Consider the following 115,343-nt stretch of genomic DNA (forward strand, 5'->3'; position numbering starts at 1 on the left):
TGCGCCCTGATCATCCCGCACGGCAGAGCGCTCGCCGGGGCGGGCGCGGTCAACGCGGCGGCGGCCGCGAGAACAAGGGACAGAACGATCCTGACAGACATTTTTCCTCGTTTCACGCCGGAAGGGCGTAGACGCGCGTCCAGTCGACCTCATAGACAGCCGACTGCATGTTCGTGCCGTGGAAGTTGTCCAGCTGAATGGTCTGGTGCATCGACGGGGCGCACTGAATGCACTTGCGGACGCTGTTGGCGCCCCCGGAGAAACGGAACCACTCGACGCCGTCCACGAAACCCTTCACGTGGTCCTTCGTCCATTCGACGGCGATGTTGTGCCACTTGCTCAGGTCGACGCCGCACTTCTTGGCGTGCTCCTGCTGCACGGAGGCGTCCTTCTTGTGCGGGTAGTGGATGAACGCCTCGGCGCACGCCTCACCGGGAGCGCTGTTCTCCAGGTAGTCGTACTCGCCGTCCTCCGGCCACCTGTTGGAGTCCGGCCACAGGATCAGCAGCGGGTGGTACTGCCTGCCGTTGTCCGAGCTCGTGGCCTGCGAGCGCACCCGCGCCTCCCACCGGCCGTAGCGCTGGCCGAACTTCGAGGCGAGCCATCCCGAGTCGCCGCCGCTCTCCCCGGTCTGCCGGAGCACGCCGCCCACGACGCGCGTGTTCTCCTCGCACCGCTTGCCGTTGCCCGCGTGGCCGGGCCAGCACTTGCCGACCCCGCCACCGGCGAGGCTCCACTTCGCCGCGTCCGGCACCGCGGGGCTCTGGGCCGAGCCGTAGTTGAACTCGTCGGACCCCTGCGGAAGGGGGTTCCCCCAGCCGTAGCGGCCTGCGGCGGTGTCCACGGCGGGCGCGGCGGCGGCGGCCACCGTGGTGGTCACCAGCAGCACCGCCGCCCCCCAGCTCGCGAGCCATTGAAGTCGCATGTAGCCTCCCCAACATTCCGTGCATCGATTTACCAGTACATCGATGCAGTACGGTAGGGTCACCTCGGCGCGCAGTCAATGACGAATCCCGGACCCGAATGCGGGTCATTCGACCCGCAGGCACTTCGAGATGTCGAATGGCGACACCACCATCGCGGCGGGTCACCCCGGGGCGATTCCTGCTGCTCCGCGCCGATTTCGCCGGAAGCGGGCGCCGAATAGGCCCATGGTGAAACTTGTTCAGCTGCCGCCGGCGTTCTTGCCCGCGCCGATCCGCCACTGCCATGCTGATTCAGCAGTATCCGAAAAGTGATTACGCGAGGTGAGTTCCGGATGCCTATTCAGCTGTGCACTCCTTCGAATGACGGGCTGACCGCGGCGGGAAATGTGGAAGCTGAACTGTCCGTACTGGACGTCATGGACGGCGGGGCGCCGGTGGATGCCGCTTTCACCTTTCCCAGCATTCGTTCCATGATGCCCATCGGCTGCTGCTCGCTCGCCGATTTCTGACAGATGTTCGACGTTCGAGAGCGCGGTGGCGCGCCGTCGTGGGACGAGCCGTCCGTGATCGACTCCGAGGATCGCTACCGCGCTCTCGGTCAGCGCCTGACCGACCGGCGGGCCACACCGTTCGCCACCCTCGCCGAGCCGCTCGTGGCCTGGGCGCACGAACGGCTCGCCGTGCCGTGGCGCACCGCCGGGCCGCACGCGCACCGGCTGCCCGCCCCTCGGCAGTGGGCCCGGCTGCTCCTGCCCGACCTGGCCCGGCGGCTCAACGGCATGGCGCAGCGCACCTGCCTGGTCGAGCTGGCGCACGCCCGCGATCACGACCTGCTCGCCGGGGACAGCGGCGAGGTCCGCTTCGAATCCTTCCTCGACTGGCTGTCCGAACCGGACAACCGCCGAGCGGTGCTGGCCCGCCACCCCGTGCTGGCCAAGCAGTTCGCGGTGGTCGCCAGGCTCTGGCTGGACCAGGCCGCCGAGTTCTCCGAGCGGCTGGCCGACGACCTCCCCGCGCTGGTCGAGCACTTCGCCGGGGGAACCGATCCGGGCGCCGTCTCCACCGTCCACATGGGACTCGGCGATCCGCACGGCGGGGGTCGCACCGTCTGCTCGGTGCGCTTCGAGAGCGGTCTCGGCTGCGTGTACAAACCCAGGTCGCTGGCCACCGACGTGCATTTCCGGGCGCTGGTGGACTGGCTCGACGAACGCCTCGACGGTCCGGCGCTGCCGACGATCCGCTGCCTGGACCGGGGCTCGCACGGCTGGGCGGAGTTCGTCGAGGCCGCCGACTGCGCGCCCGGCGAACCCGCGAAGCGCCTTTTCCGGCGGTACGGCGGCCTGATGGCCGTCCTCCACCTCGTGCACGCCGGGGACTGCCACGTCGAGAACATGATCGTCGCCGGGGAACACCCGTACCTGATCGACCTCGAAACGGTCTTCCAGCCGCACATCACCTCGCTGCGCTCCGGCTCCAGCTCGGCGGCGGAGATGGCCGCGGCCGCGATGTGCGAGGGCTCCGTCCTGTTCAGCGGGCTGCTGCCGACCGGCGCCCGCCCGGCCGACGCGATGGATCCGGCCGGGCTCGGATCGTCTGCGGTGGCGCCGAAGCCGGGCTCTGGGCTACCCCAGGCGGCCATCGTGGACGCGGGCACCGACCGGATGCGCATCGAGATCTCCACGCGGAACAAGAAGATCGTGCAGCGCCCGGAAGCCCGGTGGCGCCCCATCGATCACCTGCACGACATCGAGGCAGGTTTCACCGATGCCTACAGGGTTTTCGTCGATCACCGTGCCGAACTGGCCGCCGCGGACGGCCCGCTCGCCGCGTTCTCGGCCGACCGCGTTCGCTGCATCGTGCGGGACACGACGGTCTACGGGTTGTTGCTGTCCACCTCCTTCCACCCGGGCCTGTTGTGCGGCACGGAGGACCGGGAGCGGCACTTCGATCGGCTCCACCGCGACATCGCCCGGCGACCGGGCTTGGCCGCGTTCGTCGAAGCCGAACGGAAAGACTTGTGGCGCAATGACATTCCGCTGTTCACCGTGGGCGTCAGCGGCGGTCCGGTCCGCGCCGCGGACGGCGATCCGCTGCGCGGGGTGACCGTGCGGCCCGGCATGGACATCGCGCACGAGGTGCTCGACCGGCTGGGGCCCGACGATCTGGAGTTGCAGACCTGGCTGATCCGCACGGCGGTCACGTCCGAGACGATCCGCTCGGAACTGACTGTCGCACACCAACGACACGAATCAGCCCCCGCCGCGCATCCCGTCGACCGAACCCGGCTCGCCGACGCGGCGGACGCGATCGCGGAGCGGGTCGCCGCGCTGGCGATCAGCGCCGATGACGAGGCGGTGTGGCTGGGCTGTTCGACCGGCCGCAGCGGCAACTACTCGGTCGGCCTCCTCGGCAACGGGTTCTACGACGGCCTGACCGGGATCGCCACGTTCCTCGCGCAGCACGGCACAGTGCGCGGTTCAGCGGAGTCCCTGCGCTTGGCCGCCGCAGCTGCTCGCGCCGCCGTTCGCCAGGTTTCCCGCTCGGCGAACAGCACAGGGGTGGGGTTGCAGGGCGCCGGAGGCATCGTCTACGGGCTCGCCCAGCTGCATTCCCTTCTACCGAGCCAAGATCTGCTCGATCACGCCGTTGAGCTGACGGAGTGGCTTCGCACGAACGTCGCCTCCGACGAGCAGTTCGATGTCCTGAGCGGAGCCGCAGGCGCGATCTTCGGGCTCGCCGCATTGCACCGTGTGCGGCCGGAAGGCGTTGTGCGGGACGCGATCGCCGCAGCGGCTGACCGGCTCGTTTCAGCGCAACGCCCGAGTGCGGTTGGAGCCGCCTGGACGTCCGCCCTGATCGGCGAGCTGGGCGTGGCCACGCAACCACTCGGCGGGTTCGCCCACGGAACCTCCGGCATCGCAGCCGCCTTGGCTGTCGCTGCCGATGTGCTCGGCGATGCGCGTTATGAGGCCGCGATGCGCGCTGGCTTGGCCTATGAGGCGCACCTGTTCGACGCGGAGGCCGGTGACTGGAGGGATGTGCGCCGCGATGTCGGCACCGATCTCGTTGTCACACTGGAGTCCGGGCGCTCCGTCACGTGGTGCCACGGCGCGCCCGGAATCGGCATCGCCCGGCACATCGTCCTCGACGTCGTCGACGAACCGGCGTGGCGTGACGACCTGAACACCGCCACGGCGGTCACGCTGCGCTCCGGGTTCGGCAGTGATCATTCGCTGTGCCACGGTGATCTCGGCAATCTCGACTTCCTCCTGCTCTCCGCGCGCGGAGACACCGAGGTCATTCATCGGCACGCCGCGGGTGTGCTGGACGGAGTCGACGAGCACGGATGGCGCTGTGGCCTGCACCCGAACCTGGTCGGCACGGGCCTGTTCACCGGCCTCGCCGGAATCGGCTACGGCTTGCTGCGCCTGCTCGAACCCGAGACGGTGCCCTCGGTCCTCGCGCTCGAACCACCGAACCTCTCGACCAAGTGCTCCCGACCTGCCGGTGGTTCGTAGGGCTCGGGCCAATAATCGGTGATACGGCTGATCAACCCGTCCTCATCCAGCTCGAACCACACACAGGCGTCCATGCGTTCCTCGCCGACGCGCGCGTCGATCCACGCCGCGGCGGTCCGGCCATCGGCCACGATTCGCCGGGTGAGCAGGTGCCAGTCGCCGGGGTACTCCACGTTGAAGCGCAGCAACCCCGCCCTTCCCCGGATTCGCTCGCGCGTCTGCGGCATCTCGTACAGCACGTCCTCGTGCAGCAGGCCGCCGAGGGCATCCCAGTCCCGCGCCTCGGCGCTGGTGACATACCGCTGGACGACCTGCCGCGTCCGGTCCGTCTCATCCATGCCCGGCAAGCTACAACCGCCCACCGACAATCAGTTCTCAGCGTTCGCCACAGGGGGTCAGCGGATCGAAACCAGCCTGCCAGCACGCCAACGCGACCTGGTCCGCGGTACTCGATCCCAGGCTGAGCAGCCCGTCGGCCACGGCCTGCGCGCGGTGCTCGCCGAAGCTCAACCGCCTGCCCTCCGCAGGCCGCGGTTGTTCCCACGCCGCGGCCACACCCGGCGCCAACTGTTGGGTGAACGGCGAGGTCGACTCGCCCAGCCCGGGATGCGCACGGAGCCGCTCGGCGAGGGATTCCGCGCTCCCCCAAGCATTTCCGGGCAGGTACACCACAAGTGCGTCATGGCGCGGGTAGAGCGCGGGAACGCTCAAGACCTTGGCGTAGTAATGGAGGTTGCGGGTTTCCAAGTGCCCCAACGCAACCCGCCACACGTCCACTGCGGACAGCGGGTCCTTCAGGTGCCCGTAAACCCGCAGGACCTGCGGTTCCGGTCCCGTTCCGCGTGATCCGTACGCCAGGAAGAATCCCGGCGAGAGCGCGGGCCTGCCCGGCGGCAGTCCGAGCGCGACCCGCTTCCCGGTGCCGCGCAACACCGAACGCGGAACCCTGACCGCGATGCCGGTGAGCTCCACGAGCGCGGATTCCTCGCTCAGCTTGAGCACAACCGCCTCATCCAGCGTCTCCTGGTACGGGATCGCCTCGGCGAAATCCCGCTCCAGCGCCGAATCCCGCAACGACACCGGCGTGTCGTCGTCCTCCGGCGGCCTTCCCTGGTGGAACACCTCGTAGATCGCGTGGCGCAGCCGCGAGCGCAACTCCGCGCGGCTGTCGGCGGTCACCGAACGGCCCGCCACCGACGCGGTCAGCGCATCATGGTCCACCGAGATCTTGTCGAGCACCGCAGCCAATTCAGGCGCCAGCTCACCGGTCATGCCGTCCCCAGACCGATGACCTCAACGAAGCGATCCGGGTCCAGCAGGAGTTTGCGGCCGATACCCGCCCCCGCGGGCTGCCCCGCCGCGGTCACGCGGTCGAACACGTGCCACCCCGCGAACGCGGTCGCGCGCTCGGCGAGCCCGTCCTCGACCTCGCCCCTCGCGGCGCGGTAGCCCGCCCAGAACGCGTTGACGACCGGGCGGACCTCACGCGTCCGCTGGATGATGTCGTTGTGCGACAAGGAAGTCTCGGCCACCTGCCGGTCCGGCCCGGTGATCCCGAGCACCGCGCGCAACAGCCACTGGCCGACGAAGGCGCCTACGTCCACCGCCGGGTCGGCGAGCCCGAACTCCTCCCAGTCGGTGAGGTACACGGTGTCCCCGGCGACCTGGAGCTGGTCCAGGCGCAGGTCTCCGTGCACCGGCCGGAGCACGACCACCGAATCCTGTCCTGCCAACGCGTCCAACGCGGCGCGCAGCGGCCGGTCGTGCCGGACCAGCCGCCACACCTCCAGCTCCGCCCCCGTCGCCTCCAAGTACACCGGCAGGGGAAGTCCGTCGAAGAGCCGCACGATACTGCCGAGGATCGGAACCTCCTCGTGCGCAACGACTTCCGGCGTCGGCGCCCACCCGTGCAGTTCACCGATCGCCAGCCCCGTCGCTTCCGCGGCGGCGCTGCCGAAGCGCCCGTCGTCGGCCAGTTCGTCGCCGGGGACGCAGTCCCGCAGCAGCCGCGTGACGTGCAGGCCCGCGCCCTCGTCCCAGCCCAGGCAGCTCGGCGTGCGCAGGTGCTTCGGCGCGTGCCCCGACGCGAACAGCTCGAAGGCCACCGCCCGGTGCATCCCGCCCTCCGAGGTCCGCTTGACGAAGACCTCCGCGCCGCTGGTCGTCGGCCCGGCCCAGTTGTCGTTGCGGCCCGGGAACGACACCGCGCCGTCGTCCACCGCCTCACCCAGCCCGAGCCGGTCGAACAGCTCGCGGGTGACCGGCTCGGCGATCACCGGGTTCGGCGTCCGCATTTTTACGGACGAGTTCATGATTCCCCCCAGAATCGTGACCGAAAGCCCGGCTGGACCCGAGTTTAGACACACGGAAAGAGCGCGATGCAGGCGCAAAAATGATGAATTCCGATCATCAAGTTTGCGCCGAATCGCCGACGATCTCAATCACGGCGGAAGCCCGCACCACCGTTGAGCAGCACCCCAACCCGAGCAGGCGTCTGTGGCGAGACGAAGAAGGCGACCGTCCGTGTCGGTACGGACGGCGCTGACCTGGCTCATGATCATGTTCGCCGTGTTCTGCTACTGGCGCATCGATGCCGGTGACACCTCGGGGGCGATGCGCTTCGGGACGGTCGGGGCCATGTGCGGATTCCTGCTGTACGGCTTCGCGCTGCGGGTGCAGTGCCGCGTCACCACGACCAACAGCGGCCGACCCTGCAAGTCCTTCGGGCGAGGGGTGTTCCTGGGCTGCCACCACCACCGCTGGGAGAAGTTCCAGGCCCGTTTCGGGAGGCATCCGGTGGTCCGGCGAGCCCCAGGCGGTCCCCGGCCCACCGAGCGAGTCACCGCGGTGGACGAGGGCAGACGGGAACGCATCAACTTCTGGGTGCCGATCGTGGCGCTCCTCGTCGCCACGATCTCGATGATCACCGACGTGCACGGCCTGTTCGACTAGCCGCATCCTGTGCTGAGGTAGCCGAAGATCTCCCGTTTCGTACTCTTGCCGGGATTTGGGAGCGCTCTCTTCCCCGTTATGAGTACGAAACGGGGTTCTCTAGGTTGCGTCCACCGCAGGTTGGGTGCGGGGGCGGTGGGGATGCATGGGCACAGCTTACGTGGTGTGCACGGGCAGCGGGGGCTTGCAGGGCAAGGACTACGCGCTGTCCTGGAGGTGGTCAGCCCGTTTCGTACTCATAACGGGGTTCGAGCCCGCTATGAGTACGAAACGGGGGAAACCGTTATGTCGCCAGCAGTTCCACCTGCTCGCGCAGCGCGGTGCTCAGCGCGTCGGCGAACGCGTGCATCTGGTCGGCCACCGGCTTCGGCGTGCTCAGGTACACGTTGAGCCGGTCGGGCAGCAGCACGTACGCGACGCCGATGCACTTGCTGCTGGTCGAGCCGAAGCCGAAGTACTGGATGTTCCGCGAGGGCGCCGAACTCGTGCTCAGGTAGTCCTCGCGCATGATCAGCCAGCCCGGCGACTCGTACAGCGCGATCGGCTCGGTGCCGCCCTTGCGCTTGTGGATCAGCTGCAACTCCCACAGGTGCTGCTCGGGCGCCTGCCCCGCTTGGCATTCCTTGGCGCGGGCCACGTGCTTGCCCGCCGCTTCCCGCAACGCCGCCCGCTTCGTCTCGGCGTCGCCGTCCTCCATCGCCGCCACGTAGCGCAGCATCTCCGGCGTGACCACGCGCATCGCCTCGGTGCGGCCGTTCTGGTACTGCCGCGTGGCGATCGATTCGTACGTCGTGCCGGTCATTCCCTTGCTGCGCCGATGCGCGAGCTGATACCCCGCCTGCACGAAGCCGTCCGGCGAAACGCCCAGCTGCTTGATCCTGCTCGTGCCGATGTCCTCGAACGACACCAAGGTGGTGGCGGTCGCGGCCCCGTAGTCCGCGAATGCCTTGCCCGCGGCCACAACGTCGTCCCGCAGCGCGTCATCGAGGGCGAACCGCACCGGCTCAACGGCAGGAATTCCTTGCGCCACAGCGCTTTCGGTGCCCGTCGTGGTTAGCAGCGCGTCGACGAACGCGAGGATCGTCGTGCCGTCGAGCAGGCAGTGCTCCACGTTGATCCCGGCCCGCCCGTCCGCGAAGACGATCAGCGACACCGCCTTGTCGAACCACCGGTTCGCACTGTCGCCGTGCAACAGGGCGTCGCACGCCGCGAGCGTGTCATCCGGGGTGTCGGATTCCAGGGACACGCAGAACAACGCCGACTCGACGGCCTCCAGTGCCTCGGCGTTGCCCAGGTCGAGCAACCGCGCCCGGCTGGCCGCCCACTCCGCCCTGGCCTTCGTGGTGAGGTGGCCGACCGCGACGTCCTCGGCCGCGTCCGCCTCCAGCACCGCGCGCAACCCGCCCGCGAGCTCGTCGAGGGTGTGCGGCTTGCCTTCCGCCCCAAGCACATCCATCCGGAAGATCTGCCCGTGGTGGAACACCACGATGTGCTTCGCCTGCACGGGCCCGCTCACCGTGTCCTGCTCGGCACCCGGAATCCTGGTGGTGGAGAACAGATAGCGGTGCTGCTCCATCGACTGCGGCTGCCCGCGGAGCACGACCGGCGGGATCGTCTCGGCGTCCAGCGCCGCCTTGTACTCCAACGCCGAGGCGACCAGCGCGGCCGCCCGGTCGACCTGGCCCAGCTCCGAGTCCTTGAACAGGAAGAAGAAGTTGGCGTTGAGCGCGATCCGGTCCCGCCGCCCCAGGTACCGCGACGGCCAGAACGTGTCCAGCCAGCTGCGCACCCCCGGGCTTTCGTTGTAGCGCACCAGGTCCGCCTGGAGCGCGTGCACGGTGTCCGAGGCCAGGAACGCCGCGACGGCCTTCTCCGTCTCGGCCAGCTCGTCCGCCGTGAGCAGCGGCGAGCACCACTCCAGGAACAGCTCGCAGCTTTCTTCCAGCGTGGGCAGGGGAACCCGCGGCAGCTTGTCCTCGTACTCGAAGGTCGTCACTGTCATCCTTGTCCGATGGCCGAGGTCAGATCGACGATGGTCCGGGCCGACGCGGTCGGCCGGCACAGGTGCAGCTGAGCGTAGAGCCAGCCGGTGTCCTCCAACCCGCGTGGATCAACCCCGGCCGCACGCAGCGTATCCAGCACCTGATCTTGCTCTTCGGCCGAGACGAACCTCCGCTGCCGGAAGTACCTGTCCACCTTCACCGTGTCGTACCCGAGCTCGCGCAGGCTGTCCTCCACCGGCTCGAACGGCACCATCCGCAGCACGAAGTGCGCCATCAACGGCTGGCTGATCTCAGCCACCTTGGAGATCGTGCTCGCGCCCACGTACCCGATGCAGCCCGTCGAGATCACCAGGTCCGTCCCGGCCAGCTGCTCCCGCTGCTCCTCGGTGAGGTCCTTGTTCTCCAGGTCCGCGCACACGGCGTCATCCAGAAACCCCGCCTGTACTGCGTAATCCAGCGCTGGCCGCGAACTGTCCAGCCCCACGATCCAGGCATTTCCCTGCTTCACACGCCGCTGACGATCACGTGCGGCCAAAGCACTCGTCGACCAGGCCGCCACGTCCGGATCGGCGTACCGCTCGTACAGGTCCTCCATCGTCGCGCCGTGGTTCAGCAGCGCCGCGTTGATCCCGTACGAGCACCCGATGTCCACCACCCGCGCCTGCTTTTCGATCAGCTCGGCGAAGTACGGCTTCGCCAGCTGCGGGATGTTGTACTCAAGCCCGCGCAACGTCGTGAAGTACGCACGCGGATCCGGCTGCGTGTAGATGTGGTCGAGGGTGACTTTCCCCGTGGCGTCGAATGCCATGTGTCCTCCCTCAGTCCAGCAGCTGGTCGCTTCGCACTGCCGCGGTCCGGTGCTCGGGCAGCACCCGGCCGAACAACTGCCTCGTCCGTTCCACGCTCCCGATCACCCCCGGCCGCTCGCTGTAGGCAAAAATCGCCGAGTGCCGCGCTCTTGCGCCACCGACCTGCGTCACCCGGTGCAACGCGTAACGCCCCTTGAACAACTGCAGATCTCCCGGCCTGAGGGTGAGACGCCGCACCAGGTCCGGCCGCTCTTCGTTCAACACCCCTGCCACATCGGCGAAGTTCTCCGCCTCCGGCGTCCGGATGTTCGGGCAGTACTCGAAAACCCCGCCCTCGTCCGGCTCCTGCGTCAACATGCTGACCGTGTACTCGTTTGTGTCGAAGTGCCACGGGTGCGCCAGGCCCGGCTCAATCACGTTGAGGCACAACCCCGACAGCGGATCTGCCAGCTCGTGCACCACCGGCAACTCGAAGCAGGCCGCCACGAACTCTCGGAACGCCTCGCTCGTGTACAGCTTCTCGATCACGAAGTCCGCCGGGATGTGGTCGCGCGCGACAAACGCGTTGCCCTTCTTCATCGCGATGCGCCCCGGATGCCCTTCCGGCAACGGCGCGTCCACCGCGATGTTGTAGGCATTCACCACCTCGACCCGGTTGTACGCGCGGTCCGCGATTCCCGCGCACTCCGCTTGTAGCGCCTCCGGATCCCGTACGAAGCCTTCGAGCACGCAACACCCGTCTTGCTTCAGCTCCCGCTGCGCGTGCTCCACCACCTCGCGCCACGCCGCACTCCCCGGCTCCGCCAACGGGTAGCGCCCCACGTCCACCACGGTCCCGTGCTCACCCACGCGCAATCCCCTTCACCTCTGGAAAGTGATCACCAAGTGAACTAGCACAGCCGCCACCACCACCCACATGCCTGTGACCGGCACCACCGCGTTCCCGAACCGATCCAGTCCCTCTGACTAGGCCACCCGGTCACACTTCCTAGCGCTCCGCTCCTCGGAGCCGCTATCGGCGGGGTTTACGGCTCCGGCCGCCCTTCGCAGTTCCGCGCGCCTTGCGCTGAGGCTGGGTCTTCTGCTTCGCAGGAGGCTGTGGCGGGCGCCCCCGCGTGCTGTTGACGGTCCGCCCGCGAACGATCCCGATCAGCTCTTCGATCAGCTCAGGACCCCCGTCCTGCAACCACGACAACCCCACGCCGGAGCCCGGAGCCTCGGTGAGCGGCCGATAAGTGAGGTCACGGCGATGGTGCAGGCGCGCGAGGGACTGCGGAACCACCAGCAACCCCAGTCCCGCTGCCGCCAGGCGAATGGCGTGCTCGGTCGTCTCAGGACGCTCCGGCGCGACGAGTCCGGGCGGACGCTCCCAGTCCAGCGTGTCGTCGAGGGGGTGCAACACGACGCTCTCGGCCAGCTCCGCAGCCGAGACCTCCTCGGCCTCGGTCAGCGGGTGTTCCTTGGGCATCACGACCACGGTCGTCTCCGTGTAGAGCGGGATCGTGTGCATGCCCGTTCGGTCGGTGCACAACCGCAGCAGGACCGCGTCCGCCTCCCGTCGCCGTACCAGGTCCACGGCGTCCGCAGCGGAGACGTTCACCAGGGTCAGCGGGACCTCGGGCAGCCGCTCCTGCCAGATCCGCAGCCACTTCGTGGGGACCACCCCGGGCACATAGCCGAGCAGGAACTCCGAGCCAGTCACCGGGTCAGGCTACCCGCTGTGATCAGGGCTTCCTCGGCCGCTGGATATCCTGGGGCCATGAAGGCGCACAAGACTCCCCAGACGATGAAGCCGGCCACGGCCGCCAGGAAGCTGGAGGTGTACCTGGAGGCCACCCCCGCCGAGTTCCAGGAGGGTGTCGTCTCGCGCGACGAGCTCAACGCCCTCCAGGCCGACCCGCCGCAGTGGCTGCGCGACCTGCGCCGCAACGGCCCGCACCCCCGGCAGATCCTCGCGCTGAAGCTCGGCGTCTCGATCAGCGGTCTCGCCAGGGGCGGCATCACCGAGGCCCTCACCAGCGAGCAGGTCGAGGAGATCAAGGCCAGCAACCCCGACTGGCTGCAGCGCGAACGCGCCATCCAGGTCGAGTCCCTCAAGGAAGCCGCGCGCCTCAAGCAGCGCAAGAACGACCGGGCCCGCTAGCCGAAGCGATCACCCCTCCTCGCGTCCCGGTACCGATCGCGATTCGACATAGGCAGCTGCCAAAACCTGGTAGTCGGCGCCTTCGGGACCAGCAAACGTTGTTGCAGACTTGCTCCCGCCCGTGCCCAGCGCGGGGGAATGGAACCTCCGTCGTTTCCCAGGGAGCCAGAGGTGGCACGCAAGCGAGGGTTCTTCGCCGAGATGGCGTATCAGCGCGAACAAGCCGAGCGTCGCGAACGCCAGGAACGCGAACGAGCGGCCCGAGAGGCCGAACGCGCCGAAAGAGCACGGCAGCGCGCGGCGGCGCAGGCAAATCGCGAAATGCAGGCAGCCTATGTACGAGCACAGCAAGAAGACGCCGCGGCGCGGACCGAGGCGACCCGTGCCCGGGTGGCGGAATTGGAAGGAGTCCTCACTTCGGGGGCGTCCTCCGCCCGTGCCGTGACCTTCGACCAGTTGCGCAAGCCGTTCGAAGCACGGCTGTTCAGCCCCGGGCGACTCATACAGCCAGCACAACCTCCGTACTGGCAGAACTACCAGCCTGCACCGCCATCCGCACTGAGCCGCCTGTTCTCCAAGACAAAGATCCACCAAGCGCAAGTCGAAGCACGGGCGCGCTTCGAGGCGGCGACAGAACGCTTCCAGCACGGCGAACGGCAGCGACTCGCGGCATTGGCTCAAGCTGAGGCGAAACACGCGAGCACCGAGCGCCAGCGACGCGGAGAAATCGACGAGCACAACAGGCGGGTCGACGAACTCGAACGCGGCGTGAGGGCGAAATCCGCGACGGCGGTCGAGGACTACTGCGAATTGCTGATCGAGTTGTCCCGCCTCCCGGAAGAACTCCCGATCGATGTCGAGGTCGCTTATCAACCGGATGCGCGAAAGCTGCTGGTGATCAGGGAGCTTCCCGACGTCGTGGTCATTCCCGGAGTGCGCGAGTTCAGCTACGTGCGCAGCCGAGATGAGACCGTCGAGAAACCCAGGCCGCAGAAGGAGATCCGGCAGCGCTACGCCGACCTGGTGGCGCAGCTGGTGCTGCGAACCATGCGCGACGCCTTCCAGATCCGCCCGGCCGCGATCATCGACGAGGTGGCCGTCAACGGGCATGTCTCCACTCGCAACAAGGCCACGGGCCGACCGGAGCGCCCCTGTCTCGTCAGCGTTTCCGCCACCCGCGCGCAGTTCGAGGACCTCGTGCTGACCGAGCTCGACCCCGCGGAGTGCCTGCGCCACCTCAGCGCACTGGTCTCCCCTCATCCGTGGGACCTGGAGGCGATCCGTCCGATCTTCGACCCCGACCTGTCAAAGTACCGGTTCGTCGACGCCCACGACGCGGCTGCGGGACTCGACTCCCGGCAGGTGCTGCTGGAGATGGCGCCCATCGAGTTCGAACACCTCGTCCGGCAGCTGTTCGAGGCCATGGGCATGAGGTCCTGGGTGACCCAGGCTTCCCGCGACGACGGTGTTGACGCCGTCGCGGTCAACGAAGACCCCATCATGGGTGGCGTCTGCGTGGTGCAAGCGAAGCGGTACAGCGGGATCGTGCCCGCCGACGCGGTCCGGGCGCTCGCCGGAGTCATGGATGACAAACGCGCCAGCCGAGGTGTCCTGGTCACCACCTCGTGGTTCGGCAAAGCCACGCACGACTTCAGCGCCCGCCACGGCCGCATCCAGCTCATCGAAGGCCCACAGCTGAAACACCTCATCGCCGAACACCTCGGCAAGGACATCGTGATCGGCGAACTCAAACGCCGCACGAAGTAACACCTGGGCCGCTCCCTATGCTGGCGGACATCGTGGATCCCCTGCTGTCGCCTGCGCTCAAGCCGCTCTGGCAGGCCGTGCACGCGCGGCTCTCGACCGGCCGACCCGTCAGCCGGGTCCGGGTCGGCCCGCTCGGCCTCGACCAGCGCACCGCTCTCGCGGACCTGCTCGGCTCCGCGCGACTGCCCGGCGAGAAGGTCGACATCAGCCTGGAGCGGCTCGACGAAGTGCTCCTGGAGCGGACCGGCCGGGACGCCAGGGATTTCGTCGTCCAGGTCATCGGACCGATCGGTGATCGCGCGGCCGAGCGACGCGAAGCCGCGGCCGACCGAGCCGAGCTGTGGGACTGGTTCACCACCCACCCGGTCATCTCGGCACAGCCCGCGCTGGCGGAGTGGGCGGTGGGTGTTCGAAGGACGGGCCTCATCGACGGCTCGATCACTCGGACGAAGGACGAACTCGGCAAGGTCCTGACCGTGCTCGCCGAACTGCCCGCAGCCGGGCGACCGCTACCCGCGTTCGCCGACGACGTGCTCAACGATCCCCACGCGCTCGACGACGGCACGCGCCGAGCGAACCTCGTTCTGAAAGCCCTCGTCGCCATCTACGACGTCCCGGCTCCGGTCGACGCGCCCGAGCGCCGCGCGTTGTGGGAGCGGGCCGGAATCGCTGATGACCAGCTCTCCTCGACCGCGCTCGCCGCGGGATTGCGACTGGCGGGCGACGACGTCGCCAGCGGCGTCCTCCGGCTCTGCGCCGACTCCGGCCTCGCGGCAGTGCTCACCTTGCAACAGCTCCGAGCCACTACCGCGTTCACCGGTGCCCCGTCCGAGGTGTGGGTGTTCGAGAACCCCAGCGTGCTCGCGGTGGCACTCGACCGGTTCGGAGTCCACTGCCCGCCGCTCGTCTGCACGTCGGGATGGCCGAGCAGTGCCGACATCCTCTTGCTCAACCGGTTGCGGGAAGCCGGCTCGGCGCTTCACTACCACGGCGACTTCGACGGCGAGGGGCTCCGCATCGCTGCCAACGTGATCGCACGGACCGGCGCGACCCCGTGGCGGATGAGCAGCGCCGACTACCTCGCCGCTGCCACCGATGGGCCTCCGGTCGGCCGGGTCACGCCAGTGCCGTGGGACCCGGACCTCGCCGGTCACCTCGGCGAAGTCGGCCGTGCTGTCCCGGAGGAACGTCTGGCAATCGCCCTACTGGACGAGATCGTCCAGCAGCTGCCGAAGACGAACGGCGGCGAAGGACCCGGAATCGTCGGCACCCTCCCGTAGCGTGGCCGGGGACCGCCGGAGGGAAGCATGGGTCCGATCCGTGTCCCGCCCGAGATGTTCCGTTTCACCCGCGGAGACCGGGCCGGGCTGTACATCTCAGTCCTGCACGCCTTCGGCGAGGCGAACGAACGGCTCGAAACCGCGCTGAGCCTGCTCGACATCCGCGCCCGGCTGCGTTCGGTGGGCTGGCTGGAAGCCCTCGAAGACGACGAGCTCATCACCGCGCTGGCGCAGCTGCGTGACTGGAACCTCGTCGACGTCGTCCAGAACCACTCCGAGAACTACCGCACGGCGGACGAGTACGAGCGGCGCAATCTCCAGTACTCCCTTACCCGCCAAGGCGAAGCCGCCTTCGCAGGTGTCGTTCACGCCATGGGCGTGCTCGCCGCGACCGGCGCGTTGCAGACGGCGGTGCTCGACGCGATCGCCGACCGGCTGGGCAGCTTGATCCAGGAACTGGAAACCGGGACCGACCGGCGGATCTTCAGCACGCTCGTCGAACTCGAGGCCCATCTCGACGCCCTGCGCGGCAACACCAAGCAGTTCAACGGTGAGCTCCAGCGGCTCCTGCGCGCCGACGGCGCGAACGTCACCACGTTCCACGAGGTCAAAGCCAGCACTGTCGCCTACCTCCAAGAGTTCCTGACCAACTTGGAGCACCGGGCGCACACGATCGCGGTGCGGGTCCAGCGGGTGGAGGAACACGGCGTCGGGCTGATGCAGCAGCGCGCGCTGGCCGGTGCGGACCTGCCGCGGCTCTCCGCGACGGAGCCGGGACCTGCCTGGCTGGAGCACCGGCGCGCGAAGTGGGAGGGCCTGCGCACCTGGTTCCTGCCGGTCGACGGCACACACCCTCGGGTCGAGCAGCTGCACGTCGTGGCACGCAAGGCGATCATCGCGTTGCTCCAGGTGCTCGACCGCATCACCGAGTCACGGCGGCGAGCCAGCAGTGCGGTCACCGACTTCCGCGAGCTCGCGAGGTGGTTCACCGTCGTTCCCGCGCACGACGACCTCCACCGCCTGTGGTCGACCGCCTTCGGACTCAGTTCCGCCCGCCACGCCCACCTGGCACACCCCGACCCGGAGCTGATCAGCTCGTCGTCGTCCTGGTCCCATGCCCCACCGGTCGCCGTCTCCCCGCTGCTCAGGGCGAGCGGGCGGACCGAACGGTTCAGCCGCACGGGCAAGGTCCGCGAGGTCGCGGCGGTGCGCGCGGCCCGAGCCGAACAGGCGCGAGCCGAGCGGGCTGAGCTGGAAGCCGCGTGGGACATGCTCGACACGGATGGCCGAGTCCGGCTGTCCTCCTTCGGATCGCTGGACCACGGTGTGTTCGAGCGGTTGCTGGACCTGCTGGGCCGGGCGCTCAGCGCGACACCCGGTCAAGGTGGCACCCGGCGGGGCACCACCTCCGACGGGCGGATCGAGATCCTGCTGCGGCCAACGCGCGATGGGGTGACCGCGACGCTCACCACTGCCCGCGGGCAGTTCCGCGGTCCCGACTACGACATCGAGATCCGGACCGCTGGACAGCGCTCACGGGATGCCTCGGTAGGCCGTCGATGACCAAGCTCACCAACCAGTTGGTGACCGCGGAACGCGAAGAGGTGGCTGACGCGATCCGGCGGCTGCTGGCCACTCCACTGATCACCGAACAAGCTCAACCGGAAGCCTTCGACCTGATCCGCAGGCGGCGGGAACCCCTCCAGCAGTGGTTCGACTACTACTGCGGCTGGACGTTGACCGTCGAGCCGCGGCTCGGCTACGCCCGGCTCGTCAAGGTGCGGACCGCGACCGATCCGACCAGACCGGCCAGGCGGCTGCGGTCGGGCCGAGCACCGTTCGACCGCCGTCGCTACACGCTGCTGTGCGTCGTGGCGGCCGAGTTGCTCACCGTGCCGGTGACCACGATCGGCCTGCTGGCAGACCGGGTCGGCCGGGCAACCGCGACGGACGAGGTGGTGCCGACCTTCGACACCGCCAACCGCGCTGAGCGCATGGCCTTCGTCGACGTCCTGCGGTTGTTGGAGTCCTACGGTGTCGTGGAGACCGTCGACGGCACGACGGAGTCCTTTGTGGACTCGGCGGCGGCCAAGGTGCTGTACCGGATCGATGCCACCCTGCTGCTCCGGCTGCTGGCGGTTCCGGTTGGACCATCACAGCTCGGCGTACCGATCGATGACGTGGCGCTGCGCTTCGACGAGCTGCTCGCCGCCATCTCGCACGAACGGCGATACGGTCTGGGTTCCGGTGCCCACGACGAGTCCGCCACCCGGTCGGAGGTGCAGCGCAACCTCTGGCTCCGGCACTCCGTGTTCCGCCGTCTCGTGGACGATCCGGTGCTGTACTTCGAAGACCTCCTCCCCGAAGAGCGCGCCTACCTCGCCTCCCCGACCGGTCGGCAGCTGCTGCGCCGTGCCGCGGAGCAAGGCGGTTTCGTCCTTGAGGAACGCGCCGAAGGGCTTCTCCTGGTGGACGTCGACGGCATCGCCACCGACAGCCGCTTCCCGGACGACGCGGGCAACGCGAAGGTCGCGGCGCTGCTGTTGCTGGAATCGCTGACCGGGCCCGCCACCGTCGAGCAACTCGAAATCCAGGTGGAGGACCTGCTTTCCCGCTTTCCCCGGTGGGCCAAGACCTATCGAGACGAGGACGGTCCTCGACAGCTCGTTTCCGACGCCGTCGCGGTCTTGACAGCTTTCGGCCTCGCAGAACGGGAAGGCGGCATCATCCGACCCCTTCCAGCCGCGGCTCGGTACGCCGTAGACGCCCCCAGGACCACCGATCCCGGAGAAGCAACGCCATGACGGTGACCGCACTCCCACGCCACTCCACAGGAGAGCCGACGGCGCGCTCCGCGCGCTGGCTACCGAGCCGCGCGGGCATCCTCAACGTATGGCGGTACTACGACGAGGTCTTCGAGTTCCACGAAGGCCGCCTGTTGCTCCGCGGCCCCAACGGCAGCGGCAAGTCGAAGGCACTGGAGCTGCTCCTGCCGTTCCTGTACGACGCGAACCTGCGCGCCAACCGGCTCTCGACCTTCGGTACCAGCGAACGGACCATGCACTGGAACCTCATGGGCGAGGGCGCGAGCGGAACCACCCGAGTCGGGTACGTGTGGATGGAGTTCCGCTTCCCCAACGAGCCGGAGCAGTGGTTCACGTGCGGCGCCCGGCTCCAGGCGAGCACGCACACGACCACGGTGCACCCCGACTACTTCATCACGAACCTCCGCGTTGGCCTTGACGGTTTTTCCCTTGTCAATCAAGCAGGCCAGCCGCTGACGAAGAAGGCTCTGGAGGAACGTCTCGGCGCAGACGGCGTCGTTCACGACAACGCTGGGGACTATCGGGCAGAGGTCCGCACCACCCTGTTTCCTGGACTGAGCGAGCAGCGCTTCGACGCGTTGATCACCGCGCTCCTCCAGCTGCGCCAACCGAAGCTGTCGCAGCGGCTCGACCCCAGTCTGCTGTCGAACCTGCTCTCCAAGGCGCTGCCACCGTTGGGGCAGCAGGAGATCGAGGACCTCGCCGAGGGCTTCGAACGACTGGACGCGCAACGGGAACGGCTGAAGTCCTTGGAAGAGGAGGTGTCGGCGACCCGCACGCTTGCGAGTCGGCAGAAGACCTACGCGCAGCGGGTGCTCCGCGCGGGCGCCGCGAACGTGATCTCGGCGACCACCGAGCTGGAGAACCTGGCGAAGACCGCGCGGACTTCTGCCGAGCAGTACGAGAAAACCGCCCAGCAAAAGGAAAAATCCGAGAACGACGTCGAGGAACTCGCGGCGGAGATCGAGACCACCGAAGCACGCAAGACGGGGTTGGTCGAAAGCGAGGAGTACAAGCAGGGGAAGGAACTCGACCGTCTGCGCCAGATGACCGTCGAAGCTGGCAGCACCGCCACACGGCTTCGCGACGACGCCGCCAACAAGCGATCGGCGGCGGTGCGCGACGAGGAGGCCAGACAGGCGGCTGAGCTCTCGGAGAGCCAGCGGGCCGAAATCGTGCGAAGCCAGGAACTCCAGACCCGCAGCGCGGCGACCCGCGCCAGCTTGGCAAGCGTCCACGCCGAAGTGGTGGCGCAGCTGGAAACCGACTCCGGCCCCGCCCGCGCTCTGCTCAGCGCGGCGATCCGGAGCAGGCAGGAGCAGCTCGACACGGTCCGGGGCGCGGTGAACGAGCACGAACGAGCCGTCGATCGCCGCACATCCGCCGAGGGTGATCTCGACGAAGCACGGGGCCGTCTCTCCCAGGCCCAGGACCGGCTCACAACCGCAATCGCGGAACACGAGGCGGTCCTGGACGCCCTGAGTTCGCAGCTGCTCGCGTGGGCGGCGAACTGCCGAGAGTTGCTCTTCGCCGATCCCGGCGCGCTGCTGGCCCACCTGGAATCCGAACCGGCGCTGATCGCGGCCGTCGATGCGGCTGCGACCCCCGTCCTGGAAGACATCGCCGGGAAGGAGGCGATCATCACGGCGGCCGTCGACGCGGCTCGCCGTGAGCGCACCGAAGTAGCCGACGAGCTGGCGCGGCTGCGCACCGAGCGGGACCTGCCGCCGGTCGCTCCGCCCACCAGGACCACCGATCGCGCGACGATGACCGGTGCACCTCTGTGGCGGCTCGTCGATTTCGCCGACTCGACACCAGATCGCACGGCCGCGTCGATCGAGGCGGCCCTCGAAGGAAGCGGCTTGCTCGACGCCTGGGTCGGCGCTCGCGGTGAGATCGAGGGACACGACGTCTTCGCCGATCCCGATGCGCTACCGCCGGTCCGGAGCCGCTCCCTCGCCGACGTGCTGGTTGCCGAACACGAAGCCGTGCGCCGTCTCCTGGGCTCAATCGCCTACGGAGATGAGCTTCCCGACGCGCTGGTGGCCATCGGCGGCGACGGAACCTGGCGCCTGGGTTCGTTGTCCGGCAGCTGGGCCAAGGACCACGCCTCCTACATCGGCACGCTCGCGCGCCAGCGCGCCCGGCAGCGGCGCATCGACGAGCTGACCGTGCTGATCGCGGAGTACGACACGACTTTGGCGTCACTCGACGACCAGCTGACCGGCTTGTCGGCCCGACGCCAGGTGCTGCGTGACGAACGCGGAGCACGGCCGAGCCACGCGGCGGTGAACGATGCCGCGGACACCGTGAGGCGGCGGGAATCCGAGCGATCCGCCGCCGAAGCGGCCGTCCGATCCCGCGTCGGCGTAGTCACCGAACGAGAACGGATGGTGACGCGCGCTCTCCGTGAGCTGACGAGCGTGGCCGCCGAGCACGGCGTGCCAACGGACCGCGCAGCGTTGAAGGCGCTGGAAAAGGCGATCCGCTCGTTCCACGACCAGGCCGAGAGCTGGTTGGAAGCACACAGCCAACTGATCTCGTCCCGTCAGCATCTCCACGACATGGCCGAACGGGCGCTGCGTTCGGAAAGCATCGCCGCCGAGCGCGAAACCGAAGCCGCGCGGGCCGCCGCCGAGCACGACCAGTTGGCCGCCAAGCTCAACGCAATCGACAGCACTTTCGGGGTGGACTACCGCGAGGTGCTCACCGAGATCGACGAACTGCGGAGGAAGCTCGGGCAGCTGAGCGCGGACCAGCACAAGGCGAGGGCACGCGTGACCGAACTCGCCACGGCACTCGGCGAACTCCGGGTCCAGCACAAGAACGACGCCGAGGCCCACGAAGAAGCCGGAGTCCAACGAGATGCCGCAGCGACGCGCTTCCGCCAGCTGACCAGCGGTGTCTTCCCCGCTGACGGCGGCGCCGATGACGCTCTCGAAGCGACCCTCGCCGCATCAGAAGGCGTCCGCGCCACGTTGGACGCTGCCCGCCTGGTCGCCGCCGCCTGGCCCGTGATCCCCCACTCCCCCGCGAACATCAGCGACGCGCTGCACCGGCTCCTGGAATCCGTTCACTCCTGCCGCGAGAGCTTGAAGTCCCGCGCCGACCTCGATCTCGAAACCGATGAGGACGTGCAGGTCTTCACCGCCGTGGTGGACGGTATCCGGGTCGGTGCCGCCGAGCTGCTGGCCATCCTCCGCGCCGAGGCCGAGGAGAGCCGCCGCGAGATCACCGACCGCGAACGCGCGCTGTTCGACCAGACGTTGACCGGGGACATCCGACGCCACCTCGCCGCGCGGATCAGACAGGCGAACGAGCTCGTCGACGGCATGAACGCCCGCCTGGAACGCGTCCGGACCGCGTCCAAGGTGGCTGTCCGGCTGGTCTGGCAAGTGGCTCCCGACCTACCAGCTGGCACGAAAGCCGCCCGCGACCTGCTGCTCAAGGACCCCGCCGGGTTGAACGACGCCGACCGCGAGTCCCTGCACCGCTTCTTCCGCGACCGCATCGAACAGGCCAAGGCCGACGACACCGCGACCAGCTGGGAACAGCAACTCGGCCAGGTCTTCGACTACACCGCGTGGCACCAGTTCGTCGTCAAGGTCGACCGCGCCAACGGTGCCGGTTGGCAGCTGCTGACCCGCAAGCTCCACGGCGCCCTCTCCGGCGGCGAGAAGGCGATCGCCCTGCACCTCCCCCTGTTCGCCGCCGTCGCCGCTCACTACCAGGCAACTCCTCCCGCCCCACGCGTCATCCTGCTCGACGAGGTCTTCGTCGGCGTCGACACCACCAACCGAGGCCAGGTGTTCGCCCTGCTGTCCCTCCTCGACCTCGACCTCATGCTCACGTCCGACCACGAGTGGTGCGTCTACTCCGAACTCAGCGGCATCGGCATCCACCAGCTGATCACCGCCTCCGACGGCGACGACGCCGTCACCACCGCCCGCTTCACCTGGAACGGCCACCAACTACTTCCGCAGGACTAGGGGGCGAAAGTGCCGGAGTTCTACACCGATCCGCAGGGCCGAATCAGACCCATCCGAGGCAAGGGTGGTCTGGTAGCTGGCGCAGTCGCCGTGGGGATATTCGCCTCCAGCGGCGGAGCAATCTCATTAGGCGGCACCACGGCCAGCGAGATCGGTGTCGCCCAAGCAGGCAGCTCACCATCGCTCCAGTTGCGAGCACGTAAGAGCGAGAGCCAGAAGGCCGCCCGGCGAGGTGATGCTGCTGGGGCATGGCAGCGAATGGGGCTACGACAACTACGCCGCCCCGCCCGCCAACAAGCCGAATGCGTCACCGCCTCCTACGGCCAGGTACGAGAGTTCTTCACCCGGCACCGCTGTAAGTCCCTGGACCGGATGCTGTTCCCCGTGGCGGACAAGACTGGTAACACCGCAGTGGTGTCCGTCGTGTGGGTCGGGCTAACCAACAGCAACGACGCCAGGAGGTTCCGGACGCTGATGGACGAGCACGGCACCGGTGACATCACCCCGCTCGGCGCACAACTGCTCGGCCTGGCCAACATCACGTTCACCGGCCTCCGCTACGGCAGCGACCGTGATGGCAGCACCGTCACCATCGCCGAGGCCGAGAACGCTGCGGGAAGCCACTTCGACCACGACACCCTGGACGCCATCGCCGAAGTCGCCGCCCTTCTGCCTCGTGGTCGAGGTTGATCAATGACGGATCCGTCACGCCGTGAACAGTCCGGCGAATCGCACTCAAGGCTCGGCAATCAAAGGTGTACTCGGCGGTACCACACCCACTCGTGGTCATGGAGGAGATCCGAGAGTGGGTGCGCGGGCTGGTGCCGAGCGCGTGACGATCTGCCTGATCCGCAATCTGGAGGTGGAGGGTGACCGAACGTCCGAAGTGCGGACGTCCGACAAAGGCTGGCACGCCGTGTGGAGCGGTGGTTCGCCGATCAGTGCCGTTGAGCTCGATGGCGCCGGCTTGTCGCAAACACATGACCGCGAAAGAACAGCAGGAGTTCGACTCCAACCCGCTGTGGTCTACCGAGGGCCAAATCCTGTGGTTGTTCGGCGAACAGCACGAGTACCCCGGTTTGTTGACGATCGCCGAGATCTCCAGGCGGCTGTTGCTGTCGCAACCGACCGTGTCGTACACGCTGACGCAGTTGTTGAAGAAAGGCAAGGCGACGACGTGCCAGGTGGATCGGCGGGAAGTGTGGGGAACCAGCGACCAGGTCATGGCGTGGCTCAGGAAACGCCGTCTGGAGGCAGAGCGGATCCAGAGCGAACGAGAGGAGGCGCGCGAGCGCGTCACGAAGACCAACGAGGCGTTGGCCGATGCGGCGACGCAGCTGCGTGAGGTCTGCGCAGGACGCGGAGTCAGCGTGTCGACCTTCGGTGGCTACGGCACCGACTCCGACGAACCTCGCAAACTCTCGCTCTTACTGGCGGTGGACGATCCGGAGGCCGCCGTCTGGCTGGTCGGGCGCATGAGCAGGCCCGTTCCCGGGGAGGACGCGCCGTCCGACGAACGTTGGGCCGAGCACATCGAACACGTCGAGGAGCTTCTCAGCTGCTTCGAATGGGCGGGATGGTCAGAACATGAGCACGACTACTTCACGGAGTACGACGACGAGACCGGACCGGTGCTGTACACGACCCTGCGTCGGACCTGCATGGCGTTCGACGTCGAATTCCACCCATCGACCGCCCAGCTCCGTCTTCTTCCGCACGAGTATCCAGGCGGCTGGCCACAGGTCTTCAGCATGCTGGACGACGAAGTCGTGATCGAACTCGGCGGTGACGTCGACGAGCAGATGGAGCGCGTTACCGAGCGCGCGGGTGCACTCGGTCTGCTTGATGCCACTCGGGTCGAGGTCGATCCTGTTGCTGACGTGTCGTTGCGGCAGTTCATGGCCGTCCAGCTGAGAGAGCATGTCTTCGAGGAGATCGCACAATACCGCGAGAAGTCCCTTCAAGACGCCGTCGGTGACCTCGACGCAGACCCATACCTCCAAACCTACTTCGCCACCGTTGTTGACGTGTTCGGGCGAGATGCGCTGCCGGATCTCGTGCCGAACGCCGCCGTGCACGGAATCGCGGCATGGTGCTGGCGCAACGACACCGAGGTGGAGGCGTGGCACGTGCCGGATGACGTGCTTATGGCCAGGATCAACATCGCGGTCACCAAGAAGATCTCCGACTACGTCGACCCGTACGAGGGCGTCGACTGGCCCGGCCTTGAGACAGCTCTGACCGATTCAGAGTGGACGCTCCCAGACGGGAGAGCGATCTCCGGCCTGTTCGGAGAGGGATGGCAGGAAGTTCGTGACTCCGTAAGCGAAAAACTCACGACGTGGCGACGTCTGGACGAGGATCTGCTCGGACCAGCGGCAACGTTGCGGTTGCTGACGATTGGCGGCTCGACCAGCTACACGTGGACGTGGTGGGGGCAAGGCCGGTGGGCAGCTGTGTGCCGCGCCATCGTCGAAGACGCTGTCGCTGGCGGCATCATTCTTCCTGCGCCCTATGACGGCCTTGGTTCAGAACGTTTCATCGCCGACCTCGCAGAGCCGGATCAGCTCGACGACGAGGCACTGGAATGGCTAATTGACATGCCTGCCGCCGACGTCGACGGGCCCCGCGGACTGCGGTTCCACGACGCCAGCAAGCCCATCTCGCGCATCGTGGAACCAGTCGACTGGGATCTGGAGTGAAATTCGGATTTCAGGTCCGCCGCGGACCTCGAAAGATCGCAACTCGGTCGACTTGGTTCACCCAGATGATCTGCGGCAACTGTATGCCGCCTTTCGGACATGGTGCGCTCAGCGTGGATCAACAGCCCTTTTTCCTCGCTGAGCTGCGCCTTGAACCTAAAGCCGATGTGCACGCACCCAGCGTCACGGATGCGAGACGAAGCCCTGACGGAGCACCTGAGTGCATGCCCGAACATCATCTGAGTGGATCTTAATTTCAGTTGTTTCGCCTGGTGAGGCGTGGTGCCCCTGGAGCGACTCGAACGCTCACTGTACAGATTTTGAGTCTGCTGCCTCTGCCGATTGGGCTACAGGGGCGCACCGGGTAGCAGTGTACGTGGTGGTGCTGATCATATCGGACGGGGTGCGGGGGTGGGCGTGCGGCCGACGTTGGTGGTGGTGAGCGGGCCGGCGGGGGCGGGGAAGACGACGTTGGCGCATGAGCTGGCGAAGCGCATCGGGTGTCCGGCGGTGTGCCGGGATGAGATCAAGGAGGGGATGGTGCATGCGGCGCCGCGCGCACCAAGGGATGAGCTGAGCCTGAAGGCGCTGGGGGCCTTCTTCGGGGTGGTGGAGCACCTGCTGCGGGCGGGGGTGACGACGGTGGCGGAGGCGGCGTTCCAGGATCGGTTATGGCGGCCTGGGCTGGAGCCGCTACGGGACATAGCGGACGTCAAGGTCGTGCACTGCGTGGTGGATGCGGAAGTGGCGATGGAGCGCAGGGTGCGGAGGTGGCGGGAGAACCCGGTACGGCGGGCGCACGAGGACGAGCCGGTGGAGCTTGGGGAGTTTGAGCGGGTCACAACCACTGCGCCGTGGATGGAGGTGGACACGACGGACGGGTATCGGCCGGGGTTGGAGAGCGTGGTGGCGTTCGTCGGCTTGCGGGGGCCGGAGCTGGGCTGAAACGATCAGGATCGGGTGGCGTTTACGTGATCGTCCCGTTGGTAACTACCCACTCGGCAGCCACCCTGAGGAGACGACATGCAGCCGTGGCCGGGTCATTCTTATCCGTTGGGTGCGAGCTACGACGGCACAGGCACGAACTTCGCGTTGTTCTCGAGCGTCGCCACGAAGGTGGAGCTCTGCCTGTTCGACGAGGCGGGCGCGGAGACGCGGGTGCGGTTGCACGAGGTGGACGCCTTCGTGTGGCACGGCTACCTGCCGCACGTGGTGCCGGGGCAGCGGTACGGGTACCGGGTTCACGGGCCGCATGAGCCGGAGTTCGGGCTGCGGTGCAACCCAAACAAGCTGCTGCTGGATCCGTACGCGAAGGCGGTGGACGGGCAGCTGGAGTGGCACGAAGCGCTGTTCGACTACCGATTCGACGATCCCGATCAAGTCAACGAGCTGGACTCGGCGCCGTATGTGCCGAAAGCGGTGGTGATCAACCCGTTCTTCGACTGGTCGGAGGATCGGGCGCCGCGGACGGCCTACCACAAGTCGGTGATCTACGAGGCGCATGTGCGCGGGCTGACGATCGACCACCCGGACGTCCCGATGGAGCTGCGCGGCACGTACGCGGGCCTGGCGCACCCGGTGATGATCGACTACCTGACGAAGCTCGGGGTGACGGCGGTCGAGTTGATGCCGGTGCACCAGTTCATCCCGGAGCACTCGCTGGCGGAGCGCGGGCTGACGAACTACTGGGGCTACAACACCTTGGGCTTCTTCGCGCCGCACGACGCGTACGCCTCGCAAACGGTGCAGGGCAGCCAGGTGCAGGAGTTCAAGGCGATGGTGCGCTCGCTGCACCAAGCGGGCATCGAGGTCATCCTGGACGTGGTCTACAACCACACCGCGGAGGGCAACCACCTCGGGCCGACGTTGAGCCTGCGCGGGATCGACAACACCGCCTACTACCGGTTGGTGGAGGACGATCAGCGCTACTACATGGACTACACGGGCACGGGGAACTCGCTGAACGCCCGTGATCCGCACACGTTGCAGCTGATCATGGACTCGTTGCGGTACTGGGTAACGGAAATGCACGTGGACGGGTTCCGCTTCGACCTGGCCTCGACGTTGGCGCGCGAGTTCTACGACGTGGACCGGCTGAGCGCGTTCTTCGACATCGTGCAGCAGGACCCGATCATCAGCAGGGCCAAGCTGATCGCGGAGCCGTGGGACGTCGGGCCCGGCGGCTACCAGGTGGGCAACTTCCCTCCACTGTGGACGGAGTGGAACGGGAAGTACCGCGACACGGTGCGCGACTTCTGGCGCGGGGAGCCGGCGACGCTGGGCGAGTTCGCCTCGCGGATCACGGGTTCGTCGGATCTGTACCAGGACGACGGGCGCAAGCCGTTCGCCTCGATCAACTTCGTGACGGCGCACGACGGGTTCACCTTGGCCGACCTGGTGTCGTACAACGAGCGGCACAACGAGGACAACGGCGAGGACAACAACGACGGGCATTCGGACAACCGGTCGTGGAACTGCGGGGTGGAGGGGCCGACCGACGACGAGGACGTGAACGCGTTGCGGCGCAGGCAGGTCCGCAACTTCATCGCGACGCTCGCGGTGTCGCAGGGTGTGCCGATGTTCTCGCACGGCGATGAGATCGGGCGGACGCAGCGCGGGAACAACAACGCCTACTGCCAGAACAACGAGCTGAGCTGGGTGGACTGGAAGCGGGCCGCCGAAAACGACGATCTGTACGCGTTCACGTCGTCGATGTTGGAGTTGCGGCGCACGCATCCGGTATTCCGGCGGCAGAGGTTCTTCCGGGGACGGCCGTTGCGGCGCGGGGACGAGTTGCGCGATATCGCCTGGTTCACGCCGTCCGGGCGGGAAATGACTGATGAGGACTGGGAAGCCGGTTTCGGCAAGTGCGTCATCGTCTTCCTGAACGGCGACGGGCTGACGGATCGGGACGAGCGCGGTGAGCTGGTCACCGATGACTCGTTCCTGTTGTGCTTCAACGGACATGACGGGGAGATCGAGGTGACCGTGCCTGACGGCAGCCACGGTGAGGAGTGGGCGGTCGTGGTGGACACCGTGACGGGCGAGGTGTTCGCGGACGAGCGGTCCTCGCCGAACCACGCGGTGCTGGGCGGGCAGCGGATCACGCTCGCGGACCGGTCCCTCCTCGTGTTGCAGCGCACCCGATGAGCGCGGCGCCCAGTTCGACCTACCGCTTGCAGCTCGGTCCGGGCTGCACGTTCGCGGATGCGTCGGAACTCACGGAGTACCTGGATCTCCTCGGTGCGGGGGCGGTGTACGCGTCGCCGGTGTTGCAGGCGGCGCCGGGTTCCACGCACGGCTACGACGTTGCGGACGCGACGCGTGTCTCTGAGACGCTGGGCGGGGAAGAGCAGCGGCGACAGCTCGCGGAGCGGTTGCGCAAGCTCGGGATGGGCCTGGTCGTCGACGTGGTCCCGAACCACATGGGCGTGGCGAAGCCGGAGGCCAACGCCTGGTGGTGGGACGTGCTCAAGCACGGCCGGAATTCGGTGTACGCCAAGTACTTCGACATCGACTGGGGTCGTGGACCGATCCTGATCCCTGTGTTGGGCAGTGACGACGCGGAGGACGATCTGCGTGTTGAGGACGACCGGCTCGTGTACTACGAGCACGTTTTCCCGCTCGCGCCGGGCACTGGTGAGGGTTCGGCGCGGGAGGTGCATGCGCGCCAGAACTATCGGTTGGTGTCGTGGCGGCGAGCCTCGGCTGAGCTGACCTACCGGCGGTTCTTCGACATCAACGAGCTGGCCGCGGTGCGTGTGGAGGACGCTGAGGTCTTCGAGGCAGCACATGCGGAGTTGCTGCGGTGGGTCGCCGCGGGCGAGGTCACGGGCCTGCGTATCGATCACCCGGACGGGCTGACGGCGCCGGGCGAGTACATGCGGCGACTGCGCGCGGCAGCACCGGATGCGTGGCTTGTGGTGGAGAAAATCCTTGCACCAGAAGAGGAACTGCCACCGTCGTGGCCGGTGGACGGAACGACGGGGTACGAGGCGCTGCGCGAGGTGTGCGGGCTGTTCATCGATCCTGCCGGGGAAGCCGCAGTGACCGCGCTCGCGGCGGAGGCCGGGGTTCCGGTCAGCGTCCACGAGGTCGAGCACGGCTGCAAGCGCACTGCCGCGAACGTGATGCTGCTGGCCGAAGTCAGGCGGATCGCACGACTGCTGCACGTCGACAACGCGGAAGCGGCCGTCGCGGAGTTGCTGGCCGCCTTCCCGGTGTACCGCAGTTACTTGCCGGAGGGCGACGGGCACCTTCAGGTGGCCGTGGACGCCGCGTGCCGGGCACGGCCGGAGCTGGCCGCGGCGATCACCTCGATCGGCGAGCGGATGCGTGCGGAGCCGGAAAGCGAGCTGACACAACGGGTTCAGCAGACCTCGGCGATGGTGATGGCCAAGGGCGTCGAGGACACCGCGGGCTACCGGCTGACGCGTTTCGCCGCGCTGAACGAGGTCGGCGGCGCGTTCGACCGGTTCGGCGTCGGGGTGGAGGAATTCCACGCGAAGTGGTCGGCACGGCAAGCGGGTTGGCCGCGCACGATGACAGCACTGTCCACTCATGACACCAAGCGCTCGGAGGATGTTCGCGCGCGGCTCGCGGTGCTCAGCGAGATTCCCGAGGAGTTCGCTGCGGCAGTGCGGCGGTGGACGGCAGAGCGAGCGCTGCCCGAGCCGACGCTGAACCTGTTGGCGTGGCAGACGCTCATCGGCGCGTGGCCGATCGACGTGGATCGGCTCGGCGGCTACTTGGCCAAGGCTGCAAAGGAAGCCAAGCTGCGCACCACGTGGATCGATCCGGACGAGGCGTTCGACGAGCAGGTGCAGCAGTGGGTTCGCGATGTGCTGGCGGACACGGAGCTCGTGGCGGACCTGGAAAGGCTGCTGGAGCTCGTTCGCGTGCCCGGGTGGTCGAACTCCTTGGGGCAGAAGCTTTTCCAGCTCGCCGGGCCGGGCGTTCCCGATGTGTACCAGGGAACGGAGCTGTGGGACTACTCGCTGGTCGACCCGGACAACCGGCGGCCGGTGGACTTCGAAGCGCGCCGGATGTTGTTGCGGCGCTTGGACACGGGCTGGTTGCCGGATCTGGACGAGCTGGGGTCGGCGAAACTCCTCGTCACCGCGCGGACGTTGCGGTTGCGGCGGGATCGGCCGGAGCTGTTCAGCGGCTATCGGGCGTTGCGGGCTGAGGGTGTCGCGGAGCGGCATGCGGTGGCTTTCGCACGCAGCAACGACTTGGTGGCCGTGGCGACCCGACTGCCGGTGGGGTTGGCCGCCGCCGGGGGCTGGGGCGACACGAGGCTGCCGTTGTTCGACGGCACGTGGACCGATGTGATCACCGGGCGCGCCGTGGACTCGCGTGCTCCCCTGCTGGCGGATCTGCTCAGCCCTTACCCTGTGGCATTGCTTGTGAGGAAACATGATTGAGGTCTGGGCCCCGGAGCGCGAACGCGTGCGTGCGGTGGTGGGTGAGGCGACGGTCGAGCTGCGGCGTGGGGACAACGGGTGGTGGCGCGGGGACGCGCCTGACACAGGTGACTACGCGTTCCTGCTGGACGACGACACCACCGAGCAGCCGGACCCGCGATCGCCGTGGCAGCCCAACGGGGTCTTCGGCCGATCACGGCGGTACGACCACGATGCTTTCGTGTGGACCGACCAGGACTGGACCGGGCGGGCGTTGCCAGGCGCGGTGATCTACGAGCTGCACATCGGCACGTTCACCGCCGAGGGCACCTTCGACGCGGCGATCGAGCGCCTGGATCACTTGGTGGACCTGGGAATCGACCTCGTCGAGGTGCTGCCGGTCAACGCCTTCGACGGACCGCACGGGTGGGGCTACGACGGCGTGCTCTGGTACGCGGTGCACGAGCCTTACGGCGGGCCGGACGGGTTCAAGCGCTTCGTCGACGCGTGCCACCGACGCGGGCTGGGCGTGCTGCTTGACGTGGTGCACAACCATTTGGGGCCGTCCGGGGCGAATCTGGAGCGCTTCGGGCCGTACTTCGCCGGGCAGAACATCTGGGGCGCCTCACTGAACCTGGACGGGCCGGGCTCGGACGAGGTGCGGCGCTATGTGCTGGACAACGCGCTGGGCTGGCTGAGGGACTTCCACCTCGACGGGCTGCGGCTCGACGCGGTGCACGCGCTGGTCGATCGGAGCGCGACGCACCTGCTGGAGCAGCTGGCCGAGGAGACCGAGGTGCTGTCGGCGCACGTCGGCAGGCCGTTGTCGCTGATCGCGGAGTCCGACCTGAACGACGCCAAGCTGGTGACCTCGCGCGAGGCGGGCGGCTTCGGGCTGGGCGCGCAGTGGAGCGACGACCTGCACCACTGCCTGCACACGGCGCTGACCGGCGAGCGGCAGGGCTACTACGCGGACTTCGGGTCGCTGGAGTCGCTGGCGAACACGCTGCGCGGGGTGTTCTTCCACGCGGGCACCTGGTCGTCGTTCCGCGGCCGCGCGCACGGAAGGCCGGTGGACACGCGGCGCCAACCGGGGCACCGGTTCCTGGCGTACACGCAGAACCACGACCAGATCGGCAACCGGGCGACCGGTGACCGGCTGGCGGCGACCCTGTCCCCCGGGCTGCTGGGGTGCGCGGCCGCGATCGTGCTCGGCTCGCCGTACACGCCGATGTTGTTCATGGGCGAGGAGTGGGGCGCGAGCACGCCGTGGCAGTTCTTCGCCTCCTTCCCCGACCCGGGGCTGGCCGAGGCGGTGCGCACCGGGCGGCGGCGGGAGTTCGGCGAGCACGGCTGGGGCGAGGCCGATGTCCCCGATCCGATGGACACCGCGACATTCGAACGTTCGAAGTTGCGGTGGGAGGAAGCCCGTGAAGGACATCACCGCGAGCTCCTGGAGACCTACCGGGCCCTGCTGCGGCTGCGGCGGGAGCACTCGGAGCTGACCGACCCGCGACTGCACCTGCTGCGCGTCGATCACGACGAGGACGCCCGGTGGTTGGTGCTGCACAGGGGTTCTCTGCGCGTGGTGTGCAATCTCGGCGCGGAAGCCGTGGACATTCCGCTGCCCGAGGCGCGCCGGACGTTGCTCCATAACGGTGAAGCGGTCCTCAAGGGGGAAACACTTCGCCTCTCTCCGGAAACTTTCGCGATCGTGGCGTGTGATTGACGGGTGAAACACCCGTTTAGCGACGGATCGTGCACTTGCGCAGGTAGCGGGCCCGGCCGAGAAGAAGTCAAATGGTCCGGTAGTTTCGCGCCGCGCGCAGATCAGGCATGATTCGTTGCCGATACGTGATGTGCGGATCGCGGTCGGTGACGCCGGGAACGGATGAGAGGTCTCAATGAACTCACGGGGCCCGAAACCACTTCCCCGCAAGGCGTGGCTGGTCTACCTGCTGATCGGTCTGGCCGCGGTCGGCGGCTACTACCTGATCCCGGCGGAGGGCGGCGGCGTCTGGGGCCGCCTGATCACCTACTGCCTGCTGACCTCGTCGGCGGCGGTCGCGGTGTTCGTCGGGCTGTTCCGGTACCGGCCGCGGGTGTGGGTGCCGTGGCTGCTGCTCGGGCTGAGCCAGGTCATCTACGCCAGCGCGGACGCGACCTTCTACATCTCGCATTACATCTTCGGCAAGACCGGCTTCCCCGGGTACGCCGACCCGATCTACATCAGCCACTACCCGCTGGTCATCGCCGGTCTGCTGCTGCTGATCCGCAGGCGCAGCCCCGGTGGCGACCTGCCCGGCCTGCTGGACGCGGCCGTGCTCGCGGTCGTCGCGGCGATGCTGACCTGGCTGTACCTGATCGGCCCGCCGACGGTGTCGAACTCGCCCGCGCTGGTCCGGGCGTTCCTGATGACCTTCCCGCTGATGGACCTGGTCATGCTGGCCGTGGGCCTGCGGCTGCTGCTCGGCCCGGGTCAGCGCCCCGCGGCGTTCTCGCTGCTGTGCGCCAACCTGTTCGGGATCTTCGCGGCGGACACGATCTACAGCCTGATGCGGCTGGGCGAGAACTACTGGGTGGGCAACTTCATCGACGCGATCTGGCTGGCGGGCAACCTCGCGCTCGGGGCGGCGGCGCTGCACCCGACGATGACCCAGCTCGCCGACCGCGCGCCGAACGTGGACAAGCACCTCGGCGCGTCCCGGATCGCGGTGCTGATCGGCGCGGCCCTGGTGGCGCCGGTGACGCTGCTGGTGCAGAACGCCAACGGCTCGCTGCACGACATCCCGGTGATCGCGATCGCCTGCGCGCTGCTGTTCCTGCTGGTCATCGCGCGGTTGGCGGACCTGGTCTCGGACCAGCGGCGGCTGGCCATCACCGATCCGCTGACCAAGCTGCACACCCGGCGCTTCTTCGAGGCGCAGCTGCCGCTGGAGGTGGGTCGCGCGCAGCGCGGCGAGGCCGCGTTCGCCGTGCTGATCATCGACGTCGACCACTTCAAGTCGATCAACGACCACTACGGGCACCCCGCTGGCGACCAGGCGCTGATCGAGATCTCCACGCGGTTGCGCAAGGCCACCAGGGCCGGGGACGTGCTGGCCCGCTACGGCGGCGAGGAGTTCGCGCTGCTGGCCCGCGACACCGAGCTGGAGGAGCTGCCCAAGATCGCCGAGCGGCTGCGGCACCAGGTGGCCAGCAGCCCGATCGCGGTGTCGGAGGAGACCTGGCTGGCGGTCACCGTGTCGGTGGGCATCGCCGCGTACCCGCTGCACGGGACCCGGCCGGACGAGCTGATCGCGATCGCCGACCGGGCGCTGTACTCGGCCAAAGCCAGGGGCCGCGACCGGGTGGTGATCGGCACCGCGCCCGAGCTGGGCCCGGGGCTCGGCGAGCACACCGGCATGATCGACTACCTCGGGCACCTGGCCGACGAGGTGGACGCGATGCTGTCGACCTACGAGCACAGCCGGGCGATCGCGCGGTGGGCGCGGCTGCTCTCCGCCGAGCTCGGGCACGACGAGGCCGGGGTGCGCTGCGCCGAGCTGGCCGGGCGCCTGCACGACGTCGGCAAGATCGTGATCCCGCCGGAGGTGCTGGCCAAGCCCGCGCGGCTGTCGGCGCAGGAGTGGGAGCTGATGCGGCAGCACCCGGACAGCGGCTACCGGATGGTGTCTGCGGTCCCGGGCTGCGAGGCGGTCGCGGAGATCGTCCGCCAGCACCACGAGCGGCCGGACGGCACCGGCTACCCGCGGCGGCTGCGCGATTCGGAGATCAAGATCGAGGCGAAGATCATCGCGGTCTGCGACGCGTGGGCGGCGATGCTGTCGGACCGCCCGTACCAGACGGCGCTGACCGAGGACCAGGCTCGGCAGGAGCTGCTGAACGGGCGCGGCACCCAGTTCGACCCCGCGGTGGTGGCGCTGTTCCTGGAACTCCAGGAGAAGGGAACCGTCGGTGACCTGCGGCGGCTCCGCTCGCACTCCGCGACGCGCCGCCAGACCAACGCCTAGCTCGGCCGGGTTGGGGCGTCTTCAAGTACCCCGGACCCCCGCTCCAGCGACCGCTAACCGCACCTAACCCCCGAGGTCCGGTAGGGGGTTAGGTGCGGTTAGCGGTGATTTTTGGTGGGGTTCGTTGTACTTGAAGACGTCCCAACCACTGGGCGTCAGGTTTCGAGGTCGGCGAGGGTGTTCCAGAACTGGTGCTCGTAGTGCTGGAGCAGGCGGATCTGGTCCTCGACGGCTTCGCCGGTCCAGCCCGCCGCGAGGCCCGCGTCGACGGCGGCGGTGGCCAGCTGGGCGCCCGAAGGATCGGGGTCGGCGAAGAGGTCGAAGAAGCCGCAGCCCTCGTCGTCGAAGCCGTAGTGCTCGCGCAGCCCCCGCGACGCCGAAGCGCAGTAGCCGCCCCAGCCGCCGAACCCGGCGACGAGCGTGACCAGCACGTCCAGCGGGTCACCGTTGAGCGCGAGCGAGGCGACGTAGGACGGGTAGGACTGGCAGCCGGGCTGCGTCCGGTAGGCGCGCACCGCGTCGGCGTCCATGCCGCAGTGCCTTGCGAGCACGGCGACCCGCTCCAGTGCGACGGCCTCACCGGCCGCGAGCCCGGAGAAGAACTGCCGGGCGTTGGGCTCGTCGGCGCGCGCGGCCAGGGTGAGGAACGCGCGCCAGTCGCTGGTGATCACGCGGTGCTGCTCGGCGGCGAGCTTGCCGATCACCGACAACGGCGCCTGCCCGCTCGCGATCAGCCGGATCAGACGGTTCTCCCCGCCGCCCTCGTCGAACTGCCGTTGGGCCGCGGCCAGCCGCTCGTCTGCCGATCCGGTCATCGCCTGCCTTCTCCCTGAATCGTCGCCGGGCGGGAAATCCATTGGGGGCAGCGTATGTCAGCGCGCGCACTCCCTCCTGTCGAAGGTCGGCCTTATCGAAGGATTCACGGGCCAGCGCGACGGAATTGGCCGTTGACCGCGCGGCACCGCACGGCGAAGGCTGGGAGTGCCACTGAAAGGGGTAATCCGTGCCGCCGTTTCCCGACGAGAGCCTCGAATTGCTCGAACTGGTCGCGAGCTACCAACAGAAACTCCTCACCGCTCCGCCCGACGCGCTGGTCCGGCCGGAGGCGACGGAATCGGGACTGCCGCCGGGCGACCTCGCGCTGCCGGAGCACGGGCTCGGTGCGGCCGAGGCGGTGACCGAGCTGTCGGAGCGGCTGCTGGAGACGGCGATCCGCTCGGCCGGGCCGCGGTTCTTCCACTTCGTCATCGGCGGGGTGACCCCGGCCGCGCTGGCCGCGGACATGCTCACGTCCACGGCCGACCAGAACACCGGCATGTGGGTCAGCTCGCCGATCGGCGCGCACACGGAGGTCCTCGCGCTGCGCTGGTTGCGGGAGCTCTTCGGCTTGCCCGCGGCGTGGTCCGGGGTGCTCACCTCCGGCGCGACGATGGCGAACTTCGTCGGGCTCGCCTCCGCTCGCCGCTGGTGGGGCGCCAAGCACGGGGTCGACGTGGACGTGGAGGGCCTGTCCGGACTGCCGCGGGTTCCCGTTCTGGCGAGCGGACATCTGCACTCCAGCGCGGTGAAGTCGTTGGGAATGCTGGGGATCGGCCGCTCGTCGGTGCGCTTCCACCGCCGCGAGGACGGCAGCGTCGACCTGGCCGGGATGCGCGCGGACCTGGCCTCGCTCGGCGGCGCCCCGGCGATCATCTCGGCCAGCGCGGGCGAGGTGAACGCCGGCGCGTTCGACCCGATCTCCGAGCTGGCCGACCTCGCCGAGGAGTTCGGCGCCTGGCTGCACGTGGACGGCGCCTTCGGCCTGTTCGCCGCCGTTTCCGAGCGGACGCGGCACTTGGTCGCCGGTGTGGAAAGGGCCAACTCGGTCGGTTCGGACGGGCACAAGTGGCTGAACGTGCCCTACGACTGCGGTTTCGCGTTCGTGCGCCACCCGGAGCTGCTCGGGCCGATCTTCACCAACACGGCCGCCTACCTGCCCGGGGTGGAGCTGGAGCGACCCAACTACGGCAACCTCGGACCGGAGAGTTCGCGCCGCGCAAGGGCATTCGCGGTCTGGGCGACGCTCGCCGCCTACGGCCGGTCCGGGTACCGGAGGATGGTCGAGCGGCACCTCGACCTCGCGCAGCAGCTCGCCGAGCGCGTCCGCCGCGAGCCGTCGCTCGAGCTGCTCGCCGACGTGCCGCTCAACATCGTGTGCTTCCGCTACCACCCGGACGACGTCGCCGAGAACGAGCTGGACGCGCTCAACTCCGCCATCGCCGAGGCGGTGATCACCGATGGGCGCGTGCACTTCGGCTCGACCACCCACCGCGGCATGGTGGCGTTCCGGCCCGCCATCGTGAACTGGCGGACCGGACCCGCCGACATCGACCTCATCGTCGAGGTGGTGCTCGACCTAGCCGAGCGCGTTCGCCAGGTCGGCCCATAGGTCTTCGGCGTGCTCGATGCCCACCGACATCCGGATGGTGCCCTCGGTGATGCCCGCCGCAGCGAGACCGGCCGCGTCGAGCTGCCGATGCGTGCTTGAAGATGGTTGCACCACAAGGGTTTCGACCCCGCCGAGGGAGACCGCGAGCGTGGCGATGCGGATGCGTTCCAGGAACCGGACCGCGCCCTCGTGCCCCTCGGCGATGTCGAAGCTCACCAGCGAGCCGAAGTCGCCGAGCAGCTTGGTTGCGGTCTCGTGATCGGGATGGCTCGCCAAGCCCGGCCAGCGCACCGCGCCGATCGCGGGGTGCTCGACGAGGCGTTCGGCGAGCACCCGCGCGTTGGCGCACTGCTTCGCTTGGCGCAGCGGCAAAGTCTGGAGTCCGCGCGCGGTCAGCCACGCCGCGAACGGGTCCGCCGATGCGCCGTAGTCGACCACCTGGTGCCAGGTCTCGCGGTGGTGCTCCTCCTCGGCGAACACCACGACACCGCCGATGATGTCGGAGTGCCCGCCGAGGAACTTCGTGCTGGAGTGCAGCACGATGTGCGCGCCGTGCTCCAGCGGCCTGCACAGCAACGGCGACGCGAAAGTGTTGTCCACCACCACTGTCAGCCCCGCGTCGCGCCCGATCCGGGCCAACGCGGGCAGGTCGTTGACGCGCGTGGTGGGGTTGGCGATGGTCTCCAGGTAGAGCAGCCGGGTGTTCGGGCGCAGCGCTTCGGTCAGCTCCGAAGCCGCGCCGGAGAAGTAGCTGACCTCCACGCCGAACCGCTCGGAAATATCGCGCAGGACCGAGACGGTGCCGCCGTAGAGTGCGCTCTGCACGACCACGTGGTCGCCGGAGCGCAGCCGGGCCAGCAGCACCGAGCTGATCGCGCCCATGCCCGAGGCGGTGGCCACCGCGGCGACCCCGCCTTCGAGGTCGGCGACCGCTCTTTCGAGCGCGCGCGTGGTCGGGTTGCCGTACCTGCTGTAGGCGAACGAGCCGTCCGGTCCGGCCAGCGAGTCGGCGAGGCTCTCGGAATCGGTGAAGGCGAAGCTGGAGGTCTGGAAGATCGGCAGGCTCAGCGGCCGGACCCCTTCCAGGTGCGGTGCACGGATGTGCACGGCACGGGTGCTGGGGTCGACTGCATCATGATCGGCGTCGTACCGTGAGGAACCCATTCCAAGAGCTTCACGACCGGGCCCGGTTGACCGGCAGCACCAATCAGGGCCAATTGGTGTGCCGATGAGAATCCTGTCCTGCGAGGAGCTGGTGACGCTGCTGGGCCGCTGGTCCGGCGGGCGTGGCGCGCTCTACCTCTTACTGGCCGCCAGGCTGCGCTTCCTCATCGACGAGGGGCAGATCCGGGCGGGCACCACCCTGCCGACCGACCGCGCGCTCGCGCTGGCCCTCGCCGTCGGCCGCAGCACGATCATCTCCGCCTACGACGTGCTGCGCCAGGAAGGGCGGATAGTCCGCAGGCAGGGCAGCGGCACCCAGGTCGCCGACGCCCGCGTCCCGGCCGCCCCGACCGGCGCCGAGGGCAGCATGAACACGCTGTTCCTGCACTTGATGGAGCCGCCGGACGACATCGTGCAGCTCGGCTGCGCGGCCCCGGCCGCTCCCCCGCCCGAGCTGGCCGATGCCTACCGCCGGGCGCTGGACGGTTTCGTCAGCGACCCCGGCGGGGACATCGGCTATCACCCGGCCGGGCTAGGTGAGCTGCGGGCGGCGATCGCGCGGCGCTACACCGCGCGCGGAGTGCCCACCGGCGCCGAGCAGGTCATGATCACCACCGGCGCGCAGCAGGCGCTCGCGCTGATCACCAGCACGTTCCTCACCACGGGCGACGGTGTGGTGTGCGAGACGCCGAGCTACCCGGGGGCACTGGAGCTCTTCCGCGACACCGGCGCGGTGATCAGCGCGGCGGAGTGCGGGCCGGACGGGCTGGACCACGCGGAGTTCCTGCGGCTGCTCGCCCGCGAACGCACCCGGTTGGGCTACCTCATCCCGACGCACCAGAACCCGACCGGGGCGGTGCTGCCGCCGTTGCTGCGACGGCACATCGTGCTGCGCGCGGCCGAGCTGGGCGTGCCGTTGGTGGAGGACGAGGCGCTGGCGGAGCTGGGCTTCGACGACGTCGTGCCGCCGTCGCTGGCGAGCTACGCGCCGGACGGCGACATCCTCACGGTGGGATCGCTGAGCAAGCTGGTCTGGGGCGGGTTGCGGATCGGCTGGGTGCGCGGCCCCGCGGCCCGGATCGCCCGGCTGGCGCGAGTGAAGGCGCTGCACGACATGGGCAGTTCGGTGCTCCCGCAGCGCGCGGTGCTGGAGCTGCTGCCGCAGCTGCCAGAGCTGCGCGCACGGCGGGTGGCGGAGCTGCGCAGGTGCCACGACCGGCTGCGCGAACGGTTGGCGGCGCGGCTGCCGGAGTGGACGCCGCGGCCGGTGACCGGCGGGCAGACCCTGTGGGTGCGGTTGCCGCACGGCAGCGCGTCGGCCTTCGCCCAGATCGCCCTGCGCCAAGGGATCGCACTGCTGGCCAGCCCCGGTTTCTCCGCGCGCGGAGACTGCGACGACCACCTGCGCATCCCGTTCCTCAGCGCTCCCGAGGAGCTGACCGCGGTGGTGGACCGGCTGGCCGACGTGTGGCAGCGGTTCGCCGCTAACAGACCTTCAACGGTAATTGGTGAAGTGTTGACGACTCCTGGGGCGCCGACAAAGGTCTGAAGACGTCGAGTGTCGGTTCTCCAGGAGGTCACCGATGTCCGTTTCCCCTGCCTTACGCGCGGCGGTCCTCGTGGCCGTCGCCGCGCTCGCGCTGCCGACCACCGGCGCCGCCGCTCCTGATCCCGGCCGCCAGGGCGACTACGCCGCGGCGGCCAAGGAGTTCGGCGTTCCGGAGAGCGTGCTGCTGGGGGTGTCGTTCCTGGAATCGCGGTGGGACACCAACGCGGGCGCTCCGAGCCGCGGCGCGGGCTACGGCCCGATGCACCTGACGGACGCCGCGGCCCTCGATGTGGACGAGCACGACCACCACGGCTCGGACGCCGAGGACCCGCGCGGTGATCTGCGGCGGCCCCTCAAGGCAGTGGACAGCGTGCCTCAGCAGGCCGTTCCGGCTGAGCTGCGGACGATCGAAGCGGCGGAGCGGTTGACCGGCGTCGACCGCGCGGTGCTGCGGACCAACGCACGGCAGAACATCCGCGGCGGCGCGGCGTTGCTCGCTTCGCACCACCGCGCTGTCGGCGATTGGTACGGCGCGGTCGCGAAGTACAGCGGCGCCAAGGACACCGGGACCGCGAAGCGCTTCGCCGACGACGTCTTCGAGGTGATCCGTTCGGGGGAAGCGCGCACCACCGACGACGGGCACGCGGTGCGGCTGAGCGCCGTGGACCTCAAGGCGGACACCGGGATCATCGACCGGATGGGCTTGAAACCCAGTGCTCCCAACGAGACCGAGTGCCCGACCGATCTCGGCTGCGAGTGGCTCCCGGCGGCCTACGAGCACCACACGCCGACCGATCCGGAGAAGTACGGCAACCACGACAAGGCGAACCGGCCCGTGGACATGCCGATCAAGTACATCATCATCCACGACACCGAGGGCTACTGGGACACCACGCTCCGGCTGATCAAGGACCCGAAGTGGGTGAGCTGGCAGTACTCGCTGCGCTCCTCCGACGGCCACATCGCCCAGCACGTCAAGGCGAAGGACGTCGCGTGGCACGCGGGCAACTGGTACGTCAACACGCACTCGATCGGCCTTGAGCACGAAGGGTTCGCGGCGAAGGGCACCTGGTACACCGAGGCGATGTACCGGACCTCCGCGCGGCTCGTGCGGTACCTGGCGCTCAAGCACAACGTTCCACTGGACCGCGCGCACATCCTCGGCCACGACAACGTTCCCGGGGTCGCGCCCGCCAAGGTCCGCGGCATGCACTGGGATCCGGGCCCCTACTGGGACTGGGCGCACTACTTCGACCTGCTGAAGGCGCCGTTCACCGCGCGCGGCGGCAAGAACTCCGGCATCGTCACGATCAAGCCGAACTACGCAACGAACCACCCGCCGATGTACGGCTGCGACAGCAAGAAGCCCGCCGAGATCTGCCCGACCCGTGGCACCACAACGGTTTTCCTGCACACCGAACCGCGCGCGGACGCCCCGCTGGTCAAGGACATCGGTCTGCGCCCGGACGGCAGCAACAGCACTCGGCAGGTCAGCGACATCGGCGGCCGCGTCGACACCGGCCAGCGGTTCGCCGTCGCCGACCACTCCGGGGACTGGACCGCCGTGTGGTACCTCGGCCAGAAAGCGTGGTTCCACAACCCGTCCAGCGCTCCGGCCGCCGTGCCCGGCACCGGATTCGTGGTGACTCCGCGCCCAGGCCGTGCTTCGGTCCCGGTCTTCGGCATCGCCTATCCGGAGGCTTCGGCCTACGAGGGCACCGGTGTCCCCGTGCAGACCGTGGAACCGTTGCAGTACACCATGTTGCCCGGTCAGCGGTATGTGGCCGGTGATCTCGCGGTGCCCACCGAGTACTACTTCGCCAAGGAGTGGGCCGGCCCGCGCGTCGTCGTGCGCGGCAAGGAGCGCTACTACCAGGTGTTCTTCGGCCACCGCGTCGCCTACGTGAAGGCCGCCGACGTCCACGTGCTCCCGGGCGCCATCGGAGCTCCGCGCTAGGGGCAGTGCGGCATTCGCTGCGTTCGGCGCAACGAATGCCGCACTGGCTTCACTTCGGGTCGAGCAGGTCGGCGACGATGCGTCCGACCTGGTCGGCCTCGATGAGCAGGCCGTCATGGCCGTGGTCGGAGTGGATCACCTGGAGCGGCCCCGCCGTGGCGATGTGGTCGGCGAGGAACTGCTGCTGCTCCAAGGGGTAGAGGCGGTCGCTGTCCACTCCGGCGACGGCGATCCGCGCGGTGATCCGGCTCAGCGCCGCCTCGACGCCGCCCCGGTCCTTGCCGACGTTGTGGCTCATCATGGCCCGCGTCAGGGCGACGTAGGTCCCAGCGTCGAAGCGCCGCAACAGCTTCCGCGCACTGTGGTCCAAATAGGACTCAAGGGCGAAGCGGTCCTCACCGGGCTGGCGCGTCTGGCCGAACCGCACTTCCAGCTCGGCCGGGGTGCGGTAGGTGGTGTGCGCGATCCGCCTGGCGACGCTGAGCCCGAGGTGCGGGCCCACCTCTTCGTCGTAGTAGTCCCCGCCGCGCCAGGCGGGATCGCTGTAGATGGCGCTCAACTGCGTGTAGCACCAGGCGATCTGCTCGGCCGACGCGGCCGCGGTACCGGCGAGCAGCAGCGCGGAGTCCACCCGATCGGGTTGGTCGACGGCCCACTCCAGCGTCCGCATGCAGCCCAGGGAGCCGCCGATCACCGCGGCCCAGCGCCGCACACCGAGCTCGTCGGCGAGATGCGCCTCGGCCCGGACCATGTCCCGCACGGACAGCTCCGGGAACCGGCTGCCCCACGGTTTCCCTTGCGGGTCAAGGGAAGACGGCCCGGTGCTGCCCTGACAACCGCCGAGCGCGTTGGCGCAGACGACGAACCAGCGGTCGGGGTCGATCGTGCGCCCCTCCCCGACCAGACCGTTCCACCACCCCGGATCGGACTCGCCGCCCGTCACGTGGCTGTCCCCGGTGAGCGCGTGCTCCACCAGGACCGCGTTGCCGCCGTCCGGGGCCAGCGTTCCCCACGTCTCGTAGGCCAGCTTCCCCCCGAGCAGGACTCCGCCGGACTGGAGCGGGAACGGGTCGGGCAACGCGAGGAACTTCCGGTGTCCGACGGGGTCCCCGTCCCGCCACGCGTTCGTGACGGGAGGGGTGGTGGACACGTCCGGGCGCACCAGGGTCATTGACTCAACGCCGCCTTCGCCGCACGGAAACCCGATTCACAATCGGCTTTCAGGTTTTCGGAGAGCTGACTGTGGTTGGTGCTCACTGGGCGCGCGACCGCGCCGCGCACATCGCCGATGTTGACCAAGTGGCTGAACAACTCCAACCCATTCACGAATGCGCGTCGCATCCACATCGTCGCGAAGCCCGAAAACTACCACCGCCCCCGCATCGCGCGGGAGGCACCACCGCGCCAACTCGGACCGCGCTGTCCGCGAGCGCCTACCCGTCGCTCAACGACGTCTCGACTCCATACAGCAGAAAGAAAGCATTGAACGCGGAGAGCGCTCACTGGTCGTGGGGGGTCGACCTCAGCAAAGCCCTTTCGAGGAGCACAGATGTCTTCGTCCGAAGTCGTCGACGCGCTCCTGGACGCCTTCAACTTCCGCACCACCAGACCACCCCGGAAATCCGCGCGCTACGAGGACCCGCGGTGGAACGCCGACCGGCACTGCCCCGTGCTCGACCTGTTCCGTGCGGAACTCCCGACCCGCATGGCCTGGCACTCTGACCCGGCGACCATCTCAGGCGTCTGCCCAAATCCGGCCTGGTTTGCCAGGCCCGCAAATCCACTCGGACTAGCCTGTGTTGACGATCAAGCGTCCGCACGGGGGGTCCGGTGGCTCTGGTTCGACGAAGCGCTCAGCAACTGCTGTCCGAGGCTGTGGCGGGGCGGTTGCACCTCGAACTCGCGGAGAAGGCGCGGGTCAGCTTCGAGTCGGGGGTCGGCGCGTCGGAAATCCGGTCCTGGGAGAAGAGCCTGCCCGTGTTCCTCGCGGACGTGGTGGACGCGGGCCTGGGCCACGTCGAGGTCCTGCTCGAGCACAAGCTGCCGCACAATCCCAAGCGTGTGGACGTGATCCTGTGCGGCACGCATCCGAAGCAGGGCACGCCTTCCTACGCGGTCGTCGAACTCAAGCAGTGGTCCACTGTGGACGAAACCGATGGTGACCTGGTCGTCATCCCTCAGTACTCACAGCCGGTGCTGCACCCTGCGGACCAGGTCCGTGGCTACTGCGAGTACCTGATCGACTCGACTCCCGCGCTGGCCGAGCGTCCCGGCGCGCTGCACGGCTTCGCCTACCTTCACAACGCCAGAGAGAGCGGGGTCTGGCGGATTTCGAACTACAAACTGGACCAGCACGGACAGCTGTACACGTTGGACACCAGGACGCAGCTGATCGACAAGCTCAAGGCGGTGCTGGACCCGGACCCGGGAAGCCGCGCCGCGGCGCGCACCGCGGCGGAGGAGTTCCTCTCGTTCAAGCACGCCCCGTCCAAGCCACTGCTGGACCGGGTCGCCGTGGAGGTCGGAGACCGCGAGCTGTTCGTCCTGCTCGACGAGCAGCAAGTGGCGTTCAGCCTCGTGAAGCAGGCCGTCGAACGCGCACGCACCGCCAGGCAGCAGACAGTGGTCGTCATCCTCGGCGGCCCCGGCTCAGGCAAGAGCGTGATCGCGCTGAGCCTGCTGGGTGAGCTGGCGAGGCAGGGGCGGCGCGTTTACCACGCGACCGGCTCCAGCGCCTTCACGAAGACCCTGCGGAAGCTGGTCAAGGACCGCAACGGCGCGATCTTCAAGTACTTCAACAGCTTCATGGACGCGGAAGCCCAGTCGCTCGACATGATCGTCTGCGACGAGGCGCACCGCATCCGGGAGACCAGTGCCAACCGCTTCACCCGCAGGGCCGTCCGGGACAAGGCCCGTCGCCAGGTCAACGAGCTGATCGACGTCGCACGCGTGCCGGTCTTCCTGCTCGACGAGCACCAGGTGGTGCGCCCCGGCGAAATGGGTTCGCTCTCCGAGATCACCGCGGCGGCGGAGGCGCTCGGATGCCGGGTCGACGTGGTGCGGCTGTCCGGGCAGTACCGCTGCGGCGGCTCGGAGTTCTTCGACACATGGGGTGCCGGGCTGCTCGGCACAGGAGTACGGCAGCCAGCGACCTGGTCGTCCTTGGTGGCAGGCAGCGACGAGAAGTTCCTGGTGCGCAGCGCTGACTCCTTGGAGGAGCTCGAGCAGTGGCTCCTCGAGCGACGGGACGAGCTCGGGGGCACCGCGCGGATCGCGGCGGGGTACTGCTGGCCGTGGAGCGACCCGGTCATCAGGGACGGCGTTAAGGTGTTGGTTTCCGACGTGAAGATCGGTTCGTGGCAGCGGCCGTGGAACGCCAAGCCGGAGAAGCGGGTCGCGGACGCCCCCGAATCGCATTACTGGGCAAGCGATCCCCGTGGTTTCGGTCAGGTGGGGTGCGTCTACACTGCTCAGGGCTTCGAGTACGACTGGGCCGGAGTGATCTTCGGTCCGGACTTCGTGCGGAGGGACGGTTCCTGGGTCTCCCAGGCGAAGCACTCCCACGATCCAGCCGTCAAGCGGGCGGACGGTATGCACTTCCACTCACTGATCAGGAACACCTACAAGGTCCTGCTGACCCGGGGCATGCGCGGGGTGTGCGTGTATTCGACGGACCCCGAGACGCAGGACTACCTCCGCGAGATGACGCGCTGAGCTACCTCGCGTACTCACGGAGGTACGCCGCTGTCTCGTCATCGACGGAGTACACGCATACCCCGCGGAGCGCTCGCGTGAGCAACACCTTGTAGGAGTTGAGGATCAGCCGTGCGGCCGACTGTTCGACCACGCTCGGGCTCCCCCGCAGGCCGCTGAACGCTCCACGGTCCCTCGACTCCCCGGGGCGGGCTTGCCACGTTCCACGCCGGACGACCAGGTCACCGCCGAAGATCACACCGGCCCAGTCGTACTCGAACCCCTGTGCCGTGTACACACAACCGACCTGACCGAATCCGTGGTCGCCGAAGGACCAGTGCGAAGCGGACGGCGCACCATCGACCTTGAACTTCTGCTTGACGTTCCACGGGCGGTGCCAGTCCCCGATCTTGACGTCATCCTCGAGTTCCCCGTTCTCCGGGTCCGTCCAAGACCAGCAGAACCCGGCAGCGATGCGCGCGATTCCGGTGAAGTTCTTCTCCTGGCTGAGCAGCCAGTCCTCCATCGCCTGTGGAGTGGGCTTGTAGCGCACGGCGAAGTCATCGTCCTGCCCGGCGACGAGGTCGGACCACGCGACGGGGGCCTTGTCCGTGAGACCGAGCAGTCGCAGCACCCACTCGTCGTAGAGCGCGGACCCCCCGTAGCGGAACTGGCCGTCAAGCCTGATCTTGACCAGCTCGCACGCGTTGCGCGCGGCGGCCTTCGCGATCTTGTCAACCGTTCCGATCTCGTTGTGCCGCACCGCCTGGTGCTCGTCGAGCAGGAAGACCGGCACCCTGGCGACGCGGATCAGCGCGTCGACCTGGTTCCCGATTCCGGTGTCGACATCCCTGATCCGATGGGCCTCGTCGCAGAGCAGGACGTCGAGTTCGTTCTCCCCTTGCCGGTGGAAGTCGAAGAAGTACTTGAACAGGTTCTCGGCTCGCCCCGTCTCCCGCGTGGTCACCGTGCGCAGCGACTCCGTGAACGCCTTCGAACCCGTGGCGTGCATGACCCGTCGTCGTTGGTGTGCCAGGGTGTCCAGCAAGCTCAGCGCCAAGGCGCTCTTGCCGGAACCAGGGCCACCGATCACCACGATGACCTTCTTGCGCCCGGCTTCGTCAGGATCGTCGAGCTCGCGGCGAACCATCATGAACGCGGTCTGCTGCTCATCCAGCAGCACGAAGCGATCGCGACGGCGAATCTCCTGGCCCGCCACCCACAACAGCGGCCCGCTCGGCGCGGCGACCGCTGACGCGAGAGCCAGGGCGGTCCGCTCCGCGGCTCCGGCCAGACCAGGTGCGCGATCGAGGAGGCCGGCCAGCCGCGCCATCAACTTCACACGCTGGTCCTTGAAGAACAGTTCCGTGTAGGCATCGCCGGAGTCGCGTGCCAGCGGATGCGCCTCGCCTGCTTCTTCGTTGTGCAGGTAGGCAAAGGCATGAACCATGTCCGGGCAGCGCGCGAGCGAAGGCACGAAGTCCAGCAGATACCGGCGGTACTGGGTGACCTGCTCCAGGGGGTCGAGCCAGGTCTCATCCGACGAGCCGTACTTGGCGAGCCCTTCACCGGCTGGCACGACATCGGTCCACTGCTTCAGTTCGACCAGAACGTAGGAAGGAACCCGGTCCTCCGGGTGCAGCCCGCACAACACCACGTCGATCCGCCCCGAGCTGTACGGCAGGCGTCGCTCCGCCAAGACGTGGACATCACCGAACCCGTCCGCCACCAGCTGGTCAAGCAACAACCAGAGGCTTCGCTCCCATGACTGCTTCTCCGGTTTCAGCGCGGAGATCCGGGCCCTGCGCGCGCCCGCGCTCAGCAGGCGCACGAGGTCCTCCGCGCCCTTGCTCCACAACGATCGAACGCTGCCCGACGCGAACTGCATGTCTCCCCCGAGGTGCCGTTTCCTCCCGTTCGCCGATCTTGTCACTCAGCTGAGCGACAAATTGCGGGGGACGCAACTGCACCGACAGGAGAACGCCTGAAGCGGGGCTCAGTCGCGGGCTTTGACCTTGGCGCGAGCGCGGGTGCCGGTGCGGCGCTTGCGCTTGCGTTTGGCCGGGGCGAGCACGGCCGTGGCGATGGCCACGCCCACCGAGGCGATGCCGAGCTGGATGAGCAGTTCGATCCAGTCGATCCCCGGGGTCTCGCTGAGGTTGAACAGGCTCGCGAGCAGCGTGCCGACCAGCGCGGAGCCGATGCCGACCAGCGCGGTGAGCCACAGCGGGATGCGTTGCTTGCCGGGCAGCACGATCCTGGCCATGATCCCGATGACCACGCCCATGACCACGGCGCTGACGACGACCGAAACGGTCACGTTCCCCTCCTAGACGCTCGACGACGCGATGATCTTCCCAGCACCCACTGACACCGTTCTTGGTAGCGTCCTGCTGTGGCTGACTCCCGCGATGTGCTGTCCCGCCCGGCGCCGGGCCCGGACCGCACGGTGGCCTACGGCGAGCACCCCGATCACATCGCCGACCTGTGGTTTCCACCGGGCGAAGGGCCGTTCCCGGTCGCGGTGGTGCTCCACGGCGGCTTCTGGCGGGCGGAGTACGACCGCGTGCACACCCGGCCGATGTGCGTGGCCCTGCGGGAAGCGGGCTACCTGGTGTGCGCACCGGAGTACCGCCGCACGGGGCAGCACGGCGGCGGCTGGCCGGGCACCTTCGACGACGTCGAGGCGGGCCTGGAGGCACTGCCGGAGCTGCTGGGGCCGCGCGCGGACCTGAGCCGGATCGGGCTGGTCGGCCACTCCGCGGGCGGGCACCTTGCGCTGTGGGCGGCGTCGCGGGCCCAGGTCAGGGGCGTGGTCTCGTTGGCGGGAGTCTGCGATCTGGAGCTGGCGTCGCGGTTGCGGCTGGACGACGACGCGGTGGGCGCTCTCCTTGGTGGCACACCGAAATCGGTGCCGGACCGCTACGAGGTCGCCGATCCGATGCGGCTCACCCCGACCGAGGTGCCGACGGTGCTCCTGCACGGAGACGCCGACGGGCTCGTCCCGATCGAGGCGAGCCGCAACTACGCGGCACAGGCCGGTCCGCGTTGCGAACTGCGCGAACTGCCGGGCACGGACCACTTCGCGGTCATCGACCCGCTTTCCCCCGCGTGGCCCGAAGTTCTCCGCGCCCTGGCGGACCTCACGTGAGGATCTCGGCGAGGGTCGAAGCGGCGCGCAGCGCGTCGGCGTAGCGGCCGTACAGGGCGGCGAAGCCGAAGCGCAGCACGTTCGGCGGGCGGAAGTCACCGATCACGTCACGAGCGATCAACGAGTCCATCACCGCCTGAGCGTCCTCGCACGCCAGCGAAACCTGGCTACCCCGCGTCGAATCACGAGGCGTGACAACGGAAACGCGCGAGCCGACGAGTGAATCGACGCAGTCGATGAAGAATCCCGTCAGCGCGAGGCTCTTCTCGCGGACCTCGGCGATGGTCACGCCGTCCCACACATCGAGCGCGGCGTCCAAAGCCAACAGCGACAAGATGTCCGGCGTGCCACACCGTCCACGGGCGATCTCCGAGGACGGCGTGAACTCCGGAGCCATCGCGAAGGGTTCGCGGTGCCCGTTCCACCCCGCGAGGGGCTGATCGAACGATGACTGCGAACGCGTTGGCACATAAAGGAAAGCAGGCGAACCAGGACCACCGTTGAGGAACTTGTAGGTGCAGCCGACCGCGAGGTCGACGCCGTGCGAGTCGAGGTCCACAGGAAGAGCGCCCACGCTGTGGCACAGGTCCCACAGCACCAGGGCGCCCGCGGCGTGCACCTCCGACGTGATCGCGCCGACGTCGTAAGCCCGGCCTGTACGGTAGTCGACCTGGTTGGCCAGCACGACCGCGGTGTTCTCGTTGAGCTCCAACGCGTCCAGCGCCGCGGGCCGCACGGTGGCGCCCATCAGCCGCGCCGCCGAGGACGCGATGTAGCCGTCCGTGGGAAAAGTCGCCGCGTCAACGACGATCTCGTTGCGCCCCTTGGACATCCGCAGCGCCGCGACCAGGGCCTTGAACAGGTTCGCGCTCGTCGAGTCGCCGACGACGACCTGACCGGGAGCAGCGCCGACGAGCGGGGCGATGCGGTCACCGACGCGTTCCGGAGCGGTCCACCAGCCCTCGCTCCACGAGCGGATCAGCCTGCGGCCCCACTGGTTCCGGACAACGTCTGCCATCCGGTCGGCGACAGAACACGGTGGTGCGCCAAGGGAATTACCGTCCAGGTACACCACCGCGTCGTCCAGGTCGAACAGCTTCCGGCGGTCGGCGAGGGGATCGATGGCGTCGAGTTCGCGGGCGCGCTCGGCGAGGGAAGGCATCAACACTCCCGGTCAGACGTAGCTACGGGCGGTCCACAGCTCGGGGAAAACCGTGCGCTGCGTGCGCTTTTCCAACCACGCCACGCCCGCCGAGCCGCCGGTGCCGACCTTGGCGCCCATGGCGCGACGGGTGGCGAGGAGGTGGTCGTAGCGCCAGCGCGCGAACTCCTCGGCGATGTCGGTCAGCACCTCGCCGAGTTGCTGGGTGTCGTGGTGTTCGGCGCGCGAGGAGTAGATCCGCGCCCACACCCGCTCCACCTCGGGATGGGCCTCGTAGACCCGGGACCGGTCACGCTCGAGCACTTCCTTCGGCATCGCGTAACCCCTGCGGTGCAGGTATTCGAGCACGTCGTCGTACAGGCTCGGCGAGCGCAGCGCGGACTCCAGCTCCGCCTCGACCGCGGGCACCGCGCGGTGCGGAACGATCATGGAGGCGGACTTCTCGCCGAGCAGGAACTCCACGTGCCGGTACATGGCCGACTGGAAGCCGGAGCCCTCGCCGAGGTTGCTCCGGAAGGCGTTGAACTCCTCCGGGGTCATCCTGGCGATCGAGCGCCACGCCGCGTTGACGCCTTGGAGGTGCAGCACGCTGCGGTGCAGGGTGCGCCGCGCGGAGTCGAGGTCGTCGGCGCGCAGTTCCTGCTGCGCCTGCTGCCACTCGAAGCACAGCAAGCCGAAGTACAGCTCCATGATCTGCGTGATCACCAGGAACGACATCTCGCCGGGATCGTTGGACCAGCGCTGCTGCAGGGAGTGCAGCACGGAGGCGTGCACGTAGTCCTCGTAGGGAGTCGTGCCCGCGAAGTCCAGGTTGGGCTCTTGGGTCTTCACCCACACCATGGTGCTCCGCGAATCCGCCGGGTGGAATGGCCGTTGACGGCGAATGCGCCCCTCGTGCTTTCCGGCCGAAAACGGATGGCCAACTTAGGCTTACGGTCATGAACACGCCGCTGGACAAGGTCGACTGGGCACTGCTGGACGCGCTCCAGGAGGACGCCCGGCTGTCCTACAACGAGCTGTCCCGCCGCGTGCACGTGTCGGCGCCGACCGTGGCCCAGCGCGTGCGGCGACTGGAGGCGGCCGGGGTGATCCAGGGCTATCACGCGCGCGTCGACCCCACCGCCGCCGGGCGACCGGTGATCGCCCTGGTGCGGATGAAGTGCTACGGCGCGCGCTGCATCACCGTGCACCCGGAACTGCTGGCCGACTGCGCCGAGGTGATGGAGGTCGTGCGCCTCACCGGTGACATCTGCTCGGTCGTGAAGGTCGCCGCACCGACGATCCGGGCGCTGGAGCAACTGCTGGAGCGGTTGTCGCGCTATGGCGAGACCTCCAGCGCCATGGTGCTGTCCACGCCGATCGACTGGCGCCCGGTCGCCCCGCCCGCCGAATAACAAGAACTCTTGCTAAAGAAGTCTTTAGCAAGGTATCTTGCGATTCGTGACGATGAAGAAGCACAGCAACATCCAGGACCCCAAGCAGCTGCGCGCGCTCGCACACCCGCTGCGCTGGAAGATCATCGACCTGCTGACGGTGGAGGGGCAGGCCACCGCGACCCGGTGCGCCGAGGCGCTCGGCGAGAGCGTGGCGAACTGCTCCTACCACCTGAACACCCTGGCCAAGTACGGCTACGTGGAACAGGCGCCCGGCGGTCAGGGCCGGGAAAAGCCGTGGCGGATGGCCAGCGTCGAGCAGACGTGGGACGCCGACGGCGGCGATGTCAGCCCCGAGAAGGCCGCGGCGGGCCAAGCAGCCTCCGAGGCGTTCCTCGACTACGAGGCGACGCGGATGAAGGCGGCGCTGCGCCGTGGTCCCTCCGAACCGGAACCGTGGCGCAAGGCCAACGGCTTCTCGGCGACTGTCGCGTTCGTGACCCCCGAGGAACTGGCCGAACTGCGGACCGAGATGGAGACGCTGCTCAAGCGCTACAACGACCGCTTCGAGAACACCGGGCTGCGCCCGGAAGGACACCGGGCGGTACGCCTGTTCTTCGCCAGCTCCCTCGCCGACCGCAACGAAGAAGGGAGCGGCTGAGCCGTGGACCCGTTACAGCTTTACCAGATGCACCAGCATCGGGAACGCGATTTACATGCCGACGCACAGCACCGCAGCCTGATCGCACGCCTGCTGGCGAAAGCGAAGTCGTTGCGACCACAAGGAAAAGAGGGGCTTCGGCGGAGCCCCCGCACCTCAGCGAAAACGGCGCCCGGGGTTTTCGGAGCTTGAGGTGCAGGGCCGCACTGTCGGTCGAGTGTCCTATCTGGACGAACGCTCGACGGTGACGCCGAGCGGTTCGTCATCGCCCTCACGGGTTCCGCGGCGCTCCTCGCGCAGCGCGCGGTCCAGGCTCTTCGCCAGCATCGCGCAGGCCAGAACGGCCGCTACGACGGCGAGAACCGCCAACATCAGGGTGAACACGTTCGACCACGCGATACTGTTGACCCACTCCTCCATCGCGACACCTCCTGCTGAGTAATAGGCCAGTTTAGGCGATTTTTCCCAGAAGGAGAACATCCGTTAACGCGGTTCAACCGGAGAGTCGCGCGGGTACCCCGGCATCTCCCTGTACGCCAACATGATTCGCCGCCGCGCGGTTACCGGCCGGAAACCTATTTCGTCCACAATGGACGGTCTCTAGCGGAGATCCGCCTCGAACGGGTCGACGATCCGCGCCGGTTCACGAGAGCGGCTGATCTCCAGCGCCTCGAAGTCCGGCTCCGAGGTCAGGAAGTCCTTGAAGTCCTTCATATCGCCGTCCACTCCTCCGCCTACCTCTCATCAGAGCAAAGCCGGTCAGCGCTGCAACGTCGCCGAAGGGGTCTCGCCGTAGCGCTGCCGGTACGCCGCGGCGAAGCGGCCCGGGTGCCAGAAGCCCCACCGCGACGCCACCTCGGTCACGGTGATCACCGAGTTGGGGTCGGCCGCGCGCAGCTCGTCGTGCACCTTGGTGAGCCGGACCTCGCGCAGGTAGGCCATGGGCGTGGTGTCCAGGTGCCGCCGGAACCCGCCCTGGAGCGCGCGCACCCCGACGCCGACCGCCTCGGCGAGGTCCTCCACCGTCAGCGGTTCGGCGGCGTGCCCCTCGATGATGTCGACGGCTCGGCGCACCGTCCTCGGCATCGACGCGGCCTGGTCGGCGTGCAGCGCCTCGGAGAAGTTGGAGCGCTGCGCCAGCAGCAGCCCGGTGATCAGCGACTGCTCCAGGTGCTCGGCGACCAGCGGGGACGGCGTCGCCCCCCGCTCCAGTTCGGCGCGCGCCCACCGCAGCTGGGCCAGCCACGCCCGCACCTCCGGCCTGGTCAGGTCCACGCCGAGGTCGAACCGCAGCACCCCGCGCGGCGGGCGGCCGAGCAGCTGGTGCAGCCTGCTCTCCACGGCCTCGCGGTCGAGCCGGACGACCAGCTGCGGGGTGCCCCCGTCCAGCACCATGTCCACGTCGTCGGTCGGACCGGGCACCGAGCCGCGGTCGACGCTCATGACGACCTCCCGCTGGCCGCAGCGGATCACCCCCGAGCCCGCCTGCGGGATCTGCACCGCGAAGAAGCCGTCGATGGCCTCGGCGCGGACCCGCACCCGCGCGCCGTAGTCGATGTGGTGCAGGGCGACCCGCCCCAGCTGCATCCCGTGCTGTCGCGCGTCCAGTCGCGCGCCCGGCCCGATCAGGTCCACCCGGTGCGGGCAGAACGAGCGGGTGATCTGCTCGCGGAACGCGTCGAGGTCGCGGGTGCGGAACAGGGTGTGACCGGCGCGCGGTGGCCGCGGAGAGGTGCCCGCGAGCGGACCTTCGAGCATACCGGTGAACCTCCCCAAGTGAAATGTGCACTTCACTGCGCAAACTGTATCGAGGGTGCGTCGAGGGGCTTGGCCAGACCATGATCGCCCGGTCATTCTTGAGTCAGGCGAACGGGAATGAGGACTATGCGGGAGCTGGCCGGCAAGGCCGTCGTGGTGCTCGGCGGGTCCACCGGCACCGGGCCGACACCCATCGGCACCGCGGTGCTCAGCGCGCTGCGCGAGGCCGGGGCCCGGGTGCTGCTCGGCGACGCCCGACCGGACGAGCGGGTCGTTCCCGGGGTCCGCTTCACCCGCTGCGAGATCACCGACGACGCCCAGGTCGCGGCCTGCCTGCGGCGCGCGGCCGAGCAGTTCGGCGCGCTGGACGCGGTGATCAACCTCGGCGGCAGCCCGGCCGGGGCGGGCGCGGAACGCTTCCACTGGCTGGACTCCCTCAACACCGGCGTGGTCAGCGCCGCGATCGCGGCCCGCGCCGCCCACCCGCACCTGCGCGCGGCGGGCGGGGCGATCGTCAACCTCACCTCCGACGGCACGGTCCGGCGCAGCCGCTGGCTGGCCCCGGTCGGCAAGGCCGCGCTGGTGGAGCTGACCAGGAGCATCGCGGCGGACTTCGCCGAGGACGGCATCCGGGTCAACTCCGTCTCCCCCGCGTGGACGTGGTCGGAGGTGCTGGACCAGTTCACCAGCGACGCGGCCGACTCCGGGCGGGGCACGCCGTTCCACCCGCTGGGCCGGGTCGCCGATCCTGCCGAGGTCGCCGAGGTGGTGCTGTTCCTCTGCTCGCCGTCCTCGGCCTTCATCACCGGCTCGGACTGGGCGGTCGCGGGCGGCTACACCTCGGCGGGCCTGGTCAGCGGTACGGGTTCCTGACGTAGGCCGAACTCTGGTCGCCCGCGTTGGCGAAGTAGTCGCGGATCACCCGCGCCGGATCGGTGGCCAGCTCGCCGCGCACCGGCTTGTCGTCGTGGTCGTCCCAGCCCCAGGGCGCGTTCGCGGCGTTGTCCCTCCCGTTGTCGCCGGAGAACGTCCCCCACGCGTGGAAGGTGGCCGGGTCGTTGCGGTGCGCCCACAGGCCGCCCGCCGCGAAGATGTCGATCAACTGGTAGCCCACCTGGCGGTCGTTGCCGCCGCTGGGCACCTCCCCGGTGCCGCGCGTCGGGTAGTACACGACGCCGTCGCCGCCGGGGAAGTCCTCGCCGTTCCAGCGGTAGAGCCCGTGCCCCTTCGCCTCCTGGAACGTCGAGGGCCGCGCCACCCCGTCGTGGGTCGTGGTGACCACGGTGCCGTCGATGTTCTCCGCGCCGGAGGTGAACGGGCTCCCGGCGGGCGTGTAGGAGTAGAAGTCGCGGTGCGCCACGGTCACCATCGAGCGCAGCGTCCCCCACTGGCCGCCCTTCTGGACCACGACGAGCACGCCTTCGAGGTCGTTCTCGTGCTCTTCGAGCGGATTCCATTCGTGCCAGTCGCGCGGGTGGAAGAAGGCGTACAGCAGGTAGTAGAAATCGGCGTTCTCGGTCACCGAGTAATAGGCCGCGCCGCGCAGGTTCTGCGGTTGTTTGACCTGGTTCTCCCAATTGTCCCGGCCGGTCCAGTTGCCGTCGAAGTCGATCGGCGACAGGTAGTCGGCGTCAGCGTCGGAAGAATCGGTGTCCTGGTAGTGCACAGGGGCCCAGTGATAGGCCAGATCGGCGTCGCTTACAGCGGCGGACGCCGGGGGCGCGACAAGACTCGCCACCAGCGCGGCGATGATTGCCAGGGCAGTGCGCACGTGAGACCTCCGGGACCGGGCGAAGATCGGCCAAGCCTGCCATCAGGACAGCGATGACAACAGGGCCAGTGCTGATGCTTCGACCCTACAAGCAGGTCTCAGAAAAGCAGCAACTCCCGGCGGAGAAGGCCGCCGGGAGTTGCTCCGAAAGCATCAGCAGCCGGTGCTGCTGGTGATCGAGGTGTTGCCGAAGTAGAGGATCGCCTTGCCGTTGAGCACCGCGCGCTGGACGACGCCGTTGAGCTTCTGCTCGTAGTGCAGGTGCGGGCCGGTCGATCCGCCCGTGCTGCCGACCTTGCCGATGATCGTGCCCGCGGCCACGCTCTGGTTGAGCGAGACGTTGAAGGCGTTGAGGTGCGCGTACAGCGTCTGCCAGCCACCTCCGTGGTCGATGACCAGGTACTTGCCGTAGCTGCTCCCGCCGAGGTCACGACGGGTGACGACCTTGCCAGCCGCGCTGGAGCGGACGTTCTTGTTGTTGGCGTCGCCGCGCTGGAAGTCCACCGACAGCTGCGGGTTGTGGTTGGTCCGGGTGTTGGCGTTCCACACCTGCCCGCAGTCGAACGGGGTGCGCAGGTTGGGGGCGGCCGTGGCCGGGGTGGTGAGGGCGAGCAGGGTGGCGGCACTGGTGGCCAGCGCCGCGACCGCCGTGCGAACGGTAACGGTAGCCATCTGTTCCTCACTTCTTCGGACATGCAGGGTGAGTCCGTCAGCGGTATCCCGAAATGACAGGGAATGGCGGGACCCGCTGATGTGAAGAAGTGTAGGATTCGGAGATACAGGACCGATACAAAACGAGAATATTGTTCAGTTTCGGGTTACGAACTCATTCGTGAACGTATCTTCGAGAATGACGGAGATACGGGCGATCTCCGGTTCGAACTGCCGGAGGATTCCCGATACCGCCTCCGCCCCGTTGATGGGGATCGCGCCGTCGGGCGAATACGCGTCCTTCGCGTGCGCGATGGCCTGGACGTAGGTCTCGAAATCCCCGCCCGCGTAGTCGCGGGGCATCTTCTCGGCGATCTCGGCCGCGGTGTGCTTGCGCATCCAGTCGAGCGTGCGGACGATCGCCCTGGTCAGCTTCCCGGCCACCGGCGCGTTGCCGCCGACCCACTCGGAGCCGGAGTAGAGCACGGTCGCCGGGTAGGTGGAGGTGCCGAACTCCGCGCGCACCCCGGCCGCGGTCCTGGTGTCGCTGAGCACGCGCACGTTGGCCGCGCCGAAGCGCTTCTGCAGCAACGAGAACGCGGGATCGATCATGACGGCGGCGTCCACCCGGCCGCTCTCCATGGCCGCGACGGCGCTGGTGTCGCCCCCTATGGCCACCGCGTCCGCGTCGTCGGCGCGTAAGCCGTTGCGCACGAGCAGGTACTTGAGCAGGAAGTCGGTGGAGGAGCCGGGCCCGGTGACGCCGACCTTGGCGCCCTTGAGGTCGGAGATGGAGGTGATCCGCCTGCCGCTCCTCGGCGAGACCGCGAGCACGAGCGAGGGGTAGCGCAGCATGTTCACGAACGCCTTGACCGGCCGCCGCTTCGCCTGCATCTGGATGGCGTGGTCGTAGAAGCCGCTGACCACGTCGACCTCGCCCGCCTGGAGGCCCTGCAACGCCTTCCCGCCGGACTGGAACTCCTGCAACCGCACGTCGAGGCCCTCGTCGGCGTAGTAGCCGAGCCGCTGCGCGAGCGTGGTGGGCAGGTAGACCAGCAACGGCAGCCCACCGACCCCGATCCGGACCACCGGCGGCCCCTCGGCGTGCTTCTCAAGGCCACAGGCGCCGGTGGTGACCGCCAGCACGGCCACGACCGCCGCCGCGACGAGTCTGCGCAGCTGCACGAACATCCTCCCCCGCGCGGGAACGCCCCCGGATTCCCCTCCTTGGTCAAGGAGTGTGCATGGAATCGTTTCCACACCGTGCACAGGATGTTAGGTCGGCGTGACACGCCCGACAACCCTGCCTCAACGCATTGACAGTGTTCTGCGGCGTTCTGCGGCGACATCCTGGTCGTTTGCCGAGACCTCGCGGACCGCTTGTCAGGCGAGTGCGTGTTCGCGCACCTTGCCGAACTCCCGGAAGCCGAGCCCGCGGTACACCAGCTCGCCCGCCTCGGACGCCTGGAGCACGGCCGCCCGGTACCCGGCTCCGGCGGCCTCGGCGAGCACCGCCGAGGTCAGCGCGGCCGCGTAGCCCCGCCGCCGGTGCTCGACGGCGGTGGCGACGTTGTAGATCCCCGCCACGTCAGCGGCCAGGAAGACCTCGGCGGTCGCGACCGGCCTCCCGTCGCGGTAGCCGACGAAGAACCGCGCCGGACAGTCCGGCAGGACTGCCTTGGCCGCGACCATCCGGTAGAACTCCGGCACGGTCTTCGACGGCGGGGTCCAGAGCGGGGCGAGCACTCCGGCGAAGTCGGCGAGCTGCTCTTCGGTGCGGACCTTGACGATCTCCAGGTCCGTGTCCTGCGGATCATGGGTCTCCGACAACGGGAACCACATGGCGTTCTCTTCCTCGTCGTCCGCCGGGAACCCGGCCTTCGCGAGGCGCTCGGAGAGGTCGGTGGGCCGCGAGTTCGGGCCGACCCACCAGGAGAACGGCCGCCCCTCCGGCAGTGAGGCGATGACCTCGGCGATCCGGTCATCGGCCGTGTCCTCGGTGAACCGGGCGTCGATCACCATGTTGAACGTGTCGTCGGTGATCCCGCTGTCGGCGACGAGCACGTCACCGGGCTCGTCCACCCAGGTGCCCGCGGTGCCGCGGAGCAGATGAGCGGCGTGCTCGGCGTGGTTGCGCTCCAAGGCTGCGGCGAGGTCCATGTTCCTATGGTGCGACCGCGCGGAAGCGAATTCGCTGCCCCGGCCGCAACTGTGCCGCAAGGTGCAGGTCCGCGGGCTCCACGACGCCTATCACGGGATAGCCGCCGGTCACCGGGTGATCGGCGAGGAAGAGGATCGGCTGGCCGGAGGGCGGGACTTGGAGCGCGCCGAGCACCATCGCCTCCGGCGGCAGCTCCCGGTCCGGCTCCCGTCTGCGCAGCACGGGACCGGTGAGCCTGACGCCGATGCGGTTGCTCGCCGTGCTGACCTCGTACTTCCCACCGCACAAGGACTCCAGCGCGTCCTCGGTGAACCAGTCCGCGCGGGGTCCCGGCAGCACGCGCAGCACGGGCTCGTCCGAGTACGGCGCCTGCGGCGCGAGGTCCACCCCCGGATAGTCCTCTGTGGACACTCCGATCGGCAGAACTGCCTCCGCCGCGAGGGGTTCAGGGCCCAGACCGGCCAGCAGGTCCGTCGCGCGGGAACCGAGCACCTTCGGCACCTCGATGCCGCCGCGCACCGCGAGGTAGCTGCGCAGCCCCGCGCTCGGCCGCCCGAGCTTGAGCTCGTCGCCCGCGCGCACCCGGATCGGCCCGTACATGTCGGCGGCGCGGGTGCCCACCTCGACCGGGCAGGGCGCGCCGGTCACCGCGACCAAGGCGGCTTCGGCGAAGCGGGCGACCAGGCCACCGAAGGTGATCTCGATGCCCGCGTTGGTCTCCGGGTTGCCGACGAGGCGGTTGGCCAGCGCGAGGCTGCGCCGGTCGGCCGCGCCCGACCTGCCGACGCCGAGCGTGGCCAGGCCGGGCCGCCCCAAGTCCTGCACCAGCGCCTGCGGGCCCGGGTTGACGATCGTGATCACCGGAGGACCTCGAATCGGACGGGGGCTCCGGGGACCAGCAGCGCGGGCGGGTCGCGGTCGACGTCCCACACCGCCAGGTCGGTGCTGCCCAGGATGTGCCAGCCACCGGGCGAGGAGCGCGGGTAGACCCCGGCGTACTGGTCGGCCAGCGCGACCGACCCGGCGGGCACCTTCGTTCGCGGGGTTTCCCTGCGCGGCAACCACAACTCGCGGTCCAGGCCGGTGAGGTAGCCGAAGCCGGGGGCGAAGCCGCAGAAAGCGACCGTGTAGCGGGCGCCGCTGTGCCGCTCGATCACTTCGGCCTCGGTCATCCCGGCGTGCGAGGCCACATCCGCGAGGTCGGCGCCGTCGTAGCGCACCGGGACGACGACCTCATCCATTCCTCGGGTGTCCACAGTGGAGTGTTCAAGGGCGGCAACGCATTCCACCGCTCTGTCCATTGTGGTCAGTTTGGAGTCGAAGCGCACCAACAGGGTTGTGGCGGCAGGTACCAGTTCGACCAGCCAGCTCGGTTCCTCGGCCCGCAAGGCGGCGTGCAGGCCGAGGACTTCGTCGAGCCCGGACAGCTCGACCAGCGCGGCATCACGGCCGCAGCGACGCACCTGCATTCAGTCGACTCCAAATGGCGCGACGGAAACACCGGCGGCGTCGAGCCCGGCGCGGACCTTCGTCGCGATGGCCACTGCGCCGGGCGTATCCCCGTGCACGCAGATCGACCGCGCGGAGACCTTCAGCGGCGACCCGTCGATCGCCGGGATCTCCTCCCCTGCGGCCATCCGGACGCACCGTTCGACGATCGCGTCAACGTCGTGCAGCACCGAGCCGGGCTCGCGCCGCGGCACGAGCGTGCCCTCCGACGTGTAAGCCCGGTCAGCGAAAGCCTCTGCCACAGCGGGGATTCCGGCTTCTTCGGCCAACTCAAGCAACCGCGAACCGGGCAGGCACATCACCGGCAACCCCGGGTTGTACGAGCGAATCGCCGCGACGATCGCACCCGCCTGCTTCTCGTCGCGCACGGCGGTGTTGTAGAGCGCGCCGTGCGGCTTGACGTAGCGCACTCGATCCCCGGCCGCGCGCGCGAACGCGTCGAGCGCGCCGAGCTGGTAGAGCACCTCGTCGGCGAGCGTGCCCGGGTCGACGTCGATCGCGCGCCTGCCGAAGCCCGCGAGGTCGCGGTAGCCGACGTGCGCACCGACCGCCACCCCTCCGGCGACCGCGAGCGCGCACACCCGCCGCATGATCGACGGGTCCCCCGCGTGGAACCCGCACGCGACGTTCGCGCTGCTCACCATGCCGAGCAGGGCTTCGTCATCGCCCATCGGCCACGGCCCGAAGCCCTCACCGAGGTCGCTGTTCAGGTCGATGATCATCTCCGTCATTGTGCACCCACCCGGTACTCCGAGTCCGGCCTGTCGGTGACGAACATGTGCCCCGGCGCGTGGGTGATCGCGAACGGCGGCCTGGACGCCATGAGCGCGGCCTGCGGCGTCACCCCGCACGCCCAGAACACCGGGACGTCGCCCTTGCGCGGCTTGACCGCGTCACCGAAATCCGGCTTGCCCACGTCCTGGATACCCAGCTTGATGGGCGCTCCCACGTGCACGGGAGCGCCGTGCACCTCCGGCATCAGGCCGCTGACCCGGGTGGCCGTTTCGACCAGCGACGCGGGGATGTGGCGCATCGACACCACCATCGGCCCGTGCAGCCGCCGCGCCGGACGGCACTGCCGGTTGGTCACGTACATCGACACGTTGCGGCCCTGCTCGACGTGCCGGAGCGGGACGCCCGCGCTGGTCAACGCGAACTCGAAGGTGAAGCTGCACCCGATCAGGAAGGTCACCAGGTCCTCGCGCCAGTGCGCGAGCACGTCGGTCGGCTCGTCGACCAGCTCGCCGCGCTCCCACACCCGGTACTTCGGCAGATCGGTGCGCAGGTCCGCGCCGGTGGCCAGCACGGTGCCGGTCGCCCCGGCATCGGTCACGTCGAGCACCGGGCAGGGCTTGCGGTTGCGCTGCGCGAACAACAGCACGTCGTAGGCCCAGTCCTCCGGCACGGAGATCATGTTGGCCTGGGCGTAGCCGTGCGACCAGCCGCTGGTCGGCTCGACGGTGCCGGAGCGGAACACCGCGCGGGCGGTCTCCGGGGCCAGCCGGGCGCGCTCATCCTGTGTGTACACAGTGGACATAGCTCACTCCAGTTCCTTGCCCGCGGTCTCAGGAAGGCCGAGCAGAGCGACCACGGCGATGCCGTACGCGAACGCTCCGACAATCATCGCGCCGCCGACGCCCATGGTCACGGCGAGGAAGCCGACGATCGTGGGGAACAGCGACCCGACCGCGCGGCCGAAGTTGTAGGTGAAGCCCTGGCCGGTCCCACGCAGCGCGGAGGGGTAGAGCTCGGCGAGGAACGCGCCGAACCCGCTGAAGATGGCCGAAGTGCAGAAGCCCAGCGGGAAACCGAGGAGGAGCACGAGCGTGTCCGCGCCGACCGGAATGGCCGTGTAGCCGACGATCAGGACCGCCGAGAGCACCGCGAACAGCACGAAGGTCTTCTTGCGCCCCAACCAGTCCGTGAAGTACCCGCCGGTGACGTAGCCGATGAACGCGCCGGTGATCTGGAAGGCGAGGTAGCCGCCCGTGCCGACGACGGTCAGCCCCCGCTCGGCCTTGAGGTAGGCCGGAATCCAGGTGGCGAGGGTGTAGTAGCCGCCCTGCACACCTGTCGCCAGCAGCGAGGCGAAGAACGTGGTCCGCCCGAGCTTGCCGCGCATGATCGCCCGCAACGTGCCGCGCTCTTTCGCGGTCGTACGGCGCTTTTCGGTCGCGGGCGCGTCGGTCACGTTGCGGCGCACATAAAGGATCAGCAGCGCGGGCAGGGCTCCGGTCCAGAACAGCACCCGCCAGGCGAGATCGGGATCGACCAGGTTGAACACCACCGTGTAGACCACGACGGCGAGCCCCCAGCCGACTGCCCACGCGCTCTGGATGAACGCGACCGTCCGCCCCCGGTACTGCGAGGACGCGTACTCCGCGACCAGGATCGCGCCCGCCGCCCACTCCGCGCCGAAGCCGATCCCTTGCAGGCCACGGAAAACGAGCAGCGTCTCGTAGGTCGGCGCGAACCCGCAGAGCGCGGTGAACACCGCGTAGACGAGCACGCTGGCCATCAGGGTGCGCGCGCGGCCGATGCGGTCGGCGAGGATGCCCGCGCCGATGCCGCCGACCGCGGACATCACCAGGGTCACGGTGCTGAGCAGGCCCGCTTGCCCGCTGGAGATCCCGAAGTAGGCCGAGATCGCCACCATGCCCAGCGGCAGCACCTGGAAGTCGTAGGAGTCGAGGCCGTACCCGCCGAAGGAGCCCACGAAGGCGCGCTTGCCCTTGGGACCGAGGGTGCGGAACCACGCGAAGGGCCGCGTGTCCGGGGCTGTGTCCGTGCTCATCTGCCCTCCAGCTGCTGTGGGGTGGACCACACGAAGGTAGAGGATTGTTGAACAATCCTTCAAGGGGAAAGTTGTTTCGTTCTGGTATCCGGTGCTTGACTGGATCGGTGAACGCCTCGCTCTCCCTCGAAGCCGACCGCGCCCTGCTGGGCCGCACCAGCACGGCCGAGAAGGTGGCCGAGATCCTGCGGACACGGATCATCGAGGGGGCCTTCCAGCCCGGTGAACGCCTGGCCGAGGACAAGATCGTCAAGGCGCTGAGCATCTCCAGGAACACGCTGCGCGAGGCGTTCCGGCTGCTCACGCACGCGCGGCTGCTCACGCACGAGATGAACCGCGGCGTCTTCGTCCGCTCCCTGACCGCGGACGACGTCCGCGACCTCTACCGGGTCCGGCGGATGCTCGAATGCGCGGTCGTCGGCGCGATCACCACTCCGCCCGCGGGCCTGGCCCAGGTCGAGGCCGCGGTGACCGAGGGCGAACGGGCCGAGCGCGAGGGCCGGTGGCGCGAGCTCGGCACCGCCAACATGCACTTCCACCAGGCGCTCACCGCACTCGCGGGCAGCCCGCGGCTCGACGAGATGATGCAGCAGATCATCGCGGAGCTACGGCTGGCCTTCCACGTGATGAACGACCCGAAGCGCTTCCACGCCCCCTACCTCGGCCGCAACCAGCACATCCTCGCCGACCTCCGCGAGGGCGACGGCTCCGCCGCCGCCGAGAAGCTCTCCGACTACCTCACCGTCGCCGAGAACCAACTCCTGACCGGCTTCGCCACCCGCACTCCGCCCACGGGTTAGGGCGTCTTCAAGTACCCCGCACCCCGCGAACGATCACCGCAAACAGCACCCAACCCCCGGGTACGCCGCGGTTGACGACAACGCACGCGGGGGTTGGGTGTACTTGAAGACCGGGGAACTACGGCAGGACGGATTCGATGGCGGTGACGACCTCGGGGGCCTTGGGATCGGTGGTCGGGCGGAAGCGGGCCACGACCTTGCCGTCCGGGGCGAGGAGGAACTTCTCGAAGTTCCACTGGACGTCGCCCGCCTCGCCCGCGGCGTCGGGGTGGGACGTCAACGCGGCGTAAAGGGGGTGGCGGGCGGGGCCGTTGACCTCAATCTTCGACGTGAGCGGGAAGGTCACGCCGTAGGTCGTCGAGCAGAAGGACTCGATCTCCTCCTGCGTGCCCGGCTCCTGACCGGCGAACTGGTTGCACGGCACGCCGATCACCGTGAAGCCGCGGTCGCCGTACTCGCGCTGCAACTCCTCCAGCGCGGTGTACTGCGGGGTCAGGCCGCAGCGGGACGCGACGTTCACCACGAGCGCGGCCTTGCCCCCGGTCAGCTCGTGCAGATCAGTGACGCCATCGAGAGAAAGCAACGGAACTCCTCAGACTCGGTGCAGGACAGCGGGTTCCGGCAGCACCTTGCGCAGCACGCCCCTCGGCAGGCCGCGGGGTTGCCACTCGCGCGGATAGCCGAGCGAGACCTCTTCGAAGCGGACGCCGTCGTAGTTGTCGGTGAGCGGGATGTGCAGGTGGCCGTACACCGCGACGGCGGCGCGGTAGCGAGTGTGCCAGTCCTCGGTCAACTTGGTGCCGCACCACAGCGCGAACTCGGGCCAGTACAAGCGCTTCGTCGGGCCCGGGTGCAGCGGCCAGTGCGAGATCAGCACGGTGCGCATGTCCTCGGGGATCGCGTCGAGGCGGCGCTTGGTGTAGGCCACCCGCGCGCGGCACCACGCGTCGCGGCCGGGGTAGGGGTTGGCGTGCAGGAACACTTCGTCGGTGCAGACGACCCCGGCCTCGTGGGCGCGTTCGAGCGCCTGCTGCTTCGTCTCGTTCTCGTCGCGCAGCGTGTAGTCGTAGAGCACGAACAGCGGCGCCAGCACGAGCTTCTCCGTGCCCGCGTCCCAGACCGGGTACTCGTCCTCCGGGCTGACCACGTCCAGGCTCCGGCACAGCTCGACCAGGTGCCGGTAGCGCGGTTCGCCCTTGAGCTGCACGGGGTCCTTGGGCAGCGTCCACAGCTCGTGGTTGCCCGGCACCCAGATCACCTTGGCGAAGCGCTCGCGCAGCAGCCGCAGCGCGTACTCCACGTCCTCGACCAGGTCGGCGACGTCACCGGCGACGATGAGCCAGTCCTCGTCGGTCTCCGGCCGGATGCCTTGCAGGACCTCCCGGTTCGCCGCGCGGTCCATGTGCAGGTCGGCGACGGCGAGCAGGTTGGGGCCGGTGGACTGTGGCTGCATGGATACCGACATTACCCGCGAGTCCTGACAGGAACGCCCTCGATAAGAGGCACCGAATGCAGCCAACCTTCACATCCACGTAAGGGTTCCACGTCGGCGCTGATCCTGTCCTGCACGTCGTCACGAACGCTCGCGCCGCTGCCCGTACTCGCCCCGGCGCACCAGCGGGCCACCCCACCCACGCCCCCCTCATCCCGCGCTGAGGTCGCTGAAGAACCCGTTTCGTACTCTTGCCGGGATTTGGGAGCGCTCTTTTGCCCGTTATGAGTACGAAACGGGGTTACCTAGGTTGCGGCCGCCGGAGGTGGGGTGTGGGGGCCGGTGAGGTGCACGGGTTCAGTTTACGTGGTGGGTGGGACGGCTGGATGACTTGCGGGCGGTGGTGATCAGCTCCCGGGCGCGCTCGTCTCGGTCAGCTCGCCGTCGTGCACCCGGAGCCAGCGGTTCACCCGGATCGCCCTGAGGAACTCCAGGTCGTGGCTGACGACCACGAACGCGCCCTGGTAGGCGTCGAGCGCGTTCTCCAGCTGCCCGGCGCTCACCAGGTCCAGGTTGTTGGTCGGCTCGTCCAGCAACAGCAGCTGCGGCGCGGGATCGGCGGAGAGCACGCACACCAGCGTCGCCCGCAGCCGCTCCCCGCCGGAGAGCGCGCCGACCGGGCGGTGCACGGTGTCGCCGCGGAAGAGGAACTGCGCCAACCGGTGGCGCAGCTCGGTTTCCGGCCGCTCCGGCGCCGCCGCCTTCAGGTTCTCCCAGATCGTGCGGCCCTGGTCGAGGGTGTCCAGCCGCTGCGACAGGAACGCCGTCCGGCCGGAGGCCCTGCGCACGGTGCCGGTGGACGGTTCGAGCTGGTCGTCGAGCATCCGCAGCAGCGTGGACTTCCCCGAACCGTTCCCGCCGATCAGCGCGATCCGTTCCGGGCCGCGGATCGCCAGGTCCACCGGCTCGGCGAACACCGGCCCGGCCCCGTAGACGGCGTTGATCCCCTCGGCGACGAGCACCGTGCGCCCGGCGGGAACCTCGGTGTCCGGCAACGAGATCGCGATCTTCGACTTCTGCCGGATGTCCTGGTTCGCCTGCTCCAGCTTGGTTCTCGCGTCCTCAAGGCGCTGCGCGTGCATATCGTTGGCCTTGCCCGCCGATTCCTGCGCGTACCGCTGCATCTGCCCAGCGATGATCTTCGGCAGTCCCGCGTTGGCCAGGTTCTTCTTGGCGTTGCTCGCTCGCTTCGCCGCGCGCTCCTTGGCCTCCTGCGCCTCGCGCTTCTGCCGCTTCACCTCCTGTTCGGCGGAGCGGACCGCACGCTCGGCCGCGTCCTGCTCGCGCTCCACGGCTTCGGTGTACTCGGTGAAGTTGCCGCCGAAGAACCGGACCTCGTCGCCGACCAGCTCCACGATCTGGTCCATCCGGTCGAGCAGCGCACGATCGTGGCTGACCACCAGCAGGCAGCCCTTCCACGACTCGACGACGGCGTACAACCGTTCGCGCGCTTCGAGATCGAGGTTGTTGGTCGGCTCGTCGAGCACCAGCACGTCCGGTTGCTTCACCAGCTGCGCGGCCAGGCCGAGCGAGATGATCTGCCCACCACTGAGCGTCCGAAGTGGACGGTCGAGGCCGACGTCGGCGAGGCCGAGCCGGTCGAGCACCGCGCGCGCCCGCTCCTCGACGTCCCAGTCGGTGCCGACGACCGCGAAGTTCTCCTCGGAGGCGTCCCCCGACTCGATCGCCGCGATGGCCGCGCGCACCGGTGCGATGCCCAGCACCTCGTCGACGGTGTCGTCCAGGGTCAGCGCGAGCGTCTGCGGCAGGTAGCCGAGCTCACCGTCGACCGCGACCGATCCGGCGGTCGGCTTCAGGTCACCGACGAGCAGCCGCAGCAGCGTGCTCTTGCCAGCGCCGTTGGGTGCGACGAGCCCGGTGCGGCCCGGCCCGATCGCCAGGGTCAGCCCGGAGAAGACCGGGGTGTCGTCCGGCCACGCGAAGGACAGGGAGGTGCACGAAAGGGAAGGATGGGACATGTTTCACCGCGCTTGTGATCACAGCCGGATACGGCCGAGGAGGACGGGACGAGGAGTGAGGTGACGCGGCCTACGAGGGCCGGTCGGTATCACTCGGAGATGTCGTCGTCGCTCAGGAACACAGCGCGGAGCCTCCCTGGGTAGGCGATGTCGTGGCAGACACTACCTCCGCCGAGGAAGGCGCGCACGGAATTTTCGCGGCTCCTGCCCGCAAGGCGGCCAAGCGCCCGCACACACCACGTAAACTGTGCCTATGCATCCCACCCGCCTCCACACCCAACGCGCGGCGGACGCAACCTAGAGATCTCCCGTTTCGTACTCATAGCGGGAAAGAGAGCGCTCCAAAAATCCGCTAAGAGTACGAAACGGAAGATCTTCGGCGGCCTCAGCGCAGGATGCGGGGTGTGCGCGGGTGGGGCTTGTCCCGTTTCGTACTCATAGCGGGCGTCGCGACCGCTTGCACGACGAGGTCTACGCGGCCTGCGCCACCCGGCGGCGGTGCAGCACCAGGGCGAGCACCGCGGCGGCGAGCACGAGCAGGACGAGGCTCACCCAGCCCGCGATGGACGCGACGCGCTCGTAGGCGCTGCCCGCGGTCCAGCCGACCACCACCCAGGTCGAGCCCCACAGCAGCGACACGGGCACGCTCCAGGACGCGAACCGGCGGTAGGACAGCCCGGCCATCGCGGCGAAGCGGGGCATCAGGGTGCGGATGCCGACCACCCACTGTCCCAAAAGGACAGCCCGGCCACCGAACCGGTCGAGCAGGTTCTCCGTGCGGTGCCAGCGGTCCGCGCCGATGCGGCGCACGATCCGGCTGTCCGGCAGGCCATCGGCGCGGCTGAGCCTGCGCCCGGACGCGAAGGCGAGCGTGGTCCCCAGCGCCGCGCCGAGCGCCGCGACGCAGCCCGCGGCGACGAGCTCCACATTGCCGAGGTAGGCCAGGAAACCGAACAGCAGCAAGCCACTCACCCCGGGCAGCACGACGCCGAGCACGATCGCCGCCTCCACCGTGACGAGCACGCCGAAGACCAGGTACACCACCACGGGCGGCAGGCCGGCCAGGGAGTCACGCAAGACGGTCATGGCGGGGCCTTCGGCAGACGTAGGTCAACGCGGGCATCAGGTTGCGCCACACGGTCCGGGTGATGAGCACTTCGTCGAAGCTACCTCGAAGCATCCGGCGGAACCGCCGCGCTCCCGCCATCGGGTAGGCGTTGAGGTAGCTGAACGTGGTGAACGCGCCGTCCGGTGTGAGCACCTTCACGATCTCGCTGAGGATGCGCACCTGGTGCCCTGGCGGGAAAAGCGTCCACGGCAGGCCGCTCACCACGGTGTCCACGTTGTCCAGTCCGCGGGCGGCGAGCAGATCGCCCAGTCGCGCCGCGTCACCGTGCACCAGCTCCAGATCGGGCCGGATCCGCCCGAGCAGACGGATCATGTCGTCGTCCAGCTCCACCGCGATGTGCCTGCCAGCGGCGGGCAGCCGGTCGGCGATGGCCGAGCTGACAACGCCGGTACCGGGGCCCAGCTCGACCACGGTCGGCGATCCGGTGCGGGGCACCACCTCGGCCAGCCGTTCGGCGAGCCGGGGCGAGCTGGGCGCGATGGCCCCGATGACGGCGGGATTGCGGACCGCGGCCTGGAGGAACGGCAGCAGTTCGGATTGCTTGGCGGGCATGGCTCCACCCTCACCGGGCGGGCGCCCCGTCCGCCTCGCCCTCCGAGCCCGTCCCCGCGGCCGGAAAGCCGGACCCGCTCCTCCCTTGGCAGGAGGCGACCCCGAGGCGCGCGGCCTACGGTTCTCAGGGTGAGGGCGAGGACGGGAGTCAGGCCGCGGCACGTGGTGCGGGTGCTGCCCGCGCTGGTCGTCGCCGGTTTCCTGGTGACCGGGCTGTTCGTCGACTCGGTGTGGTGGCGCTCCACGACGGTCCTCCAGTGGGCGCCGGCCATCGCCTCGGCCCCCCTCGCGCTCTACTCGGGACGGTTCTGCCTGCTCGTGGTGCTCCTCCAGGTGGCACTGCTGCTCGTCGTCGACACCACGGGCGGCGCGGGCAGCGAGGTCGTCCAGCTCGCGCTGCTGATCAACCTGTTCGCGCTGACCGAGCGGCGGGGGCGGGAGCTGATCGTCGGCACCGTCGGCGCCACCATCGCCACCGTGCTGAACCTGATCGACGTGCCGTTCGGCCAGGCCCCGCCCCCGCTGGGGCCGGTCGGCGCCTGCGTCGTGGCCGCCCCGGTGCTGCTCGGACTGCACCAGCGGGCGTTGCGCGACGCGGCCGCGCAGGCCGAACAACGCGTCCAGGAGACCATGTTGCGCGCCGAGCTGGAGCGGCGGCAGGCGGCGTCGAGCGAGCGCGCGGCGATCTCGCGGGAGCTGCACGACCTCGTCGCCCACCACGTCGCCTCGATCGTGCTGCGGGTCGGCGTCGCCCGGCACGTCGCGGCCGACACCGATCCCCGCATCCGCGCGGTGCTCGACGACGTGCACACGACCGCGACCACCGCGCTGGAGGACCTGCGCCGCCTCGTCAGCGTGCTGCGCGATCCGGAGCGGGGACCGGTGGCGCCGCTGCCCGATCCGGCCGAGCTGATCGAATCGCTCAACGACCTGGTGCGGCGCACGAGGCAGGCCGGGCTGACCGTGTCGGCGGAGTTCGGCCCCGGTCTGTCCACATTGGACTCGGTGCGGCGGCTGGCGGTGCTGCGGATCGCCCAGGAGGCGCTGACCAACGCGATCAAGCACGCGGGCCGGGACGCCGCCGCCAGGCTGAAGGTCTCGCTCGTCCCGACCAGGGCGGTGGTCATCGAGGTCGCCGACAACGGCGGACGTGCGGACACCAGCGGGCTCCAGGTCCCCGGCGGGCACGGGCTCGTCGGCATGCGCGAGCGGGTGGAGCTGCTCGGTGGTTCGCTGCACGCGGGTCCGGCGGTGGGCGGCGGGTGGCGGCTGACGGCGGTGCTGCCGGAGAACAGCGGTCCGGAGATCAGCGGTCTCGGGAACAGCGGTGAGGAGCACGGATGATCAGGGTGCTGCTGGTGGACGACCAGCCCCTGGTGCGCGCGGGGCTGCGGATGCTCTGCGACGCCGACGAGCTGATCGAGGTCGCCGGGGAGGCCGGGGACGGGGAACAGGCGGTGCGGCTGGCCGAACGGCTGACGCCGGACGTCGTGCTGATGGACCTGCGGATGCCCCGGCTGGACGGGATCGAGGCGTCCCGCCGCATCCTGCGCAACCTGCCGGCGACCCGGATCGTGGTGCTCACCACGTTCGACGACGACGATCACCTCTACCCCGCGCTGGAGGCGGGGGCCTGCGGGTTCCTGGCCAAGGACGCCGAACCCGCCGAGCTGCTGGTGGCCATCAGGCGGGCCGCCGCCGGGGAGAGCCCGTTCAGCCCCAGGGTGCTCGACCGCCTGGTCGACCAGGCGCTGCGGGCCCGGGAACCGCGCCGGGAACCGGGTCCGCGACTGCCTGAGGGAGTCACCGAACGGGAACGCGACGTGCTCGCGCTGCTCGGAGACGGCCTGGCCAACGCCGAGATCGCCGAGCGGCTGAACCTGGGCGTGACCACGGTGAAGACGCACGTGGCGGGCCTGATGGGCAAGACGGGGCGGACCAACCGGGTGCAGCTGGCGGTCCTGGCTGTTCAGCTCGGGCTCTCCGGCGGCTAGTCGGGGTTGCGGTCGCCTCCGCACTGGGACACGCTGCATGAGTGACCCAGGAAAGGATCCAGCTCGATCTGGACGAAGTGGGCGTCGCGGTGGATCTCCCCCAGCCCACGCACTCACAGGACCAGGTTCGAGACGTCCCCTATCGGCCGGTGGAGTTCCGCGACGACGACCTGCCGAGCGCATTGGAACGCACCGCCGCGTGGCTGCGCGCGACCCAGCAATGGCTGGGCGAACCCGTTGACGTGATGGCCATCCACCTCGACTACGACGACCGCGAAGGAGCGCCGTACTACGAGGTCAGGCTGTTGTGCAACGAAGAGGACCTGGCGGGGGCACCGATCGCCCTGCGCAATCAACCCGGGTAGCGCTTTCGATCCTCCAGTCAGTCGTCAGTTCCAGCGGTGGGGCCACTTATGGCCCCACCGCTTTTCTGTGCCGGTACGCGTGGTTGGCCAGTCTTCAAGTACACCCACCGGAGGGTTTGTAGCGGTTAGCGACCGATTGAGGTGGGGTCTGTCGGACTTGAAGACTGCCCTACTGGATCGAGCCATGTGGTTCTGGAGGGTGTCACGCCTCGTCGGTGACCATGCGGCGGTGCAGGTCGGCCGCCGCGACCGGGTCCGGGGCGGTGAGTTCGACCAAGGCCAGCCAGGCCGCGGCGCGCGCGGTGTCGGCGGCGGTCACGGCCGGTTCCGCCAGCAGGTCCAGCACTGCCGCGCGCAACGGGGTGTCCGCCGTGAGCAGGCCGCCCGCGAGCACGAGCGGACCGGGCACTTCTCCCAACTCCCCCAACGTGATCAGCAGGCGCCGCGCCGCGTCCGACACCACGGCGGCGGCCGGGTTCGAGGAGTGGGCGAGGTCGAAGACATCCGGTGCCAGCGCGGCGATCTCGGCCCGGGAAGCGGTGTAGACGGCGGTCAGGAAGCCTTCGCGGACGGTGGAGCCGAGGCGGTCGCACACTCGCTCGGAAAGCGGGTCGAGGCCGGTGCCCGCGCTGAGGGCCCGCGCCGCGTGCCGGATCGCCTCGCGGCCGATCCAGTAGCCGGAGCCCTCGTCGCCGATCAGCCAGCCGAGGCCGTCGGCGGCGCGTAACTCGGCGCGGGAGCGGATCTCGGCCGCCACCGCGCCCGTGCCCGCGATCAGCACGCGGCCGCTGGGGTGCGGGGTCCCGGCCGCGAACGCCACGGGCGCGTCGCCGTATGTCCACAGTGGACAGCTGAGACCCGCCGCCGCCCACTCCGCGTCGTAGGCGGCCCGCACGGCGGGATCGGTGAGGCGGCTGTAGCCCGCCATGCCCACGACGCCACCGCGCACCATCGCCGGTTCGAGGCCGTCCAGGGCGAGGGAGACGGCCCTGCCGAGTTCGGCGGCCGCGCGCTCCGGGTCGCCGCCGGTGGGGTTGCCGGGCCCCGCCCGCCCGGCGCCGACGACGCGTCCGTCCAGGGTCGCCGCGATCACGCGGGTGGTGCTTCCGCCGCAGTCCGCTCCGAGCACAAGCATGAAAATTATGTTCACCCTTTCGCTCGCCCTCGTCTTGTGGCAACAATTCTTACCGAAGACGGCTAATCAGGGAAGAAGCAACGTACATGGCGCTCGACGGCGAAGGACTGCTCGCACGGCTGCGGACGGAGCTGCCCGGACTGCCCGAGGCGCTCCAGCGCGTCGCCGAGCTGATCCTGCGCGATCCGGAGGAGGCGGCGCAGTCGACCATCGTCGACCTCGCCGAGCGCTCCGGGACCTCCCCCGCCACCGTGACCCGGTTCTGCCGCACCCTGGGCTTCCGCGGCTACGCGGGGCTGCGGGTGGCCATCGCCACCGAGATCGGCCGGGCCGCGCAGGCCCGCTGGGAGATCGACGTGGACCGCGACATCGCGCCGGACCACCCGTTGCAGCGGGTGCTCGGGGTGATCGTCAGCGCCGACACCCAGGCGATCCGCGAGACCGCCGACCGGCTGGACCTGACCGCGGTGGAGGTGGTCGCCAGCACCATCGCCGAGGCGATCGGCTCCGGCCGCCGGGTGGAGGTCTTCGGCGTCGGCAGCAGCGCCGCGGCGACCACCGAACTGGTGTTCCGGCTCCAGCGGCTGCGGGTCGCGTGCTGGCACCGCGCCGAGGCGCACTCCGCGCTGAGCAGCGCCGCGCTGCTGCGCCCCGGCGACCTGGCGATCGGCGTCTCGCACAGCGGCCGGACCCGCGAGGTGATCGAGTTCCTGGCGGAGGCGGCCGAGCACGGCGCGATGACGGTCGCGGTGACCTCCTACCCGCGCTCCCCGCTCGCCGAGACCGCCGAGCTCGTGCTGACCACCGAGACGCACGAGACGAGCTTCCGGTTGGCCGCGCTCTCCGCGTTGCACTCCCAGCTGCTCGTGCTGGACCTGGTCTACGTCGCCGTGGCGCAGCGCAGCCACCCGGCGGTGGACGAGGCGTTCGAGCTGACCGCCCGAGCGGTCCAGACGCATCGGCTTCCCGAACATCCGATCAGGAAGGGAAAACGTTGAGCGAGGTCAACGAAGATCCGCTTGCGGGATCGAGCATCATCTCTGCTGGGGGTTTCCTCAAGGCCATTACCAAGCTGGTCACAACCGTTGGCACCGAACAACTTCCGAACATCAACAGGGCCGCGGACGTGATCGCGGACTGCGTGCGCGCGGGCGGGGTGGTGCAGGCGTTCGGCTGCGGGCACTCCGAGGCGCTGGCGATGGAGATCGCCGGGCGCGCGGGCGGCCTGGTGCCGTCGAACCGGATCTCGTTGCGGGACCTGGTCCTCTTCGGCGGGGAGCCCGTCTCCGTGCTGGAGGGGCCGCTGCTGGAGAAGGACCCGACCGTCGCGCACCGGCTCTACGAGCTGGCCCCGGTCGGCGCGGAGGACGTGTTCGTGATCGCGTCCAACTCGGGCGTGAACGGGCTGATCGTGGAGTTCGCCCTGCACGTGAAGTCCAAGGGGCACAAGGTGATCGTGCTGACCTCGCGGCAGCACACCGATCTCGTCGAGTCCAACCACCCGAGCGGTCGCAAGCTGGCCGAGCTGGCCGACGTGGTGCTGGACAACGGTGCTCCCTACGGCGACTCGGCGCTGCCCCTGCCCGGCGGCGGAGCAGTCGGCGCGGTGTCGTCGATCACCGCCGCGCTGCTGGCGCAGCAGATCACCGTCGAGGTGGTGCGGCGACTGTCCACTCAGGACGAGAAGCCCCCGATCTACATCTCGGCCAACATCCCCGGCGGACGCGAGCACAACAAGGTGCTGGAAGACCGCTACGCCGGACGCATCCGTCGGACCGCCTGAGCGGAGGAGACCCTGTGAACCCGACTACGAGACGTTCAGTGCTTCGCGGAGCGTTGGCCGCGGCGGCGACACCCCTGCTCGCGGGGTGTGTGACCGCGGGCGGCGGCGACCAGGGCCCTGCTTTACGCGGGCAGGTCACTAAGGACAACCCGCTCGGCGTCGCGCTCGACGCGCCCCTGGAAGTGGTGATCTTCAAGGGGGCCTACGGCGACCAGTACGCCCTCGACGCGGAGCGCGCCTACAACCAGCGGCACCCGCAGGCGAAGATCAACCACCAGGCCATCCAGAAGGTCGGCGAGGCGCTGCAACCGCGCTTCGTCGCCGACACCCCGCCGGACGTCGTCGACAACACCGGCGCGGGAGCGCTGGACCTGCCGACGCTGGTGAAGGCCAACCAGGTCAGCGACCTCAGCGAACTGCTGGACTCACCCTCGCTGCACGACCCGTCCGTGCGCGTGCGCGACACACTGCTGCCCGGCGTGGTCGACGACGGGACGTTCAACGGGCGCCCGCGCGCGCTCAACCTCGTCTACACCGCTTGGGGCGTCTGGTATTCGCGGACGCTGTTCGCCGAGCGCGGCTGGTCCTACCCGAAGACCTGGGACGAGATGCTCACGCTCTGCGGCGAGATCAAGAAGTCCGGTATCGCGCCGTGGACGCACCAGGGCAAGTACCCCGACTACGTCGGCGACCTGCTGGTGTCGATGGCGTTCAAGGCGGGCGGCAACGACCTGCTGGTCGCGGTGGACAACCTGGAGCCCAACGCCTGGAAGCACGAGGCGATGATCAACGCGGCGACCGCCTTCGCCGAGCTGGTCGGCAGGGGATACGTGATGCCCGGCTCGGAGGGCCTGTCGCACACGGAGGCGCAGGCCGCGTGGTCGCAGGGCAAGGCGGCGTTCCTGCCGTCCGGTTCGTGGCTGGAGAGCGAGCAGAAGGGCGTCACGCCGGAGAACTTCCAGATGGTGATGATGCCGCCGCCGCAACTGTCCACTTCGGACAAGATGCCCGCGGCCGCGGTGCGCGCGGGCGGCGCGCAGAGCTTCATCGTGCCGGAGAAGGCGCGCAACCGGCAGGGCGGCATGGACTTCCTGCGCACCCTGTTCGCCGTGCCGCAGGCCCGCCGCTTCGCCGAGCTGGCCAGCGCGCTGCCCTCGGTGAAGGGCGCGACCGAGGGGCTGCGGCTGTCCTCCGGGGTGGATTCCGTGCGCAACGCCGTGAACGCCGCCGGGGACAACGCGTTCCGCTACCGCTTCCGCACCTGGTACGGCACGTTGAAGAAGTCGTGGGACGACGCGACCGGCGAGCTGTTCACCGGGCGGCTGACCCCGCAGCAGTGGGCGGACCGCGTGCAGCGCGCCGCCGACGCGGTCGCCCGTGACCCCAACATCACCAAGTACCGGCGCTGACGCATGAAGCACGGCAAATACCGCTTCCTGGCGATGGCGATCCTGCCCGCGCTGGCGCTGCACGTGATCTTCGTGCTCTCGCCGTACGCGCAGGCGTTCTACCTGTCCCTGACGGACTGGACGGGGGTGGCGGGGCAGGCGAACTTCGTCGGGCTGGACAACTTCGCCCGGCTCGGCGAGGACCCGCTGTTCCTGTCCGCGCTGGGCAACAACGCGCTGATGCTGATCGTCGTCCCGCTGGCGACGATCGCCATCGCGCTGTTCCTGGCCTCCATGCTCAACCTCGGCGGTCGGCGCGGGCGGGCGGAGGTCCAGGGCGTCGCGGGCGGGAAGGTCTACAAGATCGTCTACTTCTTCCCGCAGCTGCTGTCGGTGCCGATCATCGCGGTGCTCTGGCAGTTCGTGTACAGCCCGAACAACGGTCTGCTCAACGGTTTCCTGAGTGCCGTGGGGCTGGACGGGCTGGCCCGCACCTGGCTCGCCGACGGCTCGGTGGCGCTGTGGGCCGTCATGGCGGTGATGGTGTGGTCGGCGGTCGGGTTCTACGTCGTGCTGTTCAGCGCGGCCATGGACTCGATCCCGCGCGAGCTGTTCGAGGCGGCCCGGCTGGACGGGGCGGGCCGTCTCGCCACCTTCCGCTCCATCACGCTGCCCCTGGTGCGGGACAACGTGAACGCGGCCTTCGTGTACCTGGGCATCGCGGCGCTGGACGGTTTCGCGCTGGTGCAGATCCTGTCGGTCGGCCCCGGAGGACCGGACGGCGCGACCGAGGTGATCGGTCTCGGCCTGTACCGCAACGCCTTCTCGTTCGGGCAGTTCGGTTACGCGTCGGCGATGGGCGTCGCCCTGTTCTTCCTGACCCTGACGCTCGCGGTGATCGCGATGCGCTCGGGTCGCCGCACGAAGGTGGAGATGGCATGAGGCGACTCGGAGACGGCGCGATCCACCTGTTCATGGCGGCGTGGGCGGTGATGGTCGCGTTCCCGTTGGTGTGGGCGGTGCTCAGCTCGCTCAAGACCGACCAGCAGATCCTGACCAGCCCGTGGTCCCTGCCCGACCGCCCGCACCTGGAGAACTGGGCGCGGGCGTGGGAGCAGGCCTCGATCGGCAAGTACTTCCTGAACAGCCTGGTCGTGGTCGGCGGGGCGCTGGTGCTGACCATGCTGCTCGGCTCGCTCGTCGCCTACGCGCTGGCCCGGTACTCCTTCCCCGGCAACAGGTTCCTGTACTACCTGTTCGTCAGCGGCATGCTCTTCCCGATGTTCCTGGCCCTGGTGCCGCTGTTCTTCGTCGTCAAGCAGCTGGGCCTGCTCGGCAGCTATCCCGGGCTGATCCTGGTCTACACCGCCTACGCGCTGCCGTTCACGGTGTTCTTCCTGACCGGGTTCTTCCGCACCCTGCCCAACGAGGTCGCGGAGTCGGCGGCGCTGGACGGCTGCTCGCACTCGGGGATCTTCTTCCGCGTCATGCTGCCGATGGCCAGACCGGGGTTGATCAGCGTGGGGATCTTCAACTTCCTCGGCCTGTGGAACCAGTACCTGCTGCCGCTCGTGCTCAACCCGGATCCGGCGAACTACGTACTCGCGCAGGGCCTGGCGGCGCTGTCGGTGAGCCAGGGCTACCGCGGTGACTTCAGCGGTCTGTTCGCCGGGCTGACTATCGCGATGCTGCCGGTTCTGGTGGTGTATCTGGTGTTCCAGCGCCGCATCCGCTCCGGGCTCACCGCAGGCGCCGTGCGGTAACCGTTATGGCGTGCGCATGTACCAATACGGACGGCTGCTCGCCACTGTCGCCTTGGCAGTGGCGAGTTTCGCCGTCGAACCGCCCGCGCCAGCACTGACTCGCTGCCGCTGTTGGTCAAGCACGGCGGCGCGCTCCCGGAGGCCGCGGTCGTCCGGCGCGTGTTCCGCGAGCTGAGCCTCACCTCCGTGAGCGCGCCCAAGGGCACGAAGTTCTCCAGCGGGGTGAAGCTGTGGCTCAACGCGCGCGTCCGGGCCGTCCCTGCCGTGGGTGCGCCGGTGGCTCGGCGGCCGGGGGCGACCCGACCGGCTTCGGCGTCACGGTCGCCGTGCTCGATTCCGGTGCTGACGCCACCCTCGCGGGGAAGATCACCGTGCGCAGGGACTTCACCGGCACGGGCGGCACCACCGACCACGGCACTCGCATCGCCGCCGCCGTCTCCCACGCTGCGCCGGACGCCGGGCTGGCCATCGGCAAGGTCCTCGACGGCACCGGCAGCGGCGCGATCGACGGGATCATCGCCAGGATGCGCTGGGCCGCGGCTGATCTCAAGGCAAGGGTCGTATACCTGGGCTTCGGCCACACCGAAGTGGTGTCGCGCGCGCTCGACGAGCATCCACCTGAAGGACCGGCAGAGCCGCACCGTGGCCTACTGGAACTCCGGTCGAGCCCCGGTGACGCTGGCCCTGGAGATGAAGCTGACCGACCGTTCGGGGCGCCCGGCACCAGCGAAGCTGGCCGAGCCGTCGAAGTCGGTTCTCACGCCGCGACGAGTCCTGATGGCGCTGTGCGACTGCGCGTTCCCGTGACCGTGAAGGACACGTGTCAGTCCGCTCCCAGTTCCTGATCGAGACGCGTCAGCTCGTCGATCGCGTCCTTGCGGCGAAGATCGTCACGGCGCTGGTAGTCCACGAGGTCGTCGAAGCGGATCCGCCGGTGCCTGCCGACGAGCCGGAACGGGATCGCACCCCGCTCGAGCAGGCCGATCAGGTACGGACGGGAGACGTTGAGCTGGTCGGCCGCCTGCTGCGTGGTGAGCTCGGCGTCCGGCGGCACGACCTGCACGCTCTGATCGTTGACCTTGTCTGCTTCTCCGGTTCTGGACATGTTCATCACGCTATCCGGACGCTCAGGCCGGGGGCAGGACGATGCGGGTGGTGGTGCCGCGTCCGGGTTCGGTGTCCAGTTCGATGCGGCCGTTGTGCGCGGAGACGATCGCCGCGCTGATCGCCAGGCCCAGGCCGGAGCCGCCGCGCGCCCGGGTGCGGGCGGCGTCGGCGCGGTAGAAGCGGTCGAACACCCGCTGCGCGTGCTCGGCGTCGATGCCCGCGCCGTTGTCGGCGACCTCCACCAGCGCGTACGCCGCGGCCACTGGCAGGTCGCTCCCGGACCAGGCCACGGTGCGGGCGGGCTCCTCGACCGGCCGGTAGCGCACGGTGACCCGGACCGGGCTGCCGGGCGGGGTGTGCGCGATCGCGTTGATCACCAGGTTCGTCACCACCTGGCGCAGCCGGGCCTCGTCGGCGATCACCCGGACCGGGCCGTCCGGCACGGAGAGGGTGATGGAGCGGTCCTGGTCGCGCACGCGGGCGTCGTGCACCACGTCGTTGACGGGGACGAGCAGGTCGACCTCGGTGAGGTCCAGCGCGCGCTGCTCGTCGAGGCGGGCCAGCAGCAGCAGGTCCTCGACCAGGCCGCCCATCCGCTGCGACTCGTCCTCGATCCGCGCCATCAGTCTGTCCACATCGGACTTCTCCGGCGCCCCGCCCCTGCGGTAGAGCTCGGCGAAGCCGCGGATCGACGTCAGCGGCGTGCGCAGCTCGTGCGAGGCGTCGGCGACGAACTGCCGCAGGCGCTGCTCGGAGTGCTCGCGCTCGCGCAGCGCCGAGGAGATGCGGCCGAGCATCACGTTGAGGGACTGGCCGAGCCTGCCCGTCTCGGTGCGCGGGTCGGCATCGGGCACCCTGCGGTCGATCTGCCCGGCCGCGATCGCCTCCGCCGTGCCCTCGATCCTGGTCAGCGGGCGCAGGCCGATCCGCACCAGGTAGGTGGACAGCACCGCGAGGCCGACCAGGATCACCAGGCCGACGACCACCTCGACGCTCATCAGCTCCGCGACCGTCTCGTCCCGGGACCTCAGCCACATCGCCACCGCGACCACCCTGCCGAAGTCGCCGATGACCACCCGGACCCGCCAGTCGCTGCCGCCGTCGCTGTCGGGCACGGTGAAGGTCGTACCCACGCGCGTCTTGAGGACGTCGTAGCGCAGCCTCGGCATGCTGGGCGACTCCAGCGAGGAGCCGCCGCGGTAGGTCTCCACCCCGCTGCGGCTGAAGGCCACCAGCCGCAGGTCGGTCGGCAGCTGCTGGTCACCCCGGTTGAACTTGCCCAGCGGCGGCCCCTGCCCGTCGCGCATCCGCCCGGAGGTGGTCTGCAGCTGGGCGTCGATGCGGGAGACCAGGGACAGGTCCAGCCACACCAGGCTCAGCGCCCCGACCACCGTCAACCCGGTGGCGCACAACGCGACCAGCGTCGCCACCAGCCGCGTCCGCAGCGTCCAGGGCCGGTGCTTCACGAGCGGCCCCGGCCCCGTGGCGTGCGCAGGGTGTAGCCGACGCCGCGGATGGTGTGGATCAGCGAGGGCTCCCGCCGGTCGATCTTGCGGCGCAGGTAGCTGATGTAGGACTCCACGATGCGGCTGCTGCCGTCGAAGTTGTAGTCCCACACCCGGTCCAGGATCTGCTCCTTGCTGACCACCTTCTCCGCGTTGATCAGCAGGTAGCGCAGCAGGTTGAACTCGGTCGGCGACAGCGGCACCGGCTCGCCCGCCCTGCGCACCTCGTGCCCCTCCTCGTCCAGCTCCAGGTCGGCGTAGCTGAGCACGCCGTCGTCGACGGCCTCCGCACCGGGCGGGCGGGTGCGGCGCAGGATCGCGCGCAGCCGGAGTACGACCTCCTCCAGGCTGAACGGCTTGGTCACGTAGTCGTCGCCGCCCGCGGTCAGCCCGGCGATGCGGTCCTGCACGGCGTCGCGCGCAGTCAGGAACAGCACGGGCAGCCGCTCCTGCGCCGACCGCAGCTGCCGGGCGACGGTGAACCCGTCCAGGTCGGGCAGCATGACGTCGAGCACCACGATGTCCGGCTGGAACTCCCTGGCCGCGCTCACCGCCGCCGCGCCGGTGTCGGCGACGCCGACCTCGAACCCGCTGAGCCGCAGCGTCGCCGAGAGCAGTTCCAGGATGTTCGGCTCGTCGTCGACCACGAGCACCTTGGCCGAGCGCGGCTCATCGATGTTCACCGCGCCAGCATCCCGATCCAGGCTGAGAGTTTGCTGGGAACACGCTGAGCAGGCCGGGATACTCGCCGATCCGGTGTCACCATCGAGGGTGTGCACCCGTCTGACTCCCTTCCAGCCCGCCTGTTCCTGCTCGCGTTCGACCAGGACCGCGGCCGGCTCACCGGGGGCGCCGCGCTGGCTCCGCTGCTGCGCGCGGCAGCGCTGACGGAGCTGCACCTCAGCGGCAGGCTGGCCGACGCCTCGGGGAAGGCGCGCGCGGTGGCCGCGACGGCGAGCGGCGATCCGGTGCTGGACCAGGTGCTGGCGCTGGTCGGCTCCGCGAGGGCGCGGTCGTGGCGGTACTGGATCGGCTACCGCCCGAAGACCACGGTGGTGGCGGTGCGGGAGGCCCTCGTCGCCTCGGGGCACATCCGCCTCGCGCGCCGCCGGGTGCTCGGCGTCTTCCCCACCACCAAGATCACGTTGCTCGATCCGGGCGAGGCGACGCACATCGCGAGCCTGGCCTCCGAGGCGCTGCGCGGCGCGTGGCCGGTGCCGGAGGTCGATCTCCGCGACGCCGCCGTGGTGAGCCTCGCCGCCGCGGCGAACCTGCGCACGGTGGTGAGCCGCGCGGACCGCCGGACCTACCGCAAGCGCCTCGCCGAGCTGAGCGCGCGGGTCGGCCCGGTGCCCACCGCCCTGCGCAAGGCGTTGCAGGCGCAGGGCGGCGGTCCCACAGGAAACGACGGCGACTGACCCCCCTCCTCCGCTGCCCCTCCTCCTCCGCCAGGGGTTCGGGCGTCTTCAAGTACCCCCGACCCCCGTCCCAGCGGTCTTTAACCGCCCCCAACCCCGCGGCGCTCGCGAGGGGGTTGGGGGCGGTTTTCGGTGATCGTTAGCGGGGTTCGGGGTACTTGAAGACGGTCCAACTGCGACGTTGTGTGGGGCTAGCGATAGGTGAGGCCCGCGTCGGCCATGCGGCGGGTGGCCTCGACGACGTCCTTCTCCCCAGCCGCGATGTAGAGGCGCAGGTAGGGCAGCGGCGTCGCGCCGGACTCGGGCCCGGGGTACGGCCACGGCCACACGGGTGCCACGAGAACCCCCGTCCGCTCGAAGCACTCGGCGCGGTACTGCTCGGGCTCGTAGGCGGGCGGCACCTCGATCAGCACGTACGGCGTGCACTCCCCCGCGTGCACGGCGCTCCTGGGGTGGCCGAGCTGCTCCACGCACGCCTGCACGGCGGCCTCGCGGATGTCGGCGACCTCAAAGCTTTGCGCGGTAAGGAAATCCGCGCTCTCCGCCGACTCCAGCCAGTCCGCCATGGCGTGCTGCGCCGGTCCCGCGTGCATCAGCCCGTGGTGCAGCCGGTACCGGTTGACCAGCTCGCTGAGCACGTCGGGCGCGGCCACCATCGACCCGATGCCCCAGCCATTGCACCCGAACTGCTTGCCCATCGAGCGCACGGCGAGCCACGGCACCCGCGGCGCGCGCTCGACCACCACGCGCAGCGCGGAGGTGGCGGTGACGCCCGCGTCACAGACCCCGAAGTACGCGTCGTCGACGAGGATCGCGGCGTCGTGTTCGACTGCCGCGTCCACCATCGCGGTGACGAACCCCTCGGACCAGTTCACCGCGGTGGGGTTGTGCTGTGCGTTGATCACGACCATGGCCAGGTGTTCCCCTGGTGTGGCAAGCACCTTGGCCACAGCCTCAGCCAGATCCTCTTGCTGCGGCTGGAATCCGTGCTCCGGGCGCAGCGGGAGGTAGCGCACGGCGAAGCCGAGCGGGCCGAACACCCCGGAGTAGTCCCAGCTCGGTCCGGCGGCGAGCACCACCGGTGTGCTCGAACCCGTTCTTTCCTTCACCAGGCGGCCGAAGTCGAACATCGAGTGCCGGGTGCCGGTCCAGGAGACCGCGACCTCCCAGTCCCCTCCGGCGAGCCCGTGACCGGTCGCGAGGTGCTCTCTTAAAGCGCTGCGCAGCCTCGGCAAGCCGTAGAGCGAGAGCTGGTAACCGTGTGCGTTGACCGGCGTCTCCGCGAGGCGCGCCGCGAGCGCTGGTGGCACGCGGTCCCAGGTCTCTCCGAAGCTGAGACAGATCGGATCGCCGTAGGGCAGGCCCCGGTGCAAGTACTCGCGCAGCAGCAGCACGTCCGGCATCGCGCACGGAGCGGCGTCACCGTCGAGCAACGTGCGCAGGGTGGACTCGGTGATCATGGCAACCTCCAGGCTTGAGATGAGCCGGAGGGTGCCCAAGGCCGATGGATCCGTGATGGAGCCAGGATGGACGCGTCAGGGCTGCTGCCGCGGCGAGTAGTCCTGGATGGACGGCTGGGCGGGCGCGGCGGGCTTGCGGCCCTTCTGCACCAGGCCGAGCACCAGCAGGACGATGCCGAGCGCGCCGACGCCGATGCCGAGCGCGGGCTGCATGGGCTCGGCCCACATGAGGATGACGAACTGCCGGTCGCTGTACTGGGACAACGCCATCGAGCCGAAGCCGAGCAGGATGAGCGCGAAACCGAACCGCACCATGGGTCTCTCTTCTCGTTCAGGGGAGGTGACCGGGAACTGACTCCCCGTGCCGCGCTTCGGTTCCTGACACATCGAAAATTCTTACCGTTCGTCCAGGTGTCAGCCGTCGACACCGCCATCCGGTCGTCATAGGGTGTGCTGAACCCGGCGTATTGGCAGGTCAACGGCAATGTCAGCAGCTCGTGGGGCGCAGTGGCGGTTGTTCCGCGCGGTGGCCGTCGTGGTGTCCCTGGTTCTGGTGGCCGCGTCGGTCATGGTCACCACCGAGGCACTCGGCAACCCGGGCTCGGTGCTGGCCGACAAGACGCTCCAGGTCCTCTTCAGCGTGGTCACCGTGGTGACCCTGCTGGTCGGCGCGCGCCGCCGGAGCGGGGCGGACCGCGACTGGCGGCTGTGGATGACGGCGACGGCCTGCTGCATGGGGCTCGGCCTCGGCGTGTGGATCTGGACCAAGCTGATCAGCGGCCTGCCACTGCCCGCGAGCACCCTCGGCAACATCGCCTACTTCATGGTTCCGGTGTTCGCCCTGATCACGGTGATCAGCCTGATCGACCTGGGGGTCGCGGGCGAGGAGCAGCAGCAACAGGCGACGCGGCCGAGGCGGGCGCGCGCGGTGCTGCTGCTGGACGTGGTGATCGTCGCCAGCTCGGTGCTCCTGGTCGGCCACGCCGGGCTGATGCTGAAGCTGACCAACCGCTCCGCCTCCTCGATGGCGGGCGGGAACCTGGTGCTCCAGCTGATGCACCCCATCTCCTACGTGCTCGTCGCGGTGATCGCGGTGCTGGTCTCCGGAGCGCGCGGCCTGTCGCGGCAACCCGCGCTCGGCCTGCTGGTGCTCGGTTTCCTCGCGCACGCGGTCTCCGCGACGATCACCACGAGCCTGGTGCTGAGCGGTATCAGGCACATCCCGCCGGTCATCGACATCGGTTACATGACGGGCAACGCGCTGTTCCTGCTGACCGCGGTCGCGCCGCCCGGCCGGCCCTCCTCGCGCAAACGCAGGCGATCCGACCACTGGCTGCGCCTGGCCGTCCCGTACGTGCCGCTGCCGATCGCCGCCCTGTTCCTGGCTTTCCGCGCCACCGACGGCACCCAGATCGAGCCGCTGGAGATCTACCTCGGGTCCTGCCTCATCGCCGCCGTCGTCGGCAGGCAGCTGATCGCGATCGCCGACAACCTGTGGCTGCTCGGCCGCCTGCGGGCCAGCCAGCGCGAGCTGGAGTACCAGGCGTACCACGACTCGCTGACCGGCCTGGCCAACCGGGCGCTGTTCCAGGAGACGCTGCGCCGCGCGGTGGAGAACAACACGGCGACCGGGCCGCCGCTGCTGGTGCTGTTCATCGACTTCGACGACTTCAAGAAGGTCAACGACCAGTACGGGCACGCGACCGGCGACGCGCTGCTGCGGGTGATCTCCGCGCGGCTGCGCGCACTGCTGCCCAGCACCGACCTGGTGGCGCGGCTCGGCGGTGACGAGTTCGGCATCCTGTTGCACCAGAACGGCAAGACCGCCGAACAGGTCGGCACCGCGGTCCTGGAAGGCATGCAGCGGCCGTACCAGGTGGACGGGCGCGAACACGTGGTGCGCGCCAGCATCGGCCTCGCCGAGCTCAGCCCCGACGACGCGACCCTGACCGCTGAGGAGCTGCTGGCCCGCGCCGACTCCGCCATGTACACCGCCAAACGACGCGGCAAGGGCACCCTAGCCCTGCACTCCACCTAACCCCCGCACTCCGCCTGACCCCACCCTCCGCCTGACCTCGCACTCCGCCGCCGTCCGCACTCCGCCAGCCCGGGAGGTTGGGGCGTCTTCAAGTACCCCCAACCCCCCTCCCAGCGGTCTTTAACCGCCCCCAACCTCGGCGCCCGCCCCGGGGTTCGTCATCGTTTGCGACAGTGCTGACGGGGGTGTGGTGGTCTTGAAGACGCCCCAACCTCGGCGGCGGTCGCGGTCCCGGCATTACGATGTGCGGATTCACCCTGGCGGGTGGGTGACGGGGGTTGCTTTGCGCGCTGCTGCTGAGAATCGGGCCGGAGGCCGGAGGCCGGAGGCCGGAGGCCGGAGGCCGGAGGCCGGAGGCCGGAGGCCGGAGGCTGACGCGGTCGCGGTCGCGGGGCGCCGGTGGCTGAGGCGCAGGTGACCGGGACGCAGGTGACTGGGACACGGTCGCGGGCCACGTTCCGCTACGCCAAGACAGTGCTGGCGGTGGGCCGCACGGTCACGTCAACCGCGCGGCTGCTGGACATCCTGCCGCTGCTCGAAAGCGACCGCCGTGTGCAGGTGTTCTTCACGATCGCGCCGGGCTCGGACTTCGCGGACGGCGTCGCCGCGCTGCTGAACCGGGCCAAGGTCGTGCCGTGGGAGCAGGCCACCGAAACGACCTACGACCTCGCGATCTCGGCGAGCGCGAACGGCGACCTGCACCGGCTGCGAGCCCCGCTGCTGCTCATCCCGCACGGAGCTGGGCACAACAAGCTGCTGCCCTCCGGCGCGCTCTCCGGCTTGGCGCGGGAACAGTTGGTGCACAACGGAAAACTCACGCCCAGCGCGATCGCCCTCACCCACACCGACCAGCTCGCCACACTGGCACGGACGTGTTCCGAGGCGCTGGACCGCGCGGTGGTCGTCGGCGATCCGTGCCACGACCGGATGCGCGCGAGCGGCTGGGCGAGGCGGCGCTACCGGGACGACCTCGGCGCCGCCGGGCGGAAGATCGTCCTGGTCAGCTCGACCTGGGGCGGGAACGCGCTGCTGGCCGTGCGACCGGACCTGCCGGACCGGCTCGCCAGGGAGCTGCCCGCCGACGAGTACCTGGTGATCATCGCGCTGCACCCCAATGTCTGGGACTTCCACGGCGCGCGGCAGCTCGGGCACTGGCTGCCGAGCGCCGCTTTCCTGCCGCCGCACGAAGCTTGGCAGGCAGCCGTGATCGCCGCCGACGCCGTGATCGGTGACCACGGTTCGCTGGCGCTCTACGCGACCGCGATGGGCGTTCCGGTGCTGCTGGGCACGTTCGCCGACGAGGAGATCGCGGCGGGCACGCCCATGGCCGAACTGGGCGCGCGAGCACCGCGCCTCGACGATCGGCCGCTGCGCGCGCAACTCGACGATCTCGTTGCCTGGGAAGGAATTCGCACGTTCGATCAGAGCGGTGAGGCAGCGGGAAGGCTGCGCGAGGTCATGTACCGGCTGATGGAGCTGGAGCCGAGAGGTGCGGCGGAACTGCCCGCGCTCCCCCGGCCCTTCGTCGACGCGCCGCAAGCCCAGTCGTACTTCGTCGCGTCCAGGTGCTCGAACGGCAACATCGTTGAGCTGGAACGCTTTCCCCTCCACGATCCCGTCTCCGAGCTGCCTCAGCGGCACATCGCCGCGACCCCGGACGCGGACCCGCGGCGGCTCCAGGCGGCCGGGGTGCTGCTGCTCCCGGACGGCGCCGACGCCGAGCGCTGGCTGGCCGAGCTCCCGGTCTGCCGCACCGTGGGAGTGATCACCGGTCCGCGCTCGTGCGTGGTGTGGCTGCGCGACGGGCGGCGGCTGGCGGTCTCGGGCGGTCCGGCGGAGCTGGTGGCGTCCGCCGTGCACGCCTGGCTGTCGAGCGGCCGGGTGGTGGAGGAGCTGAAGCGGGGCTTGCTCATCCAGACAGGTAGCGTCGAGTTCCGATGCGCACTCTGAAGAAGTCCGGCGAGCACGAGCTGGAGATCAAGAAATCGCGGTTCGTCTGCGCACTGGCCAGGGTCGAGCACGAGGACGAGGCGCGCGAGTTCATCCGCTCCCGCCGCAAGGCGCACGTCAACGCCGGTCACCACTGCTCCGCCTACGTCCTCGACGACGCGCAGCGGTCCAGCGACGACGGAGAGCCTGCCGGGACGGCGGGCGTGCCGATGCTGGAGGTCCTGCGCAGGCGCGAGCTGACCGGAGTCGTCGCGGTGGTCAGCCGCCACTACGGCGGGGTCAAGCTGGGCGCGGGCGGGCTGATCAGGGCTTACGGCGGCGTGGTCGCCGAGGCGGTCGACCTGCTCGGCGTGGTCGAGCGGCGACCGGTCCTGCTGGTCTCCACGGTGGTGGACTACCTGCGGGCGGGAAAGCTGGAGAACGAGCTGCGGAACTCGCGGTTCCGGCTCGCCGAAGCGGACTACGGGGCCGAGGTGCGGTTCCGGATCAGCGTCGAGGAAACCGCCCTCGCGGAGTTCGGCGAGTGGCTGGCCGAACTGACCGCGGGGCAGGCTCAGTACACAGTGGACGGTTCAGGTCATGTCGAAGTGGATCTGACGAATGGATGAGACCCCCTGACGCGCCTCTCCCGTTGTGTCATCTTGGAGACAGCGGTGGCGTACGAGGGAGGCGCGTATGTCCGGCCTGTTCCTGTTCACGTTGCTCTGGGTGCTCATCGCACTGGCCCCCGTGCCCAATCCCCAGGTCCGCCGAACGCTCCTGCTGCTGGTGCTCGGGGTCTCGGTGACCGCGATCGCCTACACCTTCTTCGAGTTCACCGAGGCCGGGATGCGGCAACGCGACGACGACAACGACCGCGGCCTGCTGAACATGGCACTGCTGGTGGCCGGGCCGGGGGCGCTGGTCGCGCTGCTGCGGCTGGCCACGGCGAACCACGACCGCAGCTGACCGTCCACAGTGGACTAGGGCTTCTTGATCCGCTCGATCAGGCTGGTCCAGCTGTCCGCGCCGTGGCCGGACTCGATCGCGCGGTCGTAGTGCGCCTTGACCGCGCGCGGCAGGCCGGTCTCGATCCCGGCCTCCTCGCTGGCGCCGACGATGTGGTCGGCCGTAGCGCCCATCATGACCACGCTGGCCAGGTCGCCGGGGTGGTTGCCCTCATCGATCTGCTTGGCGGCCCCCTCCAGGTACATGCTGATCCCGGCGAAGTTGTCCGCGGCGTAGTGCCGGAAGCTCTCCGCGGACACGCCCGCGGAGTTGAGCAACGCGGTCGCGTGCAGGTAGGCCGACAGCGAGGTCAGGAAGATGTCCAGCTGCGCCTGGTAGTACAGCTGCGCCAGCGTGATGTCCTCGCCGACGTAGTCCGGCCGCCCGATGACGCTCAGCATCGGCGCGTACTGGTCGAAGGTCGTGCGGGAACCGCTGTAGAAGACGTACGCGCCCTCCTCGCCGACCAGGTCCGCCGGGACCATCACGCCGCCGGTCAGCAGCTCGGCGCCGTGACCGGCCAGCCAGGCGGCGGCCTCGCGGGTCTTGCCGGGCGTGTCGGAGCTGAGGTTGACCACGACCTTGCCCGCGAGCGCGTCCGTCGCGGTGCCGAGGATGTCGTACATGGCCTGGTAGTCGGTGAGGCTCAGGATGACCACGTTGTTCGCCGCGAGCGCCGCGCCGACGTCGGCGGCGCGGACCGCGCCCTCGGAGACGAGCGCGTCGGCCCGGCTCGCGGTGCGGTTCCACACGGTCACGGCGTGGTCGCCGGCGAGCAGCTTGCGGACCATCGCCTGGCCCATCGGACCGAGTCCGATCAGGGTCACGCCGATCTTGCTCATGTTGTCCTGCCCGTTCAGAGTGTGTTTTCGGGGTCGAGAACGACTCTGCCCGGCGCCGCGCACGGTTCTCGCACGAGTCGCTGTCGGTGGCTCGGGCTAGTTTCGTGACGTGCGATTCGGACTGCTGGGGCCGTTGGCCGTGTGGACCTCCGACGGACACCCCGTGCGGGTGCCCGAGCCGAAGGTGCGCGCGCTGCTGGCGGCGCTGCTCGCCCACGAGGGCCGGGTGGTCTCGGCGGATCGCCTTGCCGAGGACCTGTGGGGCGGGAAGCAGCCCGGCAATCCGCTGAACACGTTGCAGACCAAGGTTTCCCAGCTGCGCAGGACACTCGGCAGGGACGTCGTCCTGCGCGAGGCTCCGGGTTACCGGATCAACGCGGAGTCCGTCGACGTCGAGGAGTTCCGTTCGCTGGCCACGCGGGCGCGGACCGCTCAGGACCCGCGCGAGCGGGCCGAGTTGTTCGGCTCGGCGCTCGCGCTCTGGCGCGGTCCGGCACTGGCCGACTTCGCCGACGAAGCCTTTGCCGCGCCCCTGGTCCAGCGCCTGGAGGAGGAACGGCTGTCGGCGCGGGAGGACTGGGCCGACGCGCGGCTGGCCCTCGGCGAGCACGGCGCGGTCATCAGCGAACTCGGCGAACTGCTCGCGCGGCACCCGCTCCGGGAACGCTTGCGGTCACTGCACATCCGCGCGCTCTACCGCGCGGGCAGGCAGAGCGAGGCGCTGGCCAGCTACACCGAGCTGCGCGACCGGCTCGCCGACGAGCTCGGGCTCGACCCCGGTCCGGAGCTGACGGCGCTGCACCAGGCAGTCCTGGAACAGGCTCCGGCGCTGGACGTCGCCCCACCGAAGACCAACCTGCCCGCGGCGGTCGGGGAGCTGATCGGCCGGGCGGAGGCAGTGCGCGCGGTGCGGTCCCGGCTCGGCGAATCGCGGCTGGTGACGCTGATCGGGCCGGGCGGTGTCGGCAAGACCCGGCTCGCGGTGGAGGTCGCGCGCGTGCTCGGCGACTCCTTCACCGACGGCGCGTGGCTGCTGGAGTTCGCGGGCGTGGACCGCCAGGCCGCGTGCCCGCCGGACGAGTGGGTCGTCGCGGCGATCGCCGCGACGCTCGGCATCCGCGAGGAGCCGACGCCGGGTCCGCGCCTCGACCTGGCCGACCGACTGGCGGAGGCGTTGCGGCACAAGGAGATCCTGCTCGTCGCCGATAACTGCGAGCAGCTGGTGGAGCAGATCGCCGAGGTCGTGGCGCGGGTGCTGCGCCGGGCTCCCGGCGTGCGCGTCCTCGCCACCAGCCAGGAGCCGCTGGGCCTGGCCGGGGAGGTGCTGTGGCCGGTGCCGCCGCTGGAGGTGCCGGGCCGTTCCAGCGACCTCGCCACCGCGCGCGGGTTCAGCGCGATCCGGCTGTTCGAGACTCGAGCGGGCATCACCGTCGACGAGGACACGGCGCCGGTGGTGGCCGAGATCTGCCGCAGGCTGGACGGCATCCCGCTCGCGCTGGAGCTGGCCGCGACCAAGGTCCGGGTGCTCGGGGTGCACCAGCTGCTCAACCGCCTCGGTGACCGGTTCCGGCTGCTGGCCGGGGGTCCGAGGGACGCGCCCGCCCGTCAGCGCACGCTCCGCGCGATGATCGACTGGAGCTGGGAGCTGCTGAGCGAGCCGGAGCGGGTCCTGCTGCGGCGGCTGGCGATCCACGCCGAGAGCTGCTCGCTGGAGGCGGCCGAGGCGGTGTCCGGCGACGGGGCCGACGTGCTGGAGCTGGTGTCCTGCCTGGTGGACCGGTCCCTGGTGGTCTCCCAGGTCCGCGGCGGCGCCGAGCCGCGCTACCGCCTGCTCGAATCCGTCGCCGCCTACAGCCTGGAGCGCGTTCACGAGGCGGGCGAGTTCGAGGAGCTGCGCCTGCGCCACGCCCACTTCTACGTCGATCTCGCCGAGCGCGCCGCGCCGCTGCTGCACGGACACGACCAGCGGCTGTGGCTCGAACGGCTCGACGCCGAGACCCCCAATCTGCGCGCGGCCCTGGAAACCGCTGTGCGGCAAGGGGACTACGCTCTCGCGCAGCGCCTGGTCACCGCGCTGACGTGGTACTGGTTCCTCCGCGGCAGGCTCGCCGAGGCGAGCAGGTCGCTGCGTCTGGCAGGCGGATCGCCCACGACGCGCGCCTGGCTGACCGGGATCGCCGTTTTGGAAGGGCAGCGCCCGGACCTCGACGTGCTCGACGCGGTGGAGGAGCTCGACGACCCGCGCGCGCTGTGGTTCCTCGGCTACTGCATGTCCACGGTGGGCGATATGCACACCGGCGAGCGGCTGACCCTGTTGGCGCTCAAGCGGTTCGAGGAGGCGGGCGACCAGTGGGGCGTCGCCGCCGCGACCAGCGACCACGTCAGCCAGCAGATGCACAAGGGCGCGTTCGCCGAAGCGAAGGAACTCGCCAACCGCAGCGCGCGGCTGTTCGCCGAACTCGGTGACCGCTGGGGCCAACTCCAAGCGTCGTTCACCCTCGGCACCCTCGCCGAGGTCACCGGTGACTACGAGCGCGCCGCCGCCCTGCACCGCGACGGCCTCCGCATGGCCGAGGAGCTGGACCTGTGGCCCGAGGTGTCCTACCAACTGTCCTGGCTCGGCCGGATCGCGTTGCTCACCAAGGACTTCGACCGGGCTCGGGACCTCCACGAACGCGCGCGGCGCCTCGGCGCGGAACAGAGCTTCCCGCCCGCCGAGATGTACGCGGTGACCGGCCTCGCCCTCGGCGCGCGCCGCGAGGGCAAGTTCGACGAGGCGGAGGAGCACCTGCGGCGCGTCCTCGCCTGGCACCGCGGCGTCGGCTACCTGGAGGCGGGCGCCCTCTCGCTGGCCGAACTCGGCTTCATCGAAGAGCAACGCGGCAATGCTCCTTCGGCGCGTCGGCTGCACGAGGAGGGGCTCGCGTTGGCGCGGCGCACCGGTGATCCGCGTGCGATCGCGTTGGCTTTGGAGGGATTGGCGGGGGCGCACGCGCTCGTCGGCGAGCTTTCGCGGGCGGCGACGTTGTTGGGGGCCGCGGATGCCGCTCGGCGGTCGGTGGGTGCGCCGTTGCCCGCGGCGGAACGTGGGGACGTGGACCGGATCTCGGCCGTGGTGGGTGATGGTTTCTCAGCGGACTTCGAATGGGGGACAGGCGCTTCGCTGACCGATCTCGGATTTTCCGACACGTAGTTTCGGCCGCCCATTTCCTCTAAGTCATCAAGCACCCCGCACACCACGTAAACTGTGCCTATGCGCCCCGACCGCCTCCACACCCAACGTGAGGCGGCCGCAACCTAGAGAACCCCGTTTCGTACTCATAGCGGGCAAGAGAGCGCTCCCAAATCCCGGCAAGAGTACGAAACGGAAGATCTTGGCGGCCTCAGCGCGGGATGAGGGTGAGGTGGAGAGATGCGGGACGGGGCGCTAGGAGTCGGTCAGGCGGGTGCGGAGTGAGGCGACGTCGGGGTGCCGGGACGCCTCGTACACCTCCAGCAGGCGCTCCAGGTGGAGGCGGACCATCGCGGTGTCACCACGGGATTCCGCGACGGCGATCAGGCGCACCAGGACCCCGGCCTCGTACTTCGGCATACCGCGAGCGCGGTAGATCTCGGCGGCCCTGACGAGCCACGGGTGCGCGTCACTGTCCACTTCGGACAGAGTCTCCATGATGCGGGCCTCGGTCCTCGCGTCACCCTCGCCCTGGCGGGCCAGCGGAAGCGCCTCGTTGAGCAGGCGCAGCGCGTCATCGGTGCGGCCGTCATGGGCGGCTATGCGGCCGAGGTAGTGCTTGGCGAGGGCCTGCGGAGCGGGGCTGATGTCCTTGACCAACTCCAGGAAGCGCTCGTAGGCGTGCTTGGACTCCGTGAACTGGCCGCGGTGGAAGAGAACCCGGCCGGTCAACTCCCAGACGGAACCCTGCAGGCGCCTGTTGGCCGAAGCCAGCTCCCGCGCCGCCTCCACACCGGCCAGGGCGGCGTCGGAATCACCGTGATCCAGGTCGAAACGAGCACGCTGACTGAGCATCCTTGCCTCTGCTTCCCTGTTGCCCCACAGCTTCGCCGCCCGGAGGCCGAGATCGTCCAGCTCCTGCCAGATCAGCCGGTGCGGCCGGTTCATGTGCAGGGCGAACATCGCTTCCGCGATCGACACCACCAGCTCGAACCAGCCCTGCCGCAACGCGATGGCCGCGACGCCGACCAGCGCGGTCCGCTCCGCCTCCTGCCAGTCCAACGCCTTCGCCGCACTGCCGAAGGGGTTCTCCCCTGCCACAGAAAACAGGCGGAACCGGTCCTTCTTGATCGCGAGGTCGGCGAGCTGGGCCTGCCGCGCGAGCTTCTTCGCGAGGCGCAGCTCGGCGTCGTCGCGGTCCTCCCCACTGGGCCGCTTGCCGATGGCGTGTTCGCGGACGGGGCCCAGGAAACGGAAGCGGCCCGCGTGGTCCTCGATGATCAGGTTCGCCTCGACCAGCTCGTCGAGGGCGTCGGCGGGCGGAGCACCGAGCAGAGCCTCGGCGACGTCCTCGGTCCACGCGGGGCCCGGGTAGAGCGGAAGCAGTCCGTACAGGAGCTGAGCCCGCGGGCTGAGCTGGTCGTACGGCACCTCGAAGAGATCCACGACGAGCTTCCCTCCGTCGAGCGCGCGCACCAGGCGGGCGATCTCCCGCGTCGGGTACTTGCGGAGCCGGGCGCCCATGGTGCGCAGCGGCAACGGGAGGCGGCCGCACTTCGCGATCAGCTCGGCGACCGCGTCGGGTTCCCGGTCCAGGCGGTCCTGCGAGCAGAACCGGGTCAGCAGCTGCATGGCGTGCTCGGGGCTCAGTTCGGCGAGGGACCGGTTCTCCGCACCAAGGGTGAGAACGTGGTCGAGCTGCCAGTGGCTCGCCACGACCACCGCGCTCGCGGCCGACGCCGGGATGAGCGCGGAGATGTCGTCTTGCAGCTTCACGTTGTCCAGCAACAACAACACGCGCTGACTCGCGCTGTGCCGCCAGTACTGCTCTTTGCGCGCCGGAAGCCGACCTTCACCCACTCCCGCCCGACGCCGAGCTGGACGATGAGGTCACCGAGAACGTCCTCGTAGTCGACGGTCTCTTCGTGGCGGTAGTCGTCGAGGTCCACGTAGAGCACGGCGTCCACGTCGGCCTCGTTGCCGTACTCCAGGAGCAGCGCCGTCTTGCCGGAGCCCGGCGGCCCGGACAACAGCATGAGCAGCGGTGCTGTCTCGCGCGGTGCTCGCGCGTGGGTCCGGAACCAGGCGCGCTCGTCGTCGCGGTTCACGAAGCCGGGTTGACGGGGTGGCAAGCCCCAGGTGGCGGGAGGCGGTGATCCGGGCATCTCGACTCTCTCCCCTGTGCGACGCGAGCGGAGATGATCTTTTCACGGTCCGCCGCGCGCAGCAGGCTTCTCGGGCGAATGCCCAGGTGCTACTCGCGCCGCCAGCGCAGGGCCAGCCACAGCTCAGCGCGGGTGTCGGGGGTGGCGAGATCCCGCCCGAGCAGCTCCCCGATTCGGGTGACGCGGTGCCGGACGGTGTTGCGGTGCACGCCCAGGGCCTCGGCGGCGGCGTCCCACCCGCCGTGGTGGGCCAGCCACGCGTGGAGCGTGTCGAGCAACCCCGCCTCCGCGACCGGTTGCAGGATACGCCGCGCGAATGCCCGAGCGTCCTCGCCGGACACCAATGAGTCCACAGTGGAGTCATCGACGCGGGAACGGCCTTCGATCACTGCCTCCGCGAACAGCCGCGAAGCGCGTACAGCAGCGGAACGCAGCTCTCCCAACGGAACCGGACCGCTGGCGCCGACCAGCCAGCCCCTCGGCGCATGCGGCCGATCTTCCGGCAGGACAACGAGAACCCCGTCCGCGACCGGAGCCACGAGCGGTGTGTCGAACGCGTGCGCGCTCTTCTGGACACGGCGCGCGCGAACGACTCGCCACCGCGTGTTCGACGGAGCCTCCAGGGCTTTTTCCAACAGTGCAGCCGAATCCACGCCCTCCACCGCCAACCCGAGCAGCCCTGCCGTGAGGTCCGGCGACGACCTGGTGGACGCGACCAGCAGCGACAGCAGAGCGACGCCGACGCTGAGCACAGCGCGGTCGGCGGGCTGGAAGGAATCTCCGGCGACGAGCACGGATCGTGGACCGGAACCGGCTCCGCGCAAAGCATGCGCGACAAGCTGGCGCGAACCCTGGTGCGCCGTGGCCGCAGAAGGGCCTTTCGGTGCGCGAACGCGTTCAGCGAGACGAAGAACATCATCGGGCGGCGCGGCACCGCCGGACGCGACGCGGCGGCCGGACGGGTCGAACAGCACGGTCCAGCCGGAGAGCAGGCTCGCCAGGCGACGCACCACCGCCGCGGCACCTTCGCTCGCCGCGGCCTTCGTCAGCGCGGCCTGCGCCGTGGACAGCCTGCGCATGCCCGCGCGCTCCGCCTCCGCGAGCATCAGCGACACTTCCTGGCCGATCCGCAGGAACGTGACCTCGATGGACACCAGCAGCAGCGGCAGGCCGTGCCGTTCGCACGCGGAGATCAGCAGCGGCGGCACCGTGTCGTGAACCGGGGTCACCCCGAAGCCGAGCGCTGCGGCCCCCGCCTCTGCCAGCCGCCGGACGTAGACATCGATTTCCTTTGCCTTGGAAGGGAAATCGACACCGGCGGTGAAGAGCAGCTCGTTGCCGATCAGGTAGCGCCCCGGGTCCCGCAACTCACTGACGTGCACCCACCGAACGCACCGCCCTTCGACCGGCCCCACCAACACCGTCAACCCGAGATCGGCGCGCGCGACCAGATCGCTCAACGCCACCGTCGGCATCTCCACGCCCCACCCCTCCCTCCCCAGCGTTGTGTACCCAATGCGGCATTCGTTACGTCTGGCGAAACAAATGCCACATTGGGTACACAACCGCTGGACAAAACATCCTATGTGAAGGCCGCGATTGTGCGAGTTGTCCACTTCGATGTGGCTCAGCGATTCCCTACGGTCGCGCTAACCCCCGGCAATGGAGGCAAGATGCCCATCGACTCCCTGGTGATGGTGAGCTACCTGCTCGCCATGGTCGCGGTCGGCTGGTGGGCCGCCCGCCGCGCAGGCACGAAGAGCGAGTTCCTGGTCGCGGGGCGGCGCCTCGGCACCACCATGTACTCCGGCACGATGTCCGCGGTCGTGCTCGGCGGCGCGTCCACCGTTGGCGGGGTCCGGCTCGGCTACCTCTACGGGATCTCCGGCGCGTGGCTGGTGCTGACGATCGGCCTCGGCGTGCTCGGGCTGAGCCTGCTGTTCGCGCGGCGGATCACCCGGCTGAAGGTCTACACGGTGTCGGAGATGCTCCAGCTGCGCTACGGCGGCGGCGCGGCCGCGATCTCCGGTGTGGTGATGTGGATCTACGCGCTGATGCTGATGGTGACCTCGACGATCGCCTGCTCGACGATCTTCGGCGTGCTGTTCGGGATGGGCCGGGTGTCCTCGGTGGTCCTCGGCGGCGGCATCGTGGTGCTCTACTCCGTGCTCGGCGGGATGTGGTCGATCACCCTCACCGACATGGTGCAGTTCGTGGTGAAGACGGTCGGCATCCTGTTCGTGCTGCTGCCAGTCGCGGTCGCGAAGGCGGGCGGTTTCGACGGGCTCGCCGCCGCGCTGCCCGCCGACTACTTCTCGTTGTGGCACATCGGCGCGGAGACGATCCTGACCTACGTCCTCGTCTACTTCTTCGGGCTGTTGATCGGCCAGGACATCTGGCAGCGCGTGTTCACCGCGCGCGATGACAAGGTGGCCACGGTCGGCGGCACGTTCTCCGGGCTGTACTGCCTGGTCTACGCGTTCGCGGGCGCGGTGGTGGGCATGTCGACGAAGGCGCTGTTCCCGAACCTCGCCTCGCCCGACGACGCTTTCGCCACCATCGTCACCGACGCGCTGCCGACCGGGTTGCGCGGACTCGTGCTCGCGGCGGCCCTCGCGGCGGTCATGTCCACCGCGAGCGGAGCGCTGATCGCGTGCGCGACGGTGGCCAGCAACGACATCTGGCCGCGCCTGCGCCGATCGGAGATCCGCGACGAGGTCCGCACGGCACGGATCTTCACGCTGGTGCTCGGCATCGCGGGCATCGCGATCGCCTCGATGCTCCAGGACGTGGTGGGCGCGCTGACCGTGGCCTACAACCTGCTCGTCGGCGGACTGCTGGTGCCGATCCTCGGCGGGCTGGTGTGGCGGCGCGGGACCCGGCAGGGCGCGCTCGCCTCGATCGTCGCGGGCGGGATCACCGTGGTGGTGCTGATGTTCACCCACGGCATGCTTGCCAACGAGCCGATCCTGTGGGGCCTGCCGATCAGCCTGGTGACCTACGTGGCGGTCAGCGTCGCCACCCCGCCGACCGACACCGAGAAACTCGCGGAATGGCAAGCCCGCCTGACAGGAGAGCCCCGATGATCCCCCGCATCAGCAGCAAGGTCGCCTCGTTCACCGAGTCGGTGATCAGGGAGATGACCAGGGAGGCGGACGCGCACGGCGCGGTCAACCTCTCGCAGGGGCTGCCGGACTTCCCCTGCCCGCCGGAGCTCAAGCGCGCCGTGGCCGACGCGGTGAACGCCGACCTGAACCAGTACCCGACCACCTTCGGCGAGGCGGCGCTGCGCGAGGCCATCGCGGTCAAGACCGAGGCGGCCTACCCCGGCTGGCGGGTCGATCCGGAGACCGAGCTGTGCGTGACCTGCGGCGCGACCGAGGCGATGGTGGCCACCATGCTCGCCCTGCTCGAACCGGGCGACGAGGTGATCATGTTCGAGCCGCGGTACGAGAACTACGGGCCGGACGCGATCTTCGCCGGGGCGAAGCCGGTGTTCGTGCCGTTGCACCGTCCGGAGTGGACGATCGACGAGGCCGAGCTGCGCGCCGCGTTCAGCGACCGCACCAGGGCGATCGTGGTGAACACGCCGCACAACCCCACCGGCAAGGTGTTCTCCGCCGAGGAGCTGGCGCTGATCGCGGAGCTGTGCCAGCGGCACGACGTGCTGTGCTTCACCGACGAGATCTACGAGCACATCCACTACCTCGGCGAGGGCGGCCACGTCCCGCCCGCCACCGTGCCCGGCCTCGAGGACCGCACGGTCACGATCAACAGCCTGTCCAAGACCTACGCGGTCACCGGCTGGCGGGTCGGCTGGACGATCGCGCCCGCCTGGGCCACCAAGGCGATCCGCACCGTGCACGACTTCCTCACGGTGGGCGCGCCGACCCCGTTGCAGGCCGCCGGGGTGACCGCGATGCGGCTGCCCCGCAGCTACTACACCGACCTGGCCGAGCACTACCGGAGGCTGCGTGACCTGCTGTGCCCGGTGCTGGCCGACCTCGGTTTCGAGCTGCGCGTGCCGGACGGCGCCTACTACGTCCTCTGCGGGACCGGGAAGTTCGACCCGGCGAAGGACGATGTGGCGTTCGCCCGCAGGCTGATCACCGAGGTGGGGGTGGCGACCGTGCCCGGCTCCTCGTTCTACGCCGAGCCCGCCAAGGGCGGTGACCTGGTCCGCTTCGCCTTCCCGAAGCGGGAGGAGACGCTGCTGGCCGCCATCGGGCGCCTGGGCACGCTTGGGTAAAGATCACCACGTCGCGCCGCACCGGCCGATTTCCCCTGGTACTACGAGAGGAAGATCGTCTGGAGAACGGGGGGTCGGCGTGAGCGACACCAGCGTTTCCCGGACCGAGGGTCCCGGCCGATGGCTCGCCAAGGCGGCCACCGAGGTGCTTTCCCCGTACGTCGTGCTGATCGCGCTGCCCTTCGCGGTGGCCGCGGCCACCCAGGACCGGCAGGGCGAGGCACTGTGGTGGGCCGCGGTGCTCGCGGTGTTCTCCAGCTTCATCCCGTGGGTGCTGATCATGGGCGGGGCGCTGCGCGGGCGGTGGGAGGGCCACCACGTGCGCAACCGGGAGGGCCGCAAGACACCGTTGATCATCTGCGGCAGCTCGGTGGTCGTGGTGACCGCGCTGATGGCGGTCCTGGACGCGCCCGCGAGCATGCGGGCGCTCGGCGTCGCGGAGCTGGTCTTACTGCTGGTGACGGTCGGCGTGACCTTCGGCTTCAAGTGGAAGATCAGCATCCACGCCGCGGTGGCGTCGGCCGCGGCGCTGGTCACGGCGGTGCTCTACGGGCTGGCTTGGCACTGGTTGTGGCTGCTGGTGGCGCTCGTCGGCTGGTCGCGGGTGCGGGTGGAGGACCACGACCTGGCGCAGGTGCTCGCGGGCACGTTGCTCGGCCTGGTCGGCGGTGCGCTCTTCCTCGGCCTGGCCTGACGATCCCGCCTGACGGTCCCAGCCGGGTTGGGGCGTCTTCAAGTACCACCGACCCCCGCTGAAAACGTCTCAAACCGCTGCTAACCCCCGCGCCCGGGTTCGGGGGTTAGCAGCGGTTAGCGACCGCTGGGAGGGGGGTTCGTGGTACTTGAAGACCTCCCAGCCTGCGTGGCGGAGTGATCGCGTGCGGGAAAGTAAGCTCGGCGGGTGCGGAGTTACCGGCAGTACTGCGGACTCGCGGCCGCGTTGGACGCGGTGGGCGAGCGGTGGACGCTGTTGGTCGTGCGGGAGCTGCTCATCGGCCCCCGCCGCTACGGCGAGCTGCTCGCCGATCTGCCGGGCATGGGCACCAACCTGCTCGCCGAGCGGCTGAAGTCGTTGTCCCACTTGGGGATCGTGACGAAGGACGAGCAGGTCTACACCCTGACCGAACGCGGCAGGGGGCTCATGGGCGCCGTGCGGGAGCTGACCCGGTGGGGCCTCGCCGGGATGGACGAGCCGGACGAGGACTCGATCTGCCGCGCGCACTGGGCGCTGGGCGGGCTCGGCGCGGCGGCCGACGCCTCGCGGGTGCCGGGGTTGGCGGAGAGCTACGAGTTCCACATCGACGACGAGATCTTCCACCTGAAGGTCTCCGGCGGTGTGGCGCGGGCGCGGCGCGGTCCGGCCGATCAGCCCGCGATGACCATGACCACCGACGCGAAGACCTTCGTGCGCCTGGGATCGGACAAGTACACCGCCCGCGACGCCCAGGCCGAGGGGCGCCTGACGATCACCGGTGACCCCGAGGCGGCGCGGCGCTGCGCGAAGGTGCTCGGGATGGGTGGCGAGTCGTGATCATTCCGGAGCTGCGACCGCTGCGCGACGCCTTCGACGACCTGCTCGGCGCCCGGCCCGGGTGGAGCGGGGCCCTGGCCGTCCACCACCGCGGCAGGCTCGTCGCGCACCTGCACGGCGGCCCGGACTACCGCTCGGACAGCGTGCAGCTGATCTGGTCCTCCTCCAAGGGGATCGCGGCGCTGGCGATGGCGGCGCTGATCGATGACGGCAGGCTCGACCCGGAGGCCCCGGTCGCGGAGTACTGGCCGGAGTTCGCCGAGGGCGGCAAGGCGGGCGTCACGGTGCGGCTGCTGCTCTCCCACCAGGCCGGTCTGTCCTCAGTGGACGGTGGGTTCGGGCTGGACGACGTGATCGAGCACGACGGCCTCGCCAAACGGCTGGCCGCCCAGGAACCCCTGTGGGAGCCCGGAACCGCGCACGGCTACCACGCGCTGACCTTCGGCCCCCTCGTCGGTGAGCTGTTCCGGCGGATCACCGGTGGCACCGTCGGCGACTGGCTGGCGACCGAGTTCCCCGAGCTCGACGTGTGGTTCGGCCTGCCGGAGTCGGTGGAGCCGCGCCTGGTCCCCCTGTTCACCCCCATCGGTTTCGATCCGAAGAGCCCGGTGGTGCGCGCGCTGCTGACCCGGGACACGCTGACGCGGCAGGCCTACAGCGCGGACTTCGGCGCCCGCGTCGGCAACGAGCGGAGGCTGCGCGCGGCCGAGGTGCTCTCGATCGGCGGCGTCGCGTCCGCGAAGGGCCTCGCGGGCCTGTACGCGGCGTTCCTAGACCGGCTCTCCCCCGCCACGATCGACCTCCTCGCGCGCCCGCACGCGTCCGGCCACGACCTGGTCCTGTTGCAGGAAACCGCTTACAGCCTGGGTTTCCAAGTCAGCGACACAACGTTCGGGCACGACGGGCTCGGCGGCTCGCTGGCCTTCGCCGATCCGGCCGCCGAGCTGACCTTCGCGTTCGTCACCAACCACATGCCGGTCCGCGGCTTCGCCGACGAGTGCACGGGGCCACTGGTGGACGTGCTGCGCGGCTGCCTGTCCTGAACCCGGCGAACAGGGACACGCCACATAACCAATTCGGCACCCCGACACAAAAGCATGAATGCTTCGCCTTCCTCCGAATCGGAAATGTGAAAACAATGGAATCGGCTTATCCTGTGCCCGCTTACCCTTCAAGCGCACAGGAGAGCAAAAGTGAAGACAGTGAGCGGAAGAGTGCTGGGAAGCCTCCTGGGGCTCGCACTGATCGCCGCGGTGCCCGTGGTCACCGCGACCCCGGCGCTGGCCGCCGAGCACGTCAGCTGCGCGAAGTTCGCCACCTGGGTCGGCTGGGGTTCGATCACCAACAAGTGCAAGACGACGAAGCGCCTGAAAGGCATCGTCGACAGCGGGACCGACACCAAGTGCGAGACCTACTCGCCCGGCCAGAAGCGCAAGTACTTTACGGGCATCGGCTTTATCGAGAAGGTCGTAGCCTGCTGACCGAGGCACGATGAAAGGGACGCCCGCCACCGCGGGCGTCCCTTTTCGCGTTTCCGGGTCAGCGACGCCACGGTCGGCCGACCGGGCGGCGCCGACCCGTGCGCGACTGCTGCGATCGGAGTAAGCCACCCGGGTCGATAGTAGGACACCCTCTGGACTCGACCGATCCCGGTTTGTTCAGATTCCAGACCGGGAATTCCAACCCCCGGCAAGATCGACACGAACGGCCTATTACCTGAATAAGGACTGCCCGTTACCGGATGTGAGGATGGTCGCCGCGAGCGGACATCTCCCCAGGTCAAGACTATATAGAATATTTTTCTGAGGTTTCGGGCGTTAGGATGTGAGACGCCTTCGGTCCGCCGACCGAACCCCTATCCACGTCCTATCCGTCCTGTTCGTGTGCGCCCGAGCAGGATTCGAGTGCTGCCCGAAGGAGACGCGTTGACCCCCGTTTTCGACCGTGCCCGCGTCGAGGACATCGACGAGCTGCTGCGGCTCTACCGACGGGTCTACGGCGCCGCCTACGCGCTGCCCCTCGGCACCGAGCCCGCCGTCATGGCCCGGGAGATCACCTCGGACCTGACCACCTGGATGGTCGCCCGCGAGGCGGGCGGCGGACTGGTCGCCTCGATCGTCGGCAACGTCGATCCGGCCGACCGGCTCGGCAAGATGCAGGGCCTGGTGGTGGACCCGGCGTGCCGCGGCGGCGGCCTCGCCCAGCAGGCGGTCAGCTCGATGAGCGACGAGATGCTCGCGGACGGCCGCATCGACTCGGTCTACGGCACGGCGCGCACCACGTCGACGGCACCGCAGCGGGTCTGCCTGCGCAGCGGTTTCCGCGCGCTGGGGATCTTCCCCAACCTCCGCAAGGCCGCCAAGCACGAGACGATGGTCCTGCTCGCCCGGCACCGCGAGGGCGTGATCGAGCGGCGGCACCCGGTCGAACGCGTCCCGGCCGCCATCGGCCCGATCGTCGCGGCGCTCAACACGGTCGCGGGCATGCCGATGCAGCCGGAAGTGGTCCCCGAGAACGAAGCTCCCGCGGAGCAGGGGCCCTCGGTGGGCGTCGAGCTGATCAACGCGCCGGAGTTCGTGCTGCGCCGCTTCGCCGAGGTGGTCGAGCCGGACCGGGCGTTCTACCCGTTCCACAAGCCGAACATGCTGCTCGCGGCCTCCGACGGCTCGTACGAGGTGTACACGCACCTGAGCATCAGCGACGGCTACTGCACGCTGATCGGCGCCGCGCCCAACCCGATGGCCGTCGACCCGCACATGGACCAGCTGATCAGCCAGCTCGGCAACTTCGGCGCGTTCTACGTCGAGACCCTGGTCCCGCTGCACGCCTTCGACGAGCTGTCCTCGTTGCTCGCGCACGGGTTCCTCCCCGCGGCCGTCTACCCGGCGATGCGCAGGGACGGCGACCTGTTCCGCGACTACGTGGTGATGGCGCGGACGATGCAGCCGCTGGACTTCCGCGGACTCGCGATCGACGCGGCGTTCCGGCCGTTCGTCGAGCAGTACATCGACCTCTGGAAGCAGAAGTACCTCAACACGATCGGGGTGTTCCGGTGAGCAGTTACCTCGGCCCGGTCACGGTGCCGGACCCCTCGGCCCTCGCCGAGGTCCAACGGCTGTGCGATCTCGCGGAGCCCTACGACGTCGGCCCGGGCGCCGACGCGTTGTTCGTCGCCGCGATGAACGAGTCGAACCGGTGGCACGCCGAGCGCTCGCCGTTCTTCGCGAACCTCTGGGGCGCGGGGGAACCGCTGGAGTCCATTGAGGACATTGCGCGGCAGCCCTTCGTGCACGCGAACTTCTTCAAGATGCACGAGGTCGTCTCGATCCCGCGCGAGGACGTCAAGCTGCACGTGACCTCCTCGGGCACCACCGGGCAGAAGTCGCAGATGTTCTTCGACGACTGGACGTTGCGCTCCGGGCAGCGCATGGTGGCGCGGATCTTCGAGCACTACGGCTGGATCGACCCGAGCCGCCCGGTGGACTACCTGATCTACACCTACCAGCCCAAGCCGGGGGTGAACCTCGGCGCGTCGTTCACCGACCACTACCTGTGCGACTTCGCACCGGTGCGGCGGGTGGAGTACGGGCTGCCCAGCACCGGGAACGGCCACGAGTTCGACGCTTTCGGCGCTGTGCGGGCACTTCTGCGCTCGGCCGAGGACGGCGTGCCGGTGCGGATCTTCGGCTTCCCCGCGTTCCTGTCCTTCACCCTTGACCGGATGCGCTCGCTCGGCCTGCCGCCGGTGAACCTCTCCGACGACTCGCTCGTGCTCTTCGGCGGCGGGTGGAAGGGCAACGCGGACAAGCAGATCAGCAAGCGCGAGCTGTACGCGAAGATCACCGATCAGCTCGGCATCCCGGACGAGCGCATTCGCGACGGCTTCGGCTCGGTCGAGCACTCCGTGCCCTACATCGAGTGCGCGCGGCACAACATGCACGTGCCCGTGTGGTCGCGCGTGCTGATCCGCGACGTGCGCACGCTGGAGCCGATTCCGTTCGGCGAGCCCGGCTACCTCCAGTTCGTCTCGCCGTTCATCACCTCGGCGCCCGCGCAGAGCGTGCTCATGGGCGACCTCGCGACGCTGCACACCCCGGCGGAGTGCGGTTGCGGCCTGGACACGCCGTGGTTCGAGATCCGCGGCCGCGCCGGGCTGAGCCGCAACAAGAGCTGCGCCATCGCCGCCGCCGAACTCCTGAAGGACAAGTCGTGAACCAACATTACTGGCAGGGCGAGTGGGTCGACGACGCCGAGGCCGACCGCAGACTGTCCACTTTGGAGGAAGCGACCCAGGCCGTGCTCGGCCAGGAGCCGCTGAGCCCGCTGATCGTGATGGCCGCGGCGGAGCGCGTGGTCAAGCACCTCGCCGACGCGGAAAGCCCGGTGCGCCAACGGCTCGCGCAGCGTCTGGTGGACTGGAACGTGCCCGCGGAGGAGATCGAGCAGACCCTCGGCGGGCTGTGCGGGGCGCTGGCCCGGCCGACCATCGAGAAGAAGGTCGTCCGCGAGCTGGGCAGCGTCGACCCGAACCGCTTGGCGCGCTTCGACTTCCGCAAGCAGGTCTTCGAGGCGTGGGTGCCGGTCGGCCTGCTCGCGCACATCGCCCCGGGCAACGCGCCCGCCGCGGGTGCGCTGAGCTGCCTGGAGGGGCTGCTCTCCGGCAACCTCAACGTGGTCAAGACCAGCGGCGACGACTCGCGGTTCACCGCCGAGCTGCTGTCCGCGCTGGCCGAGGCCGACCCGACCGGGCAGATCGCCGAGCGGGTGATCGTGCTGCACTACTCCTCCAGCCGCCGCGAGTGGCTGGAGCGGATGTGCGCCCCCGCCGACGCCGTCGCCGCGTGGGGCGGCGAGGAGGCCCTGGCAGGCGTCGCGTCCGTGCTGCGCCCGGGATGCCGACTGGTGGACTGGGGCCCGAAGCTCTCTTTCGCTTACCTGACAAGCGATTCCTGGTCGAACACGGAGACCCTGCGCGCGGTGGCCGCCGATGTTTGCGCCATGGACCAGCAGGCGTGTTCGAGTCCGCAGGTGATCTACCTGGACACCGACGACGCTGAGGTCTTCGCGTTCGCCGAGCGCTTCGCCGCTGTGCTGGACGATGTGGTCGCCACCGTCGAGTGCCGCGAGCCGAGCGCCCCGGAATGGGCCGAGATCACCAACACCGTGCTCGTCACGGAGCTGGAGCAGCACCTCGGCCTCACCAAGGTCCACAAGACCGACTCGTGGCGCGTGCTCGCCGACACCCGCTCCGCGCTCCGGGCCTCGCCGCTCTACCGCACGGTCTGGGTGAAGTCCTTGGCGCGCAAGGAGATCTCCGCGGTTCTGCGGCCGATGCGGCGCTATCTCCAGACGGTCGGCCTCGGCGCGAACCGGCAGGACACCGCGGCACTGACCCGCAGCCTCATCGCGGCGGGCGTGCAGCGCGTGACCGTGCCCGGTGCGATGCTCGGCAGCTACGACGGCGAGCCGCACGACGGTGTCTACGCGTTGCAGCGCTACAGCCGCCGCGTCGATGTGCAGCTGGACGAGCGTTTTGACCGCGACGCGTGCCTGGACGACCTGGTGAGTGCGCGGAAGTTGCCGCCGCCCACTGTGCCGGTCACCACGAAGGCGCGGTTCGACGAACTCCAGGACGACCTCAGCCGCGCCGAGGTGTTCTTCCGCAGCGGTGGCACCACGGGCGCTCCGAAGCTGTCCGCGTTCAGCTGGGCCGACTACGACGAGCACATGCGCCACGGCGCCGAGGGCATGATCGCGGCCGGGTTCGACCCGCGCACCGACCGCACGATGAACCTGTTCTTCGGCGGTCAGCTCTACGGCGGTTTCCCGAGCTTCTTCTCGGTGCTGGAGCGGCTTGAGGCCGTGCAGTACCCGATGGCGGGCCAGCAGAACGAGCACGAGATGGTCGCTCAGTCCATTGTGGACAACAAGGTGGACACCGTGCTCGGGATGCCGAGCTACCTGTTGCGGTTGTTCGACGAGGCCGGAGACACGCTTCGCGCCTACCGCGGCATCCGCAAGGTCTTCTACGGCGGCGAGCACTTCAGCGAGCAGCAGAAGCGTTGGCTGACCCAGGAATTCGGCGTAGAGCTGATCCGCTCCGCCGCCTACGGAAGCGTCGACGGCGGGCCGCTGGGCTACCAGTGCCTGGAGTCGCCGTCGCGGGTGCACCACCTCTTCGCCGGTATCCAGACGCTGGAGATCCTGGACCAGGAGGAGGACCGCCCGGTCGGCCCCGGCGAGACCGGACGCCTCGTCTTCACCGCGCACACCCGGCGCGGGCAGCGGCTGGACCGCTACGAGATCGGCGACCTCGGGCGCTGGCTGGACGAGGAATGTCCTTGTGGCAGAAGGACTCCGCGTTTCGAGCTGCTCGGCAGGGTCGGTGATGTGTTCCGCAGCGGCGGGCACTTCCTCAACTACCGCAGGTTCGTCTCGGCGGCGGGCGAGGCGTTCGACTACGCCGGTGACCTCCAGATCGTGCTGGACGAGATCGGCGACCAGGAGCGGCTGACCATCCGCCTAGACCGCGACCGCGCCCCGTCCGACACCGAGGAGGTGTGGGCGGAGTTCGTCCAGCGCTACCCCGACCTGGAGACCACCGCGGTGCGGGACCAGCTGGTGTCCCTGCACATCGAACTCGCCCCCGCCGAGGAGTTCAAGCGCACCACCAACAGCGGGAAACTTGTTGCCGTCGTGGACAACCGGGAGCGCAACGGTGCTTGATCAACTCGTCAAACTCGTCCGGGACAGCTCGCCGTTCTACGGGGAGCTGTACAAGGACCTGCCGGACGCGCCCGCGCTCGAAGACCTCCCCGTGGTGGAGCACGGCGCGTACTGGGCGGCGAACACGTTGCTGGACAACAAGCTGCGCACCGGTGAGCACATCGGCGGGATCATCTTCAAGAGCGGTGGCACCACGAGCGCGCCGAAGGTATCGGTCTACACGCGGGCCGAGTGGCGGGAGATGAGTGAGACCTTCTCCAAGGGGCTCGTCGCCGCCGGGCTGCGCGAGGGCGACCGCGTCGCGAACCTGTTCTACGCCGGGGAGCTGTACTCCAGCTTCATCTTCACCCTCAACGCGTTGCAGGACGCGCCGGTGGACACCGTGCAGCTGCCGATCGCAGGCTCCGCGACGCTGGAGTTCGTCACCAGCGCGCTGCTGGAGTTCGACGCCACGGTGCTCACCGCGCCGCCCACGTCGCTCTGCCAGCTCGCCCAGCACGTGCGGGACACCGTCGGCTCGCTGCCGCTGATCCGCCTGGTGCTGTTCAGCGGTGAGGCGTTCTACGGTGATCAACGCGAGCTGCTGGCGTCGGCGTTCCCCAACGCGTCCGTGCGCTCCATCGGCTACGCCAGCGTGGACGGCGGCATCATCGGCGCGCCCGTGCACGGCGAGGACGACGCCCGCGTGCACCAGGTCTACCCCGGCCGGATCATGGAGATCCTGGACGAGGACAACGGAAATCCCATCACCGAGTCCGGCCGCGCGGGCCGCATCGTCGTCACCGACCTGGTTCGGACGCTCCAGCCGGTGCTGCGCTACCCGGTCGGTGACCGCGCCGAGTGGGTGGACTTCGACGCGAGGACCTTCCGTCTGCTCGGCCGTTCCGGCGAGGGCGCCCGCGTCGGCCCGGTGACCCTGTATCTCGATGATCTCCTGGAAATCGTGCGGAATGCCGCTGGTGGACAGGGGATCACCGGTGGACAGGTCGTGCTGCGCCGCCGCGAGGCCAAGGACCAGCTCGTGCTGCGCCTTGCCGGGGACGTGACGGACCCGTCCGAACTGTCGAGGGCCATCGCGGCGCGGCTGGACGAGACCCGGCCGATGTTCGCCGACCACGTGGCGCGCGGGCTGATCCAGCCGTTGGCCATCGAATGGGTCGGCACCACCGGGCTGACCACCAACCCCCGCACCGGCAAGCTCGTGCGGCTGATCGACGAGCGTGGCGCATGAGCACTCCTACGCGGCAGCGCCCGCTTTTGTTGCGCAACAAGAACTTCGCGCTGGTCTGGATCGGCCAGGTGCTCAGCCAGGGCGGCACGCGGGTCTACCAGATCGCGTTGCTGTGGTGGTTGCTCGGCCAGCTGCCGGAGAACGTCCGCGGCATCGCCTCCGGCGCGTTCCTGGTGATGGGCGCGCTGCCGCCGTTGCTCCTGATGCGCCACATCGGCGGGCTGATCGACCGCGTGCCCAGCCGCAGGGTGATGCTCCGCGCGGAGCTGATCGCGTGCGCCGTGGTCACCGTGCTGGCCGTTTTCGCTTGGCAGGACGCGGTTCCGGTGTGGTCGGTGTACGTGGTCGCGCTGATCCTCGCGGTGTGCCAGGCGTTCTTCGACCCGTGCCTGCTCAAGGCGATGCCGGAGTTGGTGGAGGGCAAGGACGTCGAGCGCGCGGTCGGCTTCGGCACGTCGACGCAGTCGGTGGCGAACTTCGCTGGTGCCGCCTTCGGCGCGGTGCTGCTCGCCACGGTCGGCTTCACCGGCGCGGTCATGATCAACGCGGCGAGCTACGCGGTGGCCGCGGTGTGCCTGTACTTCGCGCGCTTCACGCCGCTGCCCGTTTCTCCTCCGCCCCCTGGGGAAGCTCCTCCGCAAGAGCACAAGAGCACGTGGAAGTTCCTGGGCTCCATGCCTTCCGTGCGCCCGCTGCTCGTGTGCTTCGCCGCCGCGAACTTCTTCTCCGCGCCGACGCTGCTGGTGCTGCCGCTGTACACGAAGCTCGTGCTGGAGCAGGAAGCCGGGACGCTCGCGATCCTGGAAGCCGCGCTGTGGCTCGGATTGCTGCTCGGTGCCTTCAGCGCGGCGAACATCCCGACCGCGGGCCGCACCGTGCGCTTCGGGGCACTGTGCATCGCCGCGTTCGGTGTCTTCCTCGCGATCCCGGGCTTGGTGACGAACACGGTGATCTACGCCGTGGTGCTCGCGCTGGCCGGACTCTGCCTGGGCGTGTCGAACGTGAAGTTCACCGCGTTGTTCCAGGTAGCCGTCCCGAACGAGGTGAAGGGCCGCTTCTTCGCGGCACTCCAGGCCGCCATCAGCTCCACGTTCCCCGTCGCATTCCTAGCCTTCGGCGCCTTCGGCGACGCCATCGGCCCCCAACTCCTCACCCTGGCCCAGGGCGCGGGCCTGCTCATCTTCGCGTTGGTCCTGGCCCGCATCCCCGAACCCCCCACCTAACCCAGCCACCTTTTCCCGTTTCGTACTCTTAGCCGGATTTTGGATCGTTCAAAAACCCGATAAGAGTACGAAACGGGATTGGTTTGGACCACGTTAGCCCGCGTTGAGGGGGCGCGGGGTGTGCCACATGGGGTGGAGAGTACTTCAAATCGCGGACGCGGGCGAAGTTCAGCGGGCAGGATCAGCGGCGTGAAGCTTCGTGTGCTCAGTGTGGTGATCGTGCTGGCCGGGGCTGTGGGCCCGGCCGCGGCGAACGCGAGAGAAGCGGCGGTCGAACCGTGCAACCGCGTCGCGGTGGGGCCAGCGCAGGTCGTCGTGGACAATCCGACGCGGCAGCGGCTCGGGCTCAACGGCTGGCCGGACACGGCCTTCGGCGTGCTGCCGGAGGGCAACGGCAACTACAAGTTCCTGTCCACGGCCGCACTGGTCGGCGCGGGCGGGCAACCGCAGAGCATCGCCGTCACGCGCGGCACGCTGGACAACCCGGTCGCGGGCGGCGTGGTCAGCATGAAGCAGGTGACCGGGCTCGCGCCGCCCTACCAGTACGCGGGCGGCGGGCCGGTCTACCGCGATCCGGGCAGCGGACTCGTCCTCCAGGTGCTGCACCTGGAGCGCAAACTCAGCGAGCAGCACCACTTCTACGCCGACCTGCATCTCGGCGTGCACGACCCGGCCACCGGCGCGACCACGTTGATCGGCGAGATCGTCAGTCCCGACATGGACTTCGCCACCGCCGACCAGCACGACCTGACCGCCGACATCGGCACCTCCTCGCTGGTGCCCCGCGACGGCCACCTGTACCTGTACTTCCCGGACTACTCCTTCGAGAACGGCGGCTTCAAGGCGACCGGCCTGTCCGTCGCGCGGGCGCCGCTCGCCGAGGTGATCGACGCGGCGAAGCGCAAAACCGTTACCCCGTGGGCGAAATTCCACCAGGGTGGGTGGAGCTCGGCGGGCAAGAACGGGCCGTCGACGTCACTGCGCGAGGCGGTCGGACCGTGGCACCCCAACGTCGTGCGCACCACCCGCGGTGGCACGATCATGGTGGCGGGCAACAGCATCACGGAGTTCGAGTTCTCCCACTCGCCGAACGGCATGACCGGCTGGACGCCCGCGCAGCCGCTGTTCCGCGACCCCGAGCGCGGCAACGCCTATCCCACCGTCGTCGGTCTCGGCGCCGATCCCTCGGTGGTGGACGACAAGTTCTACGTCTACTACCTCCAGTGGGCCAAGGCCGGTGACTGGAGCAACGCCGTGGCGATGCGCCGCCTGATCACCTGCGTCGCGGGGCGCCCCGCCGGCCAGAGCGCGTTGGTGGGTTTCTCGAACGGCACGCAGCACCGGACCACCACGGACGCCGAGCGCACCCCGGGTTTCGCTCCGGTGGAAGGAAAGCTGTGGCACCTGGCCGACGCTCCAGCCGACAACACCACGGGCATTCACAGCTGCCGCAACGGTGCGAGCGACCAGTTCCTGTCGAAGGACCCGGGTTGCGAGGGCAAGCAGAACTCGATCCTCCAAACGGAGGGCTGGCTGTACAACGCTCCCCCTGCCGCACCGTCGACGCCGTTGTACCGCTGCCGCGTGGGCGGCACGCACTACACCGCGACCACAGAAGCCTGTGACAACAAGGCGGGTGCGGTCTCGGACGGTCTGCTCGGCCACGCGCTCACTTCGCCCAAGCGCGCTTTCTCCCGCTTCTACGACGGCCGCGAGCATTGGGACACCAGCGGCCCGGTCACCGCGCGCTACTCGTTGGAGCACCGATACTTCCTGGAGAACTCGACCAAGCCGGGCACGGTGCCGCTCTACGGCTGCTCCTACACGAGCGCCAAGGGGCTCAACCACTTCACGTCGCTGCGCGAGGACTGCGAGGGGCAGACGAAGCTGCGCGTCGAGGGATGGATCTACCCCGCCAAGCCCGCCGAGCCGTCGGTCGAACTGCACCGGTGCTACTGGAAGGACCAGGACGACCACTTCCTGACGCCGTTCCGAAACTGTGAGAACGTTCCGAACCACGTCTACGAGAGCTCATTCGGCTTCGCGCTCACGAGTTGAGCAGGGCGGGGCGCTGAATCCACTGGTGCGTCCCGGCGGTGAACTGCCGCAGGTGGTCGATGTGCCGGAGCAGGCGCTCCCCGTCCGTCAGGCCGAGACCGAGTTCGACGGCGAGCGCGGGGACCTCGGTGATCGCCAGGTTCTCGAAGCGGCGCAAGCGTTCCGTGCCGAGGTTGTTCAGGATCTCGCCCGCCCGTTGCGACGAACAGCCGAGGAATCGTGCGTACACGTGGACGCCGTTGTTGGTCGTCATGCCGCGGCTGCCGTCCTCCTGGTAGCTCCACGCGTCCCGTTGCGGCGCGGTGGCTTCGAAGAAAGCGGCCAGCAGCGCGCGCATGGGCCACGTCGAAAACACCTGTCGCGGCAGCTCGTCGTCGATGAGGTGCCGGATCAGGTCGTGAGCCCAAGGCACGCCAAGGGTTCTCGTGCGCGTCGCCAGATAGCTGCTCGGGTCGGGCACCCGGTTCTGGCAGAGGTTGAACAGCTCCTCCACGTGGGCGTCGACGTAGCACTGGATGTTGCGGCGTAAGCGTTCTCTCTGCTCGGCTGGCATCGTCCGCGTCGTGCGGGGCCACAGGTCCACGAGGCCCCGCTCGGCCGGGTTCCCGGGCGTCAACGCCTCCGTCGTCGTGAACGCCACCAGTCTGCGGGCGAAGAGCTTCGCTCCGCCGATGTCACGTGTTCGTCGGTACTCACCGAAGTGCCCGGCCAGGTAGAAACCCCAGATGTGCCATTCGCTGAGCAGGAACAGCGCCGCTTCCGCGGCCTCCGGGTGCGTGTGCGCGGCGAACGTGGCCGCCCCGAGCTCGTCGATGTCGCGCTCGTCCCACAGGCCCGCGAGCATGCCCGTCCGGCGCGCCCAGTCCCTCGCGTGCGCGCCCGCCTCGGCCGCGCGCGGATTGCTCCGCGCGGGATAGGGCCGGTACATCTCCGGTTGCCGGTAAGCGGACATGCTGCGCACCCCTTGTCGACGGCGCCAGGACCTGCCGATCAAAGCGCAGGGCCGCTAGCCCGGACGACGTGGCAAACGGGTGACTCGTGCGGGAAATGCCGATCAGTCCATAAAGGACGGTGACGTCGTGGTTTCACCTCACCGACGCGGAGTGTTCAGGATGTCGCCACTCGAACTGGCTTCGGTGTCGTCATGAGACCGAACCTGAACCGCCGCGACCTCCTCCGCTCCGCCGCCGCTGCCGGGGCGCTCGGCGCGGTCTGGCCGCTGAGCGAATCGCTCTCCCCCGCGCAGGCCATGGCCGCGGCCGTCGACCTCGGCGTCTCCTACGATCCCGCTCCGTTCACGCTGGGCGTCGGTTCGGGGGACCCGTTGCCGGACGGGGTCGTGCTGTGGACGCGGCTCGCCCCGGAGCCCCTTTCCCTCACCTCGTCGCTCGCCGATTCCGTCGATGTGGCGTGGAGCGTCGCCGAAGACCCCTTGTTCCACCGAAAGATCGCCGGCGGCACGGTCGCCGCGACCGCCGCACAGGGCCACAGCGTGCACATCCCCGTTCACGGATTGCGCCCGGGAAGGCGCTACTACTACCGGTTCTCGGCGCTGGGGAAGACGAGCCGCGTCGGCCGCACGAAGACCGCTCCGGTCGGCCCCGTCGCCGAAGTCCGCTTCGCATCAGCGAATTGCCAGGCGTTCCACGACGGTTTCTACGCCGCGCACCGGGGTATCGCCGGTGAGAATCTTGATTTCGTTGTACATCTTGGGGATTACATCTACGAGCACGGAAAGGTCGGCGGGCAGCACGTTCGAGACCACGAAGGCCCAGAGGTTTTCACGCTGGCCGACTACCGGCGGCGGCACGCGCTCTACAAGGGCGATCCGTCTTTGCGCGCCATGCACGCCGCGCACCCCGTCTTCCTGACGTGGGACGACCACGAGGTGGTCAACGACTACAGCGGCACCACGGTCTTCCGGGAGCGCCGCGCCGCCGCTTATCAGGCGTACTACGAGCACATGCCGCTGCGCGACGGGAGCGGCCCGCAGATCTACCAGACCCGGCACTGGGGCGACCTGCTGGAGCTGGACGTGCTCGACCTGCGGCAATACCGCTCCGCGCAGAACCTGCCCAACGGCACGATCCTCGGCGCGGAGCAGAAGACCTGGCTGAAGAACCGCATCGGTTCCGCGGGCGACTCGTGGCACTGCTGGGTCAACTCGATCATGCTCAGCCAGCTGGCCAAGCCCGGCGGCGGCTACTACTTCACCGACCAGTGGGACGGGTTCCGCGCGGAACGCGACGAGGTGCTCGGGCACGTGCACCGCAGCGGGATGCGGGACCTCGTGGTGATCACCGGGGACTGGCACTCCGCGTTCGTCGACGACGTGGTGCCGGACTTCGACGAGCCGGACGCGCCCGTGATCGGCACGGAGTTCACCGCGCACTCGATCACCTCCGGCGCGTACTCGCCGGAGTGGAACGCCACCAACGGCCCGGTGATGGGCCGGGCCAACCCGCACCTGAAGTACTTCGAGGGCAACCGGTACGGCTACGACGTCTACGAGGTCACGCCGCGGCGGTGGAGCACGCACCTGCGGGTGATCGAGGACCGCCGCGACCCCTACTCGCCGGTACGGACGCTCACCACCTTCCACGTGGACCGCGGCGTCCCCGGCAGCCGCGAGGACCGGCGGGGAGCGGATTCGCCCGCGCAGTACCGGCGTGGTGCGCCAAGTGGATGATTAGGGCCGATCCCGCAGGTCATCACCCCTACGATTGGAGGACTGCCGCCTGCCCCGAGAATGCGAGTGGATCATGTCGTCTCCGCTGTCCCCCGACTCCGGCGGTCCGGGCCGGGCGCTGGCCCGGTTCATCGGCGGGCCGCTGGACGGGCGCGAGGACGCGATCCCGGTGGCCAGGGCGGTCGCGGGCAGCACCGTCACGCACACCTACCTGCACGGCGGGCCGAAAATCGAGACCCACTACCAGCTGCACCGCACCGCAGAGGGCGGCTGGGAGTACCGGCTCAAGCCCGGCTGAGCGGCGTCCGGGCTAGTTCGCCTGGGTAACTATCCATCGCGTTTTCGATACAGACGCTGGCACCGCACCCCCAGGAGGCTCTGGATCGGTGCGGTGCCGTGCATTTCGGGCATTGGTGACCCCATCCGGTCTCCGACCGGTCACGAGACTGACCCGATCGGGTTGCTCCCGGGCCCGGGTGGCCCAGCCCCGGCGTCTCCCGTACGGGCGACCTTGGTCGTGTTTGACCGCCCAAACGAGCCCCTGAACTGCGATAACGCGGATGTGTACAAACGTGTGATTTCGGTTTCCTGATGGGACCTTCATATCAGGGTTGTCTCTGCCGATTCCCTTTTCAGCTCGACGTACAACAGAATTCCGGCAGGCTTCTCAGTGCTTGTCGCCGGAGTCACGACAAGCTGGTGACAAGCACCGGAAAGGACCACAGGCACGCAGCGACGTCAACGTGAATCCAAGACTCGCAAGTTCAGGTTTAGGTTCAGCTTCAGCAGTTCGACGGGGAGAGTTCGTGAAGCACTCCAAGGACCTCGGAACCCATCGCGCGCTGCCGCACGGCACCAGGGGGCTGCCGAGCGGGCGCGCCGACATCACGGTCGGCCGCTGGTACCTGGCGGCGGCGGAGGCCCATGAGGGCACCGACCGTGGGCGATCGCTGGTGCGCGCCGAACAGGCCGTGCAGAGTCTGGAAAACGCGCTGAACTCGTTGACCGACGCGGACGAGTACGAGCTGGCGATCGTGATGCACGGCCTCGGCCGCGCGCACCGCCTGCTCGGCCAGGACGAGATCGCGCGACACTGCATGGAGTTCGCCGACCGTTCGCTGCACCGCTTCGGCATGTCGGTCGACCAGGCCGTCGCCGCCGCCGTAGACCCCCGCGCCGACGCGGTCCGCCGCCACCAGGTCAACGCCTGACCACCGCGGTTTTTCCCTGAACGAGTCGTTCGGGGCGTTGGGTTCCCCGAACGACTCGTTCAGGGAATCTAACGCCCCAAACGCGACATTGGGGACGCCCTCGTCCAGGCTCGCCGGGCTGATGGATCGTGCTCCGACCCGAACCCTCGCAGACCCCCACTCGACCAGGCGCTTTTGGTCTCCCATGCCTCTTTCCGCCCTCGACCTACCCTTCTCGATAAGCCCTGAACGAGTCGTTCGGGGCGTTGGGGTCCCTGAACGACTCGTTCAGGGCACCTAACGCCCCAAATGCGTCGTTGGGGGCGTGGGGTGTGGAGGGGGCGGCCGGGCGGGGGTGAAGGGTGGGCGAACATCTGCCCCTTTGGCCCTGGTCAGCGGGGCGCGCGCGGCTAACGTGAATCGTATTCACCCTGCGATCCCCGGGAGACCGCGATGCGCCGCTGGACTCTGTTGCTGACCGTCGCCGCCCTGCTGAGCGCCCCACTGCCTGCCGTGGCGGCCCCGCCGGTGCGCGTGCTCACGCACAACGTCAAGTTCCTGCCGAAGATCGCCGCGCCGACGGACGCCCAGGACACCCGGGCCGGGCTGATCGCCAACGCGAGCTACATCAAGGGCTACGACGTCGTCGTGCTCAACGAGGTCTTCGACAACCCGGCCTCGGAAAAGCTGCTCCAAGGGCTGCGCGCGGAGTACCCGTACCAGACGCCGGTGGTGGGCCGGGGCGACGCGGGCTGGGACGGGACCTACGGCGACCCGCAGTTCGACCTGGAGGACGGCGGCGTCGCGATTGTCAGCAAGTTCCCGATCTCCGCGCGCAACCAGTACATCTTCACCAACGGTTGCGGCGCGGACGGCTTCTCCAGCAAGGGTTTCGCCCACGCGAAGATCACTGTGCGCGGGCTGACGGTGAACGTGGTCGGCACCCACGTCCAAGCCGACGACAGCACGTGTCCCGCCGGAAGGGCGCGGGCGCTGCGCGCCGAGCAGTTCCGCGAGATCGACTCCTACCTGGACCAGCGGGTCACCGGGACGACGGTCATCGCGGGTGACCTCAACGTGCACCGCGACGGGCCGGAGTACCCGGGCATGCTCACCGACCTGGACGCGCTCGCGCCGACCTCATACGCCGGTCCGCCGTCCTGGTCGCCGTCGCGCAACTCCATGGCGAGCGGATCGGAGGAGCACTTGGACTACGTGCTGCTGCGCCGGGGCGCGGGCAGGGCGGCGTGGCGCAACGAGACGCTGCTGGTGAAGTCGCCGGAGTGGCAGGTGAAGATGCTCGGAGTG

Annotated in this window: 99 protein-coding genes and 1 tRNA gene (2 of these 100 cut by a window edge); 56 read left to right on the forward strand and 44 right to left on the reverse strand. The window is 69.2% G+C overall.

Going from position 1 to position 115,343, the window contains the following annotated elements; all coding sequences use genetic code 11:
- Together NLX83_RS25540 and NLX83_RS25545 are read right to left on the reverse strand one after the other, a co-directional pair.
- Positions 1–101, reverse strand: the 5' portion of a protein-coding gene (locus NLX83_RS25540; protein WP_254237695.1) for a hypothetical protein. Its footprint begins 190 nt before the window's first position; only the first 101 of its 291 coding nucleotides appear in the window; the start codon lies at positions 99–101; its stop codon lies off the left edge, out of view.
- A gap of 11 nt (positions 102–112) precedes the next feature.
- Positions 113–925 carry a glycoside hydrolase family 16 protein gene (locus NLX83_RS25545; protein ID WP_254237696.1) on the reverse strand — a complete coding sequence of 271 codons (813 nt, stop codon included), beginning with the start codon at positions 923–925 and terminating at the stop codon, positions 113–115.
- Between the two features lie 333 nt (positions 926–1,258).
- Between NLX83_RS25545 and NLX83_RS25550 the strand changes: the two genes are divergently transcribed.
- On the forward strand, positions 1,259–1,435 hold the full coding sequence (locus tag NLX83_RS25550) for a hypothetical protein (protein WP_254237697.1): 177 nt from the start codon (positions 1,259–1,261) through the stop codon (positions 1,433–1,435).
- A 3-nt stretch (positions 1,436–1,438) separates the two neighbouring features.
- Positions 1,439–4,444: a type 2 lanthipeptide synthetase LanM family protein gene (locus tag NLX83_RS25555; protein ID WP_254237698.1), complete on the forward strand. Its 3,006-nt coding sequence runs from the start codon at positions 1,439–1,441 to the stop codon at positions 4,442–4,444.
- Here NLX83_RS25555 and NLX83_RS25560 read toward each other — a convergent pair.
- From NLX83_RS25560 to lxmK, 3 genes are read right to left on the reverse strand one after another with little or no spacing between them, the layout of a single operon-like run.
- On the reverse strand, positions 4,339–4,782 hold the full coding sequence (locus NLX83_RS25560; protein ID WP_254237699.1) for a nuclear transport factor 2 family protein: 444 nt from the start codon (positions 4,780–4,782) through the stop codon (positions 4,339–4,341). The two genes, NLX83_RS25555 and NLX83_RS25560, sit on opposite strands and share 106 nt — an antisense overlap.
- 37 nt (positions 4,783–4,819) lie before the next feature.
- A complete protein-coding gene (locus tag NLX83_RS25565; protein ID WP_254237700.1) occupies positions 4,820–5,716 on the reverse strand; it encodes a T3SS effector HopA1 family protein in 897 nt (298 codons plus the stop codon).
- Positions 5,713–6,756 carry a class V lanthionine synthetase subunit LxmK gene (gene lxmK / locus NLX83_RS25570; protein WP_254237701.1) on the reverse strand — a complete coding sequence of 348 codons (1,044 nt, stop codon included), beginning with the start codon at positions 6,754–6,756 and terminating at the stop codon, positions 5,713–5,715. The genes NLX83_RS25565 and lxmK overlap by 4 nt, the downstream gene beginning before the upstream one ends.
- Positions 6,757–6,967: 211 nt before the next feature.
- On the opposite strand from lxmK, the gene NLX83_RS25575 reads away from it, so the two are divergent.
- Positions 6,968–7,396: a hypothetical protein gene (locus NLX83_RS25575; protein WP_254237702.1), complete on the forward strand. Its 429-nt coding sequence runs from the start codon at positions 6,968–6,970 to the stop codon at positions 7,394–7,396.
- A 283-nt stretch (positions 7,397–7,679) separates the two neighbouring features.
- On the opposite strand, the gene NLX83_RS25580 is transcribed toward NLX83_RS25575, so the two are convergent.
- The 4 genes from NLX83_RS25580 to NLX83_RS25595 all read right to left on the reverse strand — a co-directional run bounded on the left by NLX83_RS25580 (position 7,680) and on the right by NLX83_RS25595 (position 11,910).
- Positions 7,680–9,398, reverse strand: a complete 1,719-nt coding sequence (locus NLX83_RS25580; RefSeq protein WP_254237703.1) for a choline/carnitine O-acyltransferase — start codon at positions 9,396–9,398, stop codon at positions 7,680–7,682.
- A complete protein-coding gene (locus tag NLX83_RS25585) occupies positions 9,395–10,207 on the reverse strand; it encodes a class I SAM-dependent methyltransferase (RefSeq protein ID WP_254237704.1) in 813 nt (270 codons plus the stop codon). The genes NLX83_RS25580 and NLX83_RS25585 overlap by 4 nt, the downstream gene beginning before the upstream one ends.
- Before the next feature lie 10 nt (positions 10,208–10,217).
- Positions 10,218–11,057, reverse strand: coding sequence for a HalD/BesD family halogenase (locus NLX83_RS25590; RefSeq protein ID WP_254237705.1), 840 nt, complete (start codon positions 11,055–11,057; stop codon positions 10,218–10,220).
- A 163-nt stretch (positions 11,058–11,220) separates the two neighbouring features.
- Positions 11,221–11,910, reverse strand: coding sequence for a LysR family substrate-binding domain-containing protein (locus NLX83_RS25595; RefSeq protein WP_254237706.1), 690 nt, complete (start codon positions 11,908–11,910; stop codon positions 11,221–11,223).
- A gap of 57 nt (positions 11,911–11,967) precedes the next feature.
- Here NLX83_RS25595 and NLX83_RS25600 point away from each other — a divergent pair, with 57 nt between their 5' ends.
- From NLX83_RS25600 to NLX83_RS25635, 8 genes are all read left to right on the forward strand, one after another.
- Positions 11,968–12,351, forward strand: coding sequence for a DUF5997 family protein (locus NLX83_RS25600; RefSeq protein ID WP_254237707.1), 384 nt, complete (start codon positions 11,968–11,970; stop codon positions 12,349–12,351).
- 201 nt (positions 12,352–12,552) lie between these two features.
- Complete coding sequence (locus tag NLX83_RS25605; RefSeq protein WP_254237708.1) at positions 12,553–14,118, forward strand: restriction endonuclease; 1,566 nt, start codon at positions 12,553–12,555, stop codon at positions 14,116–14,118.
- Between the two features lie 32 nt (positions 14,119–14,150).
- Positions 14,151–15,398, forward strand: coding sequence for a TIGR02679 family protein (locus tag NLX83_RS25610; protein WP_254237709.1), 1,248 nt, complete (start codon positions 14,151–14,153; stop codon positions 15,396–15,398).
- Between the two features lie 27 nt (positions 15,399–15,425).
- Positions 15,426–16,961, forward strand: a complete 1,536-nt coding sequence (locus NLX83_RS25615; protein ID WP_254237710.1) for a TIGR02677 family protein — start codon at positions 15,426–15,428, stop codon at positions 16,959–16,961.
- Positions 16,958–18,202: a TIGR02678 family protein gene (locus tag NLX83_RS25620; protein ID WP_254237711.1), complete on the forward strand. Its 1,245-nt coding sequence runs from the start codon at positions 16,958–16,960 to the stop codon at positions 18,200–18,202. The genes NLX83_RS25615 and NLX83_RS25620 overlap by 4 nt, the downstream gene beginning before the upstream one ends.
- Positions 18,199–22,212, forward strand: coding sequence for a TIGR02680 family protein (locus tag NLX83_RS25625; RefSeq protein WP_254237712.1), 4,014 nt, complete (start codon positions 18,199–18,201; stop codon positions 22,210–22,212). The genes NLX83_RS25620 and NLX83_RS25625 overlap by 4 nt, the downstream gene beginning before the upstream one ends.
- 384 nt (positions 22,213–22,596) lie before the next feature.
- The gene (locus tag NLX83_RS25630; RefSeq protein WP_254237713.1) at positions 22,597–22,902 is read left to right on the forward strand and encodes a hypothetical protein; all 306 of its coding nucleotides are present in this window, start codon (positions 22,597–22,599) and stop codon (positions 22,900–22,902) included.
- 290 nt (positions 22,903–23,192) lie between these two features.
- Complete coding sequence (locus NLX83_RS25635; protein ID WP_254237714.1) at positions 23,193–24,914, forward strand: MarR family transcriptional regulator; 1,722 nt, start codon at positions 23,193–23,195, stop codon at positions 24,912–24,914.
- 280 nt (positions 24,915–25,194) lie between these two features.
- On the opposite strand, the gene NLX83_RS25640 is transcribed toward NLX83_RS25635, so the two are convergent.
- A tRNA-Leu gene (locus tag NLX83_RS25640) sits at positions 25,195–25,271 on the reverse strand.
- Positions 25,272–25,325: 54 nt separating this feature from the next.
- On the opposite strand from NLX83_RS25640, the gene NLX83_RS25645 reads away from it, so the two are divergent.
- The 5 genes from NLX83_RS25645 to NLX83_RS25665 all read left to right on the forward strand — a co-directional run bounded on the left by NLX83_RS25645 (position 25,326) and on the right by NLX83_RS25665 (position 34,332).
- A complete protein-coding gene (locus tag NLX83_RS25645) occupies positions 25,326–25,859 on the forward strand; it encodes an AAA family ATPase (protein WP_254237715.1) in 534 nt (177 codons plus the stop codon).
- 78 nt (positions 25,860–25,937) lie between these two features.
- Positions 25,938–28,064 (forward strand): glycogen debranching protein GlgX, encoded by a 2,127-nt coding sequence (gene glgX / locus NLX83_RS25650; RefSeq protein WP_254237716.1) that lies wholly within the window; start codon positions 25,938–25,940, stop codon positions 28,062–28,064.
- Positions 28,061–30,340: a malto-oligosyltrehalose synthase gene (treY, locus tag NLX83_RS25655; protein WP_254237717.1), complete on the forward strand. Its 2,280-nt coding sequence runs from the start codon at positions 28,061–28,063 to the stop codon at positions 30,338–30,340. The genes glgX and treY overlap by 4 nt, the downstream gene beginning before the upstream one ends.
- Positions 30,333–32,048, forward strand: coding sequence for a malto-oligosyltrehalose trehalohydrolase (gene treZ, locus NLX83_RS25660; protein ID WP_254237718.1), 1,716 nt, complete (start codon positions 30,333–30,335; stop codon positions 32,046–32,048). The genes treY and treZ overlap by 8 nt, the downstream gene beginning before the upstream one ends.
- Before the next feature lie 175 nt (positions 32,049–32,223).
- Entirely contained in the window at positions 32,224–34,332 is a 2,109-nt protein-coding gene (locus NLX83_RS25665) for a diguanylate cyclase (protein WP_254237719.1), read from the forward strand.
- Between the two features lie 155 nt (positions 34,333–34,487).
- On the opposite strand, the gene NLX83_RS25670 is transcribed toward NLX83_RS25665, so the two are convergent.
- Positions 34,488–35,147: a transcriptional regulator gene (locus NLX83_RS25670; RefSeq protein ID WP_254237720.1), complete on the reverse strand. Its 660-nt coding sequence runs from the start codon at positions 35,145–35,147 to the stop codon at positions 34,488–34,490.
- 188 nt (positions 35,148–35,335) lie between these two features.
- Between NLX83_RS25670 and NLX83_RS25675 the strand changes: the two genes are divergently transcribed.
- Positions 35,336–36,760 (forward strand): pyridoxal phosphate-dependent decarboxylase family protein, encoded by a 1,425-nt coding sequence (locus tag NLX83_RS25675; protein WP_254237721.1) that lies wholly within the window; start codon positions 35,336–35,338, stop codon positions 36,758–36,760.
- Here NLX83_RS25675 and NLX83_RS25680 read toward each other — a convergent pair.
- Positions 36,728–37,924 (reverse strand): trans-sulfuration enzyme family protein, encoded by a 1,197-nt coding sequence (locus tag NLX83_RS25680; protein WP_254237722.1) that lies wholly within the window; start codon positions 37,922–37,924, stop codon positions 36,728–36,730. The two genes, NLX83_RS25675 and NLX83_RS25680, sit on opposite strands and share 33 nt — an antisense overlap.
- 64 nt (positions 37,925–37,988) lie before the next feature.
- Here NLX83_RS25680 and yczR point away from each other — a divergent pair, with 64 nt between their 5' ends.
- The gene (gene yczR / locus NLX83_RS25685; RefSeq protein WP_254237723.1) at positions 37,989–39,473 is read left to right on the forward strand and encodes a MocR-like transcription factor YczR; all 1,485 of its coding nucleotides are present in this window, start codon (positions 37,989–37,991) and stop codon (positions 39,471–39,473) included.
- A gap of 34 nt (positions 39,474–39,507) precedes the next feature.
- On the forward strand, positions 39,508–41,430 hold the full coding sequence (locus tag NLX83_RS25690) for a peptidoglycan recognition protein family protein (RefSeq protein WP_254237724.1): 1,923 nt from the start codon (positions 39,508–39,510) through the stop codon (positions 41,428–41,430).
- Positions 41,431–41,479: 49 nt separating this feature from the next.
- Here NLX83_RS25690 and metX read toward each other — a convergent pair whose 3' ends face one another.
- Positions 41,480–42,601 carry a homoserine O-acetyltransferase MetX gene (gene metX, locus NLX83_RS25695; protein WP_254237725.1) on the reverse strand — a complete coding sequence of 374 codons (1,122 nt, stop codon included), beginning with the start codon at positions 42,599–42,601 and terminating at the stop codon, positions 41,480–41,482.
- A 659-nt stretch (positions 42,602–43,260) separates the two neighbouring features.
- Here metX and NLX83_RS25705 point away from each other — a divergent pair.
- A complete protein-coding gene (locus NLX83_RS25705) occupies positions 43,261–45,144 on the forward strand; it encodes a DNA/RNA helicase domain-containing protein (RefSeq protein ID WP_254237726.1) in 1,884 nt (627 codons plus the stop codon).
- Between the two features lies 1 nt (position 45,145).
- Here NLX83_RS25705 and NLX83_RS25710 read toward each other — a convergent pair whose 3' ends face one another.
- The gene (locus NLX83_RS25710; protein ID WP_254237727.1) at positions 45,146–47,011 is read right to left on the reverse strand and encodes a DNA/RNA helicase domain-containing protein; all 1,866 of its coding nucleotides are present in this window, start codon (positions 47,009–47,011) and stop codon (positions 45,146–45,148) included.
- Between the two features lie 108 nt (positions 47,012–47,119).
- Positions 47,120–47,443 (reverse strand): GlsB/YeaQ/YmgE family stress response membrane protein, encoded by a 324-nt coding sequence (locus NLX83_RS25715; RefSeq protein ID WP_254237728.1) that lies wholly within the window; start codon positions 47,441–47,443, stop codon positions 47,120–47,122.
- A gap of 75 nt (positions 47,444–47,518) precedes the next feature.
- Between NLX83_RS25715 and NLX83_RS25720 the strand changes: the two genes are divergently transcribed.
- Positions 47,519–48,274 carry an alpha/beta hydrolase family protein gene (locus NLX83_RS25720; protein WP_254237729.1) on the forward strand — a complete coding sequence of 252 codons (756 nt, stop codon included), beginning with the start codon at positions 47,519–47,521 and terminating at the stop codon, positions 48,272–48,274.
- Here the strand turns inward: NLX83_RS25720 and kynU are convergent.
- Both kynU and NLX83_RS25730 read right to left on the reverse strand, forming a co-directional pair.
- Entirely contained in the window at positions 48,267–49,436 is a 1,170-nt protein-coding gene (gene kynU, locus NLX83_RS25725; protein ID WP_254237730.1) for a kynureninase, read from the reverse strand. The genes NLX83_RS25720 and kynU overlap by 8 nt on opposite strands.
- Positions 49,437–49,448: 12 nt before the next feature.
- Complete coding sequence (locus NLX83_RS25730; RefSeq protein ID WP_254237731.1) at positions 49,449–50,267, reverse strand: tryptophan 2,3-dioxygenase; 819 nt, start codon at positions 50,265–50,267, stop codon at positions 49,449–49,451.
- A 107-nt stretch (positions 50,268–50,374) separates the two neighbouring features.
- On the opposite strand from NLX83_RS25730, the gene NLX83_RS25735 reads away from it, so the two are divergent.
- Together NLX83_RS25735 and NLX83_RS25740 are read left to right on the forward strand one after the other, a co-directional pair.
- Positions 50,375–50,830 (forward strand): Lrp/AsnC family transcriptional regulator, encoded by a 456-nt coding sequence (locus NLX83_RS25735; RefSeq protein WP_254237732.1) that lies wholly within the window; start codon positions 50,375–50,377, stop codon positions 50,828–50,830.
- A 52-nt stretch (positions 50,831–50,882) separates the two neighbouring features.
- Complete coding sequence (locus tag NLX83_RS25740; protein ID WP_254237847.1) at positions 50,883–51,470, forward strand: winged helix-turn-helix domain-containing protein; 588 nt, start codon at positions 50,883–50,885, stop codon at positions 51,468–51,470.
- A gap of 222 nt (positions 51,471–51,692) precedes the next feature.
- Here NLX83_RS25740 and NLX83_RS25745 read toward each other — a convergent pair whose 3' ends face one another.
- A complete protein-coding gene (locus NLX83_RS25745) occupies positions 51,693–51,890 on the reverse strand; it encodes a hypothetical protein (protein WP_254237733.1) in 198 nt (65 codons plus the stop codon).
- Between the two features lie 339 nt (positions 51,891–52,229).
- Positions 52,230–53,228, reverse strand: a complete 999-nt coding sequence (locus NLX83_RS25750) for an AraC family transcriptional regulator (RefSeq protein WP_254237734.1) — start codon at positions 53,226–53,228, stop codon at positions 52,230–52,232.
- A gap of 126 nt (positions 53,229–53,354) precedes the next feature.
- On the opposite strand from NLX83_RS25750, the gene NLX83_RS25755 reads away from it, so the two are divergent.
- A complete protein-coding gene (locus tag NLX83_RS25755; RefSeq protein WP_254237735.1) occupies positions 53,355–54,101 on the forward strand; it encodes an SDR family oxidoreductase in 747 nt (248 codons plus the stop codon).
- Here the strand turns inward: NLX83_RS25755 and NLX83_RS25760 are convergent.
- The 9 genes from NLX83_RS25760 to NLX83_RS25800 all read right to left on the reverse strand — a co-directional run bounded on the left by NLX83_RS25760 (position 54,082) and on the right by NLX83_RS25800 (position 62,114).
- On the reverse strand, positions 54,082–54,999 hold the full coding sequence (locus tag NLX83_RS25760) for a hypothetical protein (RefSeq protein ID WP_254237736.1): 918 nt from the start codon (positions 54,997–54,999) through the stop codon (positions 54,082–54,084). The two genes, NLX83_RS25755 and NLX83_RS25760, sit on opposite strands and share 20 nt — an antisense overlap.
- Before the next feature lie 153 nt (positions 55,000–55,152).
- A complete protein-coding gene (locus NLX83_RS25765; RefSeq protein ID WP_254237737.1) occupies positions 55,153–55,671 on the reverse strand; it encodes a M23 family metallopeptidase in 519 nt (172 codons plus the stop codon).
- Positions 55,672–55,806: 135 nt separating this feature from the next.
- Positions 55,807–56,835, reverse strand: a complete 1,029-nt coding sequence (locus NLX83_RS25770) for an ABC transporter substrate-binding protein (protein WP_254237738.1) — start codon at positions 56,833–56,835, stop codon at positions 55,807–55,809.
- 198 nt (positions 56,836–57,033) lie between these two features.
- Positions 57,034–57,810 carry a GNAT family N-acetyltransferase gene (locus tag NLX83_RS25775; protein ID WP_254237739.1) on the reverse strand — a complete coding sequence of 259 codons (777 nt, stop codon included), beginning with the start codon at positions 57,808–57,810 and terminating at the stop codon, positions 57,034–57,036.
- Positions 57,811–57,814: 4 nt separating this feature from the next.
- A complete protein-coding gene (locus NLX83_RS25780; RefSeq protein WP_254237740.1) occupies positions 57,815–58,672 on the reverse strand; it encodes a biotin-dependent carboxyltransferase family protein in 858 nt (285 codons plus the stop codon).
- Entirely contained in the window at positions 58,669–59,280 is a 612-nt protein-coding gene (locus tag NLX83_RS25785) for a 5-oxoprolinase subunit B family protein (protein WP_254237741.1), read from the reverse strand. Before NLX83_RS25785 ends, NLX83_RS25780 begins: the two co-directional genes overlap by 4 nt.
- Positions 59,281–60,042, reverse strand: coding sequence for a LamB/YcsF family protein (locus NLX83_RS25790; protein WP_254237742.1), 762 nt, complete (start codon positions 60,040–60,042; stop codon positions 59,281–59,283).
- A gap of 5 nt (positions 60,043–60,047) precedes the next feature.
- A complete protein-coding gene (locus NLX83_RS25795; protein ID WP_254237743.1) occupies positions 60,048–60,857 on the reverse strand; it encodes a putative hydro-lyase in 810 nt (269 codons plus the stop codon).
- 3 nt (positions 60,858–60,860) lie between these two features.
- Complete coding sequence (locus NLX83_RS25800) at positions 60,861–62,114, reverse strand: MFS transporter (protein WP_254237744.1); 1,254 nt, start codon at positions 62,112–62,114, stop codon at positions 60,861–60,863.
- Positions 62,115–62,209: 95 nt separating this feature from the next.
- Here NLX83_RS25800 and NLX83_RS25805 point away from each other — a divergent pair, with 95 nt between their 5' ends.
- Positions 62,210–62,914 (forward strand): GntR family transcriptional regulator, encoded by a 705-nt coding sequence (locus NLX83_RS25805; RefSeq protein ID WP_256564375.1) that lies wholly within the window; start codon positions 62,210–62,212, stop codon positions 62,912–62,914.
- A gap of 118 nt (positions 62,915–63,032) precedes the next feature.
- Here the strand turns inward: NLX83_RS25805 and NLX83_RS25810 are convergent, their stop codons facing one another.
- From NLX83_RS25810 to NLX83_RS25830, 5 genes are all read right to left on the reverse strand, one after another.
- A complete protein-coding gene (locus tag NLX83_RS25810) occupies positions 63,033–63,497 on the reverse strand; it encodes a glutathione peroxidase (protein ID WP_254237745.1) in 465 nt (154 codons plus the stop codon).
- Between the two features lie 9 nt (positions 63,498–63,506).
- On the reverse strand, positions 63,507–64,367 hold the full coding sequence (locus tag NLX83_RS25815; protein ID WP_254237746.1) for a metallophosphoesterase family protein: 861 nt from the start codon (positions 64,365–64,367) through the stop codon (positions 63,507–63,509).
- Between the two features lie 386 nt (positions 64,368–64,753).
- Positions 64,754–66,385 carry an ABC-F family ATP-binding cassette domain-containing protein gene (locus NLX83_RS25820; RefSeq protein WP_254237747.1) on the reverse strand — a complete coding sequence of 544 codons (1,632 nt, stop codon included), beginning with the start codon at positions 66,383–66,385 and terminating at the stop codon, positions 64,754–64,756.
- A 471-nt stretch (positions 66,386–66,856) separates the two neighbouring features.
- Complete coding sequence (locus NLX83_RS25825) at positions 66,857–67,471, reverse strand: DedA family protein (protein WP_254237748.1); 615 nt, start codon at positions 67,469–67,471, stop codon at positions 66,857–66,859.
- Positions 67,455–68,066, reverse strand: coding sequence for a class I SAM-dependent methyltransferase (locus NLX83_RS25830; RefSeq protein ID WP_254237749.1), 612 nt, complete (start codon positions 68,064–68,066; stop codon positions 67,455–67,457). Before NLX83_RS25830 ends, NLX83_RS25825 begins: the two co-directional genes overlap by 17 nt.
- Positions 68,067–68,195: 129 nt before the next feature.
- On the opposite strand from NLX83_RS25830, the gene NLX83_RS41985 reads away from it, so the two are divergent.
- Genes NLX83_RS41985 through NLX83_RS25845 form a run of 3 tightly spaced genes read left to right on the forward strand, consistent with a single transcriptional unit; the run spans position 68,196 to position 70,425 of the window.
- The gene (locus tag NLX83_RS41985; RefSeq protein ID WP_254237750.1) at positions 68,196–69,410 is read left to right on the forward strand and encodes a sensor histidine kinase; all 1,215 of its coding nucleotides are present in this window, start codon (positions 68,196–68,198) and stop codon (positions 69,408–69,410) included.
- Complete coding sequence (locus NLX83_RS25840) at positions 69,407–70,060, forward strand: response regulator (protein ID WP_254237751.1); 654 nt, start codon at positions 69,407–69,409, stop codon at positions 70,058–70,060. Before NLX83_RS41985 ends, NLX83_RS25840 begins: the two co-directional genes overlap by 4 nt.
- A gap of 41 nt (positions 70,061–70,101) precedes the next feature.
- Complete coding sequence (locus NLX83_RS25845; RefSeq protein ID WP_254237752.1) at positions 70,102–70,425, forward strand: hypothetical protein; 324 nt, start codon at positions 70,102–70,104, stop codon at positions 70,423–70,425.
- Positions 70,426–70,627: 202 nt separating this feature from the next.
- Here NLX83_RS25845 and NLX83_RS25850 read toward each other — a convergent pair whose 3' ends face one another.
- Entirely contained in the window at positions 70,628–71,560 is a 933-nt protein-coding gene (locus NLX83_RS25850) for an N-acetylglucosamine kinase (protein ID WP_254237753.1), read from the reverse strand.
- A gap of 86 nt (positions 71,561–71,646) precedes the next feature.
- Here NLX83_RS25850 and NLX83_RS25855 point away from each other — a divergent pair, with 86 nt between their 5' ends.
- From NLX83_RS25855 to NLX83_RS25880, 6 genes are all read left to right on the forward strand, one after another.
- Positions 71,647–72,558, forward strand: a complete 912-nt coding sequence (locus NLX83_RS25855) for a MurR/RpiR family transcriptional regulator (protein ID WP_254237754.1) — start codon at positions 71,647–71,649, stop codon at positions 72,556–72,558.
- Positions 72,555–73,343 (forward strand): sugar isomerase domain-containing protein, encoded by a 789-nt coding sequence (locus tag NLX83_RS25860; RefSeq protein ID WP_254237755.1) that lies wholly within the window; start codon positions 72,555–72,557, stop codon positions 73,341–73,343. Before NLX83_RS25855 ends, NLX83_RS25860 begins: the two co-directional genes overlap by 4 nt.
- 14 nt (positions 73,344–73,357) lie before the next feature.
- Positions 73,358–74,752, forward strand: a complete 1,395-nt coding sequence (gene ngcE, locus NLX83_RS25865) for an N-acetylglucosamine/diacetylchitobiose ABC transporter substrate-binding protein (RefSeq protein WP_254237756.1) — start codon at positions 73,358–73,360, stop codon at positions 74,750–74,752.
- Positions 74,753–74,755: 3 nt separating this feature from the next.
- Positions 74,756–75,673 (forward strand): carbohydrate ABC transporter permease, encoded by a 918-nt coding sequence (locus NLX83_RS25870; RefSeq protein ID WP_254237757.1) that lies wholly within the window; start codon positions 74,756–74,758, stop codon positions 75,671–75,673.
- Complete coding sequence (locus tag NLX83_RS25875; RefSeq protein WP_254237758.1) at positions 75,670–76,494, forward strand: carbohydrate ABC transporter permease; 825 nt, start codon at positions 75,670–75,672, stop codon at positions 76,492–76,494. The genes NLX83_RS25870 and NLX83_RS25875 overlap by 4 nt, the downstream gene beginning before the upstream one ends.
- Positions 76,495–76,724: 230 nt before the next feature.
- Positions 76,725–77,339 carry a hypothetical protein gene (locus tag NLX83_RS25880; protein WP_254237759.1) on the forward strand — a complete coding sequence of 205 codons (615 nt, stop codon included), beginning with the start codon at positions 76,725–76,727 and terminating at the stop codon, positions 77,337–77,339.
- On the opposite strand, the gene NLX83_RS25885 is transcribed toward NLX83_RS25880, so the two are convergent.
- Genes NLX83_RS25885 through NLX83_RS25895 form a run of 3 tightly spaced genes read right to left on the reverse strand, consistent with a single transcriptional unit; the run spans position 77,318 to position 79,789 of the window.
- A complete protein-coding gene (locus NLX83_RS25885; protein ID WP_254237760.1) occupies positions 77,318–77,599 on the reverse strand; it encodes an excisionase family DNA-binding protein in 282 nt (93 codons plus the stop codon). The two genes, NLX83_RS25880 and NLX83_RS25885, sit on opposite strands and share 22 nt — an antisense overlap.
- A gap of 22 nt (positions 77,600–77,621) precedes the next feature.
- Positions 77,622–79,067 (reverse strand): sensor histidine kinase, encoded by a 1,446-nt coding sequence (locus tag NLX83_RS25890; protein WP_254237761.1) that lies wholly within the window; start codon positions 79,065–79,067, stop codon positions 77,622–77,624.
- Positions 79,064–79,789: a response regulator transcription factor gene (locus tag NLX83_RS25895; protein ID WP_254237762.1), complete on the reverse strand. Its 726-nt coding sequence runs from the start codon at positions 79,787–79,789 to the stop codon at positions 79,064–79,066. The genes NLX83_RS25890 and NLX83_RS25895 overlap by 4 nt, the downstream gene beginning before the upstream one ends.
- A 90-nt stretch (positions 79,790–79,879) precedes the next feature.
- Here NLX83_RS25895 and NLX83_RS25900 point away from each other — a divergent pair, with 90 nt between their 5' ends.
- Positions 79,880–80,524, forward strand: a complete 645-nt coding sequence (locus NLX83_RS25900; RefSeq protein ID WP_254237763.1) for a GOLPH3/VPS74 family protein — start codon at positions 79,880–79,882, stop codon at positions 80,522–80,524.
- A 191-nt stretch (positions 80,525–80,715) separates the two neighbouring features.
- On the opposite strand, the gene NLX83_RS25905 is transcribed toward NLX83_RS25900, so the two are convergent.
- Positions 80,716–81,984, reverse strand: a complete 1,269-nt coding sequence (locus NLX83_RS25905; RefSeq protein WP_254237764.1) for a pyridoxal phosphate-dependent aminotransferase — start codon at positions 81,982–81,984, stop codon at positions 80,716–80,718.
- A gap of 75 nt (positions 81,985–82,059) precedes the next feature.
- Positions 82,060–82,299: a hypothetical protein gene (locus NLX83_RS25910; RefSeq protein ID WP_254237765.1), complete on the reverse strand. Its 240-nt coding sequence runs from the start codon at positions 82,297–82,299 to the stop codon at positions 82,060–82,062.
- A 169-nt stretch (positions 82,300–82,468) separates the two neighbouring features.
- Here NLX83_RS25910 and NLX83_RS25915 point away from each other — a divergent pair, with 169 nt between their 5' ends.
- The 4 genes from NLX83_RS25915 (at position 82,469) to NLX83_RS25930 (ending at position 86,920) form a co-directional block, all read left to right on the forward strand.
- Positions 82,469–84,022: a GGDEF domain-containing protein gene (locus tag NLX83_RS25915; RefSeq protein ID WP_254237766.1), complete on the forward strand. Its 1,554-nt coding sequence runs from the start codon at positions 82,469–82,471 to the stop codon at positions 84,020–84,022.
- 429 nt (positions 84,023–84,451) lie between these two features.
- Complete coding sequence (locus NLX83_RS25920; protein ID WP_254237767.1) at positions 84,452–85,972, forward strand: hypothetical protein; 1,521 nt, start codon at positions 84,452–84,454, stop codon at positions 85,970–85,972.
- A complete protein-coding gene (locus tag NLX83_RS25925; protein WP_254237768.1) occupies positions 85,960–86,580 on the forward strand; it encodes a YigZ family protein in 621 nt (206 codons plus the stop codon). Before NLX83_RS25920 ends, NLX83_RS25925 begins: the two co-directional genes overlap by 13 nt.
- A gap of 67 nt (positions 86,581–86,647) precedes the next feature.
- Entirely contained in the window at positions 86,648–86,920 is a 273-nt protein-coding gene (locus NLX83_RS25930) for a hypothetical protein (protein ID WP_254237769.1), read from the forward strand.
- 14 nt (positions 86,921–86,934) lie between these two features.
- On the opposite strand, the gene NLX83_RS25935 is transcribed toward NLX83_RS25930, so the two are convergent.
- Positions 86,935–87,801, reverse strand: coding sequence for an NAD(P)-dependent oxidoreductase (locus NLX83_RS25935; RefSeq protein WP_254237770.1), 867 nt, complete (start codon positions 87,799–87,801; stop codon positions 86,935–86,937).
- 109 nt (positions 87,802–87,910) lie between these two features.
- Between NLX83_RS25935 and NLX83_RS25940 the strand changes: the two genes are divergently transcribed.
- A complete protein-coding gene (locus tag NLX83_RS25940; RefSeq protein ID WP_254237771.1) occupies positions 87,911–90,994 on the forward strand; it encodes a BTAD domain-containing putative transcriptional regulator in 3,084 nt (1,027 codons plus the stop codon).
- Between the two features lie 234 nt (positions 90,995–91,228).
- Here NLX83_RS25940 and NLX83_RS25945 read toward each other — a convergent pair whose 3' ends face one another.
- The 3 genes from NLX83_RS25945 to NLX83_RS25955 all read right to left on the reverse strand — a co-directional run bounded on the left by NLX83_RS25945 (position 91,229) and on the right by NLX83_RS25955 (position 94,613).
- Complete coding sequence (locus NLX83_RS25945) at positions 91,229–92,770, reverse strand: hypothetical protein (RefSeq protein WP_254237772.1); 1,542 nt, start codon at positions 92,768–92,770, stop codon at positions 91,229–91,231.
- Positions 92,746–93,081: an ATP-binding protein gene (locus NLX83_RS25950; RefSeq protein ID WP_254237773.1), complete on the reverse strand. Its 336-nt coding sequence runs from the start codon at positions 93,079–93,081 to the stop codon at positions 92,746–92,748. The genes NLX83_RS25945 and NLX83_RS25950 overlap by 25 nt, the downstream gene beginning before the upstream one ends.
- 146 nt (positions 93,082–93,227) lie before the next feature.
- Positions 93,228–94,613, reverse strand: coding sequence for a helix-turn-helix domain-containing protein (locus NLX83_RS25955; RefSeq protein ID WP_254237849.1), 1,386 nt, complete (start codon positions 94,611–94,613; stop codon positions 93,228–93,230).
- A 198-nt stretch (positions 94,614–94,811) separates the two neighbouring features.
- Here NLX83_RS25955 and NLX83_RS25960 point away from each other — a divergent pair, with 198 nt between their 5' ends.
- From NLX83_RS25960 to NLX83_RS26015, 12 genes are all read left to right on the forward strand, one after another.
- On the forward strand, positions 94,812–96,224 hold the full coding sequence (locus NLX83_RS25960) for a sodium:solute symporter (RefSeq protein ID WP_254237774.1): 1,413 nt from the start codon (positions 94,812–94,814) through the stop codon (positions 96,222–96,224).
- Positions 96,221–97,387 (forward strand): pyridoxal phosphate-dependent aminotransferase, encoded by a 1,167-nt coding sequence (locus NLX83_RS25965; RefSeq protein ID WP_254237775.1) that lies wholly within the window; start codon positions 96,221–96,223, stop codon positions 97,385–97,387. The genes NLX83_RS25960 and NLX83_RS25965 overlap by 4 nt, the downstream gene beginning before the upstream one ends.
- Positions 97,388–97,466: 79 nt before the next feature.
- Positions 97,467–98,081 carry a phosphatase PAP2 family protein gene (locus NLX83_RS41990; protein WP_254237776.1) on the forward strand — a complete coding sequence of 205 codons (615 nt, stop codon included), beginning with the start codon at positions 97,467–97,469 and terminating at the stop codon, positions 98,079–98,081.
- A gap of 207 nt (positions 98,082–98,288) precedes the next feature.
- Complete coding sequence (locus tag NLX83_RS25975; protein ID WP_254237777.1) at positions 98,289–98,918, forward strand: winged helix-turn-helix transcriptional regulator; 630 nt, start codon at positions 98,289–98,291, stop codon at positions 98,916–98,918.
- Positions 98,915–99,961, forward strand: a complete 1,047-nt coding sequence (locus NLX83_RS25980) for a serine hydrolase domain-containing protein (RefSeq protein WP_254237778.1) — start codon at positions 98,915–98,917, stop codon at positions 99,959–99,961. The genes NLX83_RS25975 and NLX83_RS25980 overlap by 4 nt, the downstream gene beginning before the upstream one ends.
- Before the next feature lie 150 nt (positions 99,962–100,111).
- Entirely contained in the window at positions 100,112–100,399 is a 288-nt protein-coding gene (locus NLX83_RS25985) for a hypothetical protein (RefSeq protein WP_254237779.1), read from the forward strand.
- A gap of 444 nt (positions 100,400–100,843) precedes the next feature.
- On the forward strand, positions 100,844–101,974 hold the full coding sequence (locus NLX83_RS25990; RefSeq protein WP_254237780.1) for a GNAT family N-acetyltransferase: 1,131 nt from the start codon (positions 100,844–100,846) through the stop codon (positions 101,972–101,974).
- Positions 101,971–103,131 carry a LuxE/PaaK family acyltransferase gene (locus tag NLX83_RS25995; protein ID WP_254237781.1) on the forward strand — a complete coding sequence of 387 codons (1,161 nt, stop codon included), beginning with the start codon at positions 101,971–101,973 and terminating at the stop codon, positions 103,129–103,131. Before NLX83_RS25990 ends, NLX83_RS25995 begins: the two co-directional genes overlap by 4 nt.
- Complete coding sequence (locus NLX83_RS26000) at positions 103,128–105,644, forward strand: acyl-CoA reductase (RefSeq protein ID WP_254237782.1); 2,517 nt, start codon at positions 103,128–103,130, stop codon at positions 105,642–105,644. The genes NLX83_RS25995 and NLX83_RS26000 overlap by 4 nt, the downstream gene beginning before the upstream one ends.
- Complete coding sequence (locus NLX83_RS26005; RefSeq protein ID WP_254237783.1) at positions 105,637–106,875, forward strand: phenylacetate--CoA ligase family protein; 1,239 nt, start codon at positions 105,637–105,639, stop codon at positions 106,873–106,875. Before NLX83_RS26000 ends, NLX83_RS26005 begins: the two co-directional genes overlap by 8 nt.
- Positions 106,872–108,098, forward strand: a complete 1,227-nt coding sequence (locus NLX83_RS26010; protein WP_254237784.1) for an MFS transporter — start codon at positions 106,872–106,874, stop codon at positions 108,096–108,098. Before NLX83_RS26005 ends, NLX83_RS26010 begins: the two co-directional genes overlap by 4 nt.
- A 189-nt stretch (positions 108,099–108,287) precedes the next feature.
- Complete coding sequence (locus tag NLX83_RS26015; protein WP_254237785.1) at positions 108,288–110,156, forward strand: hypothetical protein; 1,869 nt, start codon at positions 108,288–108,290, stop codon at positions 110,154–110,156.
- On the opposite strand, the gene NLX83_RS26020 is transcribed toward NLX83_RS26015, so the two are convergent.
- On the reverse strand, positions 110,146–111,108 hold the full coding sequence (locus tag NLX83_RS26020) for a terpene synthase family protein (RefSeq protein WP_254237786.1): 963 nt from the start codon (positions 111,106–111,108) through the stop codon (positions 110,146–110,148). The genes NLX83_RS26015 and NLX83_RS26020 overlap by 11 nt on opposite strands.
- Positions 111,109–111,300: 192 nt before the next feature.
- Here NLX83_RS26020 and NLX83_RS26025 point away from each other — a divergent pair, with 192 nt between their 5' ends.
- The 4 genes from NLX83_RS26025 to NLX83_RS26040 form a co-directional block, all read left to right on the forward strand.
- On the forward strand, positions 111,301–112,845 hold the full coding sequence (locus NLX83_RS26025; RefSeq protein WP_254237787.1) for an alkaline phosphatase D family protein: 1,545 nt from the start codon (positions 111,301–111,303) through the stop codon (positions 112,843–112,845).
- Positions 112,846–112,918: 73 nt separating this feature from the next.
- The gene (locus NLX83_RS26030; RefSeq protein WP_254237788.1) at positions 112,919–113,143 is read left to right on the forward strand and encodes a hypothetical protein; all 225 of its coding nucleotides are present in this window, start codon (positions 112,919–112,921) and stop codon (positions 113,141–113,143) included.
- A 508-nt stretch (positions 113,144–113,651) separates the two neighbouring features.
- The gene (locus NLX83_RS26035; protein WP_254237789.1) at positions 113,652–114,056 is read left to right on the forward strand and encodes a hypothetical protein; all 405 of its coding nucleotides are present in this window, start codon (positions 113,652–113,654) and stop codon (positions 114,054–114,056) included.
- A gap of 432 nt (positions 114,057–114,488) precedes the next feature.
- Positions 114,489–115,343, forward strand: partial view of an endonuclease/exonuclease/phosphatase family protein gene (locus NLX83_RS26040; RefSeq protein ID WP_254237790.1) — the 5' portion only. It continues 60 nt past the right edge of the window; 855 of the gene's 915 nt are visible here — the first part of the coding sequence; the start codon lies at positions 114,489–114,491; the stop codon falls past the right edge of the window.

It is taken from the genome of Allokutzneria sp. A3M-2-11 16 (assembly GCF_024213555.1).
Classification (GTDB): Bacteria; Actinomycetota; Actinomycetes; order Mycobacteriales; family Pseudonocardiaceae; genus Allokutzneria.

Coding starts and splice junctions, on each gene's coding strand:
- NLX83_RS25625 (WP_254237712.1), top strand. CDS start 18,199: ATGACGGTGACCGCACTCCCACGCCACTCCACAGGAGAGCCGACGGCG.
- NLX83_RS25620 (WP_254237711.1), top strand. CDS start 16,958: ATGACCAAGCTCACCAACCAGTTGGTGACCGCGGAACGCGAAGAGGTG.
- treY (WP_254237717.1), top strand. CDS start 28,061: ATGAGCGCGGCGCCCAGTTCGACCTACCGCTTGCAGCTCGGTCCGGGC.
- NLX83_RS26025 (WP_254237787.1), top strand. CDS start 111,301: ATGAGACCGAACCTGAACCGCCGCGACCTCCTCCGCTCCGCCGCCGCT.
- NLX83_RS25930 (WP_254237769.1), top strand. CDS start 86,648: ATGTCCGGCCTGTTCCTGTTCACGTTGCTCTGGGTGCTCATCGCACTG.
- NLX83_RS25790 (WP_254237742.1), bottom strand. CDS start 60,042: ATGATCATCGACCTGAACAGCGACCTCGGTGAGGGCTTCGGGCCGTGG.
- NLX83_RS25745 (WP_254237733.1), bottom strand. CDS start 51,890: ATGGAGGAGTGGGTCAACAGTATCGCGTGGTCGAACGTGTTCACCCTG.
- glgX (WP_254237716.1), top strand. CDS start 25,938: ATGCAGCCGTGGCCGGGTCATTCTTATCCGTTGGGTGCGAGCTACGAC.
- NLX83_RS25755 (WP_254237735.1), top strand. CDS start 53,355: ATGCGGGAGCTGGCCGGCAAGGCCGTCGTGGTGCTCGGCGGGTCCACC.
- NLX83_RS25600 (WP_254237707.1), top strand. CDS start 11,968: ATGAAGGCGCACAAGACTCCCCAGACGATGAAGCCGGCCACGGCCGCC.
- NLX83_RS25670 (WP_254237720.1), bottom strand. CDS start 35,147: ATGACCGGATCGGCAGACGAGCGGCTGGCCGCGGCCCAACGGCAGTTC.
- NLX83_RS25795 (WP_254237743.1), bottom strand. CDS start 60,857: ATGTCCACTGTGTACACACAGGATGAGCGCGCCCGGCTGGCCCCGGAG.
- NLX83_RS25680 (WP_254237722.1), bottom strand. CDS start 37,924: ATGGGTTCCTCACGGTACGACGCCGATCATGATGCAGTCGACCCCAGC.
- NLX83_RS25875 (WP_254237758.1), top strand. CDS start 75,670: ATGAGGCGACTCGGAGACGGCGCGATCCACCTGTTCATGGCGGCGTGG.
- NLX83_RS25830 (WP_254237749.1), bottom strand. CDS start 68,066: ATGCCCGCCAAGCAATCCGAACTGCTGCCGTTCCTCCAGGCCGCGGTC.
- NLX83_RS25785 (WP_254237741.1), bottom strand. CDS start 59,280: ATGCAGGTGCGTCGCTGCGGCCGTGATGCCGCGCTGGTCGAGCTGTCC.
- NLX83_RS25925 (WP_254237768.1), top strand. CDS start 85,960: ATGCGCACTCTGAAGAAGTCCGGCGAGCACGAGCTGGAGATCAAGAAA.
- yczR (WP_254237723.1), top strand. CDS start 37,989: ATGAGAATCCTGTCCTGCGAGGAGCTGGTGACGCTGCTGGGCCGCTGG.
- NLX83_RS26010 (WP_254237784.1), top strand. CDS start 106,872: ATGAGCACTCCTACGCGGCAGCGCCCGCTTTTGTTGCGCAACAAGAAC.
- NLX83_RS25750 (WP_254237734.1), bottom strand. CDS start 53,228: ATGCTCGAAGGTCCGCTCGCGGGCACCTCTCCGCGGCCACCGCGCGCC.
- NLX83_RS25885 (WP_254237760.1), bottom strand. CDS start 77,599: ATGTCCAGAACCGGAGAAGCAGACAAGGTCAACGATCAGAGCGTGCAG.
- NLX83_RS25870 (WP_254237757.1), top strand. CDS start 74,756: ATGAAGCACGGCAAATACCGCTTCCTGGCGATGGCGATCCTGCCCGCG.
- NLX83_RS25690 (WP_254237724.1), top strand. CDS start 39,508: ATGTCCGTTTCCCCTGCCTTACGCGCGGCGGTCCTCGTGGCCGTCGCC.
- NLX83_RS25585 (WP_254237704.1), bottom strand. CDS start 10,207: ATGGCATTCGACGCCACGGGGAAAGTCACCCTCGACCACATCTACACG.
- NLX83_RS25565 (WP_254237700.1), bottom strand. CDS start 5,716: ATGACCGGTGAGCTGGCGCCTGAATTGGCTGCGGTGCTCGACAAGATC.
- kynU (WP_254237730.1), bottom strand. CDS start 49,436: ATGCCTTCCCTCGCCGAGCGCGCCCGCGAACTCGACGCCATCGATCCC.
- NLX83_RS25820 (WP_254237747.1), bottom strand. CDS start 66,385: ATGTCCCATCCTTCCCTTTCGTGCACCTCCCTGTCCTTCGCGTGGCCG.
- NLX83_RS25800 (WP_254237744.1), bottom strand. CDS start 62,114: ATGAGCACGGACACAGCCCCGGACACGCGGCCCTTCGCGTGGTTCCGC.
- NLX83_RS26030 (WP_254237788.1), top strand. CDS start 112,919: ATGTCGTCTCCGCTGTCCCCCGACTCCGGCGGTCCGGGCCGGGCGCTG.
- NLX83_RS25775 (WP_254237739.1), bottom strand. CDS start 57,810: ATGGACCTCGCCGCAGCCTTGGAGCGCAACCACGCCGAGCACGCCGCT.
- NLX83_RS25825 (WP_254237748.1), bottom strand. CDS start 67,471: ATGACCGTCTTGCGTGACTCCCTGGCCGGCCTGCCGCCCGTGGTGGTG.
- NLX83_RS25960 (WP_254237774.1), top strand. CDS start 94,812: ATGCCCATCGACTCCCTGGTGATGGTGAGCTACCTGCTCGCCATGGTC.
- NLX83_RS25815 (WP_254237746.1), bottom strand. CDS start 64,367: ATGCAGCCACAGTCCACCGGCCCCAACCTGCTCGCCGTCGCCGACCTG.
- NLX83_RS25915 (WP_254237766.1), top strand. CDS start 82,469: ATGTCAGCAGCTCGTGGGGCGCAGTGGCGGTTGTTCCGCGCGGTGGCC.
- NLX83_RS26020 (WP_254237786.1), bottom strand. CDS start 111,108: ATGTCCGCTTACCGGCAACCGGAGATGTACCGGCCCTATCCCGCGCGG.
- NLX83_RS25615 (WP_254237710.1), top strand. CDS start 15,426: ATGGGTCCGATCCGTGTCCCGCCCGAGATGTTCCGTTTCACCCGCGGA.
- NLX83_RS25935 (WP_254237770.1), bottom strand. CDS start 87,801: ATGAGCAAGATCGGCGTGACCCTGATCGGACTCGGTCCGATGGGCCAG.
- NLX83_RS25955 (WP_254237849.1), bottom strand. CDS start 94,613: ATGCCGACGGTGGCGTTGAGCGATCTGGTCGCGCGCGCCGATCTCGGG.
- lxmK (WP_254237701.1), bottom strand. CDS start 6,756: ATGAACTCGTCCGTAAAAATGCGGACGCCGAACCCGGTGATCGCCGAG.
- NLX83_RS25735 (WP_254237732.1), top strand. CDS start 50,375: ATGAACACGCCGCTGGACAAGGTCGACTGGGCACTGCTGGACGCGCTC.
- NLX83_RS25740 (WP_254237847.1), top strand. CDS start 50,883: ATGAAGAAGCACAGCAACATCCAGGACCCCAAGCAGCTGCGCGCGCTC.
- NLX83_RS25965 (WP_254237775.1), top strand. CDS start 96,221: ATGATCCCCCGCATCAGCAGCAAGGTCGCCTCGTTCACCGAGTCGGTG.
- NLX83_RS25910 (WP_254237765.1), bottom strand. CDS start 82,299: ATGGTGCGGTTCGGTTTCGCGCTCATCCTGCTCGGCTTCGGCTCGATG.
- NLX83_RS25710 (WP_254237727.1), bottom strand. CDS start 47,011: ATGCAGTTCGCGTCGGGCAGCGTTCGATCGTTGTGGAGCAAGGGCGCG.
- NLX83_RS25580 (WP_254237703.1), bottom strand. CDS start 9,398: ATGACAGTGACGACCTTCGAGTACGAGGACAAGCTGCCGCGGGTTCCC.
- NLX83_RS25905 (WP_254237764.1), bottom strand. CDS start 81,984: ATGATCACCGAGTCCACCCTGCGCACGTTGCTCGACGGTGACGCCGCT.
- NLX83_RS25555 (WP_254237698.1), top strand. CDS start 1,439: ATGTTCGACGTTCGAGAGCGCGGTGGCGCGCCGTCGTGGGACGAGCCG.
- NLX83_RS25560 (WP_254237699.1), bottom strand. CDS start 4,782: ATGGATGAGACGGACCGGACGCGGCAGGTCGTCCAGCGGTATGTCACC.
- treZ (WP_254237718.1), top strand. CDS start 30,333: ATGATTGAGGTCTGGGCCCCGGAGCGCGAACGCGTGCGTGCGGTGGTG.
- NLX83_RS25545 (WP_254237696.1), bottom strand. CDS start 925: ATGCGACTTCAATGGCTCGCGAGCTGGGGGGCGGCGGTGCTGCTGGTG.
- NLX83_RS25765 (WP_254237737.1), bottom strand. CDS start 55,671: ATGGCTACCGTTACCGTTCGCACGGCGGTCGCGGCGCTGGCCACCAGT.
- NLX83_RS25840 (WP_254237751.1), top strand. CDS start 69,407: ATGATCAGGGTGCTGCTGGTGGACGACCAGCCCCTGGTGCGCGCGGGG.
- NLX83_RS25850 (WP_254237753.1), bottom strand. CDS start 71,560: ATGCTTGTGCTCGGAGCGGACTGCGGCGGAAGCACCACCCGCGTGATC.
- NLX83_RS25665 (WP_254237719.1), top strand. CDS start 32,224: ATGAACTCACGGGGCCCGAAACCACTTCCCCGCAAGGCGTGGCTGGTC.
- metX (WP_254237725.1), bottom strand. CDS start 42,601: ATGACCCTGGTGCGCCCGGACGTGTCCACCACCCCTCCCGTCACGAAC.
- NLX83_RS25605 (WP_254237708.1), top strand. CDS start 12,553: ATGGCGTATCAGCGCGAACAAGCCGAGCGTCGCGAACGCCAGGAACGC.
- NLX83_RS25550 (WP_254237697.1), top strand. CDS start 1,259: ATGCCTATTCAGCTGTGCACTCCTTCGAATGACGGGCTGACCGCGGCG.
- NLX83_RS25855 (WP_254237754.1), top strand. CDS start 71,647: ATGGCGCTCGACGGCGAAGGACTGCTCGCACGGCTGCGGACGGAGCTG.
- NLX83_RS25635 (WP_254237714.1), top strand. CDS start 23,193: ATGACCGCGAAAGAACAGCAGGAGTTCGACTCCAACCCGCTGTGGTCT.